This window comes from Winogradskyella ouciana (assembly GCF_965284585.1).
Classification (GTDB): domain Bacteria; phylum Bacteroidota; class Bacteroidia; order Flavobacteriales; family Flavobacteriaceae; genus Winogradskyella; species Winogradskyella ouciana.
Genome location: NZ_OZ260095.1, coordinates 1,730,144 through 1,845,486, shown reverse-complemented (window position 1 = coordinate 1,845,486; position 115,343 = coordinate 1,730,144). Strand labels below are relative to the sequence as shown.

Annotated in this window: 97 protein-coding genes, 4 tRNA genes and 3 rRNA genes (2 of these 104 running past the window's edge); 41 read left to right on the top strand and 63 right to left on the bottom strand. The window is 35.9% G+C overall.

The annotated features are described in order from the left end of the window. Positions 1-917, bottom strand: the beginning of a protein-coding gene (porU, locus tag ACQ65V_RS08015) for a type IX secretion system sortase PorU (RefSeq protein ID WP_430467521.1). 2,935 nt of this gene lie to the left of the window's left edge; the window shows 917 of its 3,852 coding nt (coding positions 1-917); the start codon lies at positions 915-917; its stop codon lies beyond the left edge, outside the window. A 326-nt stretch (positions 918-1,243) separates the two neighbouring features. On the opposite strand from porU, the gene gldJ reads away from it, so the two are divergent. The 3 genes from gldJ to ACQ65V_RS08000 all read left to right on the top strand — a co-directional run bounded on the left by gldJ (position 1,244) and on the right by ACQ65V_RS08000 (position 4,982). Continuing rightward, on the top strand, positions 1,244-2,923 hold the full coding sequence (gldJ, locus tag ACQ65V_RS08010) for a gliding motility lipoprotein GldJ (protein ID WP_273292772.1): 1,680 nt from the start codon (positions 1,244-1,246) through the stop codon (positions 2,921-2,923). A gap of 63 nt (positions 2,924-2,986) precedes the next feature. Next, positions 2,987-4,267 (top strand): UDP-N-acetylmuramoyl-tripeptide--D-alanyl-D-alanine ligase, encoded by a 1,281-nt coding sequence (locus tag ACQ65V_RS08005; protein ID WP_430467520.1) that lies wholly within the window; start codon positions 2,987-2,989, stop codon positions 4,265-4,267. Positions 4,268-4,289: 22 nt separating this feature from the next. Then, positions 4,290-4,982, top strand: a complete 693-nt coding sequence (locus ACQ65V_RS08000; RefSeq protein ID WP_430467519.1) for a TVP38/TMEM64 family protein — start codon at positions 4,290-4,292, stop codon at positions 4,980-4,982. A 51-nt stretch (positions 4,983-5,033) separates the two neighbouring features. Here ACQ65V_RS08000 and ACQ65V_RS07995 read toward each other — a convergent pair. From ACQ65V_RS07995 to ACQ65V_RS07955, 9 genes are all read right to left on the bottom strand, one after another. Then, positions 5,034-5,108: transfer RNA gene (locus ACQ65V_RS07995), tRNA-Val, on the bottom strand. 184 nt (positions 5,109-5,292) lie between these two features. Next, positions 5,293-5,367 (bottom strand) — tRNA-Val (locus ACQ65V_RS07990). A 63-nt stretch (positions 5,368-5,430) separates the two neighbouring features. Next, the gene (locus ACQ65V_RS07985) at positions 5,431-6,648 is read right to left on the bottom strand and encodes a bifunctional folylpolyglutamate synthase/dihydrofolate synthase (protein WP_430467518.1); all 1,218 of its coding nucleotides are present in this window, start codon (positions 6,646-6,648) and stop codon (positions 5,431-5,433) included. A 3-nt stretch (positions 6,649-6,651) separates the two neighbouring features. After that, positions 6,652-7,500, bottom strand: coding sequence for an energy transducer TonB (locus ACQ65V_RS07980; protein ID WP_430467517.1), 849 nt, complete (start codon positions 7,498-7,500; stop codon positions 6,652-6,654). A 43-nt stretch (positions 7,501-7,543) separates the two neighbouring features. Next, the gene (locus ACQ65V_RS07975) at positions 7,544-7,936 is read right to left on the bottom strand and encodes an ExbD/TolR family protein (protein ID WP_155090036.1); all 393 of its coding nucleotides are present in this window, start codon (positions 7,934-7,936) and stop codon (positions 7,544-7,546) included. Between the two features lies 1 nt (position 7,937). Further along, positions 7,938-8,633 carry a MotA/TolQ/ExbB proton channel family protein gene (locus ACQ65V_RS07970; RefSeq protein WP_430467516.1) on the bottom strand — a complete coding sequence of 232 codons (696 nt, stop codon included), beginning with the start codon at positions 8,631-8,633 and terminating at the stop codon, positions 7,938-7,940. A 63-nt stretch (positions 8,634-8,696) separates the two neighbouring features. Then, positions 8,697-10,088, bottom strand: coding sequence for a sodium:proton antiporter NhaD (nhaD, locus tag ACQ65V_RS07965; protein ID WP_155090038.1), 1,392 nt, complete (start codon positions 10,086-10,088; stop codon positions 8,697-8,699). Between the two features lie 13 nt (positions 10,089-10,101). Next, the gene (locus tag ACQ65V_RS07960) at positions 10,102-11,328 is read right to left on the bottom strand and encodes a Glu/Leu/Phe/Val dehydrogenase dimerization domain-containing protein (protein ID WP_430468623.1); all 1,227 of its coding nucleotides are present in this window, start codon (positions 11,326-11,328) and stop codon (positions 10,102-10,104) included. 73 nt (positions 11,329-11,401) lie between these two features. Further along, positions 11,402-12,469, bottom strand: coding sequence for an anhydro-N-acetylmuramic acid kinase (locus ACQ65V_RS07955; RefSeq protein ID WP_430467515.1), 1,068 nt, complete (start codon positions 12,467-12,469; stop codon positions 11,402-11,404). Positions 12,470-12,560: 91 nt separating this feature from the next. Here ACQ65V_RS07955 and ACQ65V_RS07950 point away from each other — a divergent pair, with 91 nt between their 5' ends. Beyond that, complete coding sequence (locus tag ACQ65V_RS07950; RefSeq protein WP_412561892.1) at positions 12,561-13,703, top strand: acyl-CoA dehydrogenase; 1,143 nt, start codon at positions 12,561-12,563, stop codon at positions 13,701-13,703. 152 nt (positions 13,704-13,855) lie between these two features. After that, positions 13,856-16,759, top strand: a complete 2,904-nt coding sequence (locus tag ACQ65V_RS07945; protein WP_430467514.1) for a T9SS-dependent M36 family metallopeptidase — start codon at positions 13,856-13,858, stop codon at positions 16,757-16,759. Between the two features lie 98 nt (positions 16,760-16,857). Here ACQ65V_RS07945 and ACQ65V_RS07940 read toward each other — a convergent pair whose 3' ends face one another. The 10 genes from ACQ65V_RS07940 to ACQ65V_RS07895 form a co-directional block, all read right to left on the bottom strand. Next, positions 16,858-19,296: a helix-turn-helix domain-containing protein gene (locus ACQ65V_RS07940; RefSeq protein ID WP_430467513.1), complete on the bottom strand. Its 2,439-nt coding sequence runs from the start codon at positions 19,294-19,296 to the stop codon at positions 16,858-16,860. A gap of 109 nt (positions 19,297-19,405) precedes the next feature. Beyond that, positions 19,406-19,514, bottom strand: a 5S ribosomal RNA gene (rrf, locus tag ACQ65V_RS07935). 195 nt (positions 19,515-19,709) lie between these two features. Then, positions 19,710-22,531 (bottom strand): 23S ribosomal RNA (locus ACQ65V_RS07930). A 138-nt stretch (positions 22,532-22,669) separates the two neighbouring features. Further along, positions 22,670-22,746: transfer RNA gene (locus ACQ65V_RS07925), tRNA-Ala, on the bottom strand. A 76-nt stretch (positions 22,747-22,822) separates the two neighbouring features. Then, positions 22,823-22,896: transfer RNA gene (locus tag ACQ65V_RS07920), tRNA-Ile, on the bottom strand. A 94-nt stretch (positions 22,897-22,990) separates the two neighbouring features. Then, positions 22,991-24,516 (bottom strand): 16S ribosomal RNA (locus ACQ65V_RS07915). Together the 16S, 23S and 5S rRNA genes with 2 tRNA genes alongside form the textbook arrangement of a ribosomal RNA operon. 442 nt (positions 24,517-24,958) lie before the next feature. Continuing rightward, positions 24,959-26,854: a putative porin gene (locus ACQ65V_RS07910; protein WP_430467512.1), complete on the bottom strand. Its 1,896-nt coding sequence runs from the start codon at positions 26,852-26,854 to the stop codon at positions 24,959-24,961. A 200-nt stretch (positions 26,855-27,054) separates the two neighbouring features. Continuing rightward, complete coding sequence (locus tag ACQ65V_RS07905; protein WP_155090338.1) at positions 27,055-27,771, bottom strand: DUF1735 domain-containing protein; 717 nt, start codon at positions 27,769-27,771, stop codon at positions 27,055-27,057. A 23-nt stretch (positions 27,772-27,794) separates the two neighbouring features. Beyond that, positions 27,795-29,291 (bottom strand): RagB/SusD family nutrient uptake outer membrane protein, encoded by a 1,497-nt coding sequence (locus ACQ65V_RS07900; RefSeq protein WP_155090340.1) that lies wholly within the window; start codon positions 29,289-29,291, stop codon positions 27,795-27,797. Between the two features lie 17 nt (positions 29,292-29,308). After that, positions 29,309-32,569: a SusC/RagA family TonB-linked outer membrane protein gene (locus ACQ65V_RS07895; RefSeq protein WP_430467511.1), complete on the bottom strand. Its 3,261-nt coding sequence runs from the start codon at positions 32,567-32,569 to the stop codon at positions 29,309-29,311. A gap of 214 nt (positions 32,570-32,783) precedes the next feature. Between ACQ65V_RS07895 and ACQ65V_RS07890 the strand changes: the two genes are divergently transcribed. The 4 genes from ACQ65V_RS07890 (at position 32,784) to ACQ65V_RS07875 (ending at position 38,613) form a co-directional block, all read left to right on the top strand. Beyond that, entirely contained in the window at positions 32,784-33,386 is a 603-nt protein-coding gene (locus ACQ65V_RS07890; protein WP_430467510.1) for a ribonuclease HII, read from the top strand. Between the two features lie 30 nt (positions 33,387-33,416). Then, on the top strand, positions 33,417-35,774 hold the full coding sequence (locus ACQ65V_RS07885; protein ID WP_430467509.1) for a ribonuclease HII: 2,358 nt from the start codon (positions 33,417-33,419) through the stop codon (positions 35,772-35,774). A gap of 81 nt (positions 35,775-35,855) precedes the next feature. Then, positions 35,856-37,409: an OmpA family protein gene (locus ACQ65V_RS07880; RefSeq protein WP_430467508.1), complete on the top strand. Its 1,554-nt coding sequence runs from the start codon at positions 35,856-35,858 to the stop codon at positions 37,407-37,409. 154 nt (positions 37,410-37,563) lie between these two features. Beyond that, the gene (locus tag ACQ65V_RS07875) at positions 37,564-38,613 is read left to right on the top strand and encodes a nucleoid-associated protein (RefSeq protein WP_430467507.1); all 1,050 of its coding nucleotides are present in this window, start codon (positions 37,564-37,566) and stop codon (positions 38,611-38,613) included. A gap of 63 nt (positions 38,614-38,676) precedes the next feature. Here the strand turns inward: ACQ65V_RS07875 and ACQ65V_RS07870 are convergent, their stop codons facing one another. Then, positions 38,677-39,669, bottom strand: coding sequence for a hypothetical protein (locus tag ACQ65V_RS07870; protein ID WP_273293001.1), 993 nt, complete (start codon positions 39,667-39,669; stop codon positions 38,677-38,679). A gap of 264 nt (positions 39,670-39,933) precedes the next feature. Between ACQ65V_RS07870 and ACQ65V_RS07865 the strand changes: the two genes are divergently transcribed. Further along, positions 39,934-40,374: a hypothetical protein gene (locus tag ACQ65V_RS07865; protein WP_430467506.1), complete on the top strand. Its 441-nt coding sequence runs from the start codon at positions 39,934-39,936 to the stop codon at positions 40,372-40,374. A gap of 29 nt (positions 40,375-40,403) precedes the next feature. Here ACQ65V_RS07865 and lipB read toward each other — a convergent pair whose 3' ends face one another. Genes lipB through ACQ65V_RS07850 form a run of 3 tightly spaced genes read right to left on the bottom strand, consistent with a single transcriptional unit; the run spans position 40,404 to position 42,107 of the window. Beyond that, positions 40,404-41,102 carry a lipoyl(octanoyl) transferase LipB gene (lipB, locus tag ACQ65V_RS07860; protein WP_430467505.1) on the bottom strand — a complete coding sequence of 233 codons (699 nt, stop codon included), beginning with the start codon at positions 41,100-41,102 and terminating at the stop codon, positions 40,404-40,406. Positions 41,103-41,105: 3 nt separating this feature from the next. Continuing rightward, positions 41,106-41,909 (bottom strand): hypothetical protein, encoded by an 804-nt coding sequence (locus ACQ65V_RS07855; RefSeq protein ID WP_430467504.1) that lies wholly within the window; start codon positions 41,907-41,909, stop codon positions 41,106-41,108. Positions 41,910-41,948: 39 nt separating this feature from the next. Next, a complete protein-coding gene (locus ACQ65V_RS07850) occupies positions 41,949-42,107 on the bottom strand; it encodes a YqaE/Pmp3 family membrane protein (protein WP_155090056.1) in 159 nt (52 codons plus the stop codon). Positions 42,108-42,215: 108 nt separating this feature from the next. Here ACQ65V_RS07850 and ACQ65V_RS07845 point away from each other — a divergent pair, with 108 nt between their 5' ends. The 4 genes from ACQ65V_RS07845 (at position 42,216) to ACQ65V_RS07830 (ending at position 46,349) form a co-directional block, all read left to right on the top strand. Next, on the top strand, positions 42,216-43,274 hold the full coding sequence (locus ACQ65V_RS07845) for a response regulator transcription factor (protein ID WP_430467503.1): 1,059 nt from the start codon (positions 42,216-42,218) through the stop codon (positions 43,272-43,274). Positions 43,275-43,383: 109 nt separating this feature from the next. Further along, entirely contained in the window at positions 43,384-43,791 is a 408-nt protein-coding gene (locus tag ACQ65V_RS07840) for a DUF1573 domain-containing protein (RefSeq protein ID WP_430467502.1), read from the top strand. Between the two features lie 107 nt (positions 43,792-43,898). Further along, positions 43,899-45,587, top strand: a complete 1,689-nt coding sequence (gene lysS / locus ACQ65V_RS07835; RefSeq protein WP_430467501.1) for a lysine--tRNA ligase — start codon at positions 43,899-43,901, stop codon at positions 45,585-45,587. 9 nt (positions 45,588-45,596) lie between these two features. Beyond that, positions 45,597-46,349 (top strand): glycosyltransferase, encoded by a 753-nt coding sequence (locus ACQ65V_RS07830; RefSeq protein WP_430467500.1) that lies wholly within the window; start codon positions 45,597-45,599, stop codon positions 46,347-46,349. A 1-nt stretch (position 46,350) separates the two neighbouring features. Here ACQ65V_RS07830 and ACQ65V_RS07825 read toward each other — a convergent pair whose 3' ends face one another. Both ACQ65V_RS07825 and ACQ65V_RS07820 read right to left on the bottom strand, forming a co-directional pair. After that, positions 46,351-48,411: a glycosyltransferase family 9 protein gene (locus ACQ65V_RS07825; protein ID WP_430467499.1), complete on the bottom strand. Its 2,061-nt coding sequence runs from the start codon at positions 48,409-48,411 to the stop codon at positions 46,351-46,353. A 29-nt stretch (positions 48,412-48,440) separates the two neighbouring features. Then, positions 48,441-48,695: a hypothetical protein gene (locus ACQ65V_RS07820; protein ID WP_273292519.1), complete on the bottom strand. Its 255-nt coding sequence runs from the start codon at positions 48,693-48,695 to the stop codon at positions 48,441-48,443. Between the two features lie 199 nt (positions 48,696-48,894). Between ACQ65V_RS07820 and ACQ65V_RS07815 the strand changes: the two genes are divergently transcribed. Both ACQ65V_RS07815 and ACQ65V_RS07810 read left to right on the top strand, forming a co-directional pair. Further along, complete coding sequence (locus tag ACQ65V_RS07815) at positions 48,895-49,875, top strand: hypothetical protein (RefSeq protein WP_430467498.1); 981 nt, start codon at positions 48,895-48,897, stop codon at positions 49,873-49,875. A gap of 95 nt (positions 49,876-49,970) precedes the next feature. Continuing rightward, positions 49,971-52,472, top strand: a complete 2,502-nt coding sequence (locus ACQ65V_RS07810) for a zinc-dependent metalloprotease (RefSeq protein ID WP_412561596.1) — start codon at positions 49,971-49,973, stop codon at positions 52,470-52,472. A gap of 52 nt (positions 52,473-52,524) precedes the next feature. Here ACQ65V_RS07810 and ACQ65V_RS07805 read toward each other — a convergent pair whose 3' ends face one another. From ACQ65V_RS07805 to ACQ65V_RS07775, 7 genes are all read right to left on the bottom strand, one after another. Then, entirely contained in the window at positions 52,525-53,268 is a 744-nt protein-coding gene (locus tag ACQ65V_RS07805; RefSeq protein WP_412561597.1) for an alpha/beta hydrolase, read from the bottom strand. A gap of 34 nt (positions 53,269-53,302) precedes the next feature. Further along, positions 53,303-54,181: an alpha/beta hydrolase gene (locus ACQ65V_RS07800; protein ID WP_430467497.1), complete on the bottom strand. Its 879-nt coding sequence runs from the start codon at positions 54,179-54,181 to the stop codon at positions 53,303-53,305. A gap of 32 nt (positions 54,182-54,213) precedes the next feature. Beyond that, a complete protein-coding gene (locus ACQ65V_RS07795; RefSeq protein ID WP_430467496.1) occupies positions 54,214-54,480 on the bottom strand; it encodes a hypothetical protein in 267 nt (88 codons plus the stop codon). A 7-nt stretch (positions 54,481-54,487) separates the two neighbouring features. Further along, positions 54,488-55,183 (bottom strand): CPBP family intramembrane glutamic endopeptidase, encoded by a 696-nt coding sequence (locus tag ACQ65V_RS07790; protein WP_430467495.1) that lies wholly within the window; start codon positions 55,181-55,183, stop codon positions 54,488-54,490. A gap of 70 nt (positions 55,184-55,253) precedes the next feature. Further along, entirely contained in the window at positions 55,254-55,733 is a 480-nt protein-coding gene (locus ACQ65V_RS07785; RefSeq protein WP_430467494.1) for a hypothetical protein, read from the bottom strand. 27 nt (positions 55,734-55,760) lie between these two features. Next, a complete protein-coding gene (locus ACQ65V_RS07780; protein WP_155090065.1) occupies positions 55,761-56,228 on the bottom strand; it encodes a hypothetical protein in 468 nt (155 codons plus the stop codon). Position 56,229: 1 nt separating this feature from the next. Continuing rightward, on the bottom strand, positions 56,230-56,412 hold the full coding sequence (locus tag ACQ65V_RS07775) for a hypothetical protein (protein ID WP_412561600.1): 183 nt from the start codon (positions 56,410-56,412) through the stop codon (positions 56,230-56,232). A gap of 151 nt (positions 56,413-56,563) precedes the next feature. Between ACQ65V_RS07775 and ACQ65V_RS07770 the strand changes: the two genes are divergently transcribed. From ACQ65V_RS07770 to ACQ65V_RS07760, 3 genes are all read left to right on the top strand, one after another. Continuing rightward, the gene (locus ACQ65V_RS07770; protein ID WP_430467493.1) at positions 56,564-58,060 is read left to right on the top strand and encodes a hypothetical protein; all 1,497 of its coding nucleotides are present in this window, start codon (positions 56,564-56,566) and stop codon (positions 58,058-58,060) included. Between the two features lie 81 nt (positions 58,061-58,141). After that, positions 58,142-58,549: a hypothetical protein gene (locus ACQ65V_RS07765; RefSeq protein WP_430467492.1), complete on the top strand. Its 408-nt coding sequence runs from the start codon at positions 58,142-58,144 to the stop codon at positions 58,547-58,549. Positions 58,550-58,630: 81 nt separating this feature from the next. Next, positions 58,631-58,960, top strand: coding sequence for a hypothetical protein (locus ACQ65V_RS07760; protein ID WP_430467491.1), 330 nt, complete (start codon positions 58,631-58,633; stop codon positions 58,958-58,960). Between the two features lie 48 nt (positions 58,961-59,008). Here the strand turns inward: ACQ65V_RS07760 and hemL are convergent, their stop codons facing one another. From hemL to ACQ65V_RS07745, 3 genes are read right to left on the bottom strand one after another with little or no spacing between them, the layout of a single operon-like run. After that, on the bottom strand, positions 59,009-60,295 hold the full coding sequence (gene hemL / locus ACQ65V_RS07755; protein WP_430467490.1) for a glutamate-1-semialdehyde 2,1-aminomutase: 1,287 nt from the start codon (positions 60,293-60,295) through the stop codon (positions 59,009-59,011). Positions 60,296-60,298: 3 nt separating this feature from the next. After that, positions 60,299-61,102, bottom strand: coding sequence for a glucosaminidase domain-containing protein (locus ACQ65V_RS07750; protein ID WP_430467489.1), 804 nt, complete (start codon positions 61,100-61,102; stop codon positions 60,299-60,301). Then, entirely contained in the window at positions 61,099-61,989 is an 891-nt protein-coding gene (locus ACQ65V_RS07745; RefSeq protein ID WP_430467488.1) for a 1-aminocyclopropane-1-carboxylate deaminase/D-cysteine desulfhydrase, read from the bottom strand. The genes ACQ65V_RS07750 and ACQ65V_RS07745 overlap by 4 nt, the downstream gene beginning before the upstream one ends. Positions 61,990-62,132: 143 nt before the next feature. Between ACQ65V_RS07745 and ACQ65V_RS07740 the strand changes: the two genes are divergently transcribed. The 6 genes from ACQ65V_RS07740 to ACQ65V_RS07715 all read left to right on the top strand — a co-directional run bounded on the left by ACQ65V_RS07740 (position 62,133) and on the right by ACQ65V_RS07715 (position 71,918). Then, positions 62,133-66,578 carry a CUB domain-containing protein gene (locus tag ACQ65V_RS07740; protein ID WP_430467487.1) on the top strand — a complete coding sequence of 1,482 codons (4,446 nt, stop codon included), beginning with the start codon at positions 62,133-62,135 and terminating at the stop codon, positions 66,576-66,578. Between the two features lie 469 nt (positions 66,579-67,047). Continuing rightward, complete coding sequence (locus tag ACQ65V_RS07735; protein WP_162306989.1) at positions 67,048-67,218, top strand: DUF5522 domain-containing protein; 171 nt, start codon at positions 67,048-67,050, stop codon at positions 67,216-67,218. Then, the gene (locus ACQ65V_RS07730; RefSeq protein ID WP_430467486.1) at positions 67,218-69,218 is read left to right on the top strand and encodes a urocanate hydratase; all 2,001 of its coding nucleotides are present in this window, start codon (positions 67,218-67,220) and stop codon (positions 69,216-69,218) included. The genes ACQ65V_RS07735 and ACQ65V_RS07730 overlap by 1 nt, the downstream gene beginning before the upstream one ends. 20 nt (positions 69,219-69,238) lie before the next feature. After that, positions 69,239-69,793, top strand: coding sequence for a DUF4136 domain-containing protein (locus ACQ65V_RS07725; protein WP_155090073.1), 555 nt, complete (start codon positions 69,239-69,241; stop codon positions 69,791-69,793). 124 nt (positions 69,794-69,917) lie between these two features. Continuing rightward, positions 69,918-71,594 (top strand): SulP family inorganic anion transporter, encoded by a 1,677-nt coding sequence (locus ACQ65V_RS07720; RefSeq protein WP_430467485.1) that lies wholly within the window; start codon positions 69,918-69,920, stop codon positions 71,592-71,594. 132 nt (positions 71,595-71,726) lie between these two features. Next, positions 71,727-71,918 (top strand): cold-shock protein, encoded by a 192-nt coding sequence (locus ACQ65V_RS07715; protein ID WP_155090075.1) that lies wholly within the window; start codon positions 71,727-71,729, stop codon positions 71,916-71,918. A gap of 72 nt (positions 71,919-71,990) precedes the next feature. On the opposite strand, the gene ACQ65V_RS07710 is transcribed toward ACQ65V_RS07715, so the two are convergent. From ACQ65V_RS07710 to ACQ65V_RS07695, 4 genes are all read right to left on the bottom strand, one after another. Next, positions 71,991-73,091, bottom strand: a complete 1,101-nt coding sequence (locus tag ACQ65V_RS07710) for a bestrophin family protein (RefSeq protein ID WP_430467484.1) — start codon at positions 73,089-73,091, stop codon at positions 71,991-71,993. Positions 73,092-73,123: 32 nt separating this feature from the next. Continuing rightward, on the bottom strand, positions 73,124-75,172 hold the full coding sequence (locus ACQ65V_RS07705; RefSeq protein WP_430467483.1) for an alpha-ketoacid dehydrogenase subunit alpha/beta: 2,049 nt from the start codon (positions 75,170-75,172) through the stop codon (positions 73,124-73,126). Between the two features lie 339 nt (positions 75,173-75,511). Beyond that, on the bottom strand, positions 75,512-76,582 hold the full coding sequence (locus tag ACQ65V_RS07700; protein WP_430467482.1) for a branched-chain amino acid aminotransferase: 1,071 nt from the start codon (positions 76,580-76,582) through the stop codon (positions 75,512-75,514). Positions 76,583-76,750: 168 nt separating this feature from the next. Next, a complete protein-coding gene (locus tag ACQ65V_RS07695) occupies positions 76,751-78,022 on the bottom strand; it encodes a dihydrolipoamide acetyltransferase family protein (RefSeq protein WP_430467481.1) in 1,272 nt (423 codons plus the stop codon). Positions 78,023-78,220: 198 nt separating this feature from the next. On the opposite strand from ACQ65V_RS07695, the gene ACQ65V_RS07690 reads away from it, so the two are divergent. Next, positions 78,221-78,694, top strand: a complete 474-nt coding sequence (locus tag ACQ65V_RS07690; RefSeq protein ID WP_430467480.1) for an Lrp/AsnC family transcriptional regulator — start codon at positions 78,221-78,223, stop codon at positions 78,692-78,694. A gap of 84 nt (positions 78,695-78,778) precedes the next feature. On the opposite strand, the gene ACQ65V_RS07685 is transcribed toward ACQ65V_RS07690, so the two are convergent. The 14 genes from ACQ65V_RS07685 to ACQ65V_RS07620 all read right to left on the bottom strand — a co-directional run bounded on the left by ACQ65V_RS07685 (position 78,779) and on the right by ACQ65V_RS07620 (position 92,701). Beyond that, positions 78,779-79,378 (bottom strand): transferase hexapeptide repeat family protein, encoded by a 600-nt coding sequence (locus tag ACQ65V_RS07685; protein ID WP_430467479.1) that lies wholly within the window; start codon positions 79,376-79,378, stop codon positions 78,779-78,781. An 84-nt stretch (positions 79,379-79,462) separates the two neighbouring features. Continuing rightward, the gene (locus tag ACQ65V_RS07680) at positions 79,463-80,215 is read right to left on the bottom strand and encodes an enoyl-CoA hydratase/isomerase family protein (RefSeq protein WP_430467478.1); all 753 of its coding nucleotides are present in this window, start codon (positions 80,213-80,215) and stop codon (positions 79,463-79,465) included. 93 nt (positions 80,216-80,308) lie between these two features. Then, complete coding sequence (gene paaZ / locus ACQ65V_RS07675) at positions 80,309-82,846, bottom strand: phenylacetic acid degradation bifunctional protein PaaZ (protein WP_430467477.1); 2,538 nt, start codon at positions 82,844-82,846, stop codon at positions 80,309-80,311. 231 nt (positions 82,847-83,077) lie between these two features. Then, complete coding sequence (gene pcaF, locus ACQ65V_RS07670; RefSeq protein ID WP_430467476.1) at positions 83,078-84,286, bottom strand: 3-oxoadipyl-CoA thiolase; 1,209 nt, start codon at positions 84,284-84,286, stop codon at positions 83,078-83,080. Between the two features lie 69 nt (positions 84,287-84,355). After that, positions 84,356-84,763 carry a PaaI family thioesterase gene (locus tag ACQ65V_RS07665; protein WP_412561615.1) on the bottom strand — a complete coding sequence of 136 codons (408 nt, stop codon included), beginning with the start codon at positions 84,761-84,763 and terminating at the stop codon, positions 84,356-84,358. Between the two features lie 76 nt (positions 84,764-84,839). Next, on the bottom strand, positions 84,840-86,036 hold the full coding sequence (locus ACQ65V_RS07660; protein ID WP_430467475.1) for a 3-hydroxyacyl-CoA dehydrogenase NAD-binding domain-containing protein: 1,197 nt from the start codon (positions 86,034-86,036) through the stop codon (positions 84,840-84,842). Positions 86,037-86,098: 62 nt separating this feature from the next. Then, positions 86,099-87,034: a pyridoxal-phosphate dependent enzyme gene (locus ACQ65V_RS07655; RefSeq protein WP_430467474.1), complete on the bottom strand. Its 936-nt coding sequence runs from the start codon at positions 87,032-87,034 to the stop codon at positions 86,099-86,101. Positions 87,035-87,077: 43 nt separating this feature from the next. Beyond that, complete coding sequence (locus ACQ65V_RS07650) at positions 87,078-87,860, bottom strand: enoyl-CoA hydratase-related protein (RefSeq protein WP_430467473.1); 783 nt, start codon at positions 87,858-87,860, stop codon at positions 87,078-87,080. An 83-nt stretch (positions 87,861-87,943) separates the two neighbouring features. Next, positions 87,944-88,444 carry a 1,2-phenylacetyl-CoA epoxidase subunit PaaD gene (gene paaD / locus ACQ65V_RS07645; RefSeq protein ID WP_430467472.1) on the bottom strand — a complete coding sequence of 167 codons (501 nt, stop codon included), beginning with the start codon at positions 88,442-88,444 and terminating at the stop codon, positions 87,944-87,946. A 156-nt stretch (positions 88,445-88,600) separates the two neighbouring features. Further along, positions 88,601-89,356 (bottom strand): 1,2-phenylacetyl-CoA epoxidase subunit PaaC, encoded by a 756-nt coding sequence (gene paaC / locus ACQ65V_RS07640; RefSeq protein ID WP_430467471.1) that lies wholly within the window; start codon positions 89,354-89,356, stop codon positions 88,601-88,603. A 148-nt stretch (positions 89,357-89,504) separates the two neighbouring features. Continuing rightward, complete coding sequence (paaB, locus tag ACQ65V_RS07635) at positions 89,505-89,795, bottom strand: 1,2-phenylacetyl-CoA epoxidase subunit PaaB (protein WP_430467470.1); 291 nt, start codon at positions 89,793-89,795, stop codon at positions 89,505-89,507. A gap of 97 nt (positions 89,796-89,892) precedes the next feature. After that, positions 89,893-90,849, bottom strand: a complete 957-nt coding sequence (paaA, locus tag ACQ65V_RS07630; RefSeq protein WP_430467469.1) for a 1,2-phenylacetyl-CoA epoxidase subunit PaaA — start codon at positions 90,847-90,849, stop codon at positions 89,893-89,895. 71 nt (positions 90,850-90,920) lie between these two features. Next, positions 90,921-91,994: a 2Fe-2S iron-sulfur cluster-binding protein gene (locus ACQ65V_RS07625; protein ID WP_430467468.1), complete on the bottom strand. Its 1,074-nt coding sequence runs from the start codon at positions 91,992-91,994 to the stop codon at positions 90,921-90,923. A gap of 137 nt (positions 91,995-92,131) precedes the next feature. Then, entirely contained in the window at positions 92,132-92,701 is a 570-nt protein-coding gene (locus ACQ65V_RS07620) for a TetR/AcrR family transcriptional regulator (RefSeq protein ID WP_430467467.1), read from the bottom strand. Positions 92,702-92,747: 46 nt separating this feature from the next. Here ACQ65V_RS07620 and ACQ65V_RS07615 point away from each other — a divergent pair, with 46 nt between their 5' ends. Continuing rightward, complete coding sequence (locus tag ACQ65V_RS07615) at positions 92,748-93,053, top strand: rhodanese-like domain-containing protein (protein WP_430467466.1); 306 nt, start codon at positions 92,748-92,750, stop codon at positions 93,051-93,053. On the opposite strand, the gene ACQ65V_RS07610 is transcribed toward ACQ65V_RS07615, so the two are convergent. Further along, positions 93,048-93,662 (bottom strand): DUF4230 domain-containing protein, encoded by a 615-nt coding sequence (locus ACQ65V_RS07610; protein WP_430467465.1) that lies wholly within the window; start codon positions 93,660-93,662, stop codon positions 93,048-93,050. The genes ACQ65V_RS07615 and ACQ65V_RS07610 overlap by 6 nt on opposite strands. Before the next feature lie 190 nt (positions 93,663-93,852). On the opposite strand from ACQ65V_RS07610, the gene ACQ65V_RS07605 reads away from it, so the two are divergent. From ACQ65V_RS07605 to ACQ65V_RS07555, 11 genes are all read left to right on the top strand, one after another. Then, positions 93,853-94,578, top strand: coding sequence for a hypothetical protein (locus ACQ65V_RS07605; RefSeq protein WP_430467464.1), 726 nt, complete (start codon positions 93,853-93,855; stop codon positions 94,576-94,578). Positions 94,579-94,766: 188 nt separating this feature from the next. Continuing rightward, entirely contained in the window at positions 94,767-95,702 is a 936-nt protein-coding gene (locus ACQ65V_RS07600) for a hypothetical protein (protein ID WP_430467463.1), read from the top strand. Between the two features lie 234 nt (positions 95,703-95,936). After that, complete coding sequence (locus ACQ65V_RS07595; RefSeq protein WP_430467462.1) at positions 95,937-96,704, top strand: hypothetical protein; 768 nt, start codon at positions 95,937-95,939, stop codon at positions 96,702-96,704. A gap of 102 nt (positions 96,705-96,806) precedes the next feature. Then, on the top strand, positions 96,807-97,310 hold the full coding sequence (locus ACQ65V_RS07590; RefSeq protein ID WP_430467461.1) for a nuclear transport factor 2 family protein: 504 nt from the start codon (positions 96,807-96,809) through the stop codon (positions 97,308-97,310). Next, positions 97,307-97,909 carry a hypothetical protein gene (locus tag ACQ65V_RS07585; protein ID WP_430467460.1) on the top strand — a complete coding sequence of 201 codons (603 nt, stop codon included), beginning with the start codon at positions 97,307-97,309 and terminating at the stop codon, positions 97,907-97,909. The genes ACQ65V_RS07590 and ACQ65V_RS07585 overlap by 4 nt, the downstream gene beginning before the upstream one ends. Next, a complete protein-coding gene (locus tag ACQ65V_RS07580) occupies positions 97,896-98,546 on the top strand; it encodes an SGNH/GDSL hydrolase family protein (protein ID WP_430467459.1) in 651 nt (216 codons plus the stop codon). Before ACQ65V_RS07585 ends, ACQ65V_RS07580 begins: the two co-directional genes overlap by 14 nt. A 68-nt stretch (positions 98,547-98,614) precedes the next feature. Then, entirely contained in the window at positions 98,615-99,001 is a 387-nt protein-coding gene (locus ACQ65V_RS07575; RefSeq protein WP_430467458.1) for an SRPBCC family protein, read from the top strand. Between the two features lie 77 nt (positions 99,002-99,078). After that, positions 99,079-99,726, top strand: a complete 648-nt coding sequence (locus tag ACQ65V_RS07570) for a DUF2459 domain-containing protein (protein ID WP_430467457.1) — start codon at positions 99,079-99,081, stop codon at positions 99,724-99,726. 42 nt (positions 99,727-99,768) lie between these two features. Next, positions 99,769-100,206 carry a hypothetical protein gene (locus tag ACQ65V_RS07565; RefSeq protein WP_430467456.1) on the top strand — a complete coding sequence of 146 codons (438 nt, stop codon included), beginning with the start codon at positions 99,769-99,771 and terminating at the stop codon, positions 100,204-100,206. A gap of 72 nt (positions 100,207-100,278) precedes the next feature. Next, positions 100,279-102,006: an amidohydrolase gene (locus ACQ65V_RS07560; protein ID WP_430467455.1), complete on the top strand. Its 1,728-nt coding sequence runs from the start codon at positions 100,279-100,281 to the stop codon at positions 102,004-102,006. A gap of 369 nt (positions 102,007-102,375) precedes the next feature. Further along, entirely contained in the window at positions 102,376-103,095 is a 720-nt protein-coding gene (locus tag ACQ65V_RS07555; protein WP_430467454.1) for a hypothetical protein, read from the top strand. A 19-nt stretch (positions 103,096-103,114) separates the two neighbouring features. Here the strand turns inward: ACQ65V_RS07555 and gldC are convergent, their stop codons facing one another. Together gldC and gldB are read right to left on the bottom strand one after the other, a co-directional pair. Beyond that, the gene (gldC, locus tag ACQ65V_RS07550; RefSeq protein WP_273288943.1) at positions 103,115-103,450 is read right to left on the bottom strand and encodes a gliding motility protein GldC; all 336 of its coding nucleotides are present in this window, start codon (positions 103,448-103,450) and stop codon (positions 103,115-103,117) included. Beyond that, the gene (gene gldB / locus ACQ65V_RS07545; RefSeq protein ID WP_430467453.1) at positions 103,450-104,412 is read right to left on the bottom strand and encodes a gliding motility lipoprotein GldB; all 963 of its coding nucleotides are present in this window, start codon (positions 104,410-104,412) and stop codon (positions 103,450-103,452) included. Before gldB ends, gldC begins: the two co-directional genes overlap by 1 nt. 84 nt (positions 104,413-104,496) lie before the next feature. Here gldB and nadE point away from each other — a divergent pair, with 84 nt between their 5' ends. Beyond that, complete coding sequence (gene nadE, locus ACQ65V_RS07540; RefSeq protein WP_430467452.1) at positions 104,497-105,285, top strand: NAD(+) synthase; 789 nt, start codon at positions 104,497-104,499, stop codon at positions 105,283-105,285. A gap of 132 nt (positions 105,286-105,417) precedes the next feature. Next, positions 105,418-106,047 (top strand): response regulator, encoded by a 630-nt coding sequence (locus tag ACQ65V_RS07535; RefSeq protein WP_273288946.1) that lies wholly within the window; start codon positions 105,418-105,420, stop codon positions 106,045-106,047. On the opposite strand, the gene dnaG is transcribed toward ACQ65V_RS07535, so the two are convergent. Then, entirely contained in the window at positions 106,040-108,019 is a 1,980-nt protein-coding gene (dnaG, locus tag ACQ65V_RS07530) for a DNA primase (RefSeq protein ID WP_430467451.1), read from the bottom strand. The genes ACQ65V_RS07535 and dnaG overlap by 8 nt on opposite strands. 179 nt (positions 108,020-108,198) lie before the next feature. On the opposite strand from dnaG, the gene ACQ65V_RS07525 reads away from it, so the two are divergent. Next, positions 108,199-109,509 (top strand): T9SS type A sorting domain-containing protein, encoded by a 1,311-nt coding sequence (locus tag ACQ65V_RS07525; RefSeq protein WP_430467450.1) that lies wholly within the window; start codon positions 108,199-108,201, stop codon positions 109,507-109,509. Between the two features lie 76 nt (positions 109,510-109,585). Here ACQ65V_RS07525 and ACQ65V_RS07520 read toward each other — a convergent pair whose 3' ends face one another. The 5 genes from ACQ65V_RS07520 to ACQ65V_RS07500 all read right to left on the bottom strand — a co-directional run. After that, on the bottom strand, positions 109,586-110,671 hold the full coding sequence (locus tag ACQ65V_RS07520; protein WP_430467449.1) for a hypothetical protein: 1,086 nt from the start codon (positions 110,669-110,671) through the stop codon (positions 109,586-109,588). 48 nt (positions 110,672-110,719) lie between these two features. Further along, the gene (locus tag ACQ65V_RS07515; protein ID WP_430467448.1) at positions 110,720-111,502 is read right to left on the bottom strand and encodes a hypothetical protein; all 783 of its coding nucleotides are present in this window, start codon (positions 111,500-111,502) and stop codon (positions 110,720-110,722) included. Then, positions 111,489-112,052 carry an RNA polymerase sigma factor gene (locus ACQ65V_RS07510; protein ID WP_430467447.1) on the bottom strand — a complete coding sequence of 188 codons (564 nt, stop codon included), beginning with the start codon at positions 112,050-112,052 and terminating at the stop codon, positions 111,489-111,491. Before ACQ65V_RS07510 ends, ACQ65V_RS07515 begins: the two co-directional genes overlap by 14 nt. 119 nt (positions 112,053-112,171) lie before the next feature. Continuing rightward, on the bottom strand, positions 112,172-113,149 hold the full coding sequence (locus ACQ65V_RS07505) for a polyprenyl synthetase family protein (RefSeq protein WP_430467446.1): 978 nt from the start codon (positions 113,147-113,149) through the stop codon (positions 112,172-112,174). Between the two features lie 56 nt (positions 113,150-113,205). Continuing rightward, positions 113,206-115,343 carry the 3' portion of an alkaline phosphatase family protein gene (locus ACQ65V_RS07500; RefSeq protein WP_430467445.1) on the bottom strand. The gene runs 469 nt beyond the window's last position, so 2,138 of the gene's 2,607 nt are visible here — the last part of the coding sequence; its start codon lies off the right edge, out of view — the gene reads right to left on this strand; its stop codon occupies positions 113,206-113,208.

Sequence of the window (115,343 nt, the reverse complement as noted above, 5' to 3'; positions counted from 1 at the left end):
TCGTAAAATTGATAATCTTGAAATGTATCAATCTCAATGTCTGCAGCTGCAACTATATTTGGCATAGCCTGAATACGTTTTCCATTTCCCGGACTTACATTAACATAGTAATACGTCTTATCAGTATATAGATTTAAGTTAGTATTACTCTCTTCACTGTATGTTGTTGGTCCTTCACCATAAAATAGTATATAATCACTATTGTCAAAACTGCCATCTTCTTCGCCAACAAACTTTATAGCATTCTCTACAACATCAAAAGGATATTCAGCAGAATTCAACAAGGGTAACATTCTACCACCATTACCATAAATTTTTACATTTCTGGGATCTACAGAATTTGTGTTAACACCCAAACTATTTAAGAAACCCTTTGTTAATTGGAACACGCCAGACTCTTCTATGTAAAATCTATACCATTCGCCAGTACTTAATACTGAATTTGTGATTTCATTTCTTGATGCAGTTTGTGCTCTACTCGCTGATGTGCTATAGTTAATGGAAAAAGACGTGATTTTTTTATATACACCTCTATCATTTACAATAGGGCTAATTTCAAAATAGTAAGCTCTCTTTCCTCTAGCGTTAGTGTTGTAAAATTTATACTTGGGCGATTTAGGTATAAGCTGTGAATTTAGGTTCTTTAAATCGGATTCGCTGATGGTTTCATAGGAAACGTTAGATAGTGTTACTGAACTTTCGTCAATTGCATTTCCGTTACTATCCCATTGCGCAAAAAATGTTAAGCCTTTTTTATCATCATAATTAAAGTGCGTCTTCTCAAAAGCAGGAACAACCATCTTGCCGTAAGCAGTTTCAAGTTCTTTTTCACCATTCCAATTAATATTGAATTGTTTTTGCTGCCCATAAGAAAGCATAGCTAAAAGCGAAAAAAATAAGATATAGCAATTTTTCATTTAAGATTCGATGGTTTGGTTTTTTCCGTAAATTTCACTTTAAAACATCACTAACCTGACTTTGATATAAATTTACAGTAAAATAACGCCTAATATAAAGTGTTATTATGAGGCTTTGACTTTTATTTCAAAAATACAACAATATTTTATTTCAAGGCTCGTTATTAAAGAGCAAAATACACCGATATTATGCAAAAAATCCGTTATTGTGTTCAAAAAAAAGGGTGAAATGCACGATTTTTTGATTTTTCATGCAAAAAAAAGTTGTCAGTTTACCTTTAATTGTTATATTGCGGAACTAATATTTAACGAGCTTACTTAAACGTATGGATATGAAAAATGTCTCAAACCTCAAATTTTTAATCGCTATAGCAGTCTGTGCTAGCATAGTTAGCTGTAAGCGATCATCAAATTCTAGCAATGTAGATAGTGCTACAGGCTGGAAAATCAATGATAAAAATGGCGGCTTTCAGTACAATACCAATTTTAAAGAACAAGAAACACCTCCAGGCACTGCCTTTATAGAAGGAGGAACGTTTACAATGGGTAAAGTACAGGATGACCCTATGCACGATTGGAACAACACTCCCACGCAGCAGCACATACAGTCTTTTTACATGGACGAGAATGAGGTGACTAACCTCAACTACTTGTTCTATTTAGATTATTTAAAGAGAGTATATCCTCCAGACGATCCAAATTATGCCTTAATATACAAAGGCGCACTTCCAGACACCTTAGTATGGAGAAACCGTTTAGGTTATAATGAAATGATGACAGAAAACTATCTGCGTCATCCAGGATATGCTAATTACCCTGTTGTAGGTGTAAGCTGGATTCAAGCTGTTGAATATGCCAACTGGAGATCTAACCGCGTTGCTGAGCAATCATTACAAGAGGCTGGTTACATAAAGAGAGATGCGCAATACACTGACTTAAGTGCAGAAAGCACATTTGATGTTGATACCTATATTAATGCCCCTACAGAAACTTATGGCGGAAGCGAAGAGGTTTTACAAGGCGGTAAAAGAAGACAACAAACTGATGCTGATGGCAATCCAATAAATATTTACGCTAACAGAGAATCTGGATTAATCCCGGTAAAATATAGACTCCCAACGGAGGCTGAGTGGGAATATGCTGCTCTTGGGATGAGTGATCTAAGAAGTTATAACGTATACCGAGGACGTAAAAAATACCCTTGGGATGGTCAATACACTAGATCTGGTAAGCGTGTAAATCGTGGTGACCAGTTAGCAAACTTTAAACAAGGTAAAGGTGACTACGGCGGAATTGCCGGATGGTCTGATGATGGTGCAGATATTACAGCAGAAGTAAAATCTTACGAGCCTAATGATTATGGCTTATATGATATGGCTGGTAATGTTGCTGAATGGGTAGCTGATGTTTATCGTCCTATCGTTGATGATGAGTTTAATGACTTCAACTACTATAGAGGTAACGTTTATACTAAGAATGCCTTAAACGAAGATGGTACTGTGAAAGTAGTTACCGTAGATGAAATTGTTTACGATACTTTAAGCAATGGTAAAATCGTTGCAAGAAACCTACCAGGTGAAATCGCAAAGATCCCTGTTGATGAAAAAGAAACTTATTTAAGAACTCAGTTCGATAAGAGTGATAATAGAAACTTTAGAGATGGTGATAAGCGTTCTTCGCGTTACTACAGAGAAAGTTTTGATGAAGGTGATGATAGAGTTAATGCCACAGACAAAATGTACAATTCACCTAGACATAGAGTTGAAGTAGATTCTGTTGAAGGTAAACTTATTAGAGAATATGATAAGTCCAATAATAGAACATCTTTAATCAATGACGAAGTGAGAGTTTACAAAGGTGGTTCTTGGAGAGACAGAGCATACTGGATTGATCCTGCGCAACGTCGTTATTTCCCTCAGGATATGGCAACGGACTACATCGGGTTTAGATGTGCAGTATCTAGAGTAGGTTCAAAATCTGTGAAATCACAAAAGAAACGTAATTAAAATCGTTAAATAATATTTAGAAAAGTCCTGATTTGTTAATCAGGACTTTTTTATTTTTAGACAATGAAAATTGAAAGCTTATATCAAAATTTCAAAAAGAGTTCAGGCATATCAACTGATACCAGAAAACTCTCTGAAGGTTGTATGTACTTTGCACTAAAAGGCGATAATTTTGATGGTAATGAGTTTGTGGAACAAGCTTTTAACAGAGGTGCAAAATATTGTGTAGTTGATAATAATAAGGCTGTACTAAACGATAATTGTTTTATAGTAGATGATGTATTAACAACACTACAGAACTTAGCGACATACCATAGAAATGAAATTGATATTTCAATTATTTCATTAACTGGTAGTAACGGAAAAACAACGACCAAGGAGCTTATTAATGTTGTATTGTCAACCCAGTACAATGTCAGAGCCACCAAAGGCAACTTAAACAATCATATAGGTGTGCCATTAACGCTTTTGAGTTTTTCTAAAGATTTAGACTTCGGCATTGTAGAAATGGGAGCCAATCATAAAAAAGAAATAGAGTTCCTGTCTAACATTGCCCAACCAGATTATGGTTTAATCACCAACTTCGGCAAAGCACACCTTGAAGGATTTGGTAGTATTGAAGGAGTTATAGAAGGAAAGTCTGAATTATACAACTTTTTGAAAACCAATAACAAGACTGTATTTGTAAATGCTGATGACTCCGAACAATTGAATCAAATTGGCAAGTATCAAAATACAGTTAGGTTTGGTAAAAATTCTAACAATGACTGTGTGGTTGAATTTATAGAAGCCAATCCTTTCGTTACAATAAAATACGACGAAATTGAAATTAACAGTCAACTAATAGGTAATTACAATTTCGGTAATATTGCGGTTGCTGTAGCTATAGGACAATATTTTAATGTAACAAGAGATAATATAAAATCAGCAATTGAAAATTACCAACCTGATAATAATCGCTCTGAAATCATACAAAAAGGTTCCGTACAAATAATTTTAGATGCTTACAATGCCAACCCAACAAGTATGCTAGCAGCTCTAAAAAATCTACAGCAGCTAGAAGCCGAGAACAAATATCTTTTTCTGGGAGATATGTTTGAGCTTGGTGCTGATGCTGAAAAAGAACATCAAAATATCGCTGATTTCGCTGAACAAAATTTTAGAGATAATGTGTATCTCATAGGCGAAAATTTCAGTAAAATAACAACAAGTGAAAGCATTAAAAAATTCAAAAAGTTTGAAGATTTAAAACCTATTTTAAATAAACTCAACCTTCATAATTCAATTCTGCTCATAAAAGGCTCTAGAGGTATGGCTTTAGAACGAATTTTGGATATTTTATAATACAAAAAACCATAATTAAAAAATGCCTAAGGATAATACTAAAATATCGAAAAGTAGATTTCCTCTATATATCTCTTTATTTATAGTTGTAGGTATCATTTCATCTTATCTTATCATTTCTGACGTACAACAGTTTTTTGATACTGCATGGGAAGTTTTAACTAGTAACGACGAACAGCGAATAAAAAAATGGGTAAGTAATTTTGGATGGTATGGTCCATTGATTTTAATATTGGCCATGGTTTTACAGATGTTTCTTATCGTTATCCCTACAATATTGCTTATGGTGGTTTCAATCCTAGCCTATGGACCTATTTGGGGAAGCCTTACCATATTAGTAGCAGTATTTGTAGCATCATCTGTAGGTTATGTAATAGGAAATTATTTTGGGCAAACATTTGTTCTAAAAATCTTGGGAAATAAAACGGAAACGAAGATCGAAGAATTTATAGAATCGTTTGGTTTTTGGGCTGTTGTAATCACAAGGGTGAATCCGTTTTTGTCTAACGATGCCATTAGTTTTGTTGCTGGCATATTAAATATGAACTATTGGAAGTTTATTGGAGCTACCGTAATGGGCATACTACCTTTAACCATTTTAATTGTTATTTTAGGTAAAACTACGGAAAGCCTAGAGTCTGGTTTATTAATTGGGTCTATAGTCAGTCTGATTCTCTTTGGAATTTATTATTATTGGAAAAAGAACAAAAAGTAAGCTTTAGGGCTTAAAAAAACCCAAGCGACGGCTTGGGTTTTCTGATTGATGTGGGTCATACTGGATTCGAACCAGTGACTTCTACCCTGTCAAGGTAACACTCTAAACCAACTGAGTTAATGACCCTAAAGTTTCAAAAATACACTTTCTTTTTTGAATTTCCCTACCGAAACCGCTACTGCAAGTATAATTTCGATATGCCCTCGAATATCTAGGAATCTTCGTTTCAAAATAACACTTTTAGCTTCGCTCGGTATTATTTTGAAACAAAAATTCCGATTTGAAAAATCAAATCGGAATTATGTTTTTGTGGGCGCGAAGGGATTCGAACCCCTGACCCCTTGGGTGTAAACCAAGTGCTCTGAACCAACTGAGCTACGCGCCCTAATAATTAGGACTGCAAATATAGACTAGTTTTTAAAATCTCAAAAGGATTTCAATAAAAAAATCAAATTATTTCGGCGACTACAAAAGTGCTTCCTCCTACAAATATTAGGTCGCTATTTGAGGCATTGGATTTTGCCTTACTGAGTGCGTCTTCTACACTTTTATAAACGTCACCTTGTATATTATATTCTAAAAATTTCTTTTGTAATAGTACTGCATCCAGACCTCTTGGTACATCAGGTTTACAAAAATAATAGATAGCATTTTTAGGAAACAACGGAATTATAGTATTTAGATCTTTATCATTTACAGCTCCGAATACAATATGAAATTGGTTATATGTTTCTAATTGCAACTGTTGCAATACAAATGTTAATCCTTCCTTATTATGAGCAGTATCACAAATAACTTTTGGATTGTACTGAATTACTTGCCACCTCCCTTGTAAACCCGTATTCTTGGTTACATTGAGAAGTCCCTTTTTTAATTCTGAATCCGAAATTGAAAAACCAGAATGTCGGAGAACATTTATCGATTGAATAACGGTTTTGATGTTATGCTTTTGGTATGCACCTCTTAAATCACTTTCAAGGACATTTTCAATTAATTGGTCAGAAAAATAAATATCTGAATTGGTCAACTTCGCTTTCTCTTTAAAGACAGTTTGGGTTTCAGGTTGAGTTTCACCAATGACAACCGGAATATTCTGTTTAATGATTCCTGCTTTTTCAGCGGCAATTTTCTCAAGGGTGTCGCCTAAAAATTGTACATGATCAAACCCTATATTAGTTATTACAGAAAGTTCAGGTGTAATAATATTTGTAGAATCCAAACGACCGCCCAACCCAACTTCAATGACGGCAATATCAACATTTTGCTTAGCGAAATAATCGAATGCCATACCTACTGTCATTTCAAAGAAAGACAGATTATTTGCTTCAAAAAATGCCTTATTTCGCTTTATAAACCCAATTACAAATTGTTTACTTACAACTTTACCATTAATACGGATACGTTCTCTAAAATCCCTTAGGTGTGGTGATGTGTATAAACCAACTTTGTAACCAGCTTCTTGAAGTACTGAAGCTAACATATGACTCGTTGAGCCTTTACCATTGGTTCCTGCAACATGAATCGATTTGAATCTATTATGTGGTTCTCCTAAATGGTTAGAAATTTTTAAAGCATTAGTTAAGTCCTTTCTAAAAGCAGTTTTACCCTTACTTTGATACATTGGTAGTTGCTGAAACATCCAATTGAGTGTATCTTGGTAATTCATGATTTATTGACCAACATCAAAGTTAATACTTACAAAGCCAATTTGCTTTGCAGGCGCATCTGAATCTGCTGGCCATTTATGCGATAAGGCAATTTTCTTTGCAGGCTCTAATAAACAAGGATGCGTGTTCGTAGTACCTCTTATACCAGGTTCAGCTTTAGTAACTCTTCCTGCTCTGTTTACTTCTATTTTAACAACGACCAAACCGTACTCATTGCAATCTTGCTTATAGATTTGTCTTGATGGTCTTCCACGTCCGCCTAATCCGTAACCTACTCCACCTTTTCCAGGTCCTGAGCCACCAAAATAGCTTGGCGCATAAGGATCTCCATCTAATTGACCTTTATTTCCCCCTTGATTGTCTGGTCCTTCACCTCCGTCATCATTACCACTAGAATTCTTTACTCCACCTATAAGGTCATCTAATTTTTTCTGCTTTTCTGCCTTTTCACGTCTCTCACGTTCTTCAGCTTCACGCTTTTGGCGCTCAATTCGCTCTGCTTCAGCTTTAGCTTTTGCTTCAGCCTCTTTTTGCTTTTTTATGGCAATATCTTCGGCATTTTCAGCTGTCATTACCTCTTCAGTCTTTGTTGGAGTTTGGGCAGGCTCAGTTATTGAGTTTTCAGGTTGTGATTCCTCTACGACTTTATCTTCCACAGCTTTTCTCGGTTGCGCCAATGGTCTGTTTCCGCTACCAAAGTCTGTATTCCCAAAGTTTACCGCAACACCGTACTCCTCTGGTGGATCTAAATATTGAGGCCCTACAAAAAACAACAACAAGAATAATAACAAAGCTATTAAGCCTGTTATTCTTGCCGAATTACGTTGATGTTTGGTCTCTAAATATTTCATCTCAGTTATACTTTAGTGAGTATAGTTTCAAAAATGATGCCGTTTAGTTAGGCTTCACTGCCAATATCACTTTAAACTTATTTCTATTAGCTATGTCCATTACCTTAACAACATTCTCTACAGGAACTGATTTCTCAGCTCTTAATACAATTGTTGGAGATTCCTGTTTTGAAAGAATTGACACCAATTGATTTTCTAATACACTTTCACCAACACGTTTCTGGTCAATATAATAAGTCAAATCTGCCTTAATACTTACTGCGGTTGACTTTTTGTTCTCTGTCTTTCCGCTTGCCTTTGGTAAAATAATATCAATAGCATTTGTGGTCACCAACGTCGATGCTATCATAAAAAAGATCAATAACAGGAAAACAATATCGGTCATAGATGCCATATTGAATTCTGGTGTTACTTTATTTCGTCCTCTAATGTTCATATTAGATAGGTTCGTTTAGGTGATCTAAAAATTCAGTAGATGTGGCTTCCATTTGGTGAACCACTTTATTAGTTCTTACCACAATGTGATTGTAAGCCACATAAGCTATAATACCTACTATTAATCCACCGACTGTGGTTGTCATTGCGGTATATAATCCACTCGCCAAAACATCCATTTGAATGGTTCCACCAGCATTAGCCAACTCAAAAATGGAAAGTATCATCCCAACTACAGTTCCTAAGAACCCAATCATTGGTGCAACACCAGATATTGTCGCCAACACACTTATATTTTTTTCTAAGCTATATATCTCTAAACGACCTGCGTTTTCAATTGCTGTATTAATATCTTCAAGAGGTTTACCAATTCTGGTAATTCCCTTTGCAATTAATCGAGAAACCGGTGAATTTTGCTGAGCACATAGCATTTGTGCAGAGTCCACCTTGCCGTTACTGACATGGTCTTTTATTTGATTCATAAAATTTGAATCAACTTTTGATGCTTCTTTTATTGCAAAAATCCTTTCAAAATATATATAAGTAGCCATAATGAGTAGTAAGAACAAGATAAGAATGATGACCATTCCTGAAGTTCCACCACTTGTAATCAACTCAATAATAGATAAGGTTTTTTCAACGGATTCGCCATCTGTTAGAACCTCCGCTTCATCTTGAATACTACTTAGTAATATCATATTATAAGTTTTAAGTTTAAAAGTTTCTGTAAGTTATAACGCTAAGTTTCTCACTTAAGTATGTTAGAAAATAGCTCTTGTTGCCATAAAGGCAATAGCACCTGCTATAAAACCTACAAAGGCCAACCAGGATATCTTTTTAAGGTACCAGAAAAAGTCTATTTTTTCCATTCCCATAGCCACTACACCAGCAGCAGAACCAATAATTAACATACTCCCGCCAGTACCAGCAGAATAGGCTATAAAATGCCACAACTGATTATCCATCGGCTCAGAGAACATCCCTAAACTGGCTGCAACCAGTGGCACATTATCAATAACTGCCGAACCAACACCAAGGAGAATGACTACCAAATCCGAAACAACAGTTCCTGCCGGCTCAGTTCCTATTAACCCAATGTTTTCTTTAAGACTATCTGCAAAACCGAAAAGTATCCCAAGCGATTCTAAAGCGGCAACTGCCATTAAAATACCCAGGAAAAACAAGATACTAGGTAATTCAATTTTTGACAATGAATAATGCACAGGACTATGACTTGCATTCTCACTATGCTCTTCGGATTGTATCTGTGATATAGCAAATTTTGAATTACTATAAATCTCAGCAAAAATCGCTACGACACCAAGGGACAGCATCATACCTACGTAAGGTGGTAAATGGGTGATAACTTTAAAAATCGGTACAAAGACAATAGCGCCCAATCCTAAAAATAACATTGTAGAACTAAATTTGTTTTTTGGCTTATCATCAGCACCTTGTAATTCTAAGGTGCCTTTAAATGGTTGTAGCAATGATGCTATAAAAGTAGGCACTATCATACATAACAGTGATGGAATAAATAAATAGATAAATAAATTACCTGTGGATACTTTGTCTCCAATCCATAGCATAGTTGTTGTAACATCTCCAATGGGTGACCAGGCTCCACCTGCATTGGCAGCTATAATAATTAAACCTGCATACCAAATCCTTACACTTCTATCCTTAACTATTTTTTGAAGAATAGATATTAAAACAATTGTTGCTGTAAGGTTGTCTATAATTGCAGAAAGTATAAATGCCAAACCGCAGAACATCCAAAGCAATTTTCTTCTGCTGTTAAAGTTTACCGCATTTTTAATGGTAGAAAAGCCATCAAAATAATCTATGATTTCTACAATGGTCATAGCACCCAATAAAAACACCAATATCTCTGCGGTCTTCCCTAAATGGTGTAAAAGCGTTTCCTCCATTAAATGCATTTTCTCTTCATGACCTTGGTCTGAAAAACCATCTACAAGACCATGAATTGAAGAATCAAACCACTGTGTAAAATCATCAATTCCCAAAGAGATAAGAGCCCAACTTATGGCCATCATAACCAAAGCTGGTATCAGCTTATCAATTTTTATATTGTGTTCTAATGTTATTGCTAAATAGCCAAAAACAAATACGAGAATTATAACAGTTTCCATAGTAAGGGATATTTTATATTAATTGTCTTAGTGCAATTTCAAAAGCGGTTTCACTAATACCGGTTTTTGTTGGATTATTCTTTTTAACTTCTTTTAATGCCTTTTTAATAACTTTAGAAGTATCATTGAAAATAGCTTCATCTGTCATTATTACTTTTCGTTCCATAAAGTAGGCAAAAACTCTAGCCATACCACAATTTGAAATAAAATCTGGTATTAAGCTCACTTTTTGGTCGGTATGCTCCATGATAGGTCCAAAGAAAATTTCTTTATCTGCAAAAGGCACATTTGCCCCACATGTAATAACTTCTAAGCCAGTACTAATCATTTGATCTATTTGATCTTGAGTAATTAATCTAGATGCTGCACATGGCGCAAACACTTCGGTTTCTAAAGACCAAATCTGTTCATTTATAGCTTCAAAAGGGATTAAGTCGTCAGCAACAAGAGTGTTTCCACTTTTATTAAGATATAATTCTGTAATTTCCTTAAAAGAAAACCCATCAGGATTAATTAAGCCACCAACCCTATCAATTATACCAACTACTTTTGCACCCATTTGGGCAAAGTAAAAAGCAGCAGCAGCTCCAACATTACCAAAACCTTGAACTACAACACGCTTTCCTTTAATATTACTGTCGTTAATTGCATAAAAATGCTTCGCTGCAACAGCAACACCATAGCCCGTAATCATATCTGCAACAGTGTACTTTTTGGATACATCTGGTGAGTATTTTGGGTTTTCAATAACCTTAATAACACCATGCCTTAACTGACCAATTCGGTTTATTTTATCAGCTTGTGTGGGTTTAAAATGTCCTTCAAAAACACCTTCTTGCGGATGCCAAACACCACTTTCTTCTGTTATGGGAATCACTTCGTGAATTTCATCAACATTTAGGTCTCCACCTGTACCGTAATAACTTTTCAATAATGGAGAAACGGCTGCATACCAGCGTTCTAATACTCCTTTTTTTCTTGGGTCATTCGGATCGAAATTGATACCTGATTTGGCTCCTCCTATTGCTGGTCCCGAAACTGTAAACTTTACCTCCATGGTTTTTGCCAGTGACAAAACTTCATTTTGATCTAGACCTTTTCTCATTCTTGTACCTCCTCCAGCTGCTCCACCTCTTAGAGAGTTTATGACCGTCCATCCTTCAGCGTCTGTTTCTGGGTCGTTCCAATGAAAAACTATTTCGGGAGATTTATTTTCGTACTTGTGCAGTAATTTCTTTATCAATTTGCATCAATTAGTTAGTTATAACAAATATAAAAAACTCTATTTCCTAAAAGAGATTAAAACATTAATTTTAAGTGTTAGGAATTAAAATTTTTCCAGAGGAATGATTCTTGCTCGCTCCTGTGACACTTTTAAGGCAATTAACCTCATTTCGCTCCCGTAAGACTCCCAATAATCCAAAAACGAGAGCTTCTTTAAATTCAATGATTTCCTTACTAGGTATCATTATTTGTGATTTTGAAAGAAATTTTATTCTATGGATTAAAAAATCATTGTACGCTCCTCCACCTGTTACCAATACTTTAGCCTTCTCTTGATTCAAGATTTTAGAAATTTGAATCGCAACATGCTCTACGAACGTTCTCAACACATCTTCAATTCTGAGATTGTAGGAGTCAATTAATGGAATGACGTTTTCTTTAACCCATTCTAAACCCAATGATTTAGGCGGTTTCTGTTGATAGAACTCAAGTTGATTCAATTTTGTTAGCAATTCGAAATGAATTTTACCTGTTGAGGCTAATTTTCCTTTGTCATCAAAATCCAGATTTAATTTGAATACATAATGGTTTAAAACAATATTGACAGGACAAATGTCAAAAGCGATTCTTTCGTTATTCTCTTCAAATGAAATATTGGCGAAGCCACCTAAATTCAAACAGAAACCATATTTCTCAAACAATAATCGATCACCAATAGGTACCAAAGGCGCACCTTGTCCGCCATATTCAACATCTTGAACCCTAAAATCGCAAATGACCTTTTCATTTAATGTATTTGCTAAAATCTGCTGATTACCTATCTGAAGTGTTAATCCATTTTCAGGTTGATGCAAAGCCGTATGTCCATGTGAAGCAATAAAATTAATATCATTTATATTATGCTTTTTGATAAATTCCGAAATAACCGTTCCTAAATATTTGGAATAAGCTTTATCTATTTCTGATAATTCATCCAAAGTCTTTGTTACCAATTGACTTAGAGATGATTTCCAAATCTCAGAATACTTCAGGGTTTCTGACTTGTGAATCTTAAATGTCCAATTATTATCATATACATATGTTGCGTATATGATATCTATACCGTCCAAAGAGGTGCCAGACATCACACCCACTACATTATAATAAGACTTTGCCATATTAGTAAAAATAATATTACTTATTGAAAATACCGCAAGAAACAGTTATCTTTGCATGAAATTTTTAACAAATCAACAATTAGTTTGCTTTATGGATTTTAGCTTAACAGAAGAACATATAATGATTCGTGATGCTGCAAGAGATTTTGCACAAACAGAATTACTTCCTGGTGTTATAGAACGTGATAATGCACAAACCTTTCCCGATGAATTGGTGAGAAAAATGGGCGAGTTGGGTTTTATGGGAATCATGGTAGACCCAAAGTATGGGGGAAGCGGTATGGATGCAATCTCTTATGTTTTAATTATGGAAGAGTTGTCTAAAATTGATGCTTCTGCTTCTGTTATGGTTTCTGTAAATAATTCATTGGTCTGTTATGGTCTTGAAGCCTTTGGTACTGAAGAGCAAAAACAAAAATACTTAACCAAACTTGCCACTGGAGAACACATTGGTGCATTTTGTTTAAGTGAACCAGAAGCAGGTAGTGATGCAACCTCTCAAAAAACTACTGCTATTGACAAAGGGGACCATTATATTATCAATGGTACAAAAAACTGGATTACAAACGGCGGACGTGCGGACACCTATTTAGTCATAGCGCAAACCGATAGGAAAAAAGGCCACAAAGGCATCAACGCTTTTATTCTTGAAAAAGGCATGCCTGGTTTTGATATTGGTCCAAAAGAAGATAAGCTTGGTATACGTGGTAGTGATACACATACATTGCAATTTAATGATGTAAAAGTACCAAAGGAAAATAGAATCGGCGAAGATGGTTTTGGATTTAAGTTTGCTATGAAAACCTTATCTGGAGGACGTATTGGTATTGCTGCACAAGCCCTTGGGATTGCATCAGGAGCTTATGAATTGGCCTTAAAATACTCTAAGGAGCGTAAAGCTTTTGGCACGGAGATTTGTAATCATCAAGCTATAGCTTTTAAATTGGCTGATATGTACACTGAGATTGAAGCCGCTCGCCATTTGGTAATGAAAGCTGCTTGGGAAAAAGACCAAGGTAATAATTATGATATGGCAAGTGCAATGGCAAAACTTTACGCAAGTAAAGTAGCCATGGAACAGACTGTTGAAGCTGTACAAATACATGGTGGTAATGGATTTGTTAAGGAATATCACGTAGAGCGCTTAATGCGAGATGCTAAGATTACCCAAATCTATGAAGGTACTTCCGAAATTCAGAAAATTGTAATTTCGAGAGGTGTTCTTCGAGATTAATTGAGACGTTCATCGAAAAATTTTACAAAATCCTGCGTTAACGCAGGATTTTTTTTATATTACACCATCAAATAGTTTTTCCCCTTCCCAATTTACTATTCGATTATTCTTCCCACAAGAAATAATTTACTAATCTTTTTTAAACCCTTTTTATGAAAAACTTTTACTTAGTAGTTCTGCTATGTGGGCTTTTTATGTATGCTGGTCATGCTCAAAAAGAAACAATAACAGAATACATGCAAAACAACCTTGAAGAATTAAAACTAACCCAAAATGATGTGTCCAATTTTAGGATTCTAAGTTCTTCAACTTTGTCCAATAAATCTTTTAGCATTTATTATTTGCAACAAGAGGTCAATGGACTCCCTGTAGCAGATAATGTTGCTACAGTACTTATGAAAGATGATGAGATTTTGAGATTTAGACATCATTTTATTTTTGACGCATCATCAAAAATCAATTCTCAAACTGCATCAATTTCACCAGTAATGGCTGCAAATTATGCGATTAGTAATCTTGGTCTTGGCACAGATGAAAATTTAAAAGTTGTTGATTATTCAACTAAGCAAGATATTACTAAAGAAAATATTTTGTCTAGTAACCTAGAGTCTCCATTAATGTTTGTCTCTGACAGTGATGGAAATTACGTCTTATCTTATGAAGTTGTGATAAAAACAAATAACCATTGGTGGGTTACAAAAATTGATGCCACCAACGGAAATATCATTTCCAAAGCAGATGCATTGATTAGCTGTAATTTTGATACTACGATTGATGATAGTAAACCAATTAATCACAAAAACCACAGCCATCGTTATACATTTAATGGAAATGAGATAAATAACGCTGACGCTTTTGCTGATAGATTATTTAATCAAAGTGATAGTGAGAATAGTATGTTTATGCCGCCTTTGGCTGCGGTAAGTGCTACTTACAATGCTTTTCCTTTAAAAGTAGAGACCCCTAATCATGGAAGTAGAGATATGTTGAGCAATCCCTGGGAAGTTACACCTACAGGCGGAGCTCAAGTACCATCCCCTTTTGGATGGCACGATTTTGAAACTGCACCAGATGTATATGTTCAAACTACACGAACCGAAGGGAACAACACTAGGTCCTATGAGGATGCTGGAAATAGAGACGCTCCATTACCAGATGGGTCATCATATGCAGATGCCACTAATATTGACGGTACTACAGGTGACATGACTTTTGATTATACCTTAGACCTTAACCAGTTTCCAGATGCATACCAAGATGCAGCAATAGTCAATCTTTTCGTTTGGAATAATTTTATGCATGATTTTTCTTATGCTTATGGATTTGATGAAACTAATGGGAATTTTCAGCAAGAAGATTATGACAGATTTGATGGTGTTGGTGGCGGAATTAATGATTGGGATGGTGATGAAGTGCGTGCCGAAGCACAAGATGGCGACGGTTTAAACAATGCTAATATGGGTACGTTAGGTGATGGTTTCGAACCAACAATGCAGATGTTTCTTTGGGGAGCATCACCATTTGGAGAATTTTTTGAAGTCATTGAAAATACCGATGATAACTCATTATTAGGAGCATATGATGCTTCACGTTTTCCATTTGTTCCTATTCCTAGAGAGACAGATGTACCTCTAGAGGCCCAATTGGTTTTAGTGCAAGATGATGGTCTTCCTTACACGGCACAAGAAGATGGAGGCACTCCAGGGCCAAGCCCAAATTTAAGTGATGGTTGTACAGGTGCAGGAGCTACTCCTGAAACCCAGATGTTAGTAAATGCAGCAGATTTAAATGGTAATATAGCCGTAGTAAGAAGAGGTGTATGCACATTCGTTAAAAAAATAACACTTGCTCAAAACTCAGGTGCAATCGGTGTTATTCTTGTTAATAATAACCCTGGCGAAGGTCCAATTAATGGTGGTGGAGAACCTTACATACCATTAAACATTCCTGCAATATCAATTTCTTTCGAAGACGGTGAAGCATTGATTGAAAAAATTGGAGATGCTGATGGTGATGGAACAATTGAATCTGTAGGAGAGCAAGTGACAGGAAAATTAATAGATCGTGGTCCAGCGTCTAATCTAATAAACAGAGATGGTGATTTAGATCAAGGTATAATTGCTCATGAGTATGCGCATGGAATTTCGACCAGATTGGTTGGAGGACGACAAAATTTCTCATGTTTAATAGGCGCAGGTGCCGTTAAAGAAGAACAAATGGGAGAAGGTTGGTCGGACTTTTATGGTCTTGTAACAACGCATAACTTTGCATTAAATAGTGACCCAACCGACCCGAGAGGAATTGGAACGTATGTACAATTTCAAGCAACAGATGGTCCAGGTATTCGCCCTTCACCATATTCTACAGATTTTAGTGTAAACGATTATACTTACGGTGACATTGCAAATGAAGCATTAACGGTACCTCATGGTGTTGGTTTTGTTTGGTCTACCATGCTATGGGATTTGTACTGGGCATTAATTGATGAATATGGTTATGACCCAGATCTATATTATGGAACAGGTGGCAATAATATAGCCATACAGTTGGTAACGGATGGATTAAAATTGACAGACTGTGGTAATGTAGGCTTTGTAGAAGGAAGGGACGCTATTTTAGCCGCAGATGATGCCTTATATGGTGGCGCAAACCATTGCTTAATCAGAAATGTGTTTGCTCAACGTGGTGTAGGTGCTTTGGCATTGCAAGGGAGTGCTGATAGTAGATCTGATCAAGTAGAAAATTTTGATTTAGATGGTGGAGTCTTTGTTGGAAATGATTGTGGTGATGTTTTGAACAACCAAGATTTTGACAGAACTGCATTTGTTGTCTATCCTAATCCAACAAATAGTACAATTTTTATAGCTTCAGGTTCTAATTATGGAGATGCAAAAGCGAGACTATATGATATTAACGGTAGACAGTTGTTTACTAAGACAATTAATTTGTCTAATACACCTCATATTGATATAAGCAATCTTTCTGATGGCATATATGTGATAGAGATTGAAACCGAGGCTAATAAATTATTTACCCAAAAAATAATTAAAAACTAAGATTTCACTTTTATTAATAAAAGGGAAGGCCTGTCAAAAAGTCTTCCCTTTTTTAATCCATAGATTTAGTAGTTGTATGAAAATTTATACGTTATAAATTAAACATTGTTTAACTCACCCATTACCAACCGTAACTCACCATAAGAATATTTGTCGTCGAGTTGGTGCTTTAGGTCTGAAAGGTTATCAAAAGTTTTTGTCGGAATAATTTCTTTTAACTCTGAATAGTGAGCTTTTGGCATTAGGTCTATAATCTTCAATTCTCCTGATGAAATGAAACTAGCCAAATGGCCGAATATAGTATTAGTGTTTAATTCTCGTTCTAGAGCAATTTGATCTATAGATTTACCTGATTTAAAAAGTTCTAAGGAGGTTTTCTTTGTATCCCCTTTTTTCTTTTTTGGTTTTAATTCTTCAAAAACTGGAAGCTCATTATTAATTTCAATATCATTTTCTTCGCAGTAATTAATAATCACTTTTAAAATTTCAGAGCCATATTTTTCAATTCTTGTTTTGCCCATGCCGTGAATTTGCTTCAATTCAGCTTTAGTTGTTGGTAACAACTCACACATGGCATATAATGATTTTTGTGTAAAAATCTGAAAGTGAACTAAATCTTCGCGTTTTGCGATTTGGTTCCTAAGTTCTCTAAGTAATTCAAAGAGTTCAACATTGGTTGTACCATCAATAATAGCTTTACGTTGCTTTTTAGGTTTTTCTTTTCCTAAGAAAACAGACTTGGCTCTTAGAGATAAAAATTGTTGCACATTAAAGCCCTCTTTTAAGCCTAAAAAATAGGATACTTTTGTCTTTAATAACTCTTCTAATGTATCTAGTTGTTTATCAATATCTTTTTGAATTGCTTTATTATCAGTAGTAAAACTTAAAGCCTGAAGAGAACCTCCTATTGTTTCTTTTGTTTGCTCCTCAAAGTAACTAATAGCTTTAATAAATCTATCCTGAAGTGTTTTATTAGATTCGGGCATATCTACCGAGTCACCAATCGATTTTAGTTGGCTATTAAAGGAGTTGCTTATTTTAAGTAGGTTGGTAACTGAATCTTTTATTGTTACCAAAGGTGTTTCAATATTTCCTTCAATGCTCCCTCTGTTTTTATAGTAAGTATCTAATATTCGATTTGAAGGATATAAAAATTTATAAAAATCAAAAATCTCGGAAATTAAGCCTAACTGAAATGTACGTTTAGATTGCTGGAGCATATCATTATTTGGTTGGTTAGCTTCTGCACTTTCGTTAAAAGAAATAACATTACTATCACTAATGATTTGACTCGGAGTAATTTTACTATTAAGAACTAATCCTTCTAGCGATTTACAGCGACTAAGCGCTACATAGGTTTGCCCGTGCGCAAAGGCAGCTTCAGCATCAATTATTGCTTTATCAAAAGTTAAACCCTGACTTTTATGAATTGTGATTGACCAGGCCAAGCGAAGTGGCATTTGTGTATAACTACCAATTTTGTCTTCGGAAATTGCTTTTGAGTCCTTATCGACAGTGTATTTAATATTTTCCCAAACCTCTGGTTTCGTGATTATATTAAAATCGTCATCTGGGCAATTCACAACAACTTCATCATCATCTAATAAAATTACCTTACCAATTTTACCATTGAAGTAACGCTTTTCTGGTGAACTATCATTTTTAATAAACATAACTTGCGCACCAACTTTTAGTTTTAACTCTTCTTTGTTGGGATAAGAATGTTCAGGGAATTTTCCTTCAACAACTGCATTATAAGTTCTTGATTTTCCTTCAAGCTTTTCAAGCTCTTGTTTATTGATCTGGCTGGCTTTATGATTATGGGTCGTCAATGAAATATAACCTTCATTTTCATTTGGAATAAAGTTAGGTTGGTAACGTTTATTCAATTCATCAGCAGATGATTGACTTAATTCATTATTTCTAATTTCGTTTAGTATATTAATAAACACTGGATTTTCTTGCCTATAAATATGCTTTAATTCAATAGTAATCGGATTTGAATTTTTATAAGCTCCACTACTAAAGAAGAATATATTCTTATAAAATGGCTTTAATAACTGCCATTCTTGCTCTTTAATTACTGGCGATAATTGTTGAAGGTCGCCTATCATTAATAATTGAGTTCCGCCAAAAGGCAAGTTTCTATTTTTAAAGCGTTTTAAGGTTCTATCTATTCCATCAAGTAAGTCAGCTCTCACCATACTGATTTCATCAATAACCAATAGGTCCAAAGACTTGATAATATTAATTTTTGTTTTACTGAATTTTCTATTGAAACTAGTTGTAGAATTTAAATCTGCATGAGGTAAAATTGGCCCGAATGGCATTTGAAAAAAAGAATGAATAGTAACCCCTTTAGCATTTATAGCCGCTACACCAGTTGGTGCAATCACCACCATTCGCTTTTGCGTTTGTAACCTTAATTTATGTAAAAAAGTTGTTTTGCCTGTACCCGCTTTACCAGTTAAGAATATATTTCTATTTGTATTATTAACAAAGTCCCAAGCAAGATTAAGTTCATTATTTATTTTCATAATAGCTTTCAGATAAAACTTGAAGATAATAAATCTGAAACTTTAAAAATGACGTAAATATTTAATAAAACAAAAAATCCCGATTCTTATTGTAAGAATCGGGATTCAAAAAAGGCGGCGACCTACTCTTCCACAGATAGTAGTACCATCGGCGCAAACGGGCTTAACTTCTCTGTTCGGAATGGTAAGAGGTGAGCCCCGTCGCTATAACCACCTTAAAAGGTGAGTAATCAGTCTTTAGTAAATAGTAGTTAGTAATACCAACTACTTACTTTACACTTATCACTAATTACTGTTCCGCATTAGCGGAACTAATATTGTTGACATATTGAAAAAAACGATGAATCGTCATTGGATATATAATAATTAAATAGTAGAAATTAATAGAATATGTACCTATAAAAAGAACGGCGTACAATAAGCCTATGGGTTATTAGTACTACTCGGCTATGACGTTACCGCCTTTACACCTGTAGCCTATCGACGTGGTCATCTTCCACGACCCTTTAAAGAAATCTCATCTTGTGGTGGGTTTCGCGCTTATATGCTTTCAGCGCTTATCCCTTCCCAACGTAGCTACCCAGCAATGCTCCTGGCGGAACAACTGGTACACCAGAGGTTGGTCCAACTCGGTCCTCTCGTACTAGAGTCAGATCCACTCAAATTTCTAACGCCCACAGTAGATAGAGACCGAACTGTCTCACGACGTTCTGAACCCAGCTCGCGTGCCACTTTAATGGGCGAACAGCCCAACCCTTGGGACCTTCTCCAGCCCCAGGATGTGACGAGCCGACATCGAGGTGCCAAACCCCCCCGTCGATGTGAGCTCTTGGGGGAGATCAGCCTGTTATCCCCGGAGTACCTTTTATCCTTTGAGCGATGGCCCTTCCATGCGGAACCACCGGATCACTATGCTCTACTTTCGTACCTGATCGACCTGTATGTCTCTCAGTCAAGCTCCCTTATGCCATTGCACTCTGCGCACGGTTACCAAGCGTGCTGAGGGAACCTTTAGAAGCCTCCGTTACTCTTTTGGAGGCGACCACCCCAGTCAAACTACCCACCAAGCACTGTCCCTGATCAGAGGTTAGACTCTAGATAAGCAAAGGGTGGTATTTCAACAATGACTCACCCACGCCTGGCGACGCAGGGTCGAAGTCTCCCACCTATCCTACACATTACTTATCCAAAGCCAATACTAAGCTATAGTAAAGGTTCACGGGGTCTTTTCGTCCCACTGCGGGTAATCGGCATCTTCACCGATACTACAATTTCACCGAGCTCATGGCTGAGACAGTATCCAAATCGTTACACCATTCGTGCAGGTCGGAACTTACCCGACAAGGAATTTCGCTACCTTAGGACCGTTATAGTTACGGCCGCCGTTTACTGGGGCTTCATTTGAGATCTTCGAGGTAAACCTCTAAACCCTCCACTTAACCTTCCAGCACCGGGCAGGTGTCAGGCCCTATACGTCATCTTTCGATTTAGCAGAGCCCTGTGTTTTTGATAAACAGTCGCTTGGATCTTTTCACTGCGGCCTGTATTGCTACAGGCGACGCTTCTCCCGAAGTTACGCGTCTATTTTGCCTAGTTCCTTAGCCATGAATCTCTCGAGCTCCTTAGAATTCTCATCCCAACTACCTGTGTCGGTTTAGGGTACGGGCTGCTTCACTCGCTTTTCTTGGAAGTCGATTCGCTAGATTATCACCTTGGCCGTAGCCTCAGTGTACTATCGCCGTGTTACCACTGGCTTCAACGCACTATTCCGTCAGTGCGCACTAACTATTCGCCTCCGTCACTTTTAGCGTGAGCAGGTACAGGAATATTAACCTGTTGTCCATCCACTACCCCTTTCGGGTTCGCGTTAGGTCCCGACTAACCCTCAGCTGATTAGCATAGCTGAGGAAACCTTAGTCTTTCGGAGTGCGGGTTTCTCGCCCGCATTATCGTTACTTATGCCTACATTTTCTTTTGTAGCTTCTCCAGCATACCTCGCAGTACACCTTCGACGACACTACAATGCTCCCCTACCACTTTTACAAGTCCATAGCTTCGGTAGTATGTTTATGCCCGATTATTATCCATGCCGGATCGCTCGACTAGTGAGCTGTTACGCACTCTTTAAATGAATGGCTGCTTCCAAGCCAACATCCTAGCTGTCTGTGCAATCCAACCTCGTTTATTCAACTTAACATACATTTGGGGACCTTAGCTGATGGTCTGGGTTCTTTCCCTCTCGGACATGGACCTTAGCACCCATGCCCTCACTGCTGATCATCATTTTATAGCATTCGGAGTTTGTCAGGAATTGGTAGGCGGTGAAGCCCCCGCATCCAATCAGTAGCTCTACCTCTATAAAACTAAATCAACGCTGCACCTAAATGCATTTCGGGGAGTACGAGCTATTTCCGAGTTTGATTGGCCTTTCACCCCTACCCACAGGTCATCCGAAGACTTTTCAACGTCAACCGGTTCGGGCCTCCACTGTGTGTTACCACAGCTTCACCCTGCCCATGGGTAGATCACACGGTTTCGCGTCTACCACTACTAACTGAAGCGCCCTGTTCAGACTCGCTTTCGCTACGGATCCGGACCTGAAGTCCTTAACCTTGCTAGCAACGGTAACTCGTAGGCTCATTATGCAAAAGGCACGCCGTCACGGATAAATCCGCTCCGACCGCTTGTAAGCGTATGGTTTCAGGTTCTATTTCACTCCCTTATTCAGGGTTCTTTTCACCTTTCCCTCACGGTACTAGTTCACTATCGGTCTCTCAGGAGTATTTAGCCTTATGGGATGGTCCCCACAGATTCATACAGGGTTTCACGTGCCCCGCACTACTCAGGATACTGCTATCTTGTCAATCTTTACCTATACAGGGCTATCACCTTCTATGGCCCGTCTTTCCAAACGGTTCTAATTCATCATGACTCAAATGTCGCAGTCCTACAACCCCAGCATTGCCGTAACAATACTGGTTTGGGCTAATCCGATTTCGCTCGCCGCTACTATCGGAATCACTTTTGTTTTCTTCTCCTCCGGGTACTTAGATGTTTCAGTTCTCCGGGTTCGCCTCCTTGCGGATAACATGTCTTCAACATGCCGGGTTGCCCCATTCGGATATCTACGGATCAATTTGTATGTGCCAATCCCCGTAGCTTTTCGCAGCTTATCACGTCCTTCATCGCCTCTGAGAGCCTAGGCATTCCCCATACGCTCTTATTTAGCTTATTGTACTTTTGTCTTTTTAATGAGTTACAATTATTGCTCGTTACAATAATTATTTAATTTTATTAAATATTTCTATCTAATTATCATGTATCTTTTTCAATATGTCAATGAACGTTCAGATTCCCGTTTCCACGGGAACTTTGGTGGAGAATACCGGAGTCGAACCGGTGACCTCCTGCGTGCAAGGCAGGCGCTCTAGCCAGCTGAGCTAATTCCCCTTTCCTTAAATTCCAAATCATGGAATTCAGAATTATGAATTTAGAATCCTCAACGTCTAGAATTTCCTTTAATCAGTAGTCTCAGGCAGACTCGAACTGCCGACCTCTACATTATCAGTGTAGCGCTCTAACCAGCTGAGCTATGAGACTCTACTTAATTATCTTAAAAATTAAATCAACAGCAAGAGAACAGAACCAAATGTTTCCTTTTTTTGAACTTTCCTTATCAGTCGTCTTTCTCTAGAAAGGAGGTGTTCCAGCCGCACCTTCCGGTACGGCTACCTTGTTACGACTTAGCCCTAGTTACCGATTTTACCCTAGGCCGCTCCTTGCGGTGACGGACTTCAGGCACTCCCAGCTTCCATGGCTTGACGGGCGGTGTGTACAAGGCCCGGGAACGTATTCACCGCATCATGGCTGATATGCGATTACTAGCGATTCCAGCTTCACGGAGTCGAGTTGCAGACTCCGATCCGAACTGTGATGGGGTTTATAGATTCGCTCCTTCTCGCGAAGTGGCTGCTCTCTGTCCCCACCATTGTAGCACGTGTGTAGCCCAGGACGTAAGGGCCGTGATGATTTGACGTCATCCCCACCTTCCTCGCGGTTTGCACCGGCAGTCTTGCTAGAGTTCCCATCTTTACATGCTGGCAACTAACAACAGGGGTTGCGCTCGTTATAGGACTTAACCTGACACCTCACGGCACGAGCTGACGACAACCATGCAGCACCTTGTAAGTAGTCCGAAGAAAGGGGTATCTCTACCCCATGCAACTTACATTTAAGCCCTGGTAAGGTTCCTCGCGTATCATCGAATTAAACCACATGCTCCACCGCTTGTGCGGGCCCCCGTCAATTCCTTTGAGTTTCATTCTTGCGAACGTACTCCCCAGGTGGGTCACTTATCACTTTCGCTTAGCCACTCAGACCGAAGTCCGAACAGCTAGTGACCATCGTTTACGGCGTGGACTACCGGGGTATCTAATCCCGTTCGCTCCCCACGCTTTCGTCCATCAGTGTCAATATATTGTTAGTGATCTGCCTTCGCAATTGGTATTCTATGTAATATCTATGCATTTCACCGCTACACTACATATTCTAACCACTTCACAATAATTCAAGACGACCAGTATCAAAGGCAATTCTACAGTTGAGCTGCAGGATTTCACCTCTGACTTAATCGTCCACCTACGGACCCTTTAAACCCAATGATTCCGGATAACGCTCGGATCCTCCGTATTACCGCGGCTGCTGGCACGGAGTTAGCCGATCCTTATTCTTACGGTACCGTCAGCCGCCCACACGTGGACGGGTTTCTTCCCGTATAAAAGCAGTTTACAACCCATAGGGCAGTCTTCCTGCACGCGGCATGGCTGGATCAGGCTCTCGCCCATTGTCCAATATTCCTCACTGCTGCCTCCCGTAGGAGTCTGGTCCGTGTCTCAGTACCAGTGTGGGGGATCCCCCTCTCAGGGCCCCTACCTATCGTTGCCATGGTGTGCCGTTACCACACCATCTAGCTAATAGGACGCATACCCATCTTTTACCGACGAATCTTTAAAGTGTCTTCCATGCGAAAATCACTTGCTATGGGGTATTATTCTTCGTTTCCAAAGGCTATCCCCCTGTAAAAGGTAGGTTGTATACGCGTTACGCACCCGTGCGCCACTCGTCAGCGGAAAAGCAAGCTTCTCCCTGTTACCGTTCGACTTGCATGTGTTAGGCCTGCCGCTAGCGTTCATCCTGAGCCAGGATCAAACTCTTCATCGTTAAATTTTAAGCCTTGCGGCTATCTCTTAACTTCTGATAGGAATTCTTAAAATCTGTACTCTAAATGATCTATTCTCTTGTTCTGTTTCGGCCGTTTCCAACCAAAACTTTACGCTGTCAATTCAATATGTCTATGAACTTTTTAATCGCTTTCCTAAGCACTTTATCGCTTAAGCGGGTGCAAATATAAAACCCTTTTTCCTTTCCCGCAACATCTATCCGAAAAATATTTTTATTTTTTTTTCAATGCCGCACTTTTTATGGAAATGAACTGCCGCCCACAACACAAACGCGTCGCTAACGGGGCGCAAATATAGAACACCTTTTTATTATAGCAAGGGCTTTTTGGGAAATATTTTCAAAGTATTTTTAGTTAGCTTATTTCGAGGTGGTTATGAATAGGATATTGTTTAAACTAATAGAATTGGTTAGAAGGATGCGTTTATAAGAAGAAGTCCCAAACTAATCCAAAGCGAATAGTAAAGTCTCTGTAAGGATGATTAGGAGCGGAAAAATAATCATAGCCTGTAAATGCAGAATTAAAATGTTCTGCTTTTAGAAAAATTCTTGTTTGTCTAATTTTGGCATTGATAAAGAAATCTAGTCGAGGGAATGCTCCTAGCTCAGTTTGATTCTGTGTATAAAATTCTGCAAGAAGTGGATCATAGCCATTCATATTATATTTAGTAAAGTAATTTAAGGTTACCCCTGTTTGCAACGTCATTGCCTTTTTAAAAAGCTGATTAGAATAATAAAGAGTATTTCTTATAATTAAATTGGGCACATTTAGAACCTTTTCATCGCTGACTACATTTTGATACATTACTGTATTATCTAAAGCAAAATTACCTAACCGAAATTCTTTTTGAACCTTAAGCCTCAAATACTGTAAAGACTCATTATACTGTTCTGGCTTAATGATTTTATTTTTATCAATGGTCGTGTCTAAATTAAAATAAGTGTAATTTTCTATATTCGAAATATCGAATGATGCATTTAGGAATTTTTCTGAAACGATATTAAATCTTAATTGTTGTGAATTAATATTTCTGAAGTTTGAGTAATTATGCCAGTTATAGTTAATAAAATCACTTTGATACAATAAATAATTATAATTTGGAAGTCTTGAGCTTACATTGATTCCTCCATTTACCTCTATATTCTCATTCAATTCCACAGCTAACTTAACATCAAAATAACTTCCTACAAATTCTTCAGAAAAATTAATTTTAGCATCACCTTCGAGTTTTATTGAGTTTATTGTTTTCTTAAATGAAGCATTTGCACCTAAGAAGTTTGCTTTTATTCTATTTGGAATTATTTCATCCGATAATAGAACAACACTATCATACCCATAGTTTATGTCTGAATAAAAAACCCCAAGCTGCAGGTTTCCAAGGATATTATTGTAATAGTCTATTTTGAAGCTTGAATTAAAATGTTCTAAGGTTACCTTATCATTTATATTGTTAGTGAATGAGTTTCCAAAATAATCATTGGAAGGCGAGTCTTGATAATATTGATAATACTTATCTTCAAAAAATGTTTCGTTTACTATAGATAAATAATTATTGGCTGAGTCATTCTTTTTGATTATATCATAAGAATGATTAATAAAGAATCTCTTCCCTACTAAAATATTTTCTGCATTTTCTATATTCATATCAAAAACAGATCTATCTATAAAATCCTCATCACCAGATATAAAATTCTCTAAATCCTCATCTAATAAACCACCATTCTCTTGATTCAACAAATCTTGCATTACAATATGTCCTTTGGCGTTATACTTCTTATTCTTGGTACTATAATTTGAAGTAAAACGAAAATTACCAGAACTTGTTAAAGCGTTTTGATAATTACCTAAAGATCTCAACCCTTTGTAGGCAATCGAAAAGTTAAATTGCTTTGACAGATTTACTGCAAAAAAAGCATCTAGCATCTGTCCTTGTTCAAAGGCAGTCTTATACGTTAGTCGAGTCCATGGAGTTGGTACTTCATAATATTTAATGTCATCATCTTCGTAGTAATTAAAATGCCTTGCTCTCGCACCGAACAACGGTTTGGTTTCTTTAGAATTGAAATTATGACTAAGTGTATTATATGTTTGGCCAATATTTGCAAATGGCATTAATCCAAAGTTGTCTTTTTGAAGATAGTTAAATTTATAATCCTTCTTTATTGACAATGTAGTATCGACTACAACCGTATCGACCTCAGTATTAAACTGCAAGTACATATCTATAGAAGCTAAATTTTTAAACCCTTTTGATCTTTTCACGTCAGATGTGTCATTTTCAAAAGGGTTTTCTCTATTGACAACATTTCCTTTATTCAACTTTGTTTGACCGTAAATATCGTTATAGAAAAAGATTAAAGAAAAAAATAACAGGCACCTGAAGTATGACATAAAAAACTTTATATAACTAAACAGTTATTATATGAATATATTTTACGGTAAAAATAAATAATAAAAAAAGATCTACGTTAATAACGCAGATCTTTTAAACTTATTTAAAAACAGATAAATCTGTCTACTTATGGCAATGTAAATGATGTTGTTTCACTAGCACCAAAAGAACCACCTGAAGCAAGAACTGTTGTTCCAAGATTCAGTGTATATGATCCATTACCATATGCACAGCAAATACCATCACCGAAAGAATCGAATATAGTGAATTCATAAGTACCATTATCCAAACAGAAAGTTGTTGAGAAGCTACCTCCGGTATAACCATCACCTGAGAATAACACTGAACCACCTTGAGTGATTTCCCAACTAGTTTCTCCTGCATAATCATCAAAATTGATTAATAGAGAAACTTCATTAGTAGGACAAACTTGAGTTACATTTAATGTAATTGGCCCGCTTGTAAACGCTTCTGTTGTAGAAGCCAAGGCTAAAACCAAAGTTTCGCCACCTGCACTAATATTGGTATCACTAATCTGTACCGTAAGAGCTCCTTCATTAGAACCCCCTGGAATTGTTACTGACGAAGGCACAGTATATGCCGCTGGATCTAAGGATGAAGCATCCGTGTCCACAACAACACTAAACGTTCTATCAGAACCGGTAATGTTACCAGCATAAACTTTGATGTCGTTAGTTGAAGAACTACCGATATCTACACCAAAGGCAAATGAGGTATCTTCAAAAGTAACATAATTAACACTATTACCTGTAGCATCTTCATCGCAACTGTAAGCAGTTGCAATGAAAATACCAAGTATTATATAATTTAAAATTTTCTTCATGAGATAAGTCTTGATTTAGTTAATTAATTTTGTTCGTTAATGAAAACGTTACTTTGAATTTCCAATTCAGGGATTTCAAAAGTTAAACGCTCATCATTATGCATAAATGATTCACCAACAAAAGATAAGTGGTTACTTCCTCTCACACCTGTTGATGTCTGGTTACGCTTTATAGAAAGGTATGTTTTACCTTCACCCCAAAACTCAATACGGGTCTGTAAGTGAATTTCAGCCAATAAAGCCGCTCCTGACAATCCATTTAAATAAGATGTGTCTGGCAAACGTTGGTCCAATACCTCTCTCAATGCAGTTCTAGCTGGTCCATCCTGGCCCATTTTTGCTAAAGCCTCTGCTTTTAAGATGTGCATCTCAGCAATTCTCATGTATACATAATCAGCTACAACCGATCCACTTGGTCCACCGATAATTCTACTGGCATCGTAGAACTTATCCAATGGCATTAGGTTATAATAACCTGAACCCGGGAAGAACTGTGCTTTTCTAGCATCATCAGCAGGAATAGCATCATATAGGTTTTGATCTATAGCCTTGGCATCACCTGCCCAAGCATAACTATATGAGAATGCATCCATTTGTCCCCACCAAGAAACAAGTCTTAATCCGATATCACCATTAAGGTCTACACCCCAAATCCATCCTGGAGTAGCCACATTGTTAAAACCACCTGTAACCTCAGCTGCGGTCATTACCGTAGCACCAGTTCCAGAAATCACAGCATCACATAACGCAACAACTTCGCCCATACGAGAAACATCACGTTGAGAAGCAATAGCATAAGCTAACATGGCCTGTGCAACTTCCTTGTTCACCTGGGTCTTAGTTGGCCTGTTATATACATCCAACAATACGATGGCTCTGTTAAGATCACTTTCTATTAGTGCAAAAACCTCAGCAGCAGTAGATTTACCTACACCTACGTTAGTTACTGTTCTATAGATTGGAAGGATCTCTTGTGAAGGGTTGTAATCATTCTGCATATACTGGGTCAAATACCAGTAAGAATGAGCACGCATAGCTAAAGCCTGTCCTAGAGTAGCTCTGTTATCCAAATTTTCTGGATCCGCTTCATCACCACCTAAAGTTTCAATTACGGTATTGGCAGCACGTATCATTCTATAATAGTGTCTCCAAACTTGGTAATTATCTAAAAAGGTGAAATCTTCAGTACACTGCATCTCAGTAATACTAGCTCTATACCATCCATAAGTACTTACGGACAGGGCAACATCACTAGATAAGAAATCAGCAAACAGGTCATAGGCTTTATGACCGAAGTCATCATGCCCACCGGTACCACCTGTACCAGTTGTATACATCGTAGAGTAAACACCCTCGATGAAACCTGTTACGATATCAGGGTTGTTACTCGCAGCTTCACCAAGCTGGTTGATATTCTGAAAACCACTTTCAGGGTTTTCGTTCACAAAGTCATCAGAACACCCTAAGAATGTTAGAAGTAGTCCCGAGACCATCATTAATTTAATTACATTTTTTTTCATTATCGCTTTTTTTTAAGTTAAAATTTCAATTTCACACCTAAAGTAAAAGTACTCAACGGCGCGTATAATCTACGACCTGTATTACCACTCTCACTTGTTCTAGGGTTGAAACCTTCTCTAGCACTTGATAACCACAAGTTGTCACCAGAGACATATATGTTTACTAAATCCAATCCTGTCTTATCTAAAAATTTAGAAGGTAAAGTATAACCTACTAAAATATTATTTAAGGCCAAGAAATCAGTTTTAGTTAAAAATCTTGTTGAAGTTGATGTACCGTTCACTATGGCATTATCCGATAGTCTAGGAACATTAGTAATATCACCTGGCTGTTGCCATCTTGCTCTAATATCAGAGTGATAATTATTACCAGCAGCACCAAAACGGTCACTCATTAACTCACCGTACTGATTATCTAAAGCATAACCTCCAATTTGATAAGTAAATTGTGTAGATAAGTTCCAGTTTTTATACTTTGCAGATATACGGAATGCTCCTGACACATCTGGAATACCAGACTTACCAACATACTTTTCAGTTGCATTTGAATACGTCTTAGTAATAGTACGTTGAATATTAGGCTCAGTAGTAGTTGAAGCTAAATATTGTGTTAATCCAACATTTAACTCTTCACCTGAATCTAAAACACCGTTATTATTTTGATCATCATAGTACTGGTACCACATTGGCGCACCGTCTGATGGATCAACACCAGCCCATTCTCTGATATAAAAATCAAAAATTGAACTACCAACTGAATATCCATAAGGTGCATTTCTAGTATCAAGCACCTCTTGCTCACCTGTTTGTGGACTGATATACATTTCCTTGATTTCGTTATCTATCAAAGCACCATTAACACTTAGGTCTAATTTAAAGTCATCAGTGTTTATAACATGACCTGTGAAATCAAATTCCAAACCGTTATTTCTAAGTACACCTTCATTAATAGTTAATGTTGCTACACCAGTAGAAATCGTATTGGTTCTTGTAAAGAATAGGTTTTCAGTATCCTTGATAAAGTAATCAATAGAGCCATCTAACCAAGTCCCAAGACTAAACTCAAGACCAGCTTGATATTGTATAGCTGTCTCCCAAGTTAAATCAGGGTTCTCAAAAGTATTAGCTGGGAAAGCAAATCCACCAGAACCATTGTTGGTAATACTAAATGTATCGATACCTGTATAGAAACCTACACCTGCTTCATCACCTGTCTTACCATAAGATGCTTTTAACTTTAAGAAGTTAATAAAGCTATCGGACATAAAATCTTCGTTTGAAATAATCCAAGCACCACCAACAGAATAGAAAGTTTCCCATTTGTTGAAAGCAAACTTAGATGATCCATCACGACGAGCAGATAACGTTAAGTAATATGTATCGTCAAAATCGTAATTAACCTGACCGAAGTAAGATTCCAAAGTTCTTGCAGATCTACCTCCTGTAGAAGGACCTGGCTGAACAATATATTGATTTAATTCGTCGATATCAGGGTTCACAACAGTAGTCTTGAAAGTAGAATGGAAATTAGTTTCAAACTTGTTCCCCTCGTGTGCCACTAAAGCCTCTAAAGAGTGGTTTCCAAAATCTCTACGGTAACGTAATAACTGTAAGAAGTTAAGTGTTAATCTTTCTGTATTTGTTTGCGTAATATTACCACCATCATTTCTTGCTGTTCCATAGAATGGGTTACCAACAGATTTGAAAATACTATTAGAATACTGTGCACCAAATGTAGTTTCGAAAGTCAAATCATCAGTGAACTTGATCTTACCAGTAAAACTACCGTTCATTTCGTGTCTATCAGTACCAACAAAATCTAAAGTTGCTGTACCAATAGGGTTTAATAAGTTGGCGTTGGTTCTTGATCTAGTCGGTATTGTTGGGTTTGGACTACTTGGCCCTACAGATGCTGAACCATAATCATACTGGAACCCACCGAAAATAGGATCTGGCACCAATTGATAGTTTTGATCTCTTAAAAATACTGGGAAAAACGGCTGCATTTTATCTGCAAATTCAAATACGTTTTCAGATCCTGCGGTTTGTCCATTATTCTGTGTTTGAGAATAAGCATAACCTATATTAGCACCAAGTGTCAACCACTCTTTTACGTTAGAGTTAACGTTTATTCTTGTCGTATATCTCTTAAATCCTGTATTCTTTGCATAACCATCATCATCAAGGAAACCAAAAGACACAAAATATCTAGAGTCAGCATTACCACCAGCCATTCTTAAGTTGGCCTCTGTTCTGTAGGCTGCATCAAAAGCTGCATCCTCATAACGCAATGGAGTATAACGTCTTGTAACACCATCTCTTACCGCACGCGTTACCGGATCAATTAATTCACCACCATCAGCAACATTCCACATGTTGTATGCAGGATCAATCATACCAGGCGTAAACAACGTATTGTTTGCAAAGGCTACAGGATCTGCAACACCAGTTACCTGACCTCTACCTAAAAGCCCTTCCCATACAAATGCAATAGATTCTTCAGGTGAAGTTATTACATCGTAACGAGGAATCAACTGTGCATTAACACCAGTTCTAACGTCTAGCTCAACATAAGATTCTGTTGAACTACCTCCTTTTGTTGTGATCAATACAACACCATTTGCACCACGAGAACCGTAGATAGCTGTTGCAGTTGCATCCTTAAGGATGGTAGTAGATTTAATATCTGCTGGGTTAATCGCATTCAAACTACCAGTATAAGGTACACCATCAATTACATATAGTGGTGCTCTGTTACCATTAATGGAACCGAAACCTCTAATACGTACTGTAGAAGTCGTACCTGGTTGCCCAGAAGTATTGATTACTGTTACACCAGCTGCCTCACCAGCAAGTGACTGAGATACGTTAGAGAAGTTTTTCGTCTCTATATCTTCATTGTTTACCACTTTCGCTGTACCAGCATAAGCTTTTTTAGTTGTAGTACCATAACCAATAACAACAACTTCTTCTAAAGCGTTGTCTAGTTCTAATGCTACATCGTAAGTATTACTAGCGCCAATTGTAACTTCGGCAGTCTTCATACCTACATAAGAAATTTCTAATACATCTCCTGTATTGACACCGATGGAATATTTTCCATCAAAGTCTGTTTGCGCACCTCTTGAGGTACCTTTTACAATTACACTAGCGCCTGGAAGGGGTAAACCATCGTCTGCTGTTGTAACTGTACCTGTGACAGTTTTCTCTTGTGCAAAAGAAAATTGCATCACGAACGCCATGAAAAGCGTTAATAACCATGTTAACTTTAATTTCATAAAACAATTATTTGAGTTAGTCTAGTTGCAAACATCTTAATTAAATATTAAATAAACAAGTGTTTTTGCCAAAAAAATGTTAAGGTAATTATCAATACGCAAACAAAAACTTGCAAACAAAAATTCAATGTTTATAACATATAACTCACTAGGTAGATGCAAAAACTGTAAAAGGGTTGCGTTAAAATTTTAACTTTGCCTAAACTTTAACATTTTGACTTTAAAAATTCAGTTTTCATCTTTTGAATTAGAATGCGGTACCGATGAGGCTGGCAGAGGCTGTCTCGCTGGCCCTGTTACAGCCGCTGCAGTTATACTGCCTTCAAAATTTAACAATACCATATTAAATGATTCTAAACAACTCTCAGAAAAAAACAGAAACCTACTAAGACCTATTATTGAAACTGAAGCCCTATCATTCGCCGTTCAGCATATTTCCGAAACCGAAATTGATAGCATCAACATTTTAAATGCTTCCATTAAGGCTATGCACGGCTCTATTTCTCAACTAAAAATTAATCCTAATTATATAGTTGTAGATGGTAATAAGTTTAAACCTTACAAATCTATCCCACATAAAACCATTATAAAAGGAGATAGTAAGTTTCTGAATATTGCTGCTGCATCTATCTTGGCGAAAACCTATAGAGATGCATATATGGAACAAATCCATGAAGAATTCCCAATGTATAACTGGAAACAAAACAAAGGCTACCCTACCAAAGAGCACAGAGCAGCCATTCAAAAATACGGTATCACAAAATACCATAGAAAATCCTTTAGATTATTGCCAGAGCAATATCGTTTGGACATATAACTTTTTATATTTGCAGATATATACATCTTAATGAAGCGATTTTGTTTTTTATTGGTTTTGTTCTCTGTGGTAATATCTTGTCAGAAAGACTATGACAAAATTAAATCACCTTATAAATTCTTACCGTCTGAAACCAATTCCGTTTTTGCAGTTAATGAATTAAATGACTTTGTTAAAAGCATAAAAAATCATAACATTTTATCTAGTATATATATTAAGGAGTTAACAAATGCATCCTCTGTTTTAGAAAACCTCAATACAACAAGGCAGATTTATATCGCTTTTTTGGGCGAAAATAACTCAGATTACCTCATTCTTACAGAGAATGATCCTACTCTATTTATAGTAGATTCTATACCAAATCATATTTCTGAAAACCTCAATGATTTAAAAGTCAATAAAACCCAAATAGATTCTACGGTTTTCTATCATAAAAGCTTAAGCAATGTTTTTGCCGCTTCAAATAATCTGGAAATTTTAAAAAACCTCAATTATAATCAAGATAATAATGAGCTAACAACCCTTATAGAAACTTCAGATAGCAAGTCAATTGCATCCCTGGTATTTAAATCCAACTCCTCAAATTATTCTAGGCTTCTATTTTCCAAAGAAGTTGAGAGCGCCAATTATTCTGTATTAGACTTAAACTATTCAGACAAAAGTCTTCAATACAATGGTATTACCACTTCAAGTGATTCTATTGAAATTAAAATCGATTGTTTTAAAAATACAATTCCGCAAAAAACCCAATCTATAAACATTGCGCCATCAAATACGGAATCATTAATAAGTATTTCGTATGATGATTTTTCAATTTTCAACAAAAACATTCACCGTTTGCGCAAAGTGGAAATTGATAGTATACAGACATTCTTAAACTTCACCAATGAAATCGCTCAAATTGACAATGCCATTATTTTGCACTCTTTAGATACAGATTTAGTTTTAGAAACCATAGAAGTAAAGTCAAATATTGAAACTTTTAGAGATATTGATATTTATGAGTTTGGGGATTCTGATTTTTTTCAAGATCGATTACAGCCTTTTATTACGTTTGAAAATGCTCGTTATTTTTCAACGTATGATGAATTCATCATCTTTTCAAATTCTACAGAGACCTTAAAATCAATTATTGCTGATGCACTAAACAATAATACTTTAGTGAACACTGATTCTTTTGAAAGTATTAGCGAAAACCTTAGTGATGAAGCTTCGCTTTTTATTTTTAAAAATTCTGAAGGCTTATCAAAAATCTTTGAAAAAACCATTAAAGGTTATAATGCCAATGCGGTTCAATTTATTTATGAAGATGGCTATGCTCATGTCAACGGTATCATTAAAGAATTCAAAAAAAGAAGGGCTTCAAACTCAGTAACGGAAGCATTTTCCGTGACTCTTGACGATCCTATTATTTCCGCACCTCAAACCGTTAAAAATCACGTAACCAAAGCTCATGATATAGCAGTGCAAGACGTTAACAATGTGCTATACCTTATCTCAAGCACAGGTAACGTTCTCTGGCAAAAACAATTACAAGGAAAAATCCTCGGAAAAATAGAACAAATCGACATGTACAAAAACGGAAGATTACAACTTGCATTTGTTACTCCTAACCGATTGTATGTGCTGGATAGAAACGGTAATGATGTCTCACCATTTCCGCATAGGTTCAATGATGAAATCACACAACCACTTTCAGTTTTTGATTATGATAAACGGAAAAACTATAGATTGCTAATCACCCAAGGCAAAAACCTTTTGATGTACGACGCTAAAGGCAAATCCGTAAATGGATTTAACTACGGAAACAATGGTTCTGAAATTACTACACAGCCCAAGCACTTTAGAATTGGCAGTAAAGACTACATTGCTTTTGCAGCAGGCGAAACATTGAAAATATTAAATCGTCAAGGCAACGTGCGTATCAACGTAAAGGATAATATCCGTTTTTCCGACAATGAGGTGTATCTCTATAAAAATAAATTTACTACAACAAACACCTTAGGGCATTTAGTACAAGTAGATACGAGAGGAAAGTTGAGCACAAAAAACCTCAACTTAACCGACAACCATCATTTGGAAACCACAAGCAAAACCTTGGTCTCAATGACCGAAAACAAGCTAAATATAAAGTCAAGAACTGTAGACTTAGATTATGGCAATTACACAGCACCTAGAATCTTTTATCTCAACGATAAAATCTATGTGACCACTACAGACCTACAATCTAAAAAAGTGTACTTGTTTGATAGCCAAGCGAAGTCTATTCCTAACTTTCCTGTTTTTGGAACTTCTGCAGCTGAGCTACAAAAGTTAGACCAAGACAAAGGTCTAGAGCTCATTACACAAGCCGATGATAAAACTATAATAGTTTACAAACTACACTAAATTTATTGCTACACACACATTTCATTTTTTAGTATCAATAGTTATTCTTATTTTTAGACAGCTATTAATCAATTACTTAAAATGAAACATCCAGCATTTTTCAAACAGTTTTTAATCACAATCTGCCTCACCTTTTTTCTTGCTCCCAATCTTGAAGCACAAACAAAGCGTATAAAGCGCCCAAAAAGTAGTGTGGGTATTTCTAGCGTTGACAACTATGTACGTAATTCTTTCGATCTTTATGACAAAGTCTATAAATACGACGGATATGCAGCAGCTGGCACACCTCTAGACGACGATGATATAGATGTTTTGGAAGATGCCCTTGATGACCTCGCGCTCATAAGTGAAAGCGCACCAGATATCCTTAGTAGTTTGGATGGGCAAAATGCGTTTAAAAAAGCCAAAGCTACGTTGCAAATCAACAAAGCAAATAAAGCACTTAAATACAGTGTCAAAACCGCTAAGGAACTTTTGGCTGGTGAACGAGAACGAGAAAAGGATGATGATGACAGTTCTGAATCTAACGAAAATAGCGATGAAGAATCAGACAAGAACATCAATAATGACAATTCTACTGACGACGGTGAAGAAGAACCATCCAATGTTTCAGATGGTTTAGAAGTTTATAGCAAATATGATTTTGTACCAGGTGACAAAATTTTATTCTTTGACGATTTTTCCCAGGATTTTGTTGGTGACCTTCCTAGTAAATGGAACACCAATGGCTCTGGTGCAATTGTAAAACTTAATAAAGTTGAAGGCAATTGGTTTGAGCTCAAAGCTGGGTATCGTCTTTATGTTATTCCTGATATTAATGAGCTCCCAGAAGACTATACTATTGAATTTGATGTGTTAACCTCTGGCTTAAGCAACCAAACATCTTCTGGAGCCAGACTTCATATTGTGCTTAGCGATACCAATGCGTTTAGTAACGGAAAGACGCATTATGCTGCAGTAACACTGCCATTGGGTCAGTATGCAGCATTTAATATTAATGCTTACAATCACTTTAATGGTAAGGGCGGAATGATTAATTCTGGACTGACTGCAGATATTAGAGACGAAGTCAAAAATCAACCTCACATTGCTATCTCAGTAACCAAAAAACGTTATCGCCTTTGGGTTAATGAAGTAAAATATGTTGATATCCCTAGATTTATTGAAGAATTAGATGTTCTAAATTATTTAAAGTTTCATTTGTATGGACTTAAAGATAGTGAAGAACGAGTGTTTATTAAAAACATTAAAGTCGCCGAAGGCGGTGTGGATTTAAGACGCAAATTACTAAGTGAAGGAAAGATATCAACTAACGGAATCTTGTTTGATTCTGGTTCTGCGAATATTCAACCACAGTCACTAGGAATTGTACGCCAGATATCACAAGTGCTGATGCAAGACGAAAGCATAAAACTCAATATCATTGGCCACACGGATTCTGATGGCCCAGATGATGCCAATCTAAAATTATCCAAAGCTAGGGCTGCAGCAGTTAAGGATGCACTGGTAAACATTTACAATATCTCTGCTGATCGCTTAACTACAGATGGCAAAGGCGAAACACAACCTGTCGGAGATAATGGTACAGCAGACGGAAAAGCACTAAACAGACGCGTAGAATTTGTAAAAACATAACGATAACCAAATCTAAAGTCCTCGAGTCCTGAAAACGCCAAATTTATTTTGGCGTTTTCTCCGTTATATGTCCTTCCTTTTGTAACATTGCAACTCTAATTTTAATTAATTGTGCAAGCGTTTCGTAACCTTGTCATTATATCAGAATTTTAAAATGATTAAACGCCAAAAAGCATCTATAAAGCACTGTATTATTCATAAAGTCGGTAATAAATTTAATGACACAAAAAATGCATTTTCCGACACTACTGTAGATTTTGATGAAGCCACTTATAACCTCATGCTACCCTATCTGTTAAAACCTTTTGTGAGTGCAGCAGAAAGCTATCGTTTTCATCATCATAGCGACGTTGGTTTGAACGAAATCAACACGTATTCCGAGCAATTATTTAAGGATGAGGCTGATTTTGTTGAAGTTTCTAAACATATCCTCACGCACTTATATGAGCAGAGTAATTCGGCACAAATAAAAACGGGAGATGTGCTCATTTGTCATTTTGAAAACATACAGTACGAAGACTATTTCACCGACGCTATCGGCATCTATAAAATTGAAAATAAAACCGAGTTTTTCCAAACCTATTTAGAAGGTGGCAATTATGATATTTTAGTGCAAAAAGGCATACAGGCCAAGAAAGTTGACAAAGGTTGTTTAATATTGAACACCTCTGATATGGAAGGCAAAATTGTCTTTAGTGTAGACAATAATACCTACGACACACAATATTGGATTAAAAGCTTTCTCAACATTACTTATCCCGACGACAGCAACCAACACACCAAAAATTGTATTGAGCTATGCCGAGAATTTTCTAAAGAAGTATTACAGCCCAATTTTGGTGGCCAAGCCCAAAGTAATTTTTTGGCCAATACAGTAGATTTCTTTAAGGAAAATGAGATTGTAAATATTGAAACCTTTAAAGAAGAAGTCTTTGATGAAGAAGACCAAATACAGCTCTTTGAGGATTACAAGAAAAACTATGAATCTGAGAATAAGGTATTGATTAGAAACCAGTTTGATGTATCGGAACGGGTTTTAAAAAAGCAAAAACAAAAGATTAAAACCGAAATAAAACTAGACACCAACATACAAATAAAACTCGATGTAGATGCACCAGATGCCTCTGCCGAATACCTAGAACGCGGTTATGACGACGACAAAAAAATGCACTTTTACAAGGTATTTTTTAATGCTGAGGCTTAAACAAATAAAACGTGCTCGTTTATAACAAAACAAGCACGTTTTTGCATTTAAAAATAACGGGATTTAAAGATGCTTTTTCACAAACTTTATAATCTCTTTTATGATATCATCTACTATATCTTGTTCTGCACTAAAAGGCGTTCCATCAGCATATCTAGGTAAGGTACCAGGACCATCAGGACTGCAATGATCTACATCTATAGATCTACGCCATACATCTGCATGATGTCTCCACTCATTTTGATCCACTATACTAGGCGCATCAAACCATACATTCCAGGCCAAAATGTTACCTTTCTGTAGCATATTACCAGAACCTAAGTTAAAGGCTTTCATCACCAAATTATTAAATTCAGCAACCATAGGGTGTTCAGCTACGTCAATATCACCAATCTCTACTTCAACATTTGCATGGCTCCAAGCTACGTTCTCATGTTTAGTAAAGTCAGGTAGATTTCCGTCCATAAACAATCCATCTCTTAAAGCTATAACTCTCGTTTTTTCTTTATCAGTTTGAAACGTATTCAGCTCTATCGCTTTATCCTTTTCTGAAGGAAATTTATAACCCAAATTATTAAGCTCAAATACAGACCATAATAATTTCCCTATTGCTGACTCATTAGCACTTGGGCTGAACCAAATCTTAGGTTTTACCGATAAATCTGCAGCTAAAGACTTATTGGATTCATCAACCCATCCTTTTTGTCCGGTTACAGTCACTTCAACATTAAAAGTCCCTATACCAGGTAAAAAAGTACCTTGCTGAGGGCAAATAATAGACCAAGATTGCCCAGTATCATCATAGCCAATTCTTGAAATATCTGGTGCAAACATCTGAAAACAGCGCTTAGGATCTTTTTCTCCTTTACGTGTTTCCCAAGTAAATTCTGGCCAAAGCACACGCTGTTGTCGTGTTATATTATCAATACAATTTAGGTTCTTATTAAATTTTAAATTATCTAAATCTGGGTTAGGATAATTCATTTCAGGATGTTTCTTTAAAAATCCACCTTTCCAACCTGGAGCTGGTATATGATTTGGCTTTAGCTTTTTCATGGTTCTCTAATATTTAGTTTACTAATGATGTAAAATTAAACCATCAATCCGCTATTTCTGCCAGTAGAAAAACGCCAATTATAATACAGGTATTAATACTTGAATAGGAATTTGTTTAGGTTATTAGAGTATTTAAAAAATGTACTTTTACAAGGTGTTTTTTAATGCTGAGGCTAGTTTGAGATTGTAAATATTTTCAACTAATTTAGCTAAGATTTGGTGCAAACCATTAATACGGACTTATCACTTAATATGGGGATTTAGATGAAAAAATTTACAATTTTATTACTTTATATATTATTCAGTCATATGCAAAGTTATGCACAAATAGTTGACTCGTTAACAGTTGATTACTTTAAAGACTCAATTCAGAATAGAAAAGTGTTTCAATTAAAACACAAATCAAATGTTATAAAATTTAAAGTTTTTCAGAGATATGTCCAATATTATAGAGATTATGGACCAGAATCTCAAAATGCTGTTTATTATTCAGACATCTTGATTGAAAACATATCAGACGATATTAATAAGGACGAGATAAAAGAATTATTAACATTTGTTGCAAAAGAAATAGAAGTAGAAATATTAACGGCATTTAAAGATTATCGAGCGTACAATATATTTTATCAAGCATGGACTAAAAGTCCGACTGCAGAGCAACACTTAAGGGAAAATTCATATCATATAAATTTAAGTGATAATTAAAATACAGCTCTAAATGAATGATTAACATATCAAACCAACTCAGCCTCAAACATTTTTGCAAAATGCTTTAAAAGCTTCTGCTTCACCTCTTCCTCATCAACCTTATCCATACCTAATTCATTATTTAATGAGGTCACCGCTTTCCCTCTAATACCACATGGAATAATATTATCAAAATAACCTAAATCTGCATTGACATTCAATGCAAAGCCGTGCATGGTCACCCAACGGCTGGCACGTACTCCCATGGCACAGATTTTACGTGCAAACGGAGTGCCAACATCTAACCATACGCCTGTTTCGCCAGGACTGCGCTCGGCTTGTAAACCGTATTCTGCTAACGTAAGAATAATCATTTCCTCCAAAAACCGGAGATATTTGTGGATATCGGTAAAGAAATTATCTAAATCTAAAATCGGGTAGCCTACAATTTGTCCAGGACCATGATAGGTAATATCTCCTCCTCTATTAATTTTGTAAAATGTTGCTCCCTTTTCTGTGAGCTGCTCCTCGGACAGCAGTAAATTAGACAAGTCTCCACTCTTGCCCAAAGTATAGACATGAGGATGCTCCACAAAAAGAAAATGGTTGTCGGTCTCTAAACCTGCATCTTCTCTTCTATTCTTTATTTTTGTATCTAAAATGGCTTTAAAAAGGGTTTCTTGGTAATCCCAAGTGTCTTTAAAATCCTTTAAGCCTAAATCTTCAAACTTTACGGTTTTATTCAAATCTTAATCTTCTAAAACAACATCTAAATTTAATGCCGTATCATCATCTTTTAACGTATCCCAATCAACTTTATAAGTTACCGTTTTACCATCTTCAGAAATGACAGCATTTTCTTTTGACACCGATTTTACTTTTCTCGGAAATTTATAAATAAGCGTGTAATAAGATCCTGAGAAAATCTCTTGAAACTGCATTTCAAATTGCTCGGAAAATTCATCCTTTTCGCCTTCTTCTTCCATTTCATCTAAAGATTCTTCAGAATCACCAGAATTCATTGAATTAGGCTCAAAACGTGAAAAAGTATTATTCTCAAATGTATATTTTACTTTATCAGTCTTTGTCAACACATCTAATTGTTCCGATGGCGCTTGCCCATCTTTATTCCCTATAGCCTTAACATAATTCATGGTTTCATCCATCTGTTCAAAGACATTTCCCAATTCATTGAAATCCTCAAAAGTCTTTCCCATTTTAATGTTAAAAACATTGTTGGCTTCATCGATGTTCATGTCTAAAACCATTCCCTTTAATGTTTCAAATTTAGCTCTTTGTTCTTCTGAAAGAGTAGCTATGCTATCTTTATGAGCTTCATAAAAGTCATTGAAAACTATAGTAGTATCCATTTTTTCCATCTTTGGTCCTTCCGCAGAAGAAGGCCTATTTTCTGATGCAAATTCCATCATTGGCGCCAAATCCATTGTGGTAGCATATTTACCACTCATGTCCTCATTAAAGATTATAGATTCAGTAACATTACAACTCGTTAAAAAACAGGTAATAGCAAATAATAGGATTAATTTTTTCATGTGTACTTTATGGATTTAGTAAAGTACAAAGATACGGATTTATCGCTCAGGATTATTTAGAATTACCAATGCTGCAATTACGCCAGGAACCCAACCGCAAAGCCATAATAAAAACGTGATAAAAATAGAACCACAACCTTTATCCAATACGGCTAAAGGTGGGCAAATAATAGACAATATAACTCGCCAGATACTCATAATTTTCGTTTGATGATTTGATGTACTGATATGACGCAGTTTTGTTAAAATTGTTACAGTTTTAAAAGTCGCATTACGCTACTGAACAAAATTTTGTAGATTCGTTTTATGCAATTTAGAATCTTAATAGCATTTTTATTGACTTCGCTATTCTGTGAAGCGCAATATTCGTTTTCGGGTTATATTAATCCTGATGAATGGCAAAGCACAGTCTATCTTTCAATAGTTGAGGATTATCGTAAAATGTCTGGTGTCTATTCTGAGCAGATTATTGCCAAGACTACTGCTGACGAAACTGGCTTCTTCGAATTTAAAGGCAATATGCTAGATGCTGAAAATCGAATTTATCGCATCCATGTTGATAAGTGTTCTGAAACCCAACAAGATCTCAATCATTTTAATGGACATTGTAGTGATAGTGAAGAACTATTATTTATAGCAAAAAACACCGATACCCTCAACCTTCCTTTTTCCTTCGGTAATCAAGTCTTTTGCAAAATAGAATCGAGTAATCCTAAAGCGAATGCCTTTTTAAAAATCGATTCATTGAAAAACGACATGCGTTTCGCCTATGGTGCTGTAAGAAGTGAAGCCAATCGCAAACTCAACAACAAAAAATGGTTTAAAGCATTACAATCTTACGGAGAGGCTTTAAATGAGCCTATTGCAGAACTATCCATCTATGCCTATCTATCGGATAGAAGGAGTGATTTGCATAGCTACTATGTTGAGGACTTACAAAATAACCCATATTACGATAATCTAAAGACACGGCTCGAGAACGCCTATCCGAATGCCACTTATACGGTTCAGTACAGAAATGAATTGGCCGCAGATCGTTATATGTTGGCCTCATCAGGTGGAAATGCCGTAGCAACCAATTGGAATATTTACCTCTATTTTATTCTAGCGCTTTCGTTTTTACTGAATGCTTTTTTATTGTATCGTAATTGGAAACAAAAGCAATCGAAAACCGAAGACTTAAAAGCTAAATTATCTAAACAAGAACAAGTTGTTTTAGAGCATTTGCTTAAAGACAAAACCAATAAAGACATTGCCGAAGCACTTTTTCTAAGTGTTAGCACCGTAAAATCTCACACCAATAACATCTATAAGAAATTGAATGTGCAATCTAGAGATGATGCTAAATCGCTGTTTATTAAATAGTTGAAAAATTCAACCTAGGTACTAGTACCGATTTCCAACCTTTATTTTTCATTTTTTTTGAAATTATAACTGAAGTTTGTTGCAGTATTAATCATAAAAAATTTTAATCATGAAACGAACACTCAACACATTAATCATTTTAGTTCTAGCCATTGGACTCTTCAATGCAACTTCAACAGAATTCGACAAATACGATACAAAAGTTGCTGTCATTAAATTTAAGACTGAAGTCATCGATTACGGAACCATAGAACAACACTCAGACGGTACAAGAACCTTTACATTTACTAATGAAGGAGATGCACCATTATTGATAACCAAAGTAAAAACAAGCTGCGGTTGTACAGTGCCTAGTTATTCTAAAGCTCCTATTATGCCAGGAGATTCTGGAGAATTAGAAATTAAATATGATACCAAAAGAATAGGTGCATTTACTAAAACTGTTACAGTTACTTCTAATGCCGAAGGCGGTAACAAGATCCTTAAAATCAAAGGAAATATTATAGCTTCAAAATAATTTCAAACCAAAACAACAAAACTGCTAAAGGATATTGTCCTCTAGCAGTTTTCTTTGTTTTATACTTTAAATAAATAACGTAATTTTGCCGTCTCAAATGAATTAAGATGCAACTTTCAGAACAAGAATTAGTAAGACGCGAAAAGTTAGAAAAATTACGTGCTTTAGGGATTAATCCTTATCCAGCCGATTTATATCCTGTAAATCATACTTCCAAACAGATAAAATATGATTATAAAGAAGGTAAACAGGTAATTATTGCTGGTCGTCTTATGGCTATTAATATTCAAGGAAAGGCGTCTTTTGCGCAATTGCAAGATAGCGAAGGTCGCATTCAGGTGTATTTTAATAGAGACGAAATCTGTCCTGGTGAGGACAAGACGATGTACAATGATGTCTTTAAAAAACTCATTGACTTAGGTGATTTTGTTGGTATTGAAGGAGAACTTTTTACCACTAAAGTTGGTGAAAAAACCGTGATGGTAAAGGAATTTAAATTACTGAGTAAAGCTTTAAAACCCCTACCTATCCCTAAACAAAAGGACGGAAAAACATACGATGCTTTTACAGATCCTGAGCAACGCTACAGACAACGCTATGCTGATTTGGCTGTAAATCCTCACGTTAAGGACGTATTTGTAAAGCGTACAAAGCTGTTCAACGCCATGCGTCAATTTTTTAACGACGCTGGTTATTTTGAAGTTGAAACTCCAGTCTTACAGCCTATAGCTGGTGGTGCTGCAGCGCGACCATTTGTGACGCATCACAACAGTTTAGATATTCCATTGTACATGCGAATCGCGAATGAGCTATACCTAAAACGATTAATCGTTGGTGGTTTTGAAGGGGTTTACGAATTCTCTAAAAACTTCCGTAACGAAGGTATGGACAGAACCCACAATCCTGAGTTTACAGCTATGGAAATCTACGTCGCTTACAAGGATTACAACTGGATGATGGACTTCTGTGAAAAACTATTAGAGCACTGCGCTATTGCCGTTAACGGAACAACAGAAGCAACTTTCGGTGAACATAAAATCGATTTTAAAGCACCATATAAGCGTATTACCATGCGCGATTCTATATTAGAATTCACTGGTTTTGATATTTACGACAAATCTGAAGACGAAATCAGAGCTGCTGCTAAAAGCATGAATATTGAAGTGGATGACACCATGGGTAAAGGTAAGCTCATCGATGAGATTTTTGGTGAAAAATGTGAAGGCAACTACATACAACCAACCTTCATTACGGATTACCCAAAAGAGATGAGTCCATTGTGTAAGGAGCACAGAGAAAACCCAGAATTAACCGAACGTTTTGAGTTAATGGTTTGTGGTAAAGAAATCGCTAACGCATATTCTGAACTTAATGATCCAATTGACCAACGTGAGCGTTTTGAGCATCAATTAGAATTAGCTAAGAAAGGTGACGATGAAGCCACGGGAACCATAGATTATGATTTTTTACGTGCTTTAGAATATGGTATGCCTCCTACTTCAGGTATGGGAATAGGCATGGACAGGCTAATCATGTTTTTAACCAACAATCAGAGTATACAGGAAGTATTGTTCTTCCCTCAGATGCGACCAGAGAAGAAAAAAGTAGATTTAAGTGATAATGAAAAAGCCATTTTTGAAATTCTAAAATCTCAAAAACGTATGGATTTAAACGAGCTTAAATCACAATCTGGACTAAGTAACAAAGGTTGGGACAAAGGCATCAAGGGACTTGGTAAACATGGTTTAACTAAGGTTGAAAAAACTGAGGAAGGCTTGTTTGTTGAAATGGTTTAAATTTCAGCTATGCTTAAATACCAACAGTTTAAAATCACCTACGTACTTCCAATTTACACACAACAAGAAAATCTAGAGGCTTTTCATCATTTGTTAAATACCTATCAAAAGTATTCTGAAGATATTAAAAGAGCTATACACTTTATTTTTGTGGATGATTGTTCGCCAGTTCCAGTAACCATTCCAAAGGATGTTACTTTGAATTATACGTTGGTAAAGGTACAAGACGACATACCTTGGAATCAAGGTGGAGCTCGTAATCTTGGTGTTCACCTCGCGAAAACGTCTAAGCTGATATTAACAGATTTAGACCATACGTTTTCTGAAGAAGGCTTAAAGCAACTTATTAGAAGGCCTCAGCCAGAACATTTCTATGTCTTCAGGCGTATTAATGAAGAAGGCGAAGAAGTAGTATCCCATTACAACACTTTCTTTTGCAATAAAAGTCTCTATTTTAAATCCTTAGGCGTCGATGAGTGCTTTGCTGGTAATTACGGTTTTGAGGACATCTTCTTTGTTGATATACAGAGACGACTAGGAACTAAATTTCTTAAGTTTAAATCACATCCTGTTCACCATATGGAGCATAAAAACTCTGATAATCCCCAGCACAGTTTGCCGAGAGATATGGACATAAACAGAAAGTTTTATGAAGCTAAGCGTCGTGTATTAAAAGACAAAAACAGAGATCCATTTGACGCTCACAGCCGTTTATTTTTAAATTTTGAATGGCAAATTAAAGAAGAGCGTATTAGGCTTTAGGTTATTCTGGTAGAGAAAAGACCAACGCCTCTTCGATAAGTGTATCAACTAATCGTTCAAAATTCTCCGTAGTCTCTTCATCACTGAATAAATCATTCTGAACAAGGCTTTCAAAACATTGGCGCTCTTTGGCATCCTTGAATTCTAAAAACAGTTCTTTTTCCCTAGATTTTATTAAAAATCCTTCACCTTGACTTCTAACCATATATTCTGGATTAAAAACCAATTTCTCTCTTCTCCCTTTCATTATTTCGCTTTTTTGAATTAATTTATACACGGCCTCTAATGCTCTATTAACACTGATGGAAGTTAAACAGTTGCGATGCTCACAATTAATGGCAATGTCGTACTTACATCTAATATTGCAATTGCCAGGCTTTCCCCAAACGACTTCTCTATGCTCAGATAATGCAGACCATGAGCCAGGACCAGTAAGACCATGAAAAGATACAAATGGCACGTTAAAAACACCTGCAAAGTGTGTTATTCCAGAATCATTACCGATATGAAACGACGACCCTTTAAGGCACTTTTCAACAGCATCAAGATTACCGGTTTCTAGCGTAACATTCTCAATGTTTTCGAAATAAGAAGAATCAGGATCATCTGGCCCTAAAATCACAACACATTTCAATTGCTTAAAACGATTGAGTAAAGCTATAATCAATTCCACATAGCGTTCCGTAGGCCACCATTTTGGTTTAAAGCCTGCTCCAGGATGTACTGTAAAATAAGGCTCTTCAGTATTAACCTGAGACTTAAAATATGGGTAACCATTGTAAGTTGTATCAACATCCTTGTGTAGCGTTGCAATGGCATCAATATAGTGTTTTAAAGCATGTTGTTTTAGTTTGTTATGCGTAGCATAATCAATAACTCCAACATTTCTAAAGCGTCTACTTTTTGGGTAATTACCAAGGTTAATTTCTTTATCGAATTTTGATTTATCCAATTTTTCAACCTCAGGAATTGTTATGAGATTAAAACCTTCAGTATTTCTTGTGTAAACACCTAATAGACCTTTTGGCACAGCCAAAGTGACTTGTTCAGAAACGTCTTTAAGTTTGTTTAAAGCTGGTAATGCTATAAATTGATCTCCCAATCCACCATAACTTTTATAAACCAGAACATGGTTGAATTTTTTTGATGTTTTTACATTCTCTAATGCCTCAACCACAGATTCCCAAAAAAGTGTAGGAGCTGCAATCATTTGCTTTTTAGCTTCGTCAATATTATCTGGATAAAAACTATACGAAAATGTCCCAACTCTATCATTGGATATCATGGTATTACCAGATAAAAAAGCCTCTGCCGCTACTCTACCCGAAGCTTCTGGCCATCTAGGCTTAAAGAAAAAATATTTAGATTTTGAAAGCTCTTTAAGAACACTCTCATTAGGAATTTTATCTTGAAATTGAATATTTTCCGGAGTATTTCTTCTCAATCGATTTCTGCCAAACACCTTGAACTTTAATTGTGGATTTTCTATGGCATAATCTATAAGTTCATGCCCACCCTTGGCATGGTTTAGATTCCCTAAAAACAAGACTTCATCTTCGTTTTTATCAGATTGAGATTTGATGCTTTCAACATTAATTGGTGGTGGAAGTACTAAGTGCCTCGCAACTGCTTGTCCGTAAATTTTGCTGTAATAACCATAATGCATCGGAGATTGAAACACATTGAGCAGAGCATTGGCAAAAAGGTTTCTATAATTGTGAAAACGACTGTTGTCACAACAGTTTTTAAACTTCGGATCCACAACACAAAACAGGGTACGTTTTGCACAAAAACCATAATCGTGCTCCCATTTTACAAAAGGAAATTTGTTGTCTGTTAAAAAACTTATGAGCTCGAACTCATAGTCACACTTAACTAAATTATTGAGTATAATGATATCGCTATCAAAGGCAAGAGATCTAGTAAACTCAAAGTCTTTCAAATTATCATATACGACCTTATAACCTAGTGAAAGTCCTTTGTCTATTATCTTTTTATTAGACAATTCCGCTCCACCTATAAAGTCCATTTCTACATCGTGCAAAAATGCAACTTTCAACATAAAATAAAATTAAGTGAATTTACCTGTTACTAATATCCGTCGTCGTAGTAGCCATCGTCATAGTAACCGTCATCATAGTAACCGTCATCGTAGTACCCATCATCATAATAACCATCATCATAATAGCCATCATCGTAATAGCCGTCGTCGTAGTAACCATCAGAAAAATTATCATCATCATCAGAGTCTGTCGAGCAAGAGTTAAGGGATATTCCGGTAAGTGCTATTGTAGAAGTGGCTAAAAGTACCTGACCTCCCTTTTTTATAAAATTTCTTCTATTCATAAATTTCTGATTGATGGATGATTTTAATCTAGCTAAACAAATATATAATTTTTTTTAAGACTGATTGTCCTCCAAAAAATAATACACGAGGTAATATTTCTTGTTTAAGATCATAATTTCATAAAATACTCGTTTACAGTTGTGCTTTTTATCATTTTTATTAAATTCGCCTTGCTATTAAGAAAAATTATAATTTTAGATGAAAAAATATTTTGCACTTTTATTGGTTGTCATTCTCTTTTCGTGTAACAATGATGATGATTCTATGACTCCTGTGGAAGACCCTTTGGTAGTAGCAGAATTTAGACAAAACCTTTCGGAACTTAATCTATTTGTTGGGGACTTGAGCCAATTAAATATTACATCTAGAGCATTTGAATATAGCATAAGCACTCCATCTTTCGCAGACTATTCTAAAAAACAACGTTTTATAGCATTACCAGTAGACACATCACTTGAATATGATGGTGATGGTTTACCAATTTTTCCCGAGCGCAGTTTAATAGCCAAAACATTTTATTATAATAACGATGAACGCGATTTATCCTTAGGTAGAAAAATCATAGAAACCAGGCTACTCATAAAAATCAATGGCGAATGGGAAAGTGGAGTTTACAAATGGAACGATGCACAGACTGAAGCTGTCTTGGACTTAAATGGCAGTACTGTACCTGTGTCTTGGATTGACCAAGAAGGCAATACCAATGCTACTAATTATCTCATCCCTGAAAATTCACAGTGTTTCACCTGCCATAGATCTTTCAATGAATTGGTTCCGCTAGGCCCAAAATTGAGAAACTTAAATTTTGAAATTAACGGAGAAAACCAATTGCAGGAGATTATTAACAATCAAAATATTGAAGGCCTATCTAATAGCACATCGGTTTCTAGCTTACCTAATTGGCAAGACGGTTCAGCTTCATTAGAATCTAGGGCAAGAGCTTATATGGATATGAATTGCGCCTATTGCCATACAGATGGAGGTTTCTGCGAAAATGAATCCACTTTGAGAATGGACTATGAAACATTATTGGTAAACTCTCAAATTGTAGAAAGAAAAGGCAGCATAAGTTTCAGGATTTCTGAATATAATCCTGGTATCAGCATGCCATTTATTGGTACAACAATGATACATGAAGAAGGTGTTGATTTAATTCAAGATTATTTGGACACACTTTAACAATCACGTTAAAAAAATACTAAAAAAGGGTTTGTAAATAAAAGATTCTTAGTAGAATCCGTATTTTCATGCAAATTTTTTAAAAACCGACAAAAGTGAAACAACTATCAATTAAACTACTTCTTGTAGTTTCTGCTTTTTTGGCATTTTCATGCTCAACAACAAAAAAAGCCAGTAAATCAAAAAATGATGCCACTGCCATGGCAAAACCAGCAGCGAAAAAGCCTGGTAAAAATGACCCAAAACCTTATAACAAAGTCATCACAAAAGACGCTAAAAGTGACAAAGGTCTCTTTACGGTTCATACTTTAGATGACAAATTCTATTACGAAATCCCAGATTCTCTTTTTGATAGAGAAATGCTAATGGTTACTCGTATAGCCAAAACAGCAAGTGGATTAGGTTTTGGTGGAGGCAAGCAAAACGAGCAAGTTCTCCGCTGGGAAAGAAAAGGTAAAAAAGTAGTGCTTAGAGTTGTGTCTTATAATGTTACAGCAGCAGATTCATTACCTGTTAATGAAGCGGTTGAGAATTCTAATTTTGAACCTGTACTATACACCTTCCCAATTAAAGCCTATAGCAAAGACTCTACAAGTACTGTAATTGATGCTTCACCCTTATTTGAAAAGGATGTAAAGTCTCTTGGACTTCCACAGTTTAGAAGAACTCCTTATAGAGTAACACGTTTAGAGAGCGATAAGTCTTTTATTGAAAGTATTAAAAGTTATCCAAGAAATATTGAAGCGCGCCACGTAAAAACATATGCTGCAGGCCGTCCACCATCAAATTCAAGTACTGGCAGTATCTCAATTGAGATCAATAACTCAATGATTTTACTACCAGACAACCCAATGAAACGTCGTTACTTTGATGAGCGTGTAGGTTGGTTTACAAGTAGCACCACAGATTACGGGCAAGAAGACCAAAAGAGTAAATCTTTAACGTATTTAGACCGTTGGAGATTAGAGGTAAAAGATGAAGATATTGAAAAGTTTAAACGTGGCGAATTAGTTGTTCCTAAAAAGCAAATCGTTTATTATATCGATAGAGCAACTCCAGAAAAATGGAGAAAATACATAAAGCAAGGCATTGAAGATTGGCAAGTAGCTTTTGAAGCCGCTGGCTTCAAAGATGCAATAATTGCAAAAGATCCACCTACTGTTGAAGAAGACCCAGAATGGAGTCCAGAGGACGCACGTTATTCTGTTGTACGTTATTTGGCTTCACCTATTCCTAATGCAAACGGACCACACGTTAGTGATCCAAGAACAGGTGAAATATTAGAAAGTGATATCAACTGGTACCACAATGTAATGTCCTTATTACGCGGTTGGTTCTTTGTACAGACTGCTGCGATTAACCCAGACGCACAGAGTCCACAGTTTAAGGATGAAGTTATGGGACGTTTAATTCGATTTGTATCTGCTCACGAAGTAGGTCATACACTTGGTTTACCACATAACATGGGAAGTAGTGTTGCTTATCCTGTTGAAAAATTACGTGATGCCGAATTTACGAGTAAATATGGAACGGCACCGTCTATAATGGATTATGCGCGCTTTAATTATGTTGCTCAGCCTGGAGATGAAGGCGTGGCATTGATGCCAAATATTGGTGTTTACGACAAATATGCCATAGAATGGGGCTACAGACCTATTTTAGACAAAACAGCAGAAGAAGAAAAGCCAATTCTTAACCAATGGATTACAGAACACGCAGGTGACCCAATGTACAGATTTGGCCACCAACAAGCAGGCGATGTTGTAGATCCAAGCTCACAAACTGAGGATTTAGGTGACAACGCCATGTTGGCAAGTGAATACGGTATTAAAAACCTTAAGCGTATTGTACCAAACTTAATTGAGTGGACTACAGAAGCTGGTGAAGATTATGACGACTTGCAGGAAATGTACGGCCATGTTGTCTCTCAGTTTAACCGTTATATGGGACATGTTTCTAACAATATTGGTGGTGTTTATGAGCATTATAAAACTGCTGATCAAGAAGGTGCAGTTTATACACCAGTACCAAAAGCACATCAAAAAGAAGCAATGGAGTTTGTTCAGGATAATTTATTCGACACCCCAGACTGGTTAATTGATAAAGATATTTTTGATCGTATTGAATTTACCGGTTCTGTTGAACGTGTTAGAGCATTACAAGCAAGAACACTTAACAACATTTTAAGTTTAGGCAAAATGCAACGTTTAACTGAAGCACATACTTTTGACAGTGATGCATACTCTTTACCAGAAATGATGAAGGATTTACGCCAAGGTGTTTGGAGCGAGTTACGTACTGGCAAGAAAATTGACACCTATAGACGTAATTTACAACGTGCTCACATCGATAGATTAGCATACTTAATGACTGCTGAAAACCAAAGTGGACGTTCAAGAAGTCCTTATGTTAAAACAACACCTGTTAACACAAGCCAATCTGATATTAGAGCGGTCGTAAGAGCAGAGTTAAAAACATTACGTAGTCAACTGCGTTCTGCACGTGGTGGAGATGCTATGAGCAGAATTCATATTGCAGATGCTATTGAGCGAATTAATGACATTTTAGATCCTAAAGTTATTGTGAAAAAGGACTAATACGAGATAGTAATTTTTTAAAAAGGCTTCAAGTTAACTTGAAGCCTTTTTTTTATTTTAGCACGTTATCAATGGCCTTATGATAACCTTCAAATTCAACGAGATTATTATGTCCACCTCCCTCAATAGTAATAAAATCAACATTCATTTCTAATTCTGAAAGCTTCTTACCGGACGAATACGGAACTACACTATCTGCAGTACCATGAATGATGGTTATAGGACATTCAACCTTTGGCAAATATTGAAATGTAGGAAAACGATATTTCAACAATTGCTTTACAGGAAACACAGGAAAACGATGTTCCGCTACATCTAAAATACTGTAATACGGTGTTTCTAAAATGAGTTGTTTCGGTCGGTTTTTTGAAGCTAAATAGGATGCTATACCTGTTCCTAAAGATCTACCGTATAATGTAATCTCATTTTCAGAATAATGCTTCAATAAATAATCATAGCAATATTGCGCATCCTTATACATAGCGTCTTCACTTAGTTTTCCAACACTTTTTCCATAAGTTCTGTAGTCCATGACTAAGACATCATATTTTTTTTCCGCAAAGTATTCCGTGATTTTTCCCCATCGGCTTAAATCACCAGCATTACCGTGAAAATATAAAATGACACCCTTTGGGTTTTCAACTTTAAAGTGAAGTGCGTTTATCGTAGCATCACTATCCGTTTTTAAAAACAATTCTTCAAATGGATAATCGAATTGGTATTGATAATCTTGTTCTAAGGTAGTGGGTAGAAACAGAATTTTTTCCTGAAAAAAGTAAAGTGCAGATCCTATCATAACATATAAACCAAAAAGAATTATTAGTATTCCTTTAAGCCCTTTTTTTCGTTTTTTTTGATGAGTGAATGACATTAATACTTGTGGTTTCTAAGTCAATTGTTTTTGATTCGCTGTTTAAAATTTCATCCAACATCTCATGGTACGATTCAAAGTTATTTAAATTCTTGTGTCCACCACCAATTACGGTATGCAGTTTTGTTAAGTCAGGGTTGATTTGGGCCAATTTTACACTAGACTTATACGGAATCAATTTATCGTGTGTACCATGTATGATATGAATTGGACATTTTACATACTTCAACCATTTGTAGGTTGGCAATGGATATTTCATCAACAAAGACAACGGCATAAAAGGCGCATAGCGTGCTGTAACTTTGGTTAAGCTGTAATACGGCGCATCGAGAATAAGTTTTTTTGGGTTATTCATAGACGCCAACTTTGTAGCAAAACCTGAGCCTAATGAGCGACCATAAAGTATGATCCTATCTTCCGTAGTTTGTTCTTTAATTTTGTTGTAAACCAATTGCAAATCGCGTTTTATGGCTTTTTGCGAACGTTTTCCTGTGCTTTTTCCGAAACCACGATAATCTACCATCAGCACATTATAACCATGCCTCGTAAAATCTACAGCGAACTTTCCCCAGCCCTTTATACTTTTTGAATTTCCCTTTAGATACAAGACCACTCCCTTACTTTCCCCTTTCGGAAAAAACCGCAAGCCATTGATTACAGCTCCATCTCTGGTTTCTAAGTTGTATTCCTTAGTTTCCTGATTTTCATAATGGAACTGAAAATCCTTTGGTAATTTCTCTGGCTTAAATAACATATAATCCTGCAAATAATACAGCGCAATGCTGATAGCAATGTATATTCCCAGAATTGTTAAAATAGTTGAGACCCAGTAAGTCATAAATTGTTGTTATTTATACAAGATAGGAAAAATTACCTATGCGGAAAGAGAACAAAGTTTAGAATGATTAAGGTTAAAACCATTAGATAAAATGCTGTATCCTTTTTCATCTTGCTTTTCTTTTTGAAATAACTATTGTAAATTATTGCCATTATAATAGCCACTAAAATTATAAAAGGAATTGTTAAAACAATAATTAAAGCAATACCACCTCCACCAACAGGTAAAACTTCGAGAAGTAGAAAGGTTAAAAAGCCTAGAAGCAATAATATAATTACTCTAAAAAAATCTATTCTCATAACTGCTTTAGGTTAGGTATTTCAAAAACACATCAGCAAAAGGATCTTGATTCACAACCGTATAATAGAACAACGCTCCCAACCAACCATGGAACAACCCAAGCACATAGATGTTTTTTCCCTTAAGGTAAATATATCCGTAAACCAAGGCCAAGACAAATGTTCCCAGCATTAGCCAAACTGAAGGGTAATGTACTATTGAAAAGAAAACTGCCGTAACAAGAATTATAAAATTCTTATTTAGTTTTACCTTTCTAAAATCCATTAAGTTACCTGCCAATAACCCAATAGTTAAAAACTGTTGAATACTTCCCCAAATGGGATAAGTAATAAGTAAAGGAATGATATGCCAAGTGAGATTTATGGTGCCTTGCACATAGCCAATAACAAAAAAAGATAGGATTGATATCAGTGCGAATGGCAACATTAATCTCAAAACCGTTTTAAAATTATCCCATCGAAAACCCCAATCTGTAAGTACATTTTTGTCCTTGCTATAACGGTAATACACATAAAAAGACCAAGCCAAAATTGCAACAGCAACATATGGTAATCGCCAATTGAGATAATCCATAAAAACGAACTTTCCAATCCCTGTTAAAACAACTCCAAGTATTTCAAGAAGTCTAACTTTATCCGATACAGGTCGCGTTAATTTTATATTAGAAAATTCCGATAGGTATCTAGTCAATCTATTTTTCATGATTAATAATTTTAAAACCTCGCAGCTCTAAACCAATCTGCGAGGTTTTGGGTTACTAACTAACCTATCATCAAAACAAAAAGATCATATAGACGATGATGCCTTCGGCTATACCAGTGACAATGGACATTCCTAAAATGTCCTTAATCTTGCTTCGAAGAAAAAATACGGTACTTAATATGGCAATGATACCAGCTAATAAAATCTCTAGAGCATCAATCTTTGATAAGAGCAAAGTAATACCTGTAAATGCCGCTGTTATACCAACGGTTATTAAGCCAAATTTTAGAATTTCGTTTTTGGTATAATTACCCTCTATGAATCCTTTTCGCAAATCGCGTAAAATAGAAAGTACAAAGAGAAGTGGCACAACCGATAAAAATGGTGCAAAAATGACCTTTATTCCTTTTACAACAGAAAGATCGTTATAAAAGAAGAATGCAATAGCCGTAAAAGCCAAAAGGCCGGTAACTATACTAGTTTGAACTGTAAATAATAACTCACGCTTTCCTGAGTTGGTCTGTTTTTTTGATGTTTTGATAATGTCCATAATATTAATTTTTGATGATTTTTATTTCTAAGCAGATAAAAAGAAGATATGAATTGCCAAAGCCATTAGAACTCCACTTAAAATTCCATTAGCTTTGAGATTGTTATACAATAAAAAATTAAACACATAAGAGCTTATAGTTGTTGAATTGATAAGATGCGCCAATATTAGTGCGTCTTCGAGCTTTTTTTGAGTTACAAATTCCATTAGTTGCATTAAAAGAATTACACCAACAATAGACACTACTAAGAGCATTGTAGCTGGTCTTTGGTTTTTTTCTTTGTATTCATCTGTGTTTTCTGGCAAAAAATGCTCTATCACAATAAATCTTACAAAAAACAACAAAGGGAGCGGAAACATAATCGAAGCCACAATCTTCACAACATCCTTTAAGGTTTTTATTTCGTCATACCCTAAAAAAACGAGATAAATAAAAACAATGATTGAAACTCCGACGGTAATGAAAAAAGCAATATTTAGATTTTTTTGCTTCATCTTAATACCTAATCAAGTTTGCACCTTCTACAGTTTGACTTGCTAAAAACTCAATTTTATCATTATAGGATTTAACTACGTAGTTTGAAATTGATTTTGAAAAAATGGTCACAAAACCCAAGGTTATTACTAACAAGGTCAACTTAATGTCTTCAATTTTCCTGAAGCTTGATTTAGATTTCATAATGTTTTGTTTTAATGATTACAGGACAAATTTGAAGTAAAACACAATCAGATAAAAATCAATTATTTATAATTACTGACGATATATTTTATTTATTATTCTAATTAATTACTATTTTTATTAAACTATTATAAAATATAATGACGATTAAATGATAGCATTAAAATCCATTATCGACACTTTTAACCCAGAAGACCAGCAAAAATTCATAGCATATTTACAGCAAAAGAATAAACGGAAGGACACCAAAAACATACAGTTATTCAAGTTAATGACCCATCCGGAATTAGATTCTAAATCTATTTGTAAACACCTCTACAATGAAGATAATTGCAATGCTTACCATGCGCTTAGAAAACGTTTGTTTCAATCTTTAATAGATTTTACAGCTAACAAAAATCTAGAAGATGAGAATTCAATAGACATGCAGATTATAAAATACATTTTGGCATCTCGCACTTATTTACTTCAGAAAAATTATGACATCGCATATAAAATCCTAGATAAAGCTGAGCGTTTAGCAGACGAGCACTTGCTCTACCCAATACTTAATGAAATCTATCACACCAAAATTCAATATGCTCCCAATAATCCCAAGATAGATTTAGAGCAACTTATTGTTAAACAAAAAGAGAATCAGAAAAAGCACCAGCTCGAGGACCAACTCAACATTGTGTACGCAAAACTAAAATCCGTACTAAATACAATCAGCTACGAAGGAAAAGTGATTGATTTTGAAAAAGAATTAGAATCCCTCTTAACTGACTACAGTATTGAAATTGACCAATCGCTTTCCTTCAAATCTTTATACCAAATTTTAGCCATAGCCAACATATCTGCTTTGGTTACCAACAAATATTTCGAAATTGAAAACTTTGTTTTGAAAAGCTATAATATTCTAAAAGAAAAGAAAGACACCAACAAGCAACTGTATTACCAAATACATATTGTTTACATAATAGCTAACACACTATTCAGGAACAAAAAATTTGAAGCTTCCCTACAGTACATCTCTGAAATGGAAGAGTTGATGCAACTAAAAAAAGGCATCTACCATAAAGAGTTTATTTTGAAAAAGACCTTGGTTAAAGCATTGAATTATAATTATAATCATCAGCAAGAAAAGGCTATTGAGCTTGTTGAAACCATAATTAAGAAAAAGCATAGCGATATTGAATCACAATTGGACTTACATTTATCGCTTTTAATGTTTTACTTTCAGAAAGGCGACCTCACAAATGCTAAATCTGTTCTATCAAAATTCTACCATACAGACCAGTATTACATTGAAAAAGCAGGTATAGATTGGGTAATTAAAAAAAACTTAGCAGAAATTTTACTTTATATAGAATTACAAGATGACGACCTACTTTATTCTAGGCTAAAAAGCTTTAAGCGTCGCTATAAAGGATATTTAAAACAGATTCACCAAACACGCATTGTAACTTTTATTAACTATGCCGAAAAAATATACAAACAACCTGAAATGATAAAAAGCAATGAGTTTTCGAAACTAATAAAATCTACTTTCGAGTGGACATCTATTCAAAAAGAAGACATTTTTGTCATCAGTTTTTACGCTTGGTTAAAAAACAAGACTGAAGAAAACACCCTTTATCAAACTACAATAAATCTGATAAAGTCCTAACCAACTAGAAATTAAAGGCTAAAATTTAGTATTTTTATTGCTGGTCATTCATTAATGATGTAAAAACTTAAGACAAACAACATGAAAAAATTAGTACTAATTGCTGTAGCATTTTTCACTTTAAATGCCATAGCTCAAGAACAAAAAGTTAAGCAAGAAAAAATAAAGACAGATCAATCTGTAGACAACAAAGTAAAAAAGCTCGTAAAAACACTTGAGCTTACTCCCGATCAACAAGAAAAAGTAAGGCTTGTATTTTTAGACCATAACAAAGAAATGCAAAAGGTTAAACTCAAAATAAAAGAGGCTTTAAAAGCTGAAAATAAGATAAGTAAAGAGGAGGCTAAAAAAACCATGTTAAAGCAAAATGATAAGATAATGATTAGAACCAATAGTAAACTAAAAGAAATCCTTACAGAAGAACAATACAAAAAGTATGAAGAAATGCAACATCAAAACAAAAAACGAACCTCAGAAAAGAAATATTAGTTTCAACTGTCGCCATCATTTGTTAATTAGTTTTAAATAAAATTATTATTTTAGTACTCTAAATAACTAAACAATCTACTAATGAAGAAGATAATTACACTGTGCTTATTCGTTTTTGCAATGTTTCTTGGAACAGATTCTGCAAATGCGCAATCTAATAAGATAGAAGTCAATGCAAAAGCTGCTGAAAAAACGGAAGCATTACATAAGTTTATAAAATTTAATGATGAGCAAAAAGAAAAGGTCTATTTAGCCCTACAAGAATATACACAGGCTACTTTAGATTTAGAAAAAGCTGAAGTTGTAAAAGAGGGTGCTGTTGAAAAAATTAAACTATTGCTTGAAGATAAGATCAAAGCCATTTTAACTGAAGAGCAGTTTGAAAGATATCAATCGTTCCAAGAAGAATAAAAAAACTTAATATCTATAAAAAACCTCGCTATTTGCGAGGTTTTTTATTTACAATGTTTTAGCGATTTCTTCAACAGCGGCAATAGTTTCATTTAAGTCTTGATAAGTTAAGGCGTCCGTAATAAACCAAGTTTCAAATGCGCTTGGAGCAATATAAATACCTTTGTCTAGCATTCCATGAAAGAATTTCTTAAATGTATCATTGTTCCCTTTAGCTGCACTTTCAAAATCGATAACTGCGTCTTCTGAAAAATGCACAGAGATCATTGAGCCCACTCTGTTTATGGTATGGGTTACGTTATTCTTATTTAGCGCATCAGCAATACCATTATGAAGATATTTTGTCTTCTCCTCTAGTCGATTCATCAACCCTTTGTCTGCCTTAATAGCTTTGAGCATTGCTAGTCCAGCTGCCATAGCCAAAGGATTTCCGCTCAGAGTTCCAGCTTGATAGACTGGGCCCAATGGCGCAAGGAAATCCATTATTTCATTTCTTGCTGCGAAGGCTCCAACTGGCAAACCACCTCCAACGACTTTACCAAAGCAAACTATATCTGCATCAATACCCTTTAATTCTTGCACTCCACCATTAGACAATCTAAAACCTGTCATTACCTCATCAAATATCAGAAGGATGTCATTTGCATCACAAAGTTCTCTCAAACCTTCTAAAAAACCTTCAACAGGTGGAATACAGCCCATATTTCCAGCAACGGGCTCAATGATTATTGCCGCAACCTCATTAGGATTAGCTTCAACAAGCTCTTTTACATTATCAATATCATTATAACGCGCTAATAAGGTATCTTTAGCAGTACCTTGAGTAACACCAGGACTATTTGGCGTTCCAAAAGTTACTGCTCCACTTCCTGCCGCAATTAAAAATGAATCACTATGTCCATGATAGCAACCAGCAAACTTTATAATTTTATCTTTCTTTGTAAAACCTCTTGCTAATCTTACAGCACTCATACAAGCCTCAGTACCAGAATTGACAAAACGGATTTTATCAATATTAGGTACCATTGAAACCGCGAACTCAGCTATTTCCGTTTCTAAAGCTGTTGGCATTCCGAAAGAGGTTCCTTCTTTTGCTTTTTCTATTACTGCTTCAACCACAGGATGAAACGCATGACCCAACAACATTGGCCCCCAAGAATTGATGTAATCAATAAATCGGTTGCCATCTTCGTCATAGATATATGCTCCTTTTGCCGATTTTGCAAAAATAGGTGTACCATCTACCGCCTTAAATGCTCTTACTGGCGAATTTACCCCTCCGGGAATTACTTGCTGTGCCTCTTTAAATAAAGCACTACTTCTTTGGTATAACATAAATTAATTGGGAATCATTATTTCCTGACCCAATGCCAGGTCATTAGAACTGAGATTATTTAATTCTTTTATAGCTTCAACAGTTGTATTATAGCGTTTTGCCAATGAGTATAACGTGTCGCCTTTTTCGATAACATATCTAATAACTCCACTATTTACTCTTACAATTTCAACGTCGTTATTGCCTAAAACTTCTTGGTCATATTTATATAACTCATAACGCTCAATTAGGCTTATGAGTTTTTGAGGATATTTTCTATCCGTAGCATAACCAGCTGCCCTTAGACCTCTTGCCCAGCCTTTATAATCATCTGGTTTTAATTTGAAAAGATCAGCATAACGTTTTCTACCGGTTAAAAAATCGGAATGATCTTCGTATGAGGATTCGGCTTTTCTATACTTTCTAAAACATTCTTGTGAAGCATCATCATCATGATAAATTTTAGCACCTTTCCAGCCGTGGCATTTAATACCAAAATGATTATTGGCTTTAACCGCCAATCTTCCCCTACCCGAGCCAGATTCCAAAATTCCTTGAGCAAGGGTTATACTGGCAGGTATTTTTGATTTGCGCATTTCTGTTTTCGCAATCTCAGCATAGGTAGCAATATATTTATCTGTAGAAGAAGGCGGCTTTATTATCTCTTCTTTTTCGACTTCATCAATAGATGTATCAGCAGTTTTTACTTCAACAGTTTCAGTTTTACCTTTTTCATGCTTTTTCTTAGTTGCAATTCCTTTCTTTGGTCCGCAACTAAAAGCGAAAACAGCTAAAATCAACACTACATATTTAAAATTGAAATTCATTTTATTAATGGCCAACCCTTTTGTTTTAATTTTAAATTCATCCCCTCTACCCCCTGTAATCCACCAGTGTGTATCGCTAGTATTTTTGAGTCCTTTGGAAAAAATCCCTTATCCAGTAAATCAAAAACTCCATACATCATTTTCCCTGTATATATAGGATCTAAAGGAATGTCAAAATCTTTTTTAAACTTATTGATAAACGTAATTAACTCTAGCTTTATTTTTCCATAGCCACCGAAATGATACTTATCAATTAGTTCCCAATTTTCCTGAGTTGCAAATTTACGAATATCTTGATTTAAAAAGTCACCTTTAAGCGTAGGAAATCCTAATACTTTTTGATGCTTCTTTGATGAGTTTATCAGTCCAGAAATCGTGCCACCTGTGCCCACGCTACAACAAATAAAATCAAACTCACTATCTTCATCATTGAGAATTTCTTCGCACCCCTTTACAGCTAAGGCATTAGTGCCACCCTCAGGAATAAGATAAAAATCACCATATTCAGAATTCAGTTTGTTTATAAACTCAGTCTGAGCTCTATTTCTATACGCTTCTCTAGTAACAAACTTTAAGCGCATTCCGCAAGACTGTGCAAACTTTAACGTTGGGTTAACTGTAATCTTAGACTCCAATTCTTCTCCTCTTATTATACCCATTGTTTTAATACCGTAAATTTTCCCTGCATAAGCTGTTGCCGCGATATGATTAGAATAAGCACCACCGAATGTAAGAAGCAAGTCTTTCTTTTGGGATTTGGCCTCAATTAAATTGTATTTAAGTTTTCGGTGCTTATTTCCAGAAACAAATGGATGGATAAGATATTCTGGCTTTATAAAGACCTGATTATCAATTTGAATGTTTTTTAAATCTCTGTTTTTCAACATTTCGCCTGATTTTTAAACAAATTTCTTACCATAATGTTAAATTAACTATATTTTTATTACATTTAAACCCAATCCCTATATAATCTATTGCAAATAACCTTCTGCATAACTGTAAGTTATGGTGTTGTCCTAATGTATAGATTATGGTTAGAATTTTACTTTTATTTCTTTTCTGTTTCAGTATAAACTTTTCTTTTTCACAAGGTACCGATGTATTAAGTGCTGAACAATTCTGTTCGGGAACATCATCTTTGACTTTCAATAATAATTTTGGCGGTACAGATCTTACGCAAGTAGGTTGCTTAGGTTCAATTCCTAATGCCTCCTATTTTTATCTTGAAATAGACCAACCAGGTGATTTAATTTTTAATATTTCTCAACAAGATTTATTAGCAAACCCAACAGACGTAGATTTTATTGCTTGGGGACCATTTACTGATCTTACCGATGCTGACAATACAATTTCTTTTACAGATTGCGCTGTTTGCCCTAATAATACAGATGATCCAACTTATTACCCTTATTTAGATACTGTACCAAACCCAGATAGCCCAATTACCGATTGTAGTTACGATGCAAGTTCAACTGAAACCCTTAACATATTAAATGCTTTACAAGGTGAAATTTATGTTGTGCTTATTACCAACTTTACCGGAACCCAAGGTACTATTGATTTTCAACAAACAGGCGGTAATGGTACTACAACCTGCTCTGCATTGCCTGTTTGTGGTAGCCAATTTTATGATACTGGAGGTGATTCAGGAAATTATTTTAACAATGAGTCTTACACAACAACAATAAACCCATATTTTGCAGGAGGTACAGTAACTGTGGATTTCACTTCTTTTAATTTAGGTACAGGAGATGTCTTAACAGCTTATAATGGTCCAAACAACACATTTCCTGTTTTAGGCACTGTTACGACCGCACCATCTACTTTCACTTCAACTACAGCAGGGAATCCTTCTGGAGCAATTTCGTTTGAATTTACAAGTGATGGCACTAACACTTCCTCAGGATGGATTGCCGATATAACATGTACAAATCCTCCTACGTGTGGATCAACTTATTATGACAGTGGAGGTGCAACTGGAGACTATTCTAACAATGAATCCATTATTTCCACATATTATCCAGACACACCAGGTGATGCGATAACCGCGACCTTTACAGCTTTTTCCACTGAATCTTCATTTGATGAGTTATTTATCTATGATGGACCAAACACATCTTTTCCTTTGTTAGGCGTGTTTTCTGGCAGTACGATTCCTGGCCCTTTTACATCCTCACATGCCTCTGGTGCTCTAACATTTTTATTTGATAGTGATTTTAGCAATGTGGATTCTGGTTATGCTGTCGATATGACTTGTGCTCCATATGTCCCACCTGTAATTTGTGGTTCTACCATCTATGACAGTGGTGGTCCAGCTGGCGATTATTCTAATAATGAATTGATTACTAATACATATTTTCCAGATACCCCAGGTGATGCAGTAACAGCAACCTTTACAGCTTTTTCCACGGAAGCCGGGTGGGATTATTTGTATATTTATGATGGACCAAATACAGGATCACCTTTGTTAGGTGTTTTCTCAGGTAACTCTATACCAGGACCTTTTACATCATCAGATCCCTCAGGCGCATTAACTTTTGTGTTTGATAGTGATTTTAGTAACGTAGATTCTGGTTATGCAATTGATTTAACATGTGCACCGTATGTGCCACCACCTGTTTGTGGAACAACATATTATGATTCTGGTGGAGTTTCAGGTAATTATTCAAATGATGAGCTCACAACAACAACATTTATTCCTGATGTTCCTGGTACTAAGATAGTAGCTACATTTACCTACTTTGACACAGAATCTTGCTGTGACGAATTACGAATATATGATGGTCCTAATGACACATTCCCTTTATTAGGAACTTATGCGGGAACAGCTTTACCGCCTGTGTGGACTTCAACACACCCATCAGGTGCTTTAACATTTGTGTTTGAAAGCGACTTTTTATTTACTGGAGGAGGATATGCTGTTGATATTACTTGTGTTAATATCTGTAATGTTTCTATCACGGATACTATTTACCCTTTGGGATCTGATGACTGTACTCTTGATTATACCGAGCTTAATTCTAATGTACCTGCACCACCACCTAATAATACTATATTTTCTGAAAATTTTGATGGTGCAACATTCCCAACTGGCTGGACAACTGTAAATGGTGCCTCTAGTGCCAATTGGATTATCTCTAACTCTTCTAACGCAGGCGGATCACCAAATGAAGCTATGCTAGATTGGACAACTGGAAGCCATAATAGTACTTGGAGGTTAAATTCCCCACTTATTGATATTACGGGTCAAACAAATCTCCATCTAGGATTTAGACATAATTTTGATGTGGCTGTATTTGGTACTAGTAATATTGGTATTTACGTAGAAACATCTACTGATAACATAAGTTGGACAACTCAATACTCTGTATTAAATCCCACTGCAGATGTTATAAGTACAGAAAACATTGATATTTCGGCTTTAGATGGTAATACCGATTTGCACGTACGATTTAGATTGTCAGGAGACACTAATTATTTATTAGATTGGTCTATAGATAATGTAGTAATAACAGCAGATGGCACTCCATCACCACCAGAGGTTACCTGGTCACCGGCTACAGGTTTATATACAGATGCCGCTCTAACAACACCGTATATTTTGGGTAATTTTGCAGGTACAGTTTATGCAGCACCTAATGGTGTACAAATATATACTGCAACCGAAACAGCAAATGGTTGTACCGATACGGTAACAGTAACTCACAACAGGAAATTTTGGAATGGTTCAGTAAACACAGATTGGAACAATGCTGCTAATTGGTCACCTAATGGAATTCCAACAAACACAAATTGTATTTATATCCCAAATTCAGGAATTAATCCTGTTATTTCAGGAACTACAGATGCAGATGGGCTAAATATGACTATTGCTAATGGTGGCAACCTAACCCAGCAATCAAATTCAACATTAACAATCGTAAACTTTGTAGATGTTGAAGCAGGTGGTACATATAGTATGGAGGACAGTTCTAGTTTAATCCAAGTAGATAACGTTGCCAATACTGTCGATGGTACATTTACAATGGACAGAAACACAAATATAAGAGCTAACGATTACGTGTATTGGTCTTCACCAGTAATTAGTTTTAATATTGAAAACGTTTCGCCAGCAACGCCGAACGGATACAAGTATGAATGGTTACCTTATGTTAATAGACCACCCGGACCACCTGGTCCTTTAAATTTCGGCGAATGGGCTAGTTATGATTCAGGACCAATGGATGTAGGTAAAGGCTATATAGTAAAAGGCCCAACAGGACATTCAGCAACACCATCAGTGTACTCCGCTACGTTTTCTGGCACACCAAATAACGGAATTATTATCCAAGCAATTGAAAGAAGCACCTACACAGGTGGCAATTATACGTATCAACCTAATCCAGGCGGAGATAATATACTCGTAACAAGCGATGATGACAACTGGAATTTTATCGGTAATCCTTATCCTTCAGCTATTAATGCCATAGATTTCCTTACACATCTTGCCAATACTAATATTGACGGTGTAGTGTATTTATGGACACATGGTTCTGATATTGCCATTGGTAACAATGATCCTTTTTATAATGATTATGTCTACAATTATGACATTGCTGACTATATTGCCTATAACTCTAGTGGAACATCCTCACCTTCAGGTTTTAATGGTAATATTGGTGCTGGGCAAGGCTTCTTTGTTTTAATGACTGATATAGGAGCAGCTATTGAAGCTGTTACTTTTGATAACACTATGAGAAGTAGTACCTATGCCAATGACCAGTTTTACAGAAATAGTAATAGTCCTGGTGAAAATAATAATGTGGCCAATAGGATTTGGTTAGATTATATCAGTGATTCTGGTCAAACTAATACTACTTTAATTGCCTATGTAGAAGGTGCAACCAATGAATCCGATAGAATGTTCGATGCAGCTACTACCACTGGTAATGGACTAAACCTGTATTCCATGATTGATGATAAAGCTTATCTCATTCAAGGGAGGCAATTGCCTTTTGTTGATTCTGATACCGTACCAATTGGTATTAATATTATCGATTCTGGTATACAAACCATTGCTATTAATTCGTTAGAAGGTTTATTTAATAACGCCAATCAAGATATTTATCTTGAAGATTTAGCAACAGGCATCATACATGATTTAAAAGATTCACCATATACCTTTTCAAGTGATGAAGGCATAACTAATAATCGTTTTATTTTGAGATATAATAGTTCTTCCTTAGGCATTGATGATCATAACTCCTTGGAAGGCATAAGGGTCTTCGAAGAAAATGAAAGAATCGTCGTAAAATCAGATTTTGAGATTATACAAACTATAGAAGTATTTGATATTTTAGGAAGACAACTCTATTCTAACCTATCTGTAGACAATAATCTATTAAAAATCAGCGCTATAAAGCCAGAAGATTTAACTCTATTTTTAAAGATAAAACTGGTGGATGGTAAGCAAAAAATTGCAAAGATTATTTTCTGACAAAATTTATAAAATTGTATAAAGGCCTGGATTTTAAATAATATAGGTCTTTTTCTTTTCTGTATGCTTCTCGTTCAAAAGAGATATTGCGATAGGCAAGTTTCCAGTTTTTATACTGAATCAATCGAATAAAAAACTCAAAGGCGTATAAAATAAAAAATGGAATAATCAATAATTCTAGCTGTTGTCTAAGGTGGATTTTCTCATGATTTATCAGCACTTTATTCCATTTCAAAGCTTTATATTTTAAAAACATAAATGGAAAAATAGTTATCCCAACATACCCTCTTGGCACCATATATTTTGAAATTAATATCACAATCTATCCAATTCAAAAATCAATCCAATTTACATTATCTTTGTTGATAAAGCGAATCAGTTTTGTACAAACTGAAAAAACTTATAACCATTTATTAAAAGTATAAACAACCGAGTTCTCTTTCCTTGGGAAAGGGTTAGGGATAGGCCTATGAAGAAATATGTCCCAATTGAAGACGGAGATTACTATCTAACGCCCGAAGGCTATCGCTGTTTTACCGAACAATATCACCTTAAACGTGGCTATTGTTGCGAAAGCGGATGCAGGCATTGTCCATACGGATTCAATTCTAAGACCAACAATAAAGATTCAATACAATAATGCAAGAGTTAAAAGTTCCATTCAAAGATCAAATATTAGAAGGCATACCAGAGATTTTACCAGTGCCAAAAGTGTACGATGAATCCATAAATCATGCACCAAAAAGGAAGGACATTCTAAATGCCGAAGAAAAAAAATTAGCCCTTCGAAACGCCTTGCGCTATTTTGACAAAAAGCATCACGAAATTCTATTACCTGAGTTTAAGTCCGAGCTCGAAAAATATGGTCGAATATACATGTACCGCTTCAGACCAGATTACAGAATGTACGCAAGGCCTATAGAGGAGTATCCAGCAAAATCAAAACAAGCAGCTGCCATCATGTTAATGATTCAGAACAATTTGGATTATGCTGTTGCACAACATCCACATGAATTGATTACCTATGGTGGTAATGGCTCTGTATTTCAAAATTGGGCTCAGTATCGACTGACCATGAAATATTTGGCAGAGATGAATGACGAACAAACCCTTGTGATGTATTCTGGTCACCCAATGGGCTTATTCCCTTCACATAAAGAGGCACCTAGAGTTGTAGTTACAAATGGCATGATGATTCCCAACTATTCTAAACCAGATGACTGGGAAAAATTCAATGCTTTAGGAGTTACCCAATACGGACAAATGACAGCCGGAAGTTACATGTACATTGGCCCTCAAGGCATTGTCCATGGCACAACGATTACCGTTTTAAACGGATTTAGAAAAATAGGTAAAGAACCTAAAGGTAATTTGTTTGTGACTTCAGGCTTAGGAGGCATGTCTGGCGCACAACCTAAAGCCGGAAACATTGCGGGCTGTATTACCGTTTGTGCCGAAGTTAATCCTAAAATAACTCAAGTACGCTTAGACCAAGGTTGGATTGATGAAAAGATCACTGATTTAGATGAACTTGTTACCAGAGTCAAAAAAGCACAAGCTGAAAAGGAAACCATTTCCCTAGCTTACTTAGGAAATGTAGTTGATGTGTGGGAGAAATTTGATGAAGCCAATATTCATGTCGATTTAGGAAGTGATCAAACGTCGCTTCATAATCCTTGGGCTGGAGGTTATTATCCTGCTGATATATCTTTTGAAGATGCCAACGACATGATGGCAAATAAGCCAGAATTGTTCAAAGAAAAGGTACAGCAAACCTTGCGAAGACATGCTAAGGCTATCAATAAACATACTTCAAAAGGCACCTATTTTTTTGATTATGGAAATGCATTTCTTCTTGAAGCTTCTCGTGCAGGTGCTGATGTAATGTCTGAGAATCCAACTATTGGCAGGGAATTTAAGTATCCGAGCTATGTACAGGATATTATGGGACCCATGTGCTTTGATTATGGTTTTGGGCCATTCCGTTGGGTTTGCGCATCAGGAAAACCAGAAGATTTAGTAAAAACAGATAAAATTGCTTGTGATGTCTTAGAAAAAATCATGAAAAATTCCCCTAAAGAAATCCAACAGCAAATGGCGGATAACATTCAATGGATAAAAGGAGCTCAAGAAAACAAACTTGTTGTGGGTTCTCAAGCCAGAATTCTCTATGCAGATGCCGAAGGCCGAATGAGAATTGCAGAAGCTTTTAACCAAGCTATTTCTAGAGGTGAAATAGGTGAAGTTGTTCTTGGAAGAGATCATCATGATGTTTCAGGTACAGATTCACCCTATAGAGAAACGAGTAACATTTATGATGGTTCTCGTTTTACAGCAGATATGGCCATTCACAATGTTATTGGTGATAGTTTTAGAGGTGCAACTTGGGTCAGCATTCACAATGGTGGTGGAGTTGGTTGGGGAGAAGTGATAAACGGTGGTTTTGGTATGGTTCTTGATGGTACTAAAGAAGCATCAACACGGTTAAAACGAATGTTGTTTTGGGATGTTAATAATGGTATCTCAAGACGTAGTTGGGCTCAAAATGAAGGTGCTGTTTTTGCTATAAAACGTGCCATGGAAGTAGAGCCTAATTTAAAAGTAACTTTACCTAATCAAGTTGATGATGATCTATTTTAAACAATAAAAAAAAAAGTGATATGAAGAAACTACTTAAATTTACACCGATTTTAGTTTTCGCCATCCTTCTATCTTCTTGTAGTTCAGTTAGAGTTGCAGCCGATTATGATAGAGAGGCAAATTTTGACAACTACAAAACCTTTGCATTCTTTAAACCTGGAATTGACAAAGCAGAGATTAACGATATTGATAAACGTAGAATATTAAGAGCTATTGAAGCAGAGCTAATGGCAAAAGGCATGACCAAATCCGAAAACCCTGATATGCTCGTTAGTATTTTTACAAAATCTACTCAACGTGTTGATGTCTACAACAATGCCTGGGGCTTCGGTGGCTGGGGCTGGGGCGGTTTCAATCGTTGGGGTTGGGGCTGGGGACCTGGCTGGGGAGGAAGCAATGTTTCCACCAGAACAGAAGGTATGCTTTTTATTGATTTTATAGACACTAGCGAAAAAGAATTGATTTGGCAAGGCTCTGGTACTGGTTATTTAACCACAAGAAATATAGAGAAGAAAGAAGAGCGAATTAAAGAATTTGTTGCTAAAACTTTGGAGCAATTTCCACCTGAAGAATAATTCAATTTAAATATAAAATTACTTAAGCACTGGTTTTTACCAGTGCTTTTTTTATTCCTTTTAATGAGTAATTAGGCTATAATTCTAAATACTTTATCTTTGCCGACTTCTAAAAGATATAGTTATGATATTAGGTCACACTACAAGAAAAAACTTCACCCAAAACCCTAAGAATGATATTCTTTCAGGTTTAACCGTTGCTTTGGCGCTAGTACCCGAGGCCGTAGCTTTTGCTTTTGTAGCTGGTGTAGATCCTCTAGTTGGACTATATGGTGCATTTATGATGGGAATTGTCACCGCATTATTTGGTGGTCGACCAGGAATGATTTCAGGTGCTACAGGAGCAATGGCCGTAGTTATGGTACATCTTATTCAAAAAGGAAATGAAGTTGGTTTAGCATTAGACACTCCAATAGATAACCTAGGATTGCAGTGGCTATTTATAACACTCCTTTTTGTTGGTGGTATTCAAATTTTGGCAGGTGTTTTTAAGCTGGGGAAATTTGTACGATTGATTCCACACCCTGTTATGATGGGCTTTGTTAACGGTTTGGCTATTGTTATTTTCCTTTCGCAATTAGGATTATTTCCTAATGCTGTTCCGAAAGATATTTCATTTTTAGATAATACCTCAGAATGGTTTTCTGCATTGTTCTCGAATGCTACATTCTGGAAGATGATGGGATTCATTGGTTTGACAATGGGTATTATGTATGGACTACCTAAACTTACAAAGAAAATTCCAGCGGCTTTAATAGCCATAATTGTTGTGGCTTGTATTACAATTTTTGGTGGTATAGAAGTTAGTACTGTTGGTTCGTTTATTGCTGAAGGTGGCGGAAATGGTTTAGAAGGTGGACTACCAACATTTCAAGATCAAATTTTTGGATTCTTCGGAACACTCTCAGGACATTGGAGCTTAATTCTTTCGACTGCCTTCATACTTGCTGCAGTAGGCCTAATTGAATCTTTAATGACTTTGAATCTCATTGATGAAATGACAGATACAAGAGGAAACGGTAACCGAGAGTGTATCGCACAAGGTGCTGCAAATACTTTAAACGGATTATTCGGAGGAATGGGCGGCTGTGCTATGATCGGTCAATCTATTATTAATGTTGACTCAGGTGGAAGAGGCCGTCTATCTGGTGCTGTCGCTGCAATTGCGTTACTATGCTTTGTGCTATTTGGAGCTCCACTGATTGAACAAATTCCTATAGCTGCCCTAGTTGGTGTAATGTTCATGGTAGTAATCGGAACGTTCGCTTGGAGTAGTTTTAGGATCATTAGAAAAATACCTTTATCTGATGCTATTGTACTAATCGCTGTTTCTGCAATCACAGTTTGGCAAGATTTAGCTATAGCAGTTATTGCAGGAGTTATTATTTCTGCTTTAGTTTTCGCATGGAAAAATGCTACAATGATTAGAGCACGTAAACGTATGCAACCAGATGGTACCAAAACTTATGAAATTTGGGGACCTTTGTTTTTTGGATCTATTCAGAATTTTAATTCTAAATTTGATGCCAAAAATGATCCTCAAAATGTTGAAATAGATTTTATAGAATCTAGAGTTAGCGATCATTCTGCACTAGAAGCAATCTTCAATTTAGTTGAAAAATATGAAGCTGAAGGGAAGTCTATTAAACTCAAACATTTAAGTGAAGATTGCAAAGTATTACTTCGTAAAGCAAGTCCAAAGTTTGAAGAAGTGATTATTGAAGCGGTTGACGATCCGCGTTACCATTTAGCAGCAGATCCTGAAAAATTTACAAAACCACTTTCTGAATATAACATGTAATTCTCTATTATTTCATTACCCTATAGGTTAAGTATTAGGCTGTTAGCTTCTAATTAAGAAATTAATCAGATTAAAATGATTGAAAATCAATTAATTAGACTACCTTCGCCACTTAATTTAATATATTTTAATATGAGTACTGGTACAGTAAAATTTTTTAATGATTCTAAAGGTTTTGGATTCATAACAGAAGAAGGAAGCGACAAAGATCATTTTGTACACATTTCTGGTTTAGTTGATGAAGTAAGAGAAGGTGATAATGTAGAATTCGACTTAACAGAAGGAAAAAAGGGATTAAATGCAGTAAATGTAAAAGTTATATAAGTATATACCTTACAATCTTTTTAAGAACAAAGCCTATCTTTCGATAGGCTTTTTTTTTATGCTTCATGGCAATTACATTACAATATCATTCTTCCAATCGTAAGGTGCTGGAATATCTGTATCGTCAATAAGTTGTCTAATATCAATTTCTATTCCTCGACTTAAATCGGTAATTGGTACATCGTTCGGTCCACCTTCAAAAGGGTTTTCTGTATTCTCTCCTATTTTTTCCATTGTATGAAAAACCCATGCCACAAGGGCACTAAACGGAATAGAAAACCAAACAAAATGTTTGGCAATAAACTCTTGTAATAAATGTCCCCAAGATGTTCTGGACGCATGTTGGGCTAAATCCTCTTGAATATCATGCCCAATAGTTTCAAAACCTGCCATAATACCAAAAGGCAATAGAATAATAAAAATCCAAACAAACATATAGTTGAGCGTTGCAAACTGTCTAGGATATGGAAAGTTCTTTATGCGTTCACTCTGACCTTGCAACGTATAGAATTCAACTAAAACATTAGCCATTTCCATGTGCCTAAAATCTTCAACCAACCCATCTTGCTTTAGTTCTTTTAAGCGTCTAGATTGAATACCTAACAATTGAGACGCTCTATTCCCTTTAGCAAATATTTCTTTATATTCATTGTCAGAAATATATGGTTTTATTGCTTCTTCAATTGGGATTGTGTCTTCACACACAAGAAAATAAGAATCCTTAAACTCAGTATTAGACTTTTGGGTCATCAGTTGCTCCCATGGTTTATTAACGCGCATTTGATAACGCAACGCTGTTAACCATGCTACATGTCGATGCACTAATTCCTTATGGATATTATGTAAATCTGAATCGGACAACTTTTCTTTGGCATGATCATTATTAATAAAATCTTTGACCATAATCGTCCATGATCGTGATGTGTTTACTATACCACCCCAAATTTTTCGAGCTTCCCAAAGACGGTCGTAAGACGCATTGTTTTTAAAACCAATGAGAAAAGCAACGGCAGTACCCAGCACTCCTAATGGCAGCCACGGCACATGCAACCATTTCATCCCTAATATGTCGAACAATATAACAGGAATTGTGGCAAGAATTAGAAACATAAGAATGCTTCTACGTGTCCATTTTAAAACTACTTTTATGGGAAAAATGCGTCTTGTATACATAAACTGAATTTATGTATGTAAGATACAAAAAGCTAGTAGTTTATCAACGCTTCAATTTTGGCCTTTACTTTTTCAGTCGAAGGAATCATAGTTTCTTCTAAGGTTGAATTTAAAGGAATAGCAGGCATATTTTCACTACCAATCGTCATTACTGGAGCATCTAAATATTTGAAGCATTCTTCTTGAATTTTCCCAGCTAAGGCTCTCGCAAAACTATTGTTTGAAGGCTCTTCTGTAACGACCAAGCATTTTCCCGTTTTCTTGACTGATTTCATAATCGTGTCTTCATCAAGTGGAAACAATGTTCTCAAGTCGATGATTTCGATTTGATCACGCATATCCAATTCGCCCGAAGCATTATAAGCCCAATGCACTCCCATTCCGTAGGTGACTATGGTTAGTGTTTCAACATCATCTTGCTTCCAAATTTCTTGTAACACCCACGCTTTACCGAAAGGCAATACATAATCTTCTGCTGGTTCTATTGATGTAGCACCTTTTGTCCCTGGCACTTTAGACCAATACAATCCTTTGTGCTCTAAAATCACAACGGGATTTGGGTCGTAATACGCTGCTTTCATCAAACCTTTTAAATCAGCACCATTACTTGGATAGGCAATTTTTATACCTCGAATATTGGTCACCACACTTTCTACAGATGAACTATGATAAGGTCCACCACTACCGTAAGCACCAATTGGCACTCTAAGAATCATACTCACTGGCCATTTTCCGTTACTTAAATAGCAACTTCGACTTACTTCCGTGAATAATTGGTTAAGTCCAGGCCAAATATAATCGGCAAATTGAACCTCAACAATGGGTTTTAACCCAACAGCTGACATGCCTACAGTAGAACCAACAATAAATGCCTCCTGAATTGGTGTATTAAAAACTCTATCGTCCCCAAACTTCTGCGCCAATGTTGCAGCTTCTCTAAACACTCCCCCTAATCGCCCTCCAACATCTTGTCCATAAAGCAAACACTCTTTATGCTTTTTCATCAGTTCCTCAACGGCGAATAAGGCACAATCTACCATCACCACTTTTTCTGCACCTTCTGGTGCGCGTGTACCTTGTTCTTCTGTAATTGTTGTAGGAACGAAGTCGTTTGTAAATAAATCTTTTGGTATTGGATCATCTGCCTTTAAAGCTTTTTCGAAATCAGATTGAACCTTTTCTTTAGCTGAATTTTCTATTTCTGAAATTTCTTTTTCTGAAAATCCAGCATCTAACAATAGTTGCTTTAAGACTGGATATGGATCGCGGCTTCGCGCTTCGTCCAAATCATCACGGTACCATTCCATTCGCACACCAGAAGTGTGGTGATTTAGCAACGGGACTTTAGCATGCACTAAAAATGGTCGTCTTTCTTCCCTGATGGTTTTAATGACTTTTTCTAAAGCCTCATAACTTTCAGTAAAGTTTGCTCCGTCAATAGAAATCGCTTCCAAACCATGAAATCCCTGTGCGTATTCATAAGCGTTTTGCGCTCTTGTTTCGGCTTCATTTGCCGAAATATCCCAACCATTATCCTGTACTAAATATAGAATTGGCATTTGCTTTAAAGCTGCCATTTGAAACGCTTCTGCGATTTCGCCTTCGGTTACTGAAGCATCTCCAAGTGAACAAACCGAAATCGGATTCTCAATTGAAGAATCGTTTAAACCCTGTAATTCTTTATACTGCATTCCCATAGCGACTCCTGTAGCCGGAATGGCTTGCATACCTGTTGCTGAAGATTGATGTGGGATTTTTGGTTTGTCATCATCCTTTAAACTTGGATGCGAATAGTAGGTTCTCCCACCTGAAAATGGGTCGTCTTTCTTCGCTAACAGTTGCAACATTAAATCATAAGGTTCTAACCCAAATGATAATAACATCGCATCATCTCTATAATATGGAAACGTATAATCTTGAGGCAATAACTGTAAACCTAATGCAATTTGAATGGCTTCGTGACCACGTGATGTGGCATGTACATATTTTGAAACTTGCTTGAAGTTTTCTTCGTACAGCTCAGTCATGGCTTTCGCTGTGCAGAGTTTTGAGTATCCTTTTTTTAAAATGTCTTTATTCATAATTGTCATTCCTGAGTAGACAGGAGTCTAATTTTTTTAAATATTCATTATTTTGGATTCCTGCATTCACAGGAATGACAAAACTGTTTTTAATCATTCCGTCAGTTCGAGTGAAATTGCTTTTTCTGCAATTTTGTATCGAGAACTTTTAATTACTTCTCGATACAATTTGTTCGTGCCTCACAAATCACTCGAAGTGAAGTCCTTTTTAATTGTGGCAGTTACTTCCGCGTTAGGGATTGAACGGCCTGTTTGAGCTCTCCCGACTTTGTCGTCGGGAAGCGAGTAGTGAAAGCCCGACCACCTGCACTGAGCCTGTCGAAGTGTTGTGGTAACGCCCTAATCCACCAATTGCTTATCTACTTTGGTCATCCAACCAAATTTGTCTTCAACTTTTCCAGTTTTTATATCGTTTAATCGCTGATTTATTTCTATCCCAACAGGACTATCGTGAGACACGTGAATGGATTCGCCATCCAATCCGATTTCCTGAATGTAAGCAATACCAACTGCCGTACCTGTCCCAAATGCTTCTTTTAAGCTACCATTTTTAGAGGCTTCCTTAATTTCATCAATGGTGATTTTTCGTTCTATGACTTCAAAACCGCGATCTTTTAATAAGGCAATCACACTCTTTCTGGTTATACCATCCAAAACACAACCGTCTAATTCTGGAGTAATAAATTTGTCATCAATCTTAAAGAAGATATTCATCGTACCCACTTCTTGAATGTACTTGTGCTCAACTGCATCTAACCACAACACTTGGTCGTAACCTTTGGCTTTTGCCAATTCTGTTGGACGAATTGCGGCTGCGTAATTTCCCGCGGCTTTGGCCTCTCCTGTACCACCTTGAGCTGCTCTAATGAATTTCTTTTCGGCCCATAATTTTATACGCTTGCTGAAAAATGGACCTGCTGGTGAAGCCATGATGATGAACTTGTAATGTGTTGCGGCACGCATACCAATAAAAGGCTCATCTGCGTACATAAAAGGTCTTAAATATAACGCGCTACCGTCCATTGGCGGAATCCATTGTCTATCTAAATCGACCAATTGTTTTAGACCATCTACAAATAACTCAGTGGGAATATTAGGCATACCCATACGGTCGGCACTAAAATTCAAACGATTGGCATTATCCTCTGCCCTAAACAACATTGGATTGCCATCTGAATCTACTGTGGCTTTCATTCCTTCAAAAATAGCTTGTCCATAATGCAAGGCCATAGCTGCAGGATGCGTTGGAATCATTCCCATTGGAATTATCCTTGGGTTGGTCCATTCGCTATTGTCGTAATCACAGATAAACATGTGGTCTGTAAATGTGGTACCTAATGGTATGTTGTTGAAGTCTAATTTATCGAGATTAGACTTTTCTGATTTTTGTATTGAAATGTTGTAGCTCATGATTTTATGTTGATGAGATCCTGAAACAAGTTCAGGATGACAAACGGTTAATATTTTTCGTCAGTTCGAGTGAAATTGCTTTTGCAATTTTGTATCGAGAACTTATTTGTAATGACTTCTCGATACAATTCCGAATGCATTCGGAATCACTCGAATTGACGTTAATTTTTATATTTTTCTATTGACATCGAATTGCTCAAAATAGTCGGCAACTCTACGTACGAAGCTTCCACCTAGAAAACCATCGACTACGCGATGATCAAAGGATAATGATAAATACATCATACTTCGAATTGCGATTTCGTCTCCTTTTTCGGTTTCTATAACTTCTGGTCTTTTTTTGATGATTCCTAATGCTAAAATGGCTACTTCGGGTTGATTGATGATTGGTGTTCCCATGACACTGCCAAACGTTCCTACATTAGAAATGGTGAACGTGCTTCCTTTTATATCGTCTCCTGCGAGTTTGTTCTCTCTGGCCTTACTTGCTAATTCGTTGACATTTTCAGCCAAGGTTTTTAAATCTTTGGTGTCTGCGTTTTTTACCACTGGAACAATTAAGTTACCACTTGGTAATGCGGTTGCCATTCCGATATTTATATCTTCTTTTACAATAATTTTGTTACCATCTACAGACGCATTGATATTCGGAAAATCTTTAACTGCTTTTGCTACTGCTTCAACAAATAGCGGTGTAAACGTTAAACGTTCACCATATTTCTCTTGAAAAGCTTTTTTGTTAGCGTTTCTCCAGTTGACCATATTGGTTAAGTCAGCTTCCACATAAGCTGTGACGTGAGGTGATGTATGCTTGGAATACACCATATGGTCTGCAATCATTTGGCGCATTCTATCCATTTCAATGACTTTTCCTTTGCCTTTATCGAAGGTCAATTGTGGAATGCGATATGCCGTTGGGTCTTGGGTTATTGGCTGTGCGAATTTGTATGGACGTCCTTCTTCTATATAATTGAAAACATCACTTTTTCGTAATCTGCCTTCGTTTCCTGTGGCTGGGATTCGAGCCAATTCTTCAAAACTAATGTGATGTTCTTTGGCTATTTTTATGATTAATGGAGAAAAGAAAGTGTTTGTATTATTGACTGAAAATGAATTTGAAGTAGAGACTGATTGTGTTGGTTTAGGTCGCTTACTTTCTTTTTTCTTTTTTGGAGATTCTTCGCTATCGCTCTGAATGATATTTTGCTTCTTTGAAGATTTCACCTCTTCAGAAACTTCAAGTATGGCAATCACTTCTCCAACCGGAACAACATCTTTCGCTTGAAACATGGTTTTTGTTAATGTTCCGGATGCTGGTGCTGGCACTTCATTATCAACTTTATCAGTTGCCACTTCCAAAATGATATCTCCTTCATCAAAACTATCTCCTTCGGCAACTAACCAATTGATAATTGTTCCTTCAGTGATACTTTCGCCCATTTTAGGCATTTTTAATTCAATCTTGCTCAAATTCAACACTTTTAAAATCAGCAATAAAAATAAGAAATTATAGCATTTTAAACTGTTAATAACTTAATTATTAAGTTATAAAAGCAATATATTCTTTATATTACGCTTTTATAAGAATTTTATTCTTTATATGTTTGTGTTTAAGCAGTTATAAAATATAATTTTCTGATGGCACATTTTTTAGATAAAATTGACACTCAAATCCTGACTATTCTTCAAAAGAATAGTAATCGAACTACTAAAAGCATTGCTGAGGAATTGGGCATGACCACTTCTCCAGTTTTTGAGCGTATTAAGAAGTTAGAAAAAGAAGGTTATATTAAAAAGTACGTTGCTGTTCTCGATAATAAAAAGATTGGGATTAAACTAACTGTATTTATTGGTATTACACTGCAAGGTCATACGAGAAGTTATTTAGAAAAATTTGTAACTGAGATCAACAATTTTCCGGAAATTGTAGAATGCCATCGTGTTAGTGGAAATTTTGATTATTTACTCAAACTCATTGTTGAAGATATTGAAGCCTATGAAACATTTATTATCTCTAAACTAACACTACTTCCCTACTTAGGTAATGTGCAGAGTTTAATTACGCTTTCCACAGGTAAGGAAACCAATGAAATTGATTTGAGTAGGATATAAATTTGGCTGTTGGCTGTTGGCTGTTGGCTGTTGGCTGTTGGCTGTTGGCTGTTGGCTGTTGGCTGTTGGCTGTTGGCTAAAGTATTATTTTTTAAAAGTTTCTCGAAGCGTTTTATAAATATCGTCTTGAACTTTCATGTTTTCAGGCACTTCTCTTAAAGGCTCAACCGCTCTCAATGACTCATGACAATCCTTGGGCAATTGTTGATAGAGTTCAGTCCCTTTTGTTTTCCAAGCAATCATTTCATCACTGACCTGTTTAACTACTTTTGCTGGATTTCCAACGACTAAACTTCGTTTCGGAATTATAGTTTCTGCCTTTACAAATACCATTGCTCCCACGATGGATTCATCACCAATTTCGGCATCGTCCATAATCACTGAGTTCATTCCGATAAGACAATTTCTGCCCAAATTTGCTCCATGAATAATAGCTCCATGACCAACATGAGCGCCCTCTTTTAACACGATGGATTTTCCCGGAAACATATGCACGGTACAATTTTCCTGAACATTCACACCATCCTCTAAAATAATTTGTCCCCAATCTCCGCGAATTGCAGCTCCTGGACCAATGTAACAGTTTTTGCCGATGATGACGTTTCCAGTGACGGCAGCCAATGGGTGAACAAAACTGCTTTTGTGTACAACTGGTGTGTAATCTTTAAAAGAATAGATAGCCATTAATATATATTATTGTCATTGCGAGGACGAAGGACGCGGCAATCTCTTAGTGAGATTCTTCACTTTCGCTCTGAATGACAGTTGTTATTTATAAGTTTTTAACTTCTCTTTCGTAAATTCAGAAAGCACCAATCTTCCGCTCGTTTCTGCACGCTCAGCTAATAGTTTGTCCCAATCTTCAGTACCCTTCCAGAAAATTTTCTTCATTTCTTTCATGGCTTCAGGGTTGTAGGTACATAAATGCTCAGCTGTTGTTTTTACAGCTTCATCAAGTTCTTCAGTACTCTCATAAACCTGTGTGAACAAACCTTTTTGTTTTGCCCATTCTGGTGGATAAAAAGAGTTCGCATCAATGGCAATTTGCGACATCGCGCTTAATCCCATTTTACGTTCTATGGCTGGGCCTACGACGAATGGTCCGATACCAATATTTAATTCGCTTAATTTTATGGCTGCGAATTTTGTAGCCATACAATAATCGGTTGATGCGGCCAATCCGACTCCTCCTCCAACAGTTTTTCCTTGGATACGACCGATTATGAATTTTGGACATTTGCGCATCGCATTAATCACATTGGCGAATCCTGAAAAGAATACTTTTCCCGTAGCTGCTTCGTTGATGTTTATCAGTTCCTTGAAGCTTGCTCCTGCACAGAATGTTCTGTCGCCTCCACTTTTCAAGACGATGACTTTTATATCGTCGTTAATTCCTGCATCTGTTATAGTTTGGGCTAATTCCGTCAAAACATCTCCCGGCAAGGAATTGTGTGCTGGGTGGAAAAATTCTATGTATGCTACTTCGTTTTCTATGGTTTGTTTTACGTATGGGTCACTCATGTTTCTTTATCTTTTATTCCGCACTTGATGCGGTATCTATTTTTATTAATACCTTTTCTATTGTGGATTCCTGTCTTCGCAGGAATGACAAAACTATATTAATCCAAATTGTTCAAAATGGTGGTTTAAGTGTTTTCTTTCGAGTAAATACCACTCATATTTATTCATTTCTCCGAATACCATATTATTTAATTTGGCTTCTGGATTTTCTTTGAAATACTCTAGATATTTTTTACGTTGTTCTTTAAATTTTTCAATTGCCGTTTCTAAATCGGAATGCCTCAATTCATCTAAGGTATCTTTTTCTAATAATGGGAAATTGGTGTTTTTTGGGAACTTGTCGTAGTTGTACAAACTCGCGTGTACCTTTTCCAAAATCTTTTCTGGTGTATTCACATCAAAATCTTGAATTTCGCCTGAAGCTATTTTATAAGTGTATTCCAGATGTTCAACCATGTGTTGTGGTGTCATGATTCCCCATTCTGGTGTCATGTCTGACTTCAACTTTGATAGTAATTCATCTATTTTCTCGTCAGTCATTTCTACAAAAGTTTCCTGTTTTTTCTGAACCATTGTCAGAATTGTGGCTACAGCAACTAACGGACTATCCTTTTCAGTTTTTTCGCTTTCTGGTCTGTTTTCAAAATTAGCATCAAAGACTTCAACATGCCATTTTACGATTCCGCTTGGATGCTCTGTTGATGCCACATCTCTATCGACTTTTTCTTTGCATGTTAAGCGCACGTAAATCGTATCGTTATGATATAATGGTCGTAAAAACCGAATACTGTCCAAGCCATAATTTGCAGCGACAGGACCTTTATTCGGATATACAAACAAACCTGCTGCGGCCGAAATTATGAAATAGCCGTGAGCCGTTCGTTTTTCAAAAATACTGCCATCTAAAGATGTAATATCCGTATGGGCATAAAAATGGTCCCAAGTGAGATTTGCAAAATTAATGATGTCCGTATCAGTTAAAGTACGCTTATGCGTTTTAAGGGACATTCCTGGTTCGATATCTTCCCAATGATATTGAAAAGGATGTTGTTCCGCTTCTTTATACTTTGCGTTTTGTTGATAAATACCAGTGATTTCAGTAATTGTTGTTGGCGATCCCTGAATAGCTGTACGTTGCAAATAATGCTTAATACCTCGCATGCCTCCCATTTCTTCTCCACCACCAGCTCGTCCTGGACCACCATGTACCAAATATGGTAATGGTGAACCGTGACCTGTACTTTGCTTTGCCATTTCACGATTAATCACTAAAATGCGTCCATGATGCGATGCCGCGTTTATAGTGTATTCTTTAGCAATTTTATCGTCATTTGTAGCAATTGAAGATACTAACGAGCCCTTACCCATTTGTGCCAATTGAATGGCTTCATCCAAATTCTTATAAGGCATTATGGTACTTACAGGACCAAATGCTTCACGTTCGTGAATAATTGTATTTTGAAATGGATGATCTGCTCGTAATAATATCGGACTGATAAACGCACCTTTTTGCGCATCTGCTCCGATGGTTTCAATTTTATCTAAATCTCCATAAACGATTTGGGCTTCTTTTGCTAAATCATTTACTGAATCTCTTACGGCTTCAACTTGTTGACGGCTGACCAAAGAACCCATTCTAACTTCTTTCAACCTTGGGTCTCCGATCGTGACTTTATCCAATGCTTTTCCTAAGTGGATTTGAACGTCTTCAACTAAATTTTCTGGAACGATAACTCTTCGGATTGCGGTACACTTTTGTCCACATTTTACGGTCATTTCTTTTCGAACCTCTTTAATAAACAGGTCGAATTCTGGTGTACCAGGTTTAGCGTCTTCTCCTAAAATTGATGCATTAAGCGAATCAGCTTCCATAGTGAATGGCACGGATTCTTCAATTAATCTTGGATGTGCTTTTAGCAATCGACCTGTTGAAGCAGAACCTGTAAAAGTGACCACATCTTGGGATTCAACTGTATCTAATATATTTTTAACGGTTCCGTTGATGATTTGAAGAGCTCCTTCTGGTAGTATTTTTGAATCGATAATTGTTCTTGCTACAGCTTCGGCTAAATAAGACGATGAAGGCGCAGGCAAAACAACCGCAGGCACTCCTGCCATCCAGTTTACCGCACATTTTTCTAACATGCCCCAAACCGGGAAATTGAAAGCGTTGATGTGTACTGCAACTCCTCGTTTAGGCACCATAATGTGATGTGCCATAAAGCGTCCACCACGAGACAAATCGATTGGGTCGCCTTCTACGTGGTAAGGTTGATTAGGAAATAGTTTTCGCAACGATGCATTTGCGAATAAGTTACCAAAACCACCTTCGATATCTATCCAGCTATCAACTCGTGTGGCACCTGTTCTATAACTTAAATCGTAAAATTGATCTTTTCTTTTAGTGAGATATAATGCCAACTTTTTAAGCATGTTTCCACGTTCTTGAAACGTCATTTTCCGAAGTTTTTCTCCTCCTTTTGTTCTTCCGTAGTTCAGGATTTCAGGAATGTCGAGACCTTCAATTGCAACGCTTGTAAAGGCTTCGCCAGTGACTGCATCCAAAATTGGTGTTCCTTCTTCTTTTCCTGTTGTCCATGAACCTAATATATAATGCGGTATTTTATTCATTTCGTATTTGTTTTTATTTATGTTCATTTTGTCTTGAAACAAAACGAACCAAAAATTCAAGTTGAAATGAGGAATTTTTCAATCTCTAATCAAGCTTGAAAACCAAAAATAAAATCTAAATTTCTTCCAAGGCTTCAGAAATTCTTAACGATTTGATTTTTATATTCTGCATTTCAACGACCACCTCTTGCTATCTATATTCTATATTCTATGAGCGTAGCGGTCTATTTTCTATTCTACTCGTTCAATAATAGCAGCATATCCTTGACCTACACCAACACACATAGTTACTAATGCATAGCGCTTGTTTTGCTCTTGCAACTCTAAAGCTGCGGAATATGCTAGTCTTGCTCCGGTAACGCCAAGTGGATGCCCAATCGCAATAGATCCACCATTTGGATTTAACCTTGGGTCATCATCTGCAAGTCCCCATTCTCGTGTACATGCCAATGCCTGTGCAGCAAAAGCTTCGTTAAGCTCGATGATATCGATATCATCCAAAGTCAAGCCTGCTTTTTTGAGTGCTTTATTTGAAGCTTCTACCGGACCGATGCCCATAATTCTAGGCTCTACCCCAACCACTGCCGAGCTTACGATTCTTGCTAATGGTTTTAGATTGTATTTTTTTACTGCGTCTTCTGAAGCAACAATTGTAGCTGCTGCACCATCGTTTAAACCTGATGAATTTCCAGCCGTTACGCTTCCGCCTTCTTTTTTAAAGGCTGCTCTTAATTTACCTAAAACTTCTAATGAGGTATTAGGTTTAATGAATTCATCCTCAGAAAATTTAATTGGGTCCTTTTTGCGTTGTGGAATTTCAACCGTTACAATTTCCTTTGCAAGTCTTCCATTTTCTTGCGCCTTAGTCGCCTTCATTTGGCTCCAATAAGCGAACTTATCCTGGTCTTCTCTTGAGATATTATATTTTTCTACTAAATTTTCGGCGGTCACTCCCATACCATCGGTTCCGTAAATTTCGTGCATTTTTGGATTAACGAATCTCCATCCGAAACTAGAATCGTACATTTTTGAATCGTTACCAAAGGCACTTGAAGGTTTTGCAATAACGTATGGTCCACGCGTCATATTTTCAACTCCACCTGAAATAAAAAGGTCACCATCTCCTGTCTTAATAGCTCTATTGGCATGTATGATTGCTGATAAACCCGAACTACATAAACGGTTTACGGTTTCGCCAGGAACTGTAAATGGCAATCCTGCTAACAAAGCTGACATACGTGCTACATTCCGATTATCTTCTCCTGCTTGGTTAGCACAGCCCATAATGACATCGTCATAAGCTTCTTTTGGAATGTTAGGATTTCGTTTTACAATTTCTTCAATCACAATGGCTCCTAAGTCGTCTGCACGAACAGCTGATAGTGTTCCTTTGTAATTTCCTATTGGTGTTCTAATTCCGTCTATTATATATGCTTCCATTTTTGATTTACGCTTTTTAATTTTCGAATTACGATTCCAAATCTGAATTCGTAAAACCTTAAATTCATTTTATTCTTCCCAGTCTTTTTGAGTTCTATATACAACGCCTTTAAAAAGCGCTACTAATTCTTCGCCTCGTTTTACCTCGATGATATTAAACCCTAATTTGTTATTTACTTTTTCAATCACAGATTCAGCAACCAAAAAATCGCCTTCATTTAATGCTTCAATGTGGTTAATACTCGTTTCTATAGAAACTGCATATTTACCATGCGTATTTGCCGCAAAACCAAATGCTGTATCTGCTAATGAATAACTGATTCCACCATGTGCTTTGTTCATGCTATTGAGCATTTCTTTTCTAATGGTCATTCCGACTTTACATCGTCCGATTTCACATTCTAGGATTTCAATTCCGAGCCAAGTGCTGTAAGCATCTTGACTTAACATTTTATGTGGGATTTGTTCTCCTTTCATATTTATTTTGTCATTGCGAGGACAAAGGACGTAGCAATCTCATCGAGAGATTCTTCGCTTCGCTCTGAATGACATTTTAGTTAAAAAATGTTCTATTTTCTTTATTCATTTTTCGCAACAGTGGACTGCAACGATATCTATCTTCGTGATATTCGTTATACAGTTCGTCCATTCTACTCACACACCAATCGATGCCTTTTTCGTCTGCCCAAGCCAATAATCCTTTTGGGTAATTTACACCTTTTGTCATGGCATTGTCAATATCTTCTGCGGATGCTATGTTTAAAAACAAGGCGTCTGCCGCTTCGTTGATTAGCATGACTAATACACGATTGAAAATTTGTTCTTTTAGAGACTCTTCGACTGCGCTCAGAGTGACATTATCACTTTCAATCTTCTTTCCATTTTCGTCATAATCGTAATAACCTTTTCCAGATTTACGACCTAAATAACCTGCTTCTGCAAATCGTTTTTGGGTGAAAGCTGGCTTGTATCTTGGATCGAAATAAAAGGCTTTAAATACGGTTTCAGTTACTGTGTAATTGACATCATTACCTATAAAATCCATCAACTCGAAAGGTCCCATTCTGAATCCTCCTAGTGTTTTTAAGCTGTGATCAATGGTTGCAAAACCCGCCTGACCGTCGGGCAGGTCGGCTATACCTTCTTCATAGATTCTTAATGATTCACCGTAAAATGGTCTTGCAACACGATTCACTATAAATCCAGGTGTGTCTTTTGCAACGGCTACTGTTTTTTTCCAATTCTTAATAGTTTCAACAGATGTATCCAAAACAGCTTTTGAGGTCTGAATCGCAGGAATTACCTCAACTAATTTCATTAATGGCGCTGGATTGAAAAAGTGAATTCCGATGCAACGTTCTGGTTTTTGCAATGAGGCTGCGATAGATGCAATTGATAAACTCGATGTGTTTGATGCTATGATACAATCATCTGCCACGTAGCTTTCTAATTCTGAAAACACCTTTTGTTTGATGTCAAGATTTTCAATAATCGCTTCGATAGTAAGGTTTGAATCTGATAAATCTTTTAAGTTATCGACATAATAAATATTAGATTGGACTCTAGATTTTTCATTACTATCAATACGACCTTTTTCAATAAGACGACTTAATATTTTTTCAAGACTTGTTTTGGCTTTGTCTAAAGCAGCTTGATTGGTATCGTATAATTTTACAGTACAACCAGCAGTAGCCGCTACTTGAGCGATGCCGCTTCCCATTGTTCCGCTTCCTATTATTCCTACGTTCATGTTTTATTTTTCATTTTGAAAACACCCCTAAAGTCCCCTCAAGGGGACAATCCTTCAATTAATCAGAAGGGCAGGTTTGTCACATCTACATTTCCGCCAGATAAAATGATTCCGACATTTTTATTTTTAAATTCTTCTTTGTTCTTTAATACCGCTGCAAAAGGTACTGCACTTGATGGTTCTACTAACACCTTCATACGCTCCCAAATGAGTTTCATAGCTGTTATAATTTCATCTTCTTCAACACGAATAATCTTATCGACATGCTTTTTTATAATTGGAAAATTTCTATTTCCCAAATGTGTTCTCAACCCATCCGCTATGGTGTTTGCTCCCTTATTAGTTTCAATTTTACCCGAAGCTAAAGAACGATAAGCATCATCAGCTTCTATCGGTTCACCACCAATGACTTTACAGTTTTTTGAAAAATAATATGCTGCTAAAGCTGTACCTGCTATAAGTCCGCCACCACCAATTGGCACTAAAATGACATCCAAATTTGGTTGTTCTTCTAACAGCTCCATAGCAGCTGTACTGTTGCCGTAAATCACCTCATCTTGATTTGATGGATGCAGAAATGACGCACCTTTTTCTTCTCTAACTTTATTGGCTGCAGCTTCTCTCGCTTGCAGTGTTGATTCACATTCTATAATTTCACCTTCATAAGTTCTTACACCATCTTTTTTTACTTGAGGTGCGTTTTCTGGCATAACGATATAGGCTTTTACACCTAATTTTTGTGCTGCTAATGAAACTGCTTGTGCAAAATTACCAGACGAATGTGTAACTACTCCTTTTTGTCTTTCATCTTCTGATAACGATAGTATAGCATTGGTTGCTCCTCGCATTTTAAACGCACCCATTTTTTGAAAGTTCTCACACTTAAAAAACAAATTACAACCAGCTTTTTCATTCAATAATTGTGATGTTAACACAGGTGCTTGGTGAATAAATGGTTTTATTCGGTTTTGAGTTTGTATGAGGGTTTGTTTATTCATATGTAATGAGATCCTGAAACGAGTTCAGGATGACAATAAACTGTCAATTCCCTTTAAAATTAGGTTTACGTTTTTCTATAAATGCTGCAACTCCCTCTGCGTAGTCATTACTGCTTGCTGCTTCTATTTGTAATTTTGATTCTAATGCCAACTGATCCTCCAAAGTATTTGTCATTGACTTATTAAATAACTCTTTAATAAGACCTAATGCTTTTGTTGGCATATTGGCCAGTTTAATTGCTAGTTTAGATAATGTTTCTTCAAACTCTTCTAAAGGAACTGATTTATATATCATTCCCATTTTTTCTGCGTCTTCAGCTGAAATTTTATCTCCTAACATTGCCAATGCTTGTGCTTTTTGAAAACCAATTAAGCGCGGCAAAAAAAATGTACCAGCACTATCTGGCACTAACCCGATTAAACTGAAAGCTTGAATAAAACTTACTTTTTCGTGCGCAACGACAATATCACAAGCTAATGCAATATTGGCTCCTGCACCAGCTGCCACTCCATTAATAGCTCCGATGATTGGTTTCTTAATGTTTCTGATTCTTGTGATGATGGGATTATAATGTTCTTCAAGAATTTTTTTGAATCCTGGGTTTAATTCTGGGGAAGTCACCTCTTTTAAATCTTGACCTGCGCAGAATGCTTTTCCGTTTCCTGTTAGGACTATTGCTCTTACCTCAGTATTTCTCTCACAATCATCTAGGATATCCTGAAGGGTTAATGCCATTTCACGGTTGAAGCTGTTGAATACTTCAGGCCTATTTAGTGTTATTGTGGCTACCTGGTTCTCTATTTTTAGTAGTATACTTTCTTTCATCTTAATATTTAATTGACATTGCGAGGACGAAGGACGCGGCAATCTCACCAAGAGATTCCTTCACTTCGCTCGGAATGACGTTATTATTTTAAACACTTAAAATAATCAAACGGTTCTTGACAATCTTCACATTGAAATTGTGCTTTGCACGCTGTTGAACCAAACTGACTTACTAAACGCGTGTTTTGCGAACCGCAATTAGTACATTTTACTATTCGTTTTCCATTTAATAAAACATCTTTATCTGCTTCCGCATCTAAAGGTGCTGCTATTCCGTATTCTTCTAATGCTTTTCGTCCTCTAGGTGTAATCCAATCGGTCGTCCAAGCTGGATGCAAGATTAATTCGATTTCTGAATTATACCCTGCTTCTTTTAAAGCCGCTTTTATATCATCACCAATGACATCCATGGCAGGACAGCCGCTGTAGGTTGGTGTAATTTGGACCTTTACCGTGTTATCTTCTATCACAGCAGAACGCACGACTCCCATATCCATTATGGATAGTACTGGAATTTCTGGATCAGAGACTTTTTCTAAAATCTCAACTAATTTTGAGTCTATGTTTTGTTCTGTTGTTGTCATATTTTACTTCTCGATACAATTTGCTCGTTCCTCACAAATCACTCGAAGTGACGATTTATTTATTTTCAATGAGACTCTTCGATTGCGCTCAGAGTAACACTTAATTTCAATTGATGAGATCCTGAATCAAGTTCAGGATGACAAATCAAAAATTTATCACCATTCCATGTTTGGGTAAGTGCGTTGCATGTATTGTAATTCAGCTAACATATACCCTAAATGCTCTGTATGAATACCCTCTTTACCTCCTTTTTGAAAGTACTTAGACTCAGGTACCTGAAGTGTTGCTTCTTCTAAAAGCTCACTGACTTGTCTATAATAGCTATCTTTTAATTTAGTAACATCTACGCCAATACCTTCTGCAATCATAGCTTTATCTGCTTCAGTTTGATGAAATAATTCATCCGTATAGGTCCACAACGCATCAATCGCTTCTTGCATTTTACCTTTACTTTCTTCAGTACCATCACCTAAACGCTTTACCCAATCTGAAGAAAAACGTTCGTGATAGCTCACTTCTTTGATGCTTTTATTAGCAATAGCAGAAAGTGTTAAATCTGCACTCTTTTGTAGTTCCGCTAAAAAGGCTAAATGATAAACGTCGAATAAAAATTGACGTGCCATAGTGTATGCAAAATCAGTATTTGGTTGTTCTACAAGTAAAACATTGATGTATTCTCTCTCTTTACGCAGCATGGCAATATCATCTTCCGTTCTACCATCACCAGCAATCTTACTGGCATATTGGAAATAGCTGCGTACTTGCCCAAATAAATCCAAAGATATATTGGTGCAGGCAATATCAGTTTCTAATGTAGGTCCATGACCACACAACTCTCCCATTCTTTGTCCGAGAATTAGGCTATTATCTGCTATTCCAAGGATATAATTGTATAAGTTTTCGTTTTTCATGATTACTTCAATTGAGACCTTTCGTATTGCTTCGCAACGTGCTTTAATGAAATTTCTATTTCATCTCTATCAATGCTCAAGGTGACATTTAGTTTCTTCTTTTGATGAGATGCCGAAACGAGTTCAGCATGACAAAACAGAGTTTTTCTTACATGTGCTTCACTTCATCTGGTAAATCGTAAAATGTTGGGTGACGATAGACCTTGTCTTGAGCAGGTTCAAATAATTCTCCATTGTTTTCTGGATTTGAGGCTGTGATATTTTTAGATTCTACAACCCAAATGCTAACACCTTCATTTCTTCTAGTATAAACATCTCGCGCATTTTCTAGTGCCATTTCTGCATCTGTAGCGTGCAGGCTTCCACAATGCCTGTGTTCTAATCCGTTTTTACTTCTAACGAAGATTTCCCAAAGTGGCCAGTTTTTTTTGTCAGACATAATTTAGTTTTTATTATTTCATCTTGTTCTCGATACAATTTTCATTGATTTCGACTTCGCTCAATCTAGTAAAAAATCACTCGAACTAACGATGAAATTACACTGCTTGTTTTTCTTTTCTGTTTTGTTTCTTTTCTGCATAAGCCATTGCTGCATCTCTAACCCATTCTCCGCGTTCCCATGCTCCGACTCTTGCCTTCATTCTTTCTCTATTCATTGGACCATGGCCTTTTACCACTTGCCAAAACTCGTCCCAATCGATTTCCCCAAAATCATAACTTCCTCGTTCTTCATTCCATTTTAAGTCTGGGTCTGGGATTGTAAGTCCTAAAATATCTGCTTGTGGAACCGTTTGGTCTATAAATTGCTGACGTAAATCGTCATTAGACTTACGTTTTAATTTCCATTTCATAGATTGTTCCGTATGAATAGATTCCGCATCTGTTGGCCCAAGCATCATTAAGCTTGGCCACCACCATCGGTTTAAGGCATCTTGAGCCATTTCTTTTTGCTCTGGTGTGCCATTACATAGTTTTAGCATGATTTCAAAACCTTGACGTTGGTGGAAACTTTCTTCCTTACACACACGAATCATCGCACGAGCATAAGGTCCATAAGACGTATTACACAATGGTACTTGATTGATAATTGCGGCTCCATCTACTAACCAGCCAATAGCTCCCATATCTGCCCATGTAATAGTTGGATAATTGAATATTGAAGAATATTTTGCTTTACCTGTGTGCAATTGCTCATACATTTCATCTCTAGAAATGCCAAGAGTTTCAGTTGCTGAGTACAAGTATAATCCATGACCAGCTTCATCCTGTACTTTCGCCAACAAAGCCACCTTTCGTCTTAAAGACGGTGCTCTTGTAATCCAATTGCCTTCTGGCAGCATACCTACAATTTCAGAATGCGCATGCTGAGACATTTGACGAATATGGGTTTGGCGATACTTCTCTGGCATCCAATCTTTAGGTTCAATTTTTTCGTCACGTGCTATACGTGCTTCAAATTGTTCTTCGAGATTTTTTATTTGTTCATCACTCATTTCTTTTAGCTTTTTGGCTATTAGCTCTTCGCTTTTAGCTAGTGAAACTTATTTTTCTTTTTTCAATATATTTAAACGTCAAAATCGACCACTACTTTATCTGAAGTTGGTACAGCTTGGCAACTTAAAACTAAGTTTTGTGACACTTCTTTATCATCTAAAGCATAGTTTATTTTCATTTCTACTGAGCCATCTTTGACTTCACATTTACATGTACTACATACGCCTCCTTTGCATGCAAATGGTAAATCTGCTCCAGCTCCAAGTGCTGCATCCAAAATATTGTCGTATTCTTTAGTCATAGTAAAAGAAAACTCCTTACCGCCATCTACTATAGTAACTTCAGTTCCTTCTACATTTTGCTGCGCTAAACGCTCAGCTCGTTTTATGTCTTCATCTGACAGTCCTTTTACGAACAACTCAAAATGCACAAATTCTTTCGGCAAACCTGCCTCTATTAAATAGTTGCTCACATATTCTACCATTTGCTCTGGTCCGCACAAAAAGACTTCACTTGTATCTGGAATATCTATGAATGTCTTTGTTAAAACCTGCATTTTTTCATCATCAAAACGACCATTGAACAACTCTATATCCCGACGCTCTTTAGTTAGGAAGTAATATATTTCAAGTCTACCGAAGTAGGTATTTCTAAGTTGCTCTAGTTCTTCTTTAAAGATAATGGATTTAGCTGTCTTATTCACATAAAAAAGCTTGCATGTAGAATTAGGTTCTGCTTTTAAATGTGCCTTTATCATTGACAAAACAGGTGTTATACCACTTCCAGCAGCAAAAAACAGATAGTTTTTAGCTTTATTTGGATTGCAATCCACACCAAAAGTTCCGCTTGGTGCCATCACTTCTAGTGCATCTCCTGCTTTTAGTTCTGAATTAACAAAGGTTGAAAATTTCCCTCCTGGAATTTTCTTTACGGCAACTTGCCATTTACTTTCCGTTGGGCATGAGCATAATGAATATGAACGCCTAACATCTTCGTCATTAATATCTGCCCTGAGGGTTAAATGCTGACCTTGTCTAAACTTAAATTCTTCCTGCAATTCCGAAGGAACATCAAAAGTCACCACTGAAGTATCCTCAGTTTCTTTATATATATCTGCAACTCTTAAGTTGTGAAATTCTGCCATTTCCTGTTAAAGATTAACAAACTAACAATTGTTAGTTTACATGACAAAGTTAAGAAATTTAAATCAGATTCCCATATCCATGGGCATGACAATTAAATTGAATCCTCAATGCTCTGTATTGAGGAGTTTATTTTCAACTATTTGTTAATTCCATCTATCAAAATTTGATTGAGTGTATTAGATAATTCCTCAAGGTTTAAATCTTCCTTTTTTGGAATCCAAATGTAAAGTGATCTAAGTGTTGTTAATATAGAAAACATCATAACTTCTGGGTTAACATCTACAATCTCGCCAGATGCAATTCCTTCTTTAAGAATGCCCCTAAAATCGTCCTCATAATCCACACGTAATTTCTTATAATAATCGCGCTTTGTTTTAAGATGCATCCAATCATTATTTAATGACGCCATCCCATAAATGTTCTGACTAGATATCCTTACATGCAATTGTATAATTTGTTTCAACTTCCCAATGCAATTCTCCCTAGAAGATTGAATAATATGCATACCTTCAGTAAACTCTTCTGCTAAAGAGATTATTATAGTATCTAATATGTCTTGCTTTGAATTAATATGGTTATAAAGACTCGCTGCTTTAATTCCCATTTCTGAAGCAAGGTCTCTCATAGTTACTGCACTATACCCCTTTTCTTTAAAAAGTTTTGCAGCTACTCTTATAATTTCTTCTTTACGTGTTTCTTGTTTCAAAAAACTATAGTCTTTTATTATTCGTAAATTTAAACAAAAAGAACCTATGGGATTTTTAGATTTTATTTTTGGCGCCAAGAAGCGTCGAGTTGAAGAATTTTTAGAAAACGGAGCTGTTATTTTAGATGTTAGAAGTCAACGTGAATGGGATGCTGGGCATATCGAAAACTCTATTCATATTCCAATTGACGAATTAAATGACAGAGTTGAAGAAGTAAAAAAACTTAACAAACCCATTATTGCATGTTGTGCTAGTGGTGTACGTTCTGCCAAAGCTGCCAAGTTTTTAAATCTACACAATATCGAAGCAACCAATGGTGGTGGTTGGGTGAATTTAAAGAATAAACTATAATTTTATGTCTTGAAATGCCTCTGGTGACCTAATCGGGTTTTCATTATACTCTAATGTCCAGCCTAAAGAATTTGTGAGAATGTAGAATTTAGCAAGCTCACTTATTAACCTATTCTTTGCGTTTGATTTTAGATCAGAAGCTTCAATTTTTTTCATTAAAGAGGTATTGACGGTTTCTTTTATTTCGTTGTAATCGTTTGCTTCAAACTGATTTAAAAAATCTGCTTGTATGTCGTAATATTCAAAATCTGGACTTATTTTTATTTCTTCCTTTGGAATACTTAAAATCCGTAATGTTTTGGTGGCTTCATCAATTTGGTATTCAATTCTACTCAAATCGTAGGCAATGGTAACATCTGCATTAACAACTATAAGCGCTTTCTTTTCCGCTTCAATAAAATTACCAAAAAGCGCTTTGGAATTTTTATAGCTAAACACCTCACTAAAATGCCCTTCGGTAACTACTAGCTTACCTACGTTTTTAATTTGCTCTTGTATTAAAGCCGTGTTTTCTTGAAGAATAATTTTATCCTCTTTTCTATCACCACAATACTTGAAAGTGAACAAAACAACTAATGTAATAATGACTCCAAATAATATTTTTCGCATATGCTAATTTAAATATTTAAAGTTGTAAATGCACCTAACGCACTATTTGAATTGTTTATTTTTCTATTATTCTGTCAACAGACAACAACCATATGAATTAACAATTGATCACATAGAGTTAATCGACAGGTTTAACTCTAAGTATTTTGTATTAAATTACAGTTTCATTTGTTCTACTAATAAATTTAAGATGATTAAATACCTCAGCATTCTAGTATTTACTTTATTCTCTGTATGTATTTATGGACAAAAAACAACATTCCAAAAAAACGCAAATAAAAGAGCTAAAGGGTTGGAACAAATTCTCAATAAAGAAGGTGATAGCTTAACCTTAAGGAGTGAAAAAACCATCAGCCAGGTAGATATTTTCAATGATGATTACATGAAAAGCATTGATGTAAACGGCAATGAAACCAAAATTGACCTTAGCACTCTACCTCTAGGTAAATTTATTGTTCAGGCGAGGTTAGACAGAAAACGCATTGTAATGTATCTTGAAAGGCACGAATTCTTTAAAGAAAAGACTGAGCTCAATGTGAGCGACGAGCCTACAATTGCCTCAACCATTCTTGAGGAAAAAAAATTAGAGAGCCCAAAAACGACAACAACAAAACCTGAAAAGAAACCTGTTGTCAGTTACTGGGTTGTATATGAAAGCAATAGCGGCTCTGGGTCCTATAAGTCTATGAGTTTAGAGCGCAAGGAAGTTGTATCTGAAATGATCTCAAAAAACAAACTAGAATTAAGTACTGAAATTGGTAAAAACAATAAGTTAATTGTTTACGAAGTCTATAATACCTCAAAGTTTATGCGCAAACAATTGAGAAACCCTAAATATTTCAACACATCTAAATCAAAATTCTTTAATGTTGACCCGTATTACGTTTCACCAAATCACGATGTTATTGTTCAATAGACCAATAGAACACACTGCTTTTAAATCCCGTTTTTCTGCATTACAACGAGCAGTATAGCTACTCAGCTAAAAAAAATGCAATGTATCTTAAGTTTTAATTTACATTCTGCACAATGCTGTATTTTAGTTAATTACAATATTGCTTTTCCTCAAATTTATTTAGCGATATTCAATTAATCCATTTTTTGATGCTTAAAAACTTTCTGCTATTAGTTTTTACGTCTTTGGCTATGCTTACATACGGCCAGAAATCTACGCTATTACAAAATATCAATTACAGGGCTAAAGAATTAAAGCACAGCTTGAATAAAGATGGAGATAGTCTAATACTACAAAGTGAAAGAACGATCTACAGCGTAGAGATTTTTAATCAGCATTATGAAAAACTTGTCCAAGTTGGCAGCAACGAAGTTAAAATTCCATTACACGGAACACCCTTAGGAAGGTTGGTTGTACAGGCTAAGATGATTGACAAGCGCATATTAATGACCTTACAGAGACACGACACCATAAAAGCAAAACCTATTGAAGTAAAACCTATTGAAATAGCTAAGGCGAGACCAAAAGCCATAGGTTTACCAATTGTTAAATCCCTTCAAAATATACGCCTCGCAACATTAGATGTACTTCCAGAGTTTTCTGAACAATTAAATCTAGATATTATCACAGTCACCATACCTAAGCCTGAAATTAAACTTACTTTAGTTAATGAACAAGAACCAATAATTGAGAAAGAAGAAATTGAAATCATTGATTCTGTTGTGCTTAATGAGGGTAACACCAATCTGATACCCAAACCAAAAACCAGTTTGTCCGGTATGTTAAACTGGAAAGCCAAAAAACCTAATACCAGCAATAAGGTTTTCTGGATTGCCCATATTGTAAATAGCGGAACTACATCTAGAAAGAGCATGAAATTGGTCTCTCAAAGTGAGATTGATAGGATAATCGCTAAGCACAAAATTGAAAGCAAAACAAATCAGGGGAAACTAAATAAATTAACGGTTTGGGAAGTATATGACACGGTTAAGTTTATGCAAAAGCAAGCTGAAAACCCTGACTATATCAATTCTGCAGTGTCTAACCTTTTTGACGTATCGCCTTATTACACCTCATCAAAATGAATTCTTTAACGGTAAATTTTACTGTTAAATGCTTGTATTTTAGGTTATAATAATCTCTTTTTTCTGCTTTACATCGTAATTGAAAGTGAATCAACTAAAAAAAATGTAAGACATCCTAAAAATAGTCCACCTCATTAGTATCATTTTAACTTTATAATACAGCTAAGTCATTTTTTTTTTTTTTTTGATTTAAGTCTGAAGATTACATACCCTCATATCTAAAATGTGAATATTATGGCTATTAAAATATACACACTGCTTATGTTGGCTTCAACACTTATAGGTTATGGCCAAAATGTAACATTACTAAAAAACTTTAATCCAAAAGTTAAAGAACTCAAACACAGTCTTAATGAGAGTAGAGATAGCTTAAATCTCATTTGTGAAAGCAAAATTGTTAAAGTTGATATTTATAATGAAGATTATGAAGAAACTTTCGAGATAGAGGATTTTCATTCTCTAATACCGTTACAAGATTTGCCTGAAGGTAAATTTGTGGTAGATGTACAATTAGTGGATAAAATTGTAGAAATGCATATCATAAAGCACCAAAAATTAGAGGAAGATACAGATAGTGCTCTTAATAAAGATGATATTATTGAAGGCAATGGAATGATGCTAGATGAAGAATTTAACGTTATAAAAAACTCGCCGAAAATTAGTGTCGAATTCCTTTTAACAGGATCAAAGAGAAAAAAATCTGTCAACAAAAAGCAAAAATTTTATTGGATAGTTCTTGAGGTTTGTAATGGAAGTAATTCTTATAAAAGCATGAAATTAGTCAGTGAGAATGTCGCCGAAAAAATGATTTCAAAAAACAAGCTAGATGCAAAAACTGATTTCGGAAAACGAAATAAATTGACGGTATGGGAAGTCTATAATTCTTCTGAGTTTATGAAAAATCAAGTTGCAGACCCAAACTATATCAACTCTACATCATCAGACTTTTTTAATGTAGCACCTTACTATACTTCTACTAAAAATCTAATTGCGCTGCAATAGTAGAAATCCTAGACTCCTTAACAGCAAATCACAAAGTTTTGTCAAATAAAGCGCAAATTTTTAGCTTTTGGTTAACTTAGTTGCACTAAGTATAACCAAATTATGAAAGCTAAAACACTGTTAAAGCTATTTTCAATTTTCGCTTTAGTTGCATTTACATTTTCGTCTTGCAATGACCAGAAAAAAGTAGATTTTGAGTCAGAAAAAGAGGAAATTCTAAAAATGCACAATGCCCAACGCGATTATCATTTCAATAAAGATTCCATTGCATTTGCCAATCAACTTTCCAAAAATTTCATTTCAGTAAATAGAGGCGAGATAAGCTCTCCAAAAAAAGACAAAACCATCTCTAGATATCATGGTTATTTTTCAAGTGTAGAGTTTTTAAAATGGGACGATGTGTCTGATCCTATTATTAAGTTTTCAGATGATGGCTCAATGGCATATACTATTGTAGATAAGATTGTTGCCGTTTCCCATGAAGACGAAAACGGAAATCCTACGGAAGGTCAAACACATTTTGCTTGGACAGCTATTTACAAAAAATATGGAGACCAATGGAAAATTGATTGTGTTACATCTACAAACAAACCTATTGAAGAATGAAAGCGCTAAAACACATACCCATTCTCGTTTTCTGCCTTTTGCTTTTGCAATGTGGTCCTGACCCAACTATTTCCGAAACATCTGATTCTGAAAATGCAACTTTAAGTCAATTTCAACAATTAGATGGTCGCCACCAACTACACATTACAGATAACGATGAACCTGGAGAAAAACTTTTGGTTTGTGCCACTCTTGTGAACAAAGCCAATAAGGATTATTTACCGAATCAAAAAGTGAGATTTTACCATACCAATAATGAAGGAGATTATGAACCTGTAGATAATGGAGATGAATCTTCCGCAAGACTCAGTGGTCATGCATATTCAAACATAGAAGGTAGAATTTATATAGAAACTATTTTACCAGGAGATTATGGTAGTTCGGAAAACAATCGTCATATCCACACGACTGTTTTTGGAGCCAAACCAGAAGCCTACGACATTAACTTCAATCAATATACTGGTACTATGGGCAGAAATTTCATTAATGGAAGCGACCAACACTTTTTAGCAGATCTAAAACGCACTAAGGACAGTACATTGGTTTGCTTTATTACAATAGATGTAAAAAACCCCAATACAAACGATGCAAAGGATTAGTAGCATAAAAAATATCATCTATGCACTTTTCATTTTTAGTGCTTTTTGTGGTTGTTCTTTAGCTGGCAAATCCAAATCAACAAAAACAATTCAAAAGAATCCTAGTAGAATTCTATTTGTTGGCAACAGCCTTACTTATACTAATAATCTTCCTAAGCTCGTAGAAACGTCAGCTAAGGAAAAAGGCATAACCATTGAAACCAAAATGATAGCTTTTCCAAACTATGCCTTAATAGATCATTGGAACGATAGATCAGTTCAAAAAGAAATAGAAACAAAACAATATGACTTTGTTATAGTACAACAAGGACCTTCTTCCAAAGATTTTGGTAAAGATATTTTAGTTATTTACGGCAAAAAGTACAGTGTTTTGTGTAAAGAAAATGGTGCGCAATTGTGTTATTTTATGGTTTGGCCTTCACTGACCTATTACAAAACTTTTGATGGTGTTATTAAAAACCACAGGGAAGCATCACGATTAAATAATGCCATTTTGCTTCCTGTTGGTGAAGTTTGGAAAGCTTATTTTGACACAACAGAGAATTTCGATTATTACTCTAATGACGGTTTTCATCCCTCATTAAAAGGAAGTCAAAAAGCTGCTGAAGTTATTGTAAACTATTTGTTCAACAAATAATATAATATCTTTATAACTCTAATGGAATTGAAATAGAACGGGATTTTGACTATTAAAACATCAGCCGAATGAAACAAAAAGGATTTATAGACATTAACCAGTCGTTAGATAAAGTTACTGAGCTTTTTGCAGACCCAAAAAACCTTAAGGAATATCAAGATGGGTTTATAAAAAAGGTACATGTAAGTGGTGATGAAGGTCAAACAGGAGCCATTGCCAAGATGTACTACAAACATGGCAAACATGACATGGAGTTAACTGAAACCATAACCAAAAACGAATTACCGCACACATTTGAAGCCCATTACCATCATAAACATATGGACAACACCATGAAATGTAATTTTACTGCATTAAATGATAACCAAACCCGTTACGAATATGAGTATGAGTACACGCGCATTGATTGGGTAATGCCAAAACTTATCGCCATTCTGTTTCCGAGCATGTATTAAAAACCAGCTGAAAAATGGCTGAGACAGTTTAAGGCTTTTGTTGAAAAGCAATGAGTGAATAATCGTGAAGTCTTTATATGAGAATAACAAAAAAAATATTTAAATGGGTTCTCTACCTTTTACTCATCCCTGTAAGTTACCTATTAATTTCTTTGATTCTGACACTTATAACAATAGACCGAAATGAAATTGCTACTAATGGCGATAAGACCATATTTTTGGGTACAAATGGCGTTCATTTGGATATTATTATACCAATAAAGAATATAGATAGTTTAGTCTTATCCGGAATTAGACATTATCAAAACGAAAACTATTTATCATTTGGTTGGGGAGATGAGAATTTCTACATCAACACACCTACTTGGGGAGATTTAACCCTTAGTAATGCCACTAGAGCGATGTTTTTAAAAAGCACAACATTAGTTCACGTAACACGATATAAAAAACAACGAACAGACTGGGTAGAAATAAAAGTGAATGACGCAGAGCTACAAAAACTCAATTCATATTTACTTAAAACTTTTAAAACCAAAACAGACGGCACAAAGATTATGCTAAAAGATAAAGGCTATTCACCAATCGATGATTTTTACAAGGCCAATGGCAACTATTCTTGTTTTAATACTTGCAACAGCTGGGTAAATACAGGATTTAAGGAAAGTGGGTTAAAATCTTGTCTTTGGACGCCTTTTGACTTTGGATTATTAAATAAGTACAAATAAGAACTATAACCCAAATGGCTATGGTTTACCAACCAAACAACAATGAACAGACTACACTTCTCAATAGATATTAAAGCGGAAAAATCCAAAATATGGAATGCACTCTGGGATAACGACTCTTATCGCGATTGGGTAAGCGTTTTTTTTGAGGGTTCATACGCTGTGACAGACAACTGGAAAGAAGGCAGTACCGTACTATTTCTCGCACCAGATAAAAGTGGCATCTATAGTATTGTTGAAAAACACGTTCCTAATGAAGTTATACAATTTAAGCATATCGGAACTGTAGTAAACGGCAAGGAACAACCCATAGATGACGAAACAAAGATATGGTCTGGAGCTTCTGAAATTTACAGACTTGCAGAAGGAAAGAACAGTAACACACTCGCTGTTGAAATAGATGTTATGGATGAGCATTTGGATTTTATGAAGAGCACATTTCCTAAGGCGCTAGATAAGATTAAAAATAATTGCAGCTAAGATTATACATAATTCAACCTAGCAAATTCGTACTAATATTTGTAACTTATCCCACTAAAAAAACCATCCTTTATGATATCAAGATTTTTTAAGATTTCTAGCGCCTTTTTAATTCTGCTTTGTGTTTTAGCTTGTTCTAACCCTAAACAAGAAACGGCAACATTGCTTATTTATGGAGGCACGATTTATACTGTAGATTCCACTTCAGTAACTGTAGAAGCTGTGGCCACCAATGACAATAAAATATTATTTGCAGGAAGTCTAGAAGAAGCTGAAACCTATAAAAATGAGCAAACAAAACTTATAGATTTAAAGGGTAAAACCATGACACCTGGTCTTATTGAAGGCCATGGACATTTTATGGGCTTGGGTTATAATGAACTCAATTTAGATCTTATGAATACGACTAGCTACCAAGCTATTGTTGATGCTGTGGCCGAACGCGTAAAAACAGCTCAGCCAGGTGAGTGGATTGTAGGTCGTGGTTGGCACCAAAGCAAATGGGATAGCATGCCTGCAGAAACGGTTCATGGGTTTCAAACACATCATTTATTGAGTGAGGTTTCACCAGATAATCCGGTTTATTTAAAGCACGCAAGTGGACATGCAGGTTTTGCCAATGCTAAGGCTATGGAAATAGCAGGTTTGCAAAATTTAGCTTTAGATGGCGTAAAAAAATACGAAGTTGAAGGTGGCGAAGTACTTGTAGATGCCTCTGGCAGACCAACAGGTGTTTTTAATGAGCGTGCACAAACATTAATTACACAGCACATTCCAGAAAAGACATCACAATCAGATGCCAAAGCTTTTCAATTGGCTGTTGAAGCTTGTCATAAAAATGGCATTACCAGTTTTCATGATGCTGGCATTGGAAGAGAAACCATAGCGCTTTACGAAAAAATGAAATCCGAAGGTAAAATGCATACACGTATTTATGCGATGCTTACAGGGTGGGAAAAAGACTTACTTAACGATTGGTATAAAAAAGGCATTATGGTAGATGAAGATCACCTCTTCACCATCAGGTCCGTAAAATTAAACTGTGATGGTGCTTTGGGCTCGCGTGGTGCATGGCTTTTAGAACCGTACTCAGACCGACCAGATCATTTTGGCCATGAAACTTTGCCTATGGAATTTGTAAAGGAAACTTCCTTAAATGGACTTAAACATGGTTTTCAGGTATGTGCACATGCCATTGGCGATCGTGCCAATAGAGAAATTCTAGATCGATACGAAATGGCTTTTAAGGAGCTACCAGATATGGCTAACAATCATAGGTTCAGGATAGAGCATGCACAGCATTTACATCCGGAAGATATTCCACGATTTGCAGAAATGAATGTCATACCTGCAATGCAAGCTGTACACATGTCTTCCGATAGACCTTGGGCGATTGATCGTCTAGGCGAAAAGCGAATAAAGGAAGGTGCTTATATGTGGCAAGATTTGTTACAAAGTGGAGTGCCAATAGTAAACGGAACAGATGTTCCTGTAGAGCCAATAAATCCTATTGCAAGTTTTTACGCTAGTGTCAGTAGAAAAACTTTAAAAGGTACTCCTGAAGGTGGTTATGAACCTGAGCAAAAAATGACAAGAGCACAAGCCTTAAAATCTTACACTTTAGATGCAGCTTATGGTGCATTTGAAGATCATATAAAAGGTTCGATAAGTGTAGGTAAACTTGCCGATTTTACCATTTACGATCAAGATATAATGACAGTTGGAGAAGAAAAAATTCTAGACACCAAAGTAGTGATGACTATTTTTGATGGAAAGGTAGTGTATGACAACAAAAAATAAAAAAAACACTAGTTTCCTTCTCATATGAAGGCCTAACTAATGTTTAATAGTGACTACTATCGCTACAAAAATAGAATGCTTTTTACACTAATGTATTACCAAAACTTTACTAATATGTTATCGGTTTTTAAGCATTAGGCATGAACGTCTAATAACCAAACATAATCTTCATAAAACAGCAAAAAGAGAATTTCTTTCAACATAGTTTTTGGTTTTATGACGATAGCTTAGGTCTTTTATCTTAAAAAAACGTTATATAACTAAGTAGTATTTAAAAAACCGCATTCGTTTATATTTTTAGTCTCAGATATTCGAAAGTTCGTAAAGCATTTTGGAATATTGTTTGTTCCCCAAAACAAAAACCTACTTATGATGAAAAGTATCTGCAGAATAGCATGTCTGTTTTTGACGACCCTTATCTTTGGTCAAGAGTCTAGCCTTATACAGAATATTAATTTTAGAGCTAAGGACCTAAAACATTCTTTAAACGCATCTGGTGACAGCTTACTACTCGAAAGCGAATTCGATATTTCCAAGGTTAATATTTATAACAATACATTTGAAAAAACCTTTATTGTTGAAAAGCAAAAAGCCAAAATCCCTTTAGCTAAAATTCCTAATGGACGATTTGTTACTGAAGTTAAGGTACAGGACAAACTTATTATTATCACTTTATTAAGGCACAAAGCATTAAACACAGTAGAAGACCCAATAGTGGATACTGATTCAGAAAAAACCACTACAATCAATGAAATTACGCTTACTAATGAAGCCGAAGGCAAAACACTACCTATTACTGACACAAAGGAACAGCCTGTGAGAAACGTAAGGTTTTATTGGATAGTGAAGCACATAAACAAGGGTCATAGCTCAAGTAAAAAAATGCGAATTGGAGATAGGGAGGTTGTGGATAGGATGATCGCCCAGCATAAAATTGATTTAAAATCCAAAGCCGGAAAACATAACGAGTTAACCATTTGGGAAGTCTATGACACGACAGAATTTATGCGTTTTAAAAGACAAAATCCAGATTATGCCAATTCACAGGAAACCAATTGCTTCAATACTGTACCCTTTTATAAATCTTAAGGTTAGAGGTAATGAGCTATTATTTTTTCAATTCTAATTTCTCAGCAAAATAATCGCAGAAGTCTTTCATCGTCGCTGTCATTTTCTCATCTTGGGTAGCACGTAAAAACGTATCACTCATAGTGACTAAAGTTTGATGAAAAAATAGTTTCATCTCATCCACAGGCATATCTTTAGTCCATAGATCAATCTTTAATGTTTCTTGTGCTTTACTATCCCAAACGGATAACATAATAGCTTTAGCCTCTTCATTATTAACTCCTCCATCTTGTGCAGACCATTTCAATTTTTCTGGCACACGATTTTCGTCGAGTTCTACGTTTAGTTCTATTTTAGATTTTATGGTTTTAGCCATTACTTTTTTGGTTTAAATTTTGATTTTATAAAAATTTCTTCAGGTTCTTTTTGCAAAATAAGCATAATATCTTCTTCAGTGTTTTCGGCATAAGCTCTAACAATTTGCCAACCTATGTATTGTCCCAATCTCCCAGGAGATTCGTTGTCTAATTCTAAATAAAATTTTGAAAAAGGTGCATCCGCAATAAAACGACTAGGAAGCTTACTATCTGTACTGTAAAGCATTTCGTTTTCTATAAAATGACTCCAAATAGAACTTTCATTGGCTTCAGCCCATTTTAACTGTTGCTCTGTATAACCAATTTTTTCTGCATCAGATACAAAAGGAATCATAACATCTTTGAAGTATAACAATTTCCCGAAATAAATCATTTCATCCAAAAGGGTTTTTCTATCTGTTTGAAATGTATATTTTTTTGCATAGCCTTCCGCCACTTCTGGTACAATTTGGTCGCTTTGCATATTTGCAGCTAAATACCTTGGTATGTTTTGATAAAACTCATGATTCTCGCCCAAAAAATTGTCTAAAGCGATAAGCAATAACGAGTCTGTTACAATGGTTTTATTTCTATAATCCACATCGTTTGTTAAGGTAACCACTCTTGGTGTGCTAAACGTTTTATCGTAATACTTTAAATGTTTAAACAAGCTTCTTAAGTCTTCCTTTTCATCCGTAAAATCTGGATATGCCTTATTCACTTCATTCAATAGCATACCTTGTAATGTATCGTTGATTCTTTTTATCCAAACAGAATCCGGTACATGTTTAGAAAACAAAAATGGATATGCTCGTTTTAGTTTTGGCAAATCATTTGCCGTCGCATTTTCATAAGCCTTATCAAAACGCTCTACAACAAAATCTACTTCAATTTTTTCAATCTCGCTCTCAAGCTTAGAATCTTCTCCGCAAGACAGTAAAATGAGCCCAAACATTAAGAGTATGTAAATTCTCGATGACATTTTACAAAACATTTTTAATCCTAACACGTTTCCGTTATTTTTGTTGTGCAAAGGTACGTTTCTTTGCTTTAAATTATAAACATTATGCAAACAGAAAAGGTTGTAAATCACATTGTAGATTGGTTAAAAGATTATGCTACCAAAGCTAGGGTCAATGGCTTTGTTATTGGTATTTCTGGTGGGATTGATTCTGCCGTTACCTCAACCCTTTGCGCCAAAACTGGTTTAGACCTTTTGTGTATAGAAATGCCTATTCACCAAGCGGCTAGTCACGTTACAAGAGCGCAAGAACATATTGCTCAGCTAAAAAAACGCTTTCCTAATGTTAGTGATTCTCGAGTGGATTTAACACCTGTTTTTGAAGAATTTAAAACCGAAGTCAGTTTAGATGGTAAACAAGAAACTGTTGATATGGCATTGGCCAATACTAGAGCACGATTGCGAATGACAACACTTTACTACCATGCAGGTCTCTTAGGACTCTTAGTTGCTGGCACAGGAAACAAGGTTGAGGATTTTGGTGTTGGTTTTTTTACAAAATACGGTGATGGTGGTGTGGATTTAAGTCCGATTGCAGATTTACTGAAATCTGAAGTTTATAAAATTGGTGACTATTTAGAAGTACCAGAATCCATCATGAACGCAGCTCCTAGCGATGGTCTGTTTGGTGATGCTCGAAGTGATGAAGACCAAATCGGAGCATCTTATCCGGAGTTAGAATGGGCCATGAAGATGAAAGACGAAGGTAAAACAGCTGATAACTTTACAGGAAGACAGCGTGAAGCTTTTGAGATTTTTACGAGCTATAATACTCGTAATCAGCACAAAATGATTCCAATTCCGGTTTGCGAAATTCCTAAAGATTTAAGGTAAATATTGCCGTTTATCGATTAAATTGCTTAAATCGTTTAATTTTTAGTTATTTTTGCGCAGCAAATCCCCTTGAATACTCTTGACTTAGTTTTTCTATTTTAATTAACCCTAACCAACCCAAAAACAATTGTCATGATACATATTTTGATTGTTGACAACCATCCTATTGTAAGAACAGGATTAGAATTGTTCTTAAATAGTAAACCAGATTTAAAGGTAGTAGGCAAGTTAAGTAGTGGCATTGAGATTTTTGAATTTGTAAGACGTCATAAAGTTGATGTTATTATTTCAGAAATTGATTTACCAGAACTTAACGGTATTACTGCACTTAGAGCCATTAAAAAAGAAAATAAATCCGTTAATGTATTGATGTTCAGCCATCAACCCGAAGAGATTTATGCCATTAGCACGCTAAAAGCTGGAGCTTCTGGCTACTTAAGCAAAACTGCCGATGTTGATGCCATAGAAGCTGCTGTTAGAAAAATTCATGGAGGTGAAGTTTCTCTCAGCGAAAAAATGGACAAACATTTGCGCTACGAAGACACTCGAAAAAGTAGAAGCCGCATGTTTAAAAAGCTTTCTACCAGAGAAGTCGAGGTGTTGAAATTATTATCAATTGGTAGAAAAAACAAAGAAATAGCTGAAGAGTTAGACATTAACGAAAAAACGGTGAGTACTTATAAAGCTAGACTTTTTAAGAAACTTAATGTAAATAATATCGTTGATTTAATTCACCAAGCTAAACATCACAACCTTACTTAATAGAATAACCTCCTATTACTTTACCAAGTTTACGGGATAGGAGCATTTTAAGACCAAGATAATCTTTTACATCTTCTATAATTGTACGCGAATCTACACCTTCTCTTAAGGTATCATTCTTGTATTCGGCTACTTTTTGATCTATTAAATAGCAACGCAAACTTAAGATTGTTTGACTTACCAGTTGAGAAATTGAATGTTCCTTTTCTTTTGGGATGATATGATTGCGCTGCCAATCATGTAAATTATACTTTTCATCTTCCATTAAAATACCTGTAACCTCACTCGCGGTTGCTTGGTCCAATTGATTAATAAAATCTTTGGTTGAAAAGTTTTCGTCTTGATTCAGTTTATCTATTATGGAATAATATAATTCCCTAAACTTTTCGTTGGAAAACATCATTTCATCCTCCTGAAGGTCGAGATAAATTTTTTCAAACACACGTGCTTCATGTATTGTTGGCTCTAAAAGTAATTCGCCTGAAGTCTCATCTTCTTTCAAAATTAAATCTTCAAATTGCTCCGTTCTATCACCATAAAGCATTAAGATTTCTATAATCTTACGTTCTAATTCATATTGTACATCAACCTTTTGCTTTTGTTGCGGTTCGCTTTTTACAACCTCAAAAGCTTTTTGTTGTTGCTTATGTTTTTTATTCGCCTCCTGATATTCCTTTTTTGAAATCTGCGCCAAAGTGCTGAACAACACATTTTCGCTAATGTCCATTATTGAGGCACATTCTTGTATATAGATTTCACGCTTAATGGCATCTGGAATCTTAGCAATGCTATTGACGATCTCACGAATGGTTTCGGCCTTTTTTATAGGATCATTCTTAGCCTCTTTAACCAAAAGTGATGCCTTAAATTGTATAAAATCCTTGGCATTTTCATCAAGATAGGCTGTAAGTTCTTCTAAAGTATTAGACTTGGCAAAGCTATCTGGATCTTCACCATCTGGGAAGGTACAGACCTTAACGTTCACTCCTTGCTCCAGGATTAAATCTATCCCACGAATTGAAGCTCTAATACCTGCAGCGTCACCATCAAATAGTACGGTAATGTTATTGGTAAGCCTGTTGATGAGTCTAATTTGATCAGATGTCAATGCCGTACCAGACGACGACACCACATTTTTTACTCCTGTTTGGTAAAACTGAATAACGTCTGTATAACCCTCTACCAAAAAGCAATTGTCTTCTTTGGCAATGGTTTGTTTAGCAAAATATAGACCGTATAAAACTTTGCTTTTATGGTAAATTTCGCTTTCTGGTGAGTTAAGATATTTGGCTGCTTTTTTATCGTTGGTTAAAATTCTACCACCAAAACCAAGAATGCGGCCACTCATACTATGGATAGGAAACATTACTCTGCCTTTAAACCTATCGAAGCGTTTTTGGTCTTTTACAATGGTAAGACCTGTTTGCTCTAAGAATTCTAGCTTATAACCTTTCCCCAAAGCATCATCTGTAAAGGCTTGCCACTCATCTAACGCATAACCCAATTGAAACTTTTTAATGGTTTCTTCGGTGAATCCTCGTTCTTTAAAATAGCTTAGACCAATGGCTTTACCTTGGTCCGTTTTATGCAGAATTTTCTGAAAGTACTCATTAGCATATTCACTAACCAAATACAGACTTTCCTTGGCATTTTGCTGTGCTTTTTCTTCGTCTGTACGTTCAGTTTCCTCTATTTCTATATTGTATTTTTTAGCTAAATACTTTATTGCTTCAGGATAGGTAAAATGCTCGTGCTCCATTAAAAACGTAACAGCATTTCCCCCTTTACCACTCGAAAAATCTTTCCAGATTTGTTTTACCGGAGATACCATAAAACTTGGTGAGCGCTCTTCACTAAAAGGGCTTAGTCCTTTAAAATTACTACCCGCTTTTTTTAGTTGTACAAAATCACCAATAACCTCCTCTACTCGAGCGGTTTCAAAGACTTGTGCTATGGTGTTTTGTGAGATCAATTATTAGAATTTTAGCAAGGTTGTAAATTTAAGATAAACTATTTGTTTTAAAAACATAAAACAGTACTTACCTCTTTTTTAATCAATAAAACAATATGTATGGTTTTTGTATGGGTGGATATTAATATATAATCAATAATTAACCCTACTATTGAGAGTATTAATAAACCATAATAAATATGAGAGTAAAATTACTTATTACAGCAACACTTATTTCAATCTTTTCTTATTCACAGAATGCACCAATTGATTTTGAAATTAGTGGAATTGGAGGCGATTGGACATGGTCCGTTTTTGAGAACGACACTAGCCCACCCTTAGAGATAATAGCCAATCCCTTTATTGAAGGTCAGAATACATCTGCGACAGTTGCAAAATTTACTGCCTTGCAAACTGGTCAGCCATTTGCTGGTTGCGAATCCATGCATGGAGCAGATATTGGTAGTTTTACTTTTGATGCAAATAATAGCACTATAAAAATAATGGTTTATAAATCTGTTATAAGCGATGTAGGATTAAAGTTTGCCGCTAGCGATTCTGCTGCGCAACCAGAGATTAAAGTTGCGAATACAGTCACTGATCAGTGGGAAGAATTAACTTTTGACTTTTCTCCTTACATAGGGTTGTTCCCTCAAGTTGTAGATCAGATTATAATCTTTCCGGATTTTGACAATGCGGGCAGAACTCAAGATAATATCGTTTACTTTGATAATATTTCTTTTTCTGAACAAGTTGTTGAGCCGTCACCAATGGAAGCAGCACCAACACCAACGCTTCCGGCTGCAAATGTAATTTCAGTCTTCAATACAAATAATCCTTATATGGATATTTCTAATGTAGACTACAACCCATTTTGGGGACAAGCCACCGTAACTACCCAAATAGATATACAAGGAAATAATACTTTAAAATATAATGACTTAAATTATCAAGGGACAGATTTTTCCACAAATGTACAAGACGTTACTGGTATGAATTATATTCATATAGATTATTGGTCTTCTGACGCCACTGCTCTACAGTTCTTTCTTATTAATCAATCCACAGGAGGTGCTGGTGAAAAATTTTACGACTTTGCTATTGAAGATGGTATAATTAATAATACCTGGGTTAGCAAAGACATTCCTCTATCACATTTTACAGATCAAGGGTTTAGCCTATTGGATGTGATGCAATTTAAAGTTGTTGGTAATGGCACCGTTTATTTAGACAATCTTATTTTTTCTACCCAACCGTTATCAGTTAATGATTTTGGGAAAGTTAAAGTTAATATTTATCCTAATCCCACGACGAATAGTTGGACTTTTGAATTATCTGATACTTTCATTGACTCTATAGAGATTTATGATTTATTTGGTAAAGAAGTATTGACATTAAAAGTGAACCAAAGTTCCATAGAGGTTAATGCTGAAGGTTTGACAAATGGTGTTTATTTTGCAAAAATTTCATCTTCTGGTGTAGAAGAGACCTTCAAGTTAATTAAAAATTAATACATAGTTAAAAGCCTTAATCTAACTCAAGATTAAGGCTTGTTAACACTCAAAAAATGATTGATGAAATCAGTATTTAATCCATATCAAAACGGAAACCTATGGAAATATTGTTTTGGTCAACTGCTTGATCTTTAAATAATGGGTTAAGATCGTACTTTGCGTACAAGGCTACTCCTCCTAAAGCTACATAGCCACTTACACCATACACAAACTCATTTACCTCAAAACCACCTCGTTGTTTGTCTTTTACACGGTTACCGTCTTCCTTGTACTTTAGCTTTTGCATACTACCAATATTGAAACCTGCATAACCACCAAGACCAATTTTCAATTTTTGGTAAGTTGAATACCTAAAATAGTTTTCTTTTTCAATTTTCTTGGATGGCCCAAATTCTATATGTACCGGGAATACTATATTGGTCGTTCTAAATTTAGCCTTGTTTAAATCAGACGGGAATTCTTGCAGTGAAATATCACCATCTGTATTTACCAAATAGTTGTTGTCCTTTATATCCAATTTGTTCCATTGAAAAGAAAACCCATACTTCAATCTCCAGAAATTAGTATTATCAAAGATTCGTGTTTTCCAGGCATATCCTAATTCTATGAACCCAGAACCTGCTAATTTGTATGGTGAGTCGTCTAAACTTACTTCGTCGATTAAGGTGTTATTGAATCCAATGGCAAATACAACATCTGTCGTAGTGCGTCTATCGTACTTTCTAGGTTTGTTTTTCTTACCAACCCTAATTGATTTACTCTCGTCGTCGTCATTGCCAAATGATATTGAAAAGTAACCTCCGGAACTATCATTAGTCTCGTAACCAGATTCGTTTCTAGCCAGTAACGCTATTTTATTATCTATAATAGCCATTCGGTTTTCAATATTGGCAGCTCTCTTTTTTGCGGCTTCTTTTTTAAGCTCTTCAGCTTTAGCAGCTGTGATTTGCTTAGCATCTAAACGTTGATTAATCGCTTCGATTTCCTGTTTTAAAAATTCGCGTTCTTCTTTCTCAATTTTAGCCTTTAGATCCTCAAGGGCTTCAATCTTGTAGTGATTAGCCGTTTTTGTAGAATCTACTTTTGTTTCTTGTGCTTGTGCTGTAGCAAATGTCATTGATACCATGGCATAGACTACTAATCTTGTAATTGTGTTCATAACTGTTCGTTTTTTGATGATTTATAATTATTCTATTTGATTCTTATGTTAGTTGTTACGTTCTGCAACTGCTGTTTTTACAGTTTCGTAACTATCCTTAAGTGCATCAAAGACTTTACTTCTAAAGGATTGTCCCATTTCGTCCTCAACATCTTCTAAGAGTGAATTAGCATCAACAGTTTTAGCTGTTTCTTTCTGTAATTTGTCCTTAAACAATTCTTTGCTTGCCAGCTTCAGTAGCGAATCCACCTCCCTATCAGTAACCGAAGTGTTTTCAGATTTAAAATCCTTAATCACTCCTGCAAAAGCTTCTTTATTAATTATAACTTTATCTACCGCAGACTTTTGATGATTATTAGCGTTACCAGAGGTTTCAGTCTTAGCTTTTTCAGCTTCATCAGTGTTTGCAAACTGTGTTTTAGGTTTTGGTTCTTTTTGGGTAACGGATTTATAATTTATGATTTCTTGTTGCTCAACGTTATTGGTGTTCTCTTTCTCAGTTTCAGTTTGCTCATTTTCAACAGCGAGCTCTATGGTTTGGGTTTCGTTACCATTTGGTTGTTTTGGCTCTATAGTGTTTTCAATGGTATCTTCTTCTACCATCTGCGGTACTCTATCAATGACATCTTTAGAGCCAAATACCTCTACTGCGATTGCCAACATAATTATTAAACCTGCGGCAATGCCCATCCACCAAAACCATGGGTTCCTAGACTTCTTTTCTTCAGTATCTAAACGTTGCGACAGTTTTGCCCAACTATCGGCCGACGGTTGCAAGCTGCGCTTTTCGAGCTTGTCCTTTAATTGTTCTTCGAATTTAATTGGTGCCATAACTGTTGTTATTTAATTCTTTTATTTTTTTCTGAAGCATCTGTCTTGCCTTGAATAATTGTGATTTTGATGTTCCCTCTGAAATATTCAATAGTTCAGCAATTTCATAATGCTTATAACCTTCTATTGCATACATTACAAATACCATTTTGTAACCTTCTGGCAAACTATCTATCAATTGTTGGATTTCTGCAACTTCGATATTGGTTTTGATATTATTGCTGTAATCACGCTCTAAATATTCGTCTTCAGAAGCAAATTCAATCTTCTTTTTTTGCCTTAAATATGAAATCGCCTCTCTTACCATAATTCGTCTAATCCACCCTTCAAAACTACCCTCTTTTCTAAACGATTTTAAATTTTTAAATACTTTGAAAAATCCGTTCAACATTACTTCTTCAGCCTGATGCACATCCTTAATGTAATATCTACAAACGCTTAGCATTTTTGGTGCATGCAACTCGTACAATACATGTTGTGCTTCACGATTCTGTTTCGCAGCTCTTTGTATGAGTTTAGTTTCGTTTTTATGAAGTTGAATAACTTTCATTTAATTGATTACGGTTGCGCTTCTATTTATAAAGACGCAATAGTTGAGCTAATGGTTGCCTATGAAATAAAAATATTTTGAAAAATTTTATATATTACTGATTATCAGTCATATAATATTTATTTTTTTCTGTCAATAACATAATCCACCATAAGTTTTAGTGAAGATTTATATGGAGATTCAGGGTAGCTGTCTAATAATGTCAATGCTTCAGCTTGAAAATTTTTCATTTTAGAAACGGCATATTCTAATCCGCCCTTAGTTTTTACAAATGCAATAACTTCCTTAACTCTTTTCTTATCCTTATTATGATTTTTAACTGAATTGATGAGCCAAGATTTCTCTTTTTTGGAGCAATTGTTTAAAACATGTATTAATGGTAATGTCATCTTTTGTTCTTTGATATCAATACCTGTTGGTTTGCCTATTTTTTCCTCACCATAATCGAACAAGTCGTCCTTTATCTGAAATGCCATACCTATGAGTTCCCCAAACTTTCGCATGGTTTCCACTTCTGGTGAATTAGGCTTTACCGATGCGGCACCCAAACTACAACAGGCTGCAATTAAAGTTGCCGTTTTTTGACGAATGATGTCATAATAGACCTCTTCAGTGATATCTAGCTGTCTGGCTTTTTCAATTTGAAGTAATTCGCCTTCGCTCATTTCGCGGACAGCTACGGAAATAATTTTAAGTAAGTCGAAATCATTATTATCTATGGAAAGTAGAAGTCCTTTTGACAACAGATAATCGCCAATAAGCACAGCAATTTTATTTTTCCATAAGGCGTTAATAGAGAAGAAACCTCTTCTTCGATTACTATCATCTACAACATCATCATGTACTAAAGTAGCTGTATGAATAAGCTCAATTACAGAAGCTCCTCTATACGTACGTTCGCTAACCTCACCATTATTCATCATTTTAGCCACCAAAAACACAAACATTGGGCGCATCTGTTTGCCTTTTCGGTTAACAATATAATGCGTTATTCTATTGAGAAGCGCAACTTTACTGGCCATTGAGAGTTGAAACTTTTGCTCGAAAAGTTCCATTTCATAGGCAATGGGCTGCTTTATTTGTTCTGTTATTTTCAACAATAATTTTAATGAATTAAGCAAAAATACCTAAATCCTATATCAAATCGTATAAATTATTTTGAAACCCTATTCCTGTAAAGATTTTTGTCTACACAACCCATCATACTTTTTTTATCTAGTTCTAGGCCTATAAAAGATTCTAACTTATCTACAACACTAGAAGCATCATCAACTACATCTTTGTAATTCACATATATAAGTTCCACACCTGGCTCTTTGTCTTTCCATGTTTCAACTTGCTTTAAATGTTTTTCATAAGCTTGAAGCAATTTAGTAGGCAAGGTCTCCGGGTCTTTACCAATCATTTTTTGTTGAGATTTAACGACTTCCGTAAGATCTCTATTCATAAATACGACTTTATACCTAAATTCTGGATTAAGGAACTTAAGTAAAGGAGCCACTACTTTAAGAGATTTGTTTTTTGCTTTCGCTAACCAAGTATTGTCTTTGTGCAATGACATCACTGGCTCGTATTCATAATATCCTTTCGGGTTCGATGCATCAGCAGATCTATTTTCGTCGGTGAGTATATCAAGTCCTGCAGCATTTAGCATTTGCATCATTAAAGACGTACCAGACCTTGGCAAACCAGAAACAATAACTATTTGATCTTTCTTATACGTACGACTTGATTTATCTTTAAAAGATATTTTTTCACTTAAAGCATCATTGATATTCTCAATAGCACTTTCTGCCCTATGAAAGGTTTTTGGTTTTAACATTGCAGCTGTTTCATAAGCCTGTTTAGCGTGTTCTAAATGACCCATTTTTTCAAGAGCACGACCCAATGTATAATGTGCTTCAGGAAAATATCTAACAAGTTCAATAGCGGTTAAAGCATGATCAGCCGCTTCTTCATATTCTTTCAATTCTATTAAGACCTTTGCAAGTGCCTGATGTGATTTAGCACTATCTACCTCAAATTTAATTGCAGATTCAAATGCGGATTTTGCACTGTCTAAATCATTAATTCTATCGTAAGCTTTACCTATTTGATACCACACTTGCGAATTTGGATTTTTATCCCGAGCTTCTTCTAAGCATTTTAAGGCAAGTTTTACTTTACCTTGACCTAATAAGATCTTTGCTTCCGAAACTGATGTATTAATTTCAAACCGCTTATCTTTTCTTCTTAGAACTTTTAAATATTTCTCACCTAAATCATAATCTTTTTCTGAGAGAGCTATAGTAAGCAAATCCATATAAAAAGGAATTTTATCGATAACACTGTCACCGACTTTATATCCTTGTCTCTCTAGAACATCTTTATTTTTTCCCTTAAAAGACGATTCACTATAAACAGGATATTCTTTTGTTACCAATGTCAATAAAATAGCCTTGGCCTTCTCAAAATCTTTTTTACCCAAATAAACCCTTGCCAGGTTATGCTTTAAATCACAATTTGTCTTTAGAACCGCTATTTCTACATTGTCATCAGGTTTATCAATATAGCCAAGCTCAATGAGTTGCTTCATTGTTTCTTCATCGCTAAGTAGTTGATCCTCTTTATTGAGATGCTCACCAAAATCTCCTTGGATTTTATCCCAACTCTCTATATAATCTACCTTATTGGCTTCTTCGAAAATTTCAAGAGCTACTTTGCCGTCAATATCCTTTCCGACTGGCAAATTAAACATATGTAAAATGGTGGGTGCAACATCAATAAGACCTAATCCAAACACTTTTTCAGCCTTCTTAATTTTTGGGCCTGCAGCAACAAAAATTCCGAAATTTCTATGCTCTAAAGCAGGTGCTGCAGGATATTTTGGCATTTTAAGAATACGTCTATGCCCAGACTCATAACCATGGTCAGACATTACAATAACAGTTGTATCCTCATCGATAAGCTCTAGTTTTCGTTCTAACATCATATCTTGATAACGATATGCTCCTTGGATTACGTCTTTATATAATTGAAACTTGTTTTCTGGTATAGCCGCTAATTTTGGCGGATGAAACTTCATAAAGGCATGGCAAAAGTGATCTATTAAATCATAATATATCCCCATAAAATCCCAATCCGTTGTGCGCATCAAATTTGTTGCTGCAGCATGTACTGATGTATTTTCTGCTAATAATTTTGCGAATGATGCCAATGAAGCATCCTTTTCTTGATTTATCTCTGAAGCCCTTGGTATAAAGGGTAAAATATGGGCTTCTGTGACTTCATGAGGAAACATTCTCAAATCAG

What these genes read in the sequence shown, in the direction of transcription:
- gldJ (WP_273292772.1), top strand. Translation starts at nt 1,244, where the DNA reads ATGGATATGAAAAATGTCTCAAACCTCAAATTTTTAATCGCTATAGCA.
- ACQ65V_RS08005 (WP_430467520.1), top strand. Translation starts at nt 2,987, where the DNA reads ATGAAAATTGAAAGCTTATATCAAAATTTCAAAAAGAGTTCAGGCATA.
- ACQ65V_RS08000 (WP_430467519.1), top strand. Translation starts at nt 4,290, where the DNA reads ATGCCTAAGGATAATACTAAAATATCGAAAAGTAGATTTCCTCTATAT.
- ACQ65V_RS07985 (WP_430467518.1), bottom strand. Translation starts at nt 6,648, where the DNA reads ATGAATTACCAAGATACACTCAATTGGATGTTTCAGCAACTACCAATG.
- ACQ65V_RS07980 (WP_430467517.1), bottom strand. Translation starts at nt 7,500, where the DNA reads ATGAAATATTTAGAGACCAAACATCAACGTAATTCGGCAAGAATAACA.
- ACQ65V_RS07975 (WP_155090036.1), bottom strand. Translation starts at nt 7,936, where the DNA reads ATGAACATTAGAGGACGAAATAAAGTAACACCAGAATTCAATATGGCA.
- ACQ65V_RS07970 (WP_430467516.1), bottom strand. Translation starts at nt 8,633, where the DNA reads ATGATATTACTAAGTAGTATTCAAGATGAAGCGGAGGTTCTAACAGAT.
- nhaD (WP_155090038.1), bottom strand. Translation starts at nt 10,088, where the DNA reads ATGGAAACTGTTATAATTCTCGTATTTGTTTTTGGCTATTTAGCAATA.
- ACQ65V_RS07955 (WP_430467515.1), bottom strand. Translation starts at nt 12,469, where the DNA reads ATGGCAAAGTCTTATTATAATGTAGTGGGTGTGATGTCTGGCACCTCT.
- ACQ65V_RS07950 (WP_412561892.1), top strand. Translation starts at nt 12,561, where the DNA reads ATGGATTTTAGCTTAACAGAAGAACATATAATGATTCGTGATGCTGCA.
- ACQ65V_RS07945 (WP_430467514.1), top strand. Translation starts at nt 13,856, where the DNA reads ATGAAAAACTTTTACTTAGTAGTTCTGCTATGTGGGCTTTTTATGTAT.
- ACQ65V_RS07940 (WP_430467513.1), bottom strand. Translation starts at nt 19,296, where the DNA reads ATGAAAATAAATAATGAACTTAATCTTGCTTGGGACTTTGTTAATAAT.
- ACQ65V_RS07905 (WP_155090338.1), bottom strand. Translation starts at nt 27,771, where the DNA reads ATGAAGAAAATTTTAAATTATATAATACTTGGTATTTTCATTGCAACT.
- ACQ65V_RS07900 (WP_155090340.1), bottom strand. Translation starts at nt 29,291, where the DNA reads ATGAAAAAAAATGTAATTAAATTAATGATGGTCTCGGGACTACTTCTA.
- ACQ65V_RS07895 (WP_430467511.1), bottom strand. Translation starts at nt 32,569, where the DNA reads ATGAAATTAAAGTTAACATGGTTATTAACGCTTTTCATGGCGTTCGTG.
- ACQ65V_RS07885 (WP_430467509.1), top strand. Translation starts at nt 33,417, where the DNA reads ATGAAGCGATTTTGTTTTTTATTGGTTTTGTTCTCTGTGGTAATATCT.
- ACQ65V_RS07880 (WP_430467508.1), top strand. Translation starts at nt 35,856, where the DNA reads ATGAAACATCCAGCATTTTTCAAACAGTTTTTAATCACAATCTGCCTC.
- ACQ65V_RS07875 (WP_430467507.1), top strand. Translation starts at nt 37,564, where the DNA reads ATGATTAAACGCCAAAAAGCATCTATAAAGCACTGTATTATTCATAAA.
- ACQ65V_RS07870 (WP_273293001.1), bottom strand. Translation starts at nt 39,669, where the DNA reads ATGAAAAAGCTAAAGCCAAATCATATACCAGCTCCAGGTTGGAAAGGT.
- ACQ65V_RS07865 (WP_430467506.1), top strand. Translation starts at nt 39,934, where the DNA reads ATGAAAAAATTTACAATTTTATTACTTTATATATTATTCAGTCATATG.
- ACQ65V_RS07855 (WP_430467504.1), bottom strand. Translation starts at nt 41,909, where the DNA reads ATGAAAAAATTAATCCTATTATTTGCTATTACCTGTTTTTTAACGAGT.
- ACQ65V_RS07850 (WP_155090056.1), bottom strand. Translation starts at nt 42,107, where the DNA reads ATGAGTATCTGGCGAGTTATATTGTCTATTATTTGCCCACCTTTAGCC.
- ACQ65V_RS07845 (WP_430467503.1), top strand. Translation starts at nt 42,216, where the DNA reads ATGCAATTTAGAATCTTAATAGCATTTTTATTGACTTCGCTATTCTGT.
- ACQ65V_RS07840 (WP_430467502.1), top strand. Translation starts at nt 43,384, where the DNA reads ATGAAACGAACACTCAACACATTAATCATTTTAGTTCTAGCCATTGGA.
- lysS (WP_430467501.1), top strand. Translation starts at nt 43,899, where the DNA reads ATGCAACTTTCAGAACAAGAATTAGTAAGACGCGAAAAGTTAGAAAAA.
- ACQ65V_RS07830 (WP_430467500.1), top strand. Translation starts at nt 45,597, where the DNA reads ATGCTTAAATACCAACAGTTTAAAATCACCTACGTACTTCCAATTTAC.
- ACQ65V_RS07825 (WP_430467499.1), bottom strand. Translation starts at nt 48,411, where the DNA reads ATGTTGAAAGTTGCATTTTTGCACGATGTAGAAATGGACTTTATAGGT.
- ACQ65V_RS07820 (WP_273292519.1), bottom strand. Translation starts at nt 48,695, where the DNA reads ATGAATAGAAGAAATTTTATAAAAAAGGGAGGTCAGGTACTTTTAGCC.
- ACQ65V_RS07815 (WP_430467498.1), top strand. Translation starts at nt 48,895, where the DNA reads ATGAAAAAATATTTTGCACTTTTATTGGTTGTCATTCTCTTTTCGTGT.
- ACQ65V_RS07805 (WP_412561597.1), bottom strand. Translation starts at nt 53,268, where the DNA reads ATGATAGGATCTGCACTTTACTTTTTTCAGGAAAAAATTCTGTTTCTA.
- ACQ65V_RS07800 (WP_430467497.1), bottom strand. Translation starts at nt 54,181, where the DNA reads ATGACTTACTGGGTCTCAACTATTTTAACAATTCTGGGAATATACATT.
- ACQ65V_RS07795 (WP_430467496.1), bottom strand. Translation starts at nt 54,480, where the DNA reads ATGAGAATAGATTTTTTTAGAGTAATTATATTATTGCTTCTAGGCTTT.
- ACQ65V_RS07790 (WP_430467495.1), bottom strand. Translation starts at nt 55,183, where the DNA reads ATGAAAAATAGATTGACTAGATACCTATCGGAATTTTCTAATATAAAA.
- ACQ65V_RS07785 (WP_430467494.1), bottom strand. Translation starts at nt 55,733, where the DNA reads ATGGACATTATCAAAACATCAAAAAAACAGACCAACTCAGGAAAGCGT.
- ACQ65V_RS07780 (WP_155090065.1), bottom strand. Translation starts at nt 56,228, where the DNA reads ATGAAGCAAAAAAATCTAAATATTGCTTTTTTCATTACCGTCGGAGTT.
- ACQ65V_RS07775 (WP_412561600.1), bottom strand. Translation starts at nt 56,412, where the DNA reads ATGAAATCTAAATCAAGCTTCAGGAAAATTGAAGACATTAAGTTGACC.
- ACQ65V_RS07770 (WP_430467493.1), top strand. Translation starts at nt 56,564, where the DNA reads ATGATAGCATTAAAATCCATTATCGACACTTTTAACCCAGAAGACCAG.
- ACQ65V_RS07765 (WP_430467492.1), top strand. Translation starts at nt 58,142, where the DNA reads ATGAAAAAATTAGTACTAATTGCTGTAGCATTTTTCACTTTAAATGCC.
- ACQ65V_RS07760 (WP_430467491.1), top strand. Translation starts at nt 58,631, where the DNA reads ATGAAGAAGATAATTACACTGTGCTTATTCGTTTTTGCAATGTTTCTT.
- hemL (WP_430467490.1), bottom strand. Translation starts at nt 60,295, where the DNA reads ATGTTATACCAAAGAAGTAGTGCTTTATTTAAAGAGGCACAGCAAGTA.
- ACQ65V_RS07750 (WP_430467489.1), bottom strand. Translation starts at nt 61,102, where the DNA reads ATGAATTTCAATTTTAAATATGTAGTGTTGATTTTAGCTGTTTTCGCT.
- ACQ65V_RS07745 (WP_430467488.1), bottom strand. Translation starts at nt 61,989, where the DNA reads ATGTTGAAAAACAGAGATTTAAAAAACATTCAAATTGATAATCAGGTC.
- ACQ65V_RS07740 (WP_430467487.1), top strand. Translation starts at nt 62,133, where the DNA reads ATGGTTAGAATTTTACTTTTATTTCTTTTCTGTTTCAGTATAAACTTT.
- ACQ65V_RS07735 (WP_162306989.1), top strand. Translation starts at nt 67,048, where the DNA reads ATGAAGAAATATGTCCCAATTGAAGACGGAGATTACTATCTAACGCCC.
- ACQ65V_RS07730 (WP_430467486.1), top strand. Translation starts at nt 67,218, where the DNA reads ATGCAAGAGTTAAAAGTTCCATTCAAAGATCAAATATTAGAAGGCATA.
- ACQ65V_RS07725 (WP_155090073.1), top strand. Translation starts at nt 69,239, where the DNA reads ATGAAGAAACTACTTAAATTTACACCGATTTTAGTTTTCGCCATCCTT.
- ACQ65V_RS07720 (WP_430467485.1), top strand. Translation starts at nt 69,918, where the DNA reads ATGATATTAGGTCACACTACAAGAAAAAACTTCACCCAAAACCCTAAG.
- ACQ65V_RS07715 (WP_155090075.1), top strand. Translation starts at nt 71,727, where the DNA reads ATGAGTACTGGTACAGTAAAATTTTTTAATGATTCTAAAGGTTTTGGA.
- ACQ65V_RS07710 (WP_430467484.1), bottom strand. Translation starts at nt 73,091, where the DNA reads ATGTATACAAGACGCATTTTTCCCATAAAAGTAGTTTTAAAATGGACA.
- ACQ65V_RS07705 (WP_430467483.1), bottom strand. Translation starts at nt 75,172, where the DNA reads ATGAATAAAGACATTTTAAAAAAAGGATACTCAAAACTCTGCACAGCG.
- ACQ65V_RS07700 (WP_430467482.1), bottom strand. Translation starts at nt 76,582, where the DNA reads ATGAGCTACAACATTTCAATACAAAAATCAGAAAAGTCTAATCTCGAT.
- ACQ65V_RS07695 (WP_430467481.1), bottom strand. Translation starts at nt 78,022, where the DNA reads ATGGGCGAAAGTATCACTGAAGGAACAATTATCAATTGGTTAGTTGCC.
- ACQ65V_RS07690 (WP_430467480.1), top strand. Translation starts at nt 78,221, where the DNA reads ATGGCACATTTTTTAGATAAAATTGACACTCAAATCCTGACTATTCTT.
- ACQ65V_RS07685 (WP_430467479.1), bottom strand. Translation starts at nt 79,378, where the DNA reads ATGGCTATCTATTCTTTTAAAGATTACACACCAGTTGTACACAAAAGC.
- ACQ65V_RS07680 (WP_430467478.1), bottom strand. Translation starts at nt 80,215, where the DNA reads ATGAGTGACCCATACGTAAAACAAACCATAGAAAACGAAGTAGCATAC.
- paaZ (WP_430467477.1), bottom strand. Translation starts at nt 82,846, where the DNA reads ATGAATAAAATACCGCATTATATATTAGGTTCATGGACAACAGGAAAA.
- pcaF (WP_430467476.1), bottom strand. Translation starts at nt 84,286, where the DNA reads ATGGAAGCATATATAATAGACGGAATTAGAACACCAATAGGAAATTAC.
- ACQ65V_RS07665 (WP_412561615.1), bottom strand. Translation starts at nt 84,763, where the DNA reads ATGAAAGGAGAACAAATCCCACATAAAATGTTAAGTCAAGATGCTTAC.
- ACQ65V_RS07660 (WP_430467475.1), bottom strand. Translation starts at nt 86,036, where the DNA reads ATGAACGTAGGAATAATAGGAAGCGGAACAATGGGAAGCGGCATCGCT.
- ACQ65V_RS07655 (WP_430467474.1), bottom strand. Translation starts at nt 87,034, where the DNA reads ATGAATAAACAAACCCTCATACAAACTCAAAACCGAATAAAACCATTT.
- ACQ65V_RS07650 (WP_430467473.1), bottom strand. Translation starts at nt 87,860, where the DNA reads ATGAAAGAAAGTATACTACTAAAAATAGAGAACCAGGTAGCCACAATA.
- paaD (WP_430467472.1), bottom strand. Translation starts at nt 88,444, where the DNA reads ATGACAACAACAGAACAAAACATAGACTCAAAATTAGTTGAGATTTTA.
- paaC (WP_430467471.1), bottom strand. Translation starts at nt 89,356, where the DNA reads ATGAAAAACGAAAACTTATACAATTATATCCTTGGAATAGCAGATAAT.
- paaB (WP_430467470.1), bottom strand. Translation starts at nt 89,795, where the DNA reads ATGTCTGACAAAAAAAACTGGCCACTTTGGGAAATCTTCGTTAGAAGT.
- paaA (WP_430467469.1), bottom strand. Translation starts at nt 90,849, where the DNA reads ATGAGTGATGAACAAATAAAAAATCTCGAAGAACAATTTGAAGCACGT.
- ACQ65V_RS07625 (WP_430467468.1), bottom strand. Translation starts at nt 91,994, where the DNA reads ATGGCAGAATTTCACAACTTAAGAGTTGCAGATATATATAAAGAAACT.
- ACQ65V_RS07615 (WP_430467466.1), top strand. Translation starts at nt 92,748, where the DNA reads ATGGGATTTTTAGATTTTATTTTTGGCGCCAAGAAGCGTCGAGTTGAA.
- ACQ65V_RS07610 (WP_430467465.1), bottom strand. Translation starts at nt 93,662, where the DNA reads ATGCGAAAAATATTATTTGGAGTCATTATTACATTAGTTGTTTTGTTC.
- ACQ65V_RS07605 (WP_430467464.1), top strand. Translation starts at nt 93,853, where the DNA reads ATGATTAAATACCTCAGCATTCTAGTATTTACTTTATTCTCTGTATGT.
- ACQ65V_RS07600 (WP_430467463.1), top strand. Translation starts at nt 94,767, where the DNA reads ATGCTTAAAAACTTTCTGCTATTAGTTTTTACGTCTTTGGCTATGCTT.
- ACQ65V_RS07595 (WP_430467462.1), top strand. Translation starts at nt 95,937, where the DNA reads ATGGCTATTAAAATATACACACTGCTTATGTTGGCTTCAACACTTATA.
- ACQ65V_RS07590 (WP_430467461.1), top strand. Translation starts at nt 96,807, where the DNA reads ATGAAAGCTAAAACACTGTTAAAGCTATTTTCAATTTTCGCTTTAGTT.
- ACQ65V_RS07585 (WP_430467460.1), top strand. Translation starts at nt 97,307, where the DNA reads ATGAAAGCGCTAAAACACATACCCATTCTCGTTTTCTGCCTTTTGCTT.
- ACQ65V_RS07580 (WP_430467459.1), top strand. Translation starts at nt 97,896, where the DNA reads ATGCAAAGGATTAGTAGCATAAAAAATATCATCTATGCACTTTTCATT.
- ACQ65V_RS07575 (WP_430467458.1), top strand. Translation starts at nt 98,615, where the DNA reads ATGAAACAAAAAGGATTTATAGACATTAACCAGTCGTTAGATAAAGTT.
- ACQ65V_RS07570 (WP_430467457.1), top strand. Translation starts at nt 99,079, where the DNA reads ATGAGAATAACAAAAAAAATATTTAAATGGGTTCTCTACCTTTTACTC.
- ACQ65V_RS07565 (WP_430467456.1), top strand. Translation starts at nt 99,769, where the DNA reads ATGAACAGACTACACTTCTCAATAGATATTAAAGCGGAAAAATCCAAA.
- ACQ65V_RS07560 (WP_430467455.1), top strand. Translation starts at nt 100,279, where the DNA reads ATGATATCAAGATTTTTTAAGATTTCTAGCGCCTTTTTAATTCTGCTT.
- ACQ65V_RS07555 (WP_430467454.1), top strand. Translation starts at nt 102,376, where the DNA reads ATGATGAAAAGTATCTGCAGAATAGCATGTCTGTTTTTGACGACCCTT.
- gldC (WP_273288943.1), bottom strand. Translation starts at nt 103,450, where the DNA reads ATGGCTAAAACCATAAAATCTAAAATAGAACTAAACGTAGAACTCGAC.
- gldB (WP_430467453.1), bottom strand. Translation starts at nt 104,412, where the DNA reads ATGTCATCGAGAATTTACATACTCTTAATGTTTGGGCTCATTTTACTG.
- nadE (WP_430467452.1), top strand. Translation starts at nt 104,497, where the DNA reads ATGCAAACAGAAAAGGTTGTAAATCACATTGTAGATTGGTTAAAAGAT.
- ACQ65V_RS07535 (WP_273288946.1), top strand. Translation starts at nt 105,418, where the DNA reads ATGATACATATTTTGATTGTTGACAACCATCCTATTGTAAGAACAGGA.
- ACQ65V_RS07525 (WP_430467450.1), top strand. Translation starts at nt 108,199, where the DNA reads ATGAGAGTAAAATTACTTATTACAGCAACACTTATTTCAATCTTTTCT.
- ACQ65V_RS07520 (WP_430467449.1), bottom strand. Translation starts at nt 110,671, where the DNA reads ATGAACACAATTACAAGATTAGTAGTCTATGCCATGGTATCAATGACA.
- ACQ65V_RS07515 (WP_430467448.1), bottom strand. Translation starts at nt 111,502, where the DNA reads ATGGCACCAATTAAATTCGAAGAACAATTAAAGGACAAGCTCGAAAAG.
- ACQ65V_RS07510 (WP_430467447.1), bottom strand. Translation starts at nt 112,052, where the DNA reads ATGAAAGTTATTCAACTTCATAAAAACGAAACTAAACTCATACAAAGA.